Origin of the sequence: Streptomyces mobaraensis NBRC 13819 = DSM 40847 (assembly GCF_017916255.1) — a bacterium.
Taxonomy (GTDB): Bacteria; Actinomycetota; Actinomycetes; order Streptomycetales; family Streptomycetaceae; genus Streptomyces; species Streptomyces mobaraensis.
The window spans coordinates 3,555,172-3,668,761 of the sequence record NZ_CP072827.1; the positions used below are offsets into that span (position 1 = coordinate 3,555,172).

The 113,590-nt window shown below is 72.8% G+C and carries 104 protein-coding genes, 6 tRNA genes and 1 pseudogene (1 of these 111 cut by a window edge); 45 read left to right on the forward strand and 66 right to left on the reverse strand.

Features of this window, described 5'->3' with window-relative positions; all coding sequences use genetic code 11:
* Positions 1-496: 496 nt before the first annotated feature.
* Together bldC and J7W19_RS15020 are read right to left on the reverse strand one after the other, a co-directional pair.
* A complete protein-coding gene (bldC, locus tag J7W19_RS15015) occupies positions 497-703 on the reverse strand; it encodes a developmental transcriptional regulator BldC (RefSeq protein ID WP_003980577.1) in 207 nt (68 codons plus the stop codon).
* Between the two features lie 475 nt (positions 704-1,178).
* Positions 1,179-2,048 (reverse strand): hypothetical protein, encoded by an 870-nt coding sequence (locus J7W19_RS15020; protein ID WP_004947849.1) that lies wholly within the window; start codon positions 2,046-2,048, stop codon positions 1,179-1,181.
* Between the two features lie 202 nt (positions 2,049-2,250).
* Here J7W19_RS15020 and J7W19_RS15025 point away from each other — a divergent pair, with 202 nt between their 5' ends.
* Positions 2,251-3,384, forward strand: a complete 1,134-nt coding sequence (locus tag J7W19_RS15025) for a Leu/Phe/Val dehydrogenase (RefSeq protein ID WP_004947847.1) — start codon at positions 2,251-2,253, stop codon at positions 3,382-3,384.
* 377 nt (positions 3,385-3,761) lie between these two features.
* Positions 3,762-4,016, forward strand: a complete 255-nt coding sequence (locus tag J7W19_RS15030) for a DUF3073 domain-containing protein (protein WP_004947845.1) — start codon at positions 3,762-3,764, stop codon at positions 4,014-4,016.
* A 76-nt stretch (positions 4,017-4,092) separates the two neighbouring features.
* Here J7W19_RS15030 and purM read toward each other — a convergent pair whose 3' ends face one another.
* The 4 genes from purM to J7W19_RS15050 form a co-directional block, all read right to left on the reverse strand.
* Positions 4,093-5,190 carry a phosphoribosylformylglycinamidine cyclo-ligase gene (gene purM, locus J7W19_RS15035; RefSeq protein WP_004947838.1) on the reverse strand — a complete coding sequence of 366 codons (1,098 nt, stop codon included), beginning with the start codon at positions 5,188-5,190 and terminating at the stop codon, positions 4,093-4,095.
* Positions 5,191-5,215: 25 nt separating this feature from the next.
* Positions 5,216-6,733 (reverse strand): amidophosphoribosyltransferase, encoded by a 1,518-nt coding sequence (gene purF / locus J7W19_RS15040; RefSeq protein WP_004947835.1) that lies wholly within the window; start codon positions 6,731-6,733, stop codon positions 5,216-5,218.
* A 114-nt stretch (positions 6,734-6,847) separates the two neighbouring features.
* Positions 6,848-7,681, reverse strand: a complete 834-nt coding sequence (locus J7W19_RS15045) for a sterol carrier family protein (RefSeq protein WP_004947832.1) — start codon at positions 7,679-7,681, stop codon at positions 6,848-6,850.
* Between the two features lie 37 nt (positions 7,682-7,718).
* The gene (locus J7W19_RS15050; RefSeq protein ID WP_004947829.1) at positions 7,719-8,381 is read right to left on the reverse strand and encodes a TetR/AcrR family transcriptional regulator; all 663 of its coding nucleotides are present in this window, start codon (positions 8,379-8,381) and stop codon (positions 7,719-7,721) included.
* 79 nt (positions 8,382-8,460) lie between these two features.
* Here J7W19_RS15050 and J7W19_RS15055 point away from each other — a divergent pair, with 79 nt between their 5' ends.
* Positions 8,461-9,984: an MFS transporter gene (locus tag J7W19_RS15055; RefSeq protein WP_004947826.1), complete on the forward strand. Its 1,524-nt coding sequence runs from the start codon at positions 8,461-8,463 to the stop codon at positions 9,982-9,984.
* Positions 9,985-10,097: 113 nt separating this feature from the next.
* On the opposite strand, the gene purL is transcribed toward J7W19_RS15055, so the two are convergent.
* Genes purL through purS form a run of 3 tightly spaced genes read right to left on the reverse strand, consistent with a single transcriptional unit; the run spans position 10,098 to position 13,275 of the window.
* Positions 10,098-12,347: a phosphoribosylformylglycinamidine synthase subunit PurL gene (purL, locus tag J7W19_RS15060; RefSeq protein ID WP_004947823.1), complete on the reverse strand. Its 2,250-nt coding sequence runs from the start codon at positions 12,345-12,347 to the stop codon at positions 10,098-10,100.
* Positions 12,344-13,024, reverse strand: coding sequence for a phosphoribosylformylglycinamidine synthase subunit PurQ (purQ, locus tag J7W19_RS15065; protein WP_004947820.1), 681 nt, complete (start codon positions 13,022-13,024; stop codon positions 12,344-12,346). The genes purL and purQ overlap by 4 nt, the downstream gene beginning before the upstream one ends.
* A complete protein-coding gene (purS, locus tag J7W19_RS15070) occupies positions 13,021-13,275 on the reverse strand; it encodes a phosphoribosylformylglycinamidine synthase subunit PurS (RefSeq protein WP_004947817.1) in 255 nt (84 codons plus the stop codon). Before purS ends, purQ begins: the two co-directional genes overlap by 4 nt.
* Before the next feature lie 317 nt (positions 13,276-13,592).
* On the opposite strand from purS, the gene J7W19_RS15075 reads away from it, so the two are divergent.
* The 8 genes from J7W19_RS15075 (at position 13,593) to J7W19_RS15110 (ending at position 17,001) form a co-directional block, all read left to right on the forward strand.
* Positions 13,593-13,910, forward strand: a complete 318-nt coding sequence (locus tag J7W19_RS15075; RefSeq protein ID WP_004947814.1) for a histone-like nucleoid-structuring protein Lsr2 — start codon at positions 13,593-13,595, stop codon at positions 13,908-13,910.
* 225 nt (positions 13,911-14,135) lie between these two features.
* A tRNA-Gly gene (locus J7W19_RS15080) sits at positions 14,136-14,207 on the forward strand.
* Positions 14,208-14,251: 44 nt separating this feature from the next.
* Positions 14,252-14,326, forward strand: a tRNA-Gly gene (locus tag J7W19_RS15085).
* A gap of 39 nt (positions 14,327-14,365) precedes the next feature.
* A tRNA-Gly gene (locus J7W19_RS15090) sits at positions 14,366-14,437 on the forward strand.
* 78 nt (positions 14,438-14,515) lie between these two features.
* A tRNA-Gly gene (locus tag J7W19_RS15095) sits at positions 14,516-14,591 on the forward strand.
* A 36-nt stretch (positions 14,592-14,627) separates the two neighbouring features.
* Positions 14,628-16,292 (forward strand): histidine kinase, encoded by a 1,665-nt coding sequence (locus J7W19_RS15100; RefSeq protein ID WP_233478110.1) that lies wholly within the window; start codon positions 14,628-14,630, stop codon positions 16,290-16,292.
* A gap of 5 nt (positions 16,293-16,297) precedes the next feature.
* Complete coding sequence (locus J7W19_RS15105; RefSeq protein WP_040890683.1) at positions 16,298-16,894, forward strand: response regulator transcription factor; 597 nt, start codon at positions 16,298-16,300, stop codon at positions 16,892-16,894.
* 34 nt (positions 16,895-16,928) lie between these two features.
* A tRNA-Gly gene (locus J7W19_RS15110) sits at positions 16,929-17,001 on the forward strand.
* A 53-nt stretch (positions 17,002-17,054) separates the two neighbouring features.
* Here the strand turns inward: J7W19_RS15110 and J7W19_RS15115 are convergent.
* The 5 genes from J7W19_RS15115 to J7W19_RS15135 form a co-directional block, all read right to left on the reverse strand.
* Positions 17,055-18,449 (reverse strand): HAMP domain-containing sensor histidine kinase, encoded by a 1,395-nt coding sequence (locus tag J7W19_RS15115; protein ID WP_004947807.1) that lies wholly within the window; start codon positions 18,447-18,449, stop codon positions 17,055-17,057.
* A complete protein-coding gene (locus J7W19_RS15120) occupies positions 18,446-19,174 on the reverse strand; it encodes a response regulator transcription factor (RefSeq protein WP_040890669.1) in 729 nt (242 codons plus the stop codon). Before J7W19_RS15120 ends, J7W19_RS15115 begins: the two co-directional genes overlap by 4 nt.
* A gap of 99 nt (positions 19,175-19,273) precedes the next feature.
* Positions 19,274-20,176, reverse strand: coding sequence for a phosphoribosylaminoimidazolesuccinocarboxamide synthase (locus J7W19_RS15125; protein ID WP_004947805.1), 903 nt, complete (start codon positions 20,174-20,176; stop codon positions 19,274-19,276).
* 68 nt (positions 20,177-20,244) lie between these two features.
* Positions 20,245-21,894: a N,N-dimethylformamidase beta subunit family domain-containing protein gene (locus J7W19_RS15130; RefSeq protein WP_411848858.1), complete on the reverse strand. Its 1,650-nt coding sequence runs from the start codon at positions 21,892-21,894 to the stop codon at positions 20,245-20,247.
* A 491-nt stretch (positions 21,895-22,385) separates the two neighbouring features.
* A complete protein-coding gene (locus tag J7W19_RS15135; RefSeq protein ID WP_051072650.1) occupies positions 22,386-24,080 on the reverse strand; it encodes a hypothetical protein in 1,695 nt (564 codons plus the stop codon).
* Between the two features lie 751 nt (positions 24,081-24,831).
* Here J7W19_RS15135 and J7W19_RS15140 point away from each other — a divergent pair.
* Positions 24,832-26,046, forward strand: a complete 1,215-nt coding sequence (locus J7W19_RS15140) for an IS110 family RNA-guided transposase (protein WP_004956465.1) — start codon at positions 24,832-24,834, stop codon at positions 26,044-26,046.
* Positions 26,047-26,256: 210 nt separating this feature from the next.
* Here the strand turns inward: J7W19_RS15140 and purD are convergent, their stop codons facing one another.
* Positions 26,257-27,495 (reverse strand): phosphoribosylamine--glycine ligase, encoded by a 1,239-nt coding sequence (purD, locus tag J7W19_RS15145; RefSeq protein ID WP_004945838.1) that lies wholly within the window; start codon positions 27,493-27,495, stop codon positions 26,257-26,259.
* Positions 27,496-27,790: 295 nt separating this feature from the next.
* On the opposite strand from purD, the gene J7W19_RS15150 reads away from it, so the two are divergent.
* Positions 27,791-28,507 (forward strand): SLATT domain-containing protein, encoded by a 717-nt coding sequence (locus J7W19_RS15150; protein ID WP_004945835.1) that lies wholly within the window; start codon positions 27,791-27,793, stop codon positions 28,505-28,507.
* A gap of 68 nt (positions 28,508-28,575) precedes the next feature.
* Here the strand turns inward: J7W19_RS15150 and J7W19_RS15155 are convergent, their stop codons facing one another.
* The 4 genes from J7W19_RS15155 to J7W19_RS15170 form a co-directional block, all read right to left on the reverse strand.
* A complete protein-coding gene (locus J7W19_RS15155) occupies positions 28,576-29,226 on the reverse strand; it encodes a hypothetical protein (RefSeq protein WP_004945830.1) in 651 nt (216 codons plus the stop codon).
* A 213-nt stretch (positions 29,227-29,439) separates the two neighbouring features.
* Positions 29,440-31,911, reverse strand: coding sequence for a dolichyl-phosphate beta-glucosyltransferase (locus J7W19_RS15160; RefSeq protein WP_004945828.1), 2,472 nt, complete (start codon positions 31,909-31,911; stop codon positions 29,440-29,442).
* A 160-nt stretch (positions 31,912-32,071) separates the two neighbouring features.
* Positions 32,072-32,743 (reverse strand): GntR family transcriptional regulator, encoded by a 672-nt coding sequence (locus J7W19_RS15165; protein WP_004945825.1) that lies wholly within the window; start codon positions 32,741-32,743, stop codon positions 32,072-32,074.
* A 121-nt stretch (positions 32,744-32,864) separates the two neighbouring features.
* On the reverse strand, positions 32,865-34,220 hold the full coding sequence (locus J7W19_RS15170; protein WP_004945823.1) for an aspartate aminotransferase family protein: 1,356 nt from the start codon (positions 34,218-34,220) through the stop codon (positions 32,865-32,867).
* Between the two features lie 466 nt (positions 34,221-34,686).
* On the opposite strand from J7W19_RS15170, the gene J7W19_RS15175 reads away from it, so the two are divergent.
* A complete protein-coding gene (locus J7W19_RS15175) occupies positions 34,687-34,890 on the forward strand; it encodes a cold-shock protein (RefSeq protein ID WP_004945819.1) in 204 nt (67 codons plus the stop codon).
* Between the two features lie 130 nt (positions 34,891-35,020).
* Entirely contained in the window at positions 35,021-36,832 is a 1,812-nt protein-coding gene (locus J7W19_RS15180; protein ID WP_004945817.1) for a serine/threonine-protein kinase, read from the forward strand.
* Between the two features lie 60 nt (positions 36,833-36,892).
* On the opposite strand, the gene J7W19_RS15185 is transcribed toward J7W19_RS15180, so the two are convergent.
* On the reverse strand, positions 36,893-38,179 hold the full coding sequence (locus J7W19_RS15185) for an adenylosuccinate synthase (protein WP_004945813.1): 1,287 nt from the start codon (positions 38,177-38,179) through the stop codon (positions 36,893-36,895).
* Between the two features lie 176 nt (positions 38,180-38,355).
* On the opposite strand from J7W19_RS15185, the gene J7W19_RS15190 reads away from it, so the two are divergent.
* Positions 38,356-39,195 (forward strand): hypothetical protein, encoded by an 840-nt coding sequence (locus tag J7W19_RS15190; RefSeq protein WP_004945812.1) that lies wholly within the window; start codon positions 38,356-38,358, stop codon positions 39,193-39,195.
* Between the two features lie 160 nt (positions 39,196-39,355).
* On the opposite strand, the gene J7W19_RS15195 is transcribed toward J7W19_RS15190, so the two are convergent.
* The 13 genes from J7W19_RS15195 to J7W19_RS15255 all read right to left on the reverse strand — a co-directional run bounded on the left by J7W19_RS15195 (position 39,356) and on the right by J7W19_RS15255 (position 51,414).
* Positions 39,356-40,015, reverse strand: coding sequence for a response regulator (locus tag J7W19_RS15195; protein WP_004945809.1), 660 nt, complete (start codon positions 40,013-40,015; stop codon positions 39,356-39,358).
* Entirely contained in the window at positions 40,012-41,265 is a 1,254-nt protein-coding gene (locus J7W19_RS15200; RefSeq protein WP_004945806.1) for a sensor histidine kinase, read from the reverse strand. The genes J7W19_RS15195 and J7W19_RS15200 overlap by 4 nt, the downstream gene beginning before the upstream one ends.
* 84 nt (positions 41,266-41,349) lie before the next feature.
* Complete coding sequence (locus J7W19_RS15205; protein WP_004945803.1) at positions 41,350-42,144, reverse strand: alpha/beta hydrolase; 795 nt, start codon at positions 42,142-42,144, stop codon at positions 41,350-41,352.
* Positions 42,141-43,337, reverse strand: coding sequence for a kynureninase (gene kynU / locus J7W19_RS15210; protein ID WP_004945801.1), 1,197 nt, complete (start codon positions 43,335-43,337; stop codon positions 42,141-42,143). The genes J7W19_RS15205 and kynU overlap by 4 nt, the downstream gene beginning before the upstream one ends.
* The gene (locus J7W19_RS15215) at positions 43,330-44,151 is read right to left on the reverse strand and encodes a tryptophan 2,3-dioxygenase (protein WP_004945798.1); all 822 of its coding nucleotides are present in this window, start codon (positions 44,149-44,151) and stop codon (positions 43,330-43,332) included. The genes kynU and J7W19_RS15215 overlap by 8 nt, the downstream gene beginning before the upstream one ends.
* 181 nt (positions 44,152-44,332) lie before the next feature.
* Positions 44,333-44,746 carry a DUF3151 domain-containing protein gene (locus tag J7W19_RS15220; RefSeq protein WP_004945794.1) on the reverse strand — a complete coding sequence of 138 codons (414 nt, stop codon included), beginning with the start codon at positions 44,744-44,746 and terminating at the stop codon, positions 44,333-44,335.
* 44 nt (positions 44,747-44,790) lie between these two features.
* Positions 44,791-46,332: an MFS transporter gene (locus J7W19_RS15225; protein ID WP_051072619.1), complete on the reverse strand. Its 1,542-nt coding sequence runs from the start codon at positions 46,330-46,332 to the stop codon at positions 44,791-44,793.
* Positions 46,333-46,555: 223 nt separating this feature from the next.
* On the reverse strand, positions 46,556-47,578 hold the full coding sequence (fbaA, locus tag J7W19_RS15230; RefSeq protein ID WP_004945789.1) for a class II fructose-bisphosphate aldolase: 1,023 nt from the start codon (positions 47,576-47,578) through the stop codon (positions 46,556-46,558).
* Between the two features lie 214 nt (positions 47,579-47,792).
* Complete coding sequence (pyrE, locus tag J7W19_RS15235) at positions 47,793-48,329, reverse strand: orotate phosphoribosyltransferase (RefSeq protein ID WP_004945786.1); 537 nt, start codon at positions 48,327-48,329, stop codon at positions 47,793-47,795.
* Between the two features lie 10 nt (positions 48,330-48,339).
* On the reverse strand, positions 48,340-49,140 hold the full coding sequence (locus J7W19_RS15240) for an aldose epimerase family protein (protein ID WP_004945781.1): 801 nt from the start codon (positions 49,138-49,140) through the stop codon (positions 48,340-48,342).
* An 80-nt stretch (positions 49,141-49,220) separates the two neighbouring features.
* On the reverse strand, positions 49,221-49,994 hold the full coding sequence (locus J7W19_RS15245) for a CoxG family protein (protein WP_004945778.1): 774 nt from the start codon (positions 49,992-49,994) through the stop codon (positions 49,221-49,223).
* Positions 49,995-50,081: 87 nt separating this feature from the next.
* Positions 50,082-50,732, reverse strand: a complete 651-nt coding sequence (locus J7W19_RS15250) for an NAD(P)-dependent oxidoreductase (RefSeq protein WP_004945777.1) — start codon at positions 50,730-50,732, stop codon at positions 50,082-50,084.
* A gap of 37 nt (positions 50,733-50,769) precedes the next feature.
* A complete protein-coding gene (locus J7W19_RS15255; RefSeq protein WP_040890032.1) occupies positions 50,770-51,414 on the reverse strand; it encodes a DsbA family protein in 645 nt (214 codons plus the stop codon).
* A gap of 109 nt (positions 51,415-51,523) precedes the next feature.
* Here J7W19_RS15255 and J7W19_RS15260 point away from each other — a divergent pair, with 109 nt between their 5' ends.
* A complete protein-coding gene (locus J7W19_RS15260) occupies positions 51,524-52,444 on the forward strand; it encodes a helix-turn-helix domain-containing protein (protein ID WP_004945771.1) in 921 nt (306 codons plus the stop codon).
* Between the two features lie 99 nt (positions 52,445-52,543).
* On the opposite strand, the gene J7W19_RS15265 is transcribed toward J7W19_RS15260, so the two are convergent.
* From J7W19_RS15265 to J7W19_RS15275, 3 genes are all read right to left on the reverse strand, one after another.
* Entirely contained in the window at positions 52,544-54,088 is a 1,545-nt protein-coding gene (locus tag J7W19_RS15265) for a polyamine aminopropyltransferase (RefSeq protein ID WP_004945768.1), read from the reverse strand.
* 70 nt (positions 54,089-54,158) lie between these two features.
* A complete protein-coding gene (locus J7W19_RS15270; RefSeq protein WP_004945764.1) occupies positions 54,159-54,746 on the reverse strand; it encodes a DUF2617 family protein in 588 nt (195 codons plus the stop codon).
* A gap of 412 nt (positions 54,747-55,158) precedes the next feature.
* On the reverse strand, positions 55,159-56,433 hold the full coding sequence (locus tag J7W19_RS15275) for an aminotransferase class I/II-fold pyridoxal phosphate-dependent enzyme (protein WP_078588051.1): 1,275 nt from the start codon (positions 56,431-56,433) through the stop codon (positions 55,159-55,161).
* A 317-nt stretch (positions 56,434-56,750) separates the two neighbouring features.
* Here J7W19_RS15275 and J7W19_RS15280 point away from each other — a divergent pair, with 317 nt between their 5' ends.
* Positions 56,751-57,959 (forward strand): hypothetical protein, encoded by a 1,209-nt coding sequence (locus tag J7W19_RS15280; protein WP_004945759.1) that lies wholly within the window; start codon positions 56,751-56,753, stop codon positions 57,957-57,959.
* Positions 57,960-58,006: 47 nt separating this feature from the next.
* On the opposite strand, the gene J7W19_RS15285 is transcribed toward J7W19_RS15280, so the two are convergent.
* Positions 58,007-58,555, reverse strand: a complete 549-nt coding sequence (locus tag J7W19_RS15285) for a YbjN domain-containing protein (protein WP_004945756.1) — start codon at positions 58,553-58,555, stop codon at positions 58,007-58,009.
* 178 nt (positions 58,556-58,733) lie between these two features.
* Positions 58,734-61,355, reverse strand: a complete 2,622-nt coding sequence (clpB, locus tag J7W19_RS15290) for an ATP-dependent chaperone ClpB (RefSeq protein ID WP_004945753.1) — start codon at positions 61,353-61,355, stop codon at positions 58,734-58,736.
* 225 nt (positions 61,356-61,580) lie between these two features.
* Here clpB and J7W19_RS15295 point away from each other — a divergent pair, with 225 nt between their 5' ends.
* The 3 genes from J7W19_RS15295 (at position 61,581) to J7W19_RS15305 (ending at position 63,217) form a co-directional block, all read left to right on the forward strand.
* The gene (locus tag J7W19_RS15295; protein WP_201768224.1) at positions 61,581-62,165 is read left to right on the forward strand and encodes a Uma2 family endonuclease; all 585 of its coding nucleotides are present in this window, start codon (positions 61,581-61,583) and stop codon (positions 62,163-62,165) included.
* Between the two features lie 25 nt (positions 62,166-62,190).
* Positions 62,191-62,607 carry a pyridoxamine 5'-phosphate oxidase family protein gene (locus J7W19_RS15300; protein WP_004945749.1) on the forward strand — a complete coding sequence of 139 codons (417 nt, stop codon included), beginning with the start codon at positions 62,191-62,193 and terminating at the stop codon, positions 62,605-62,607.
* Positions 62,608-62,743: 136 nt separating this feature from the next.
* Positions 62,744-63,217 carry a GNAT family N-acetyltransferase gene (locus J7W19_RS15305; protein WP_004945745.1) on the forward strand — a complete coding sequence of 158 codons (474 nt, stop codon included), beginning with the start codon at positions 62,744-62,746 and terminating at the stop codon, positions 63,215-63,217.
* Positions 63,218-63,324: 107 nt separating this feature from the next.
* On the opposite strand, the gene J7W19_RS15310 is transcribed toward J7W19_RS15305, so the two are convergent.
* The 6 genes from J7W19_RS15310 to dnaK all read right to left on the reverse strand — a co-directional run bounded on the left by J7W19_RS15310 (position 63,325) and on the right by dnaK (position 69,064).
* Complete coding sequence (locus tag J7W19_RS15310) at positions 63,325-63,681, reverse strand: LysR substrate-binding domain-containing protein (protein ID WP_158688784.1); 357 nt, start codon at positions 63,679-63,681, stop codon at positions 63,325-63,327.
* A 28-nt stretch (positions 63,682-63,709) separates the two neighbouring features.
* Entirely contained in the window at positions 63,710-64,675 is a 966-nt protein-coding gene (locus J7W19_RS15315; RefSeq protein ID WP_063825796.1) for a hypothetical protein, read from the reverse strand.
* 194 nt (positions 64,676-64,869) lie between these two features.
* Positions 64,870-65,340: a heat shock protein transcriptional repressor HspR gene (locus tag J7W19_RS15320; RefSeq protein WP_051072617.1), complete on the reverse strand. Its 471-nt coding sequence runs from the start codon at positions 65,338-65,340 to the stop codon at positions 64,870-64,872.
* Between the two features lie 5 nt (positions 65,341-65,345).
* On the reverse strand, positions 65,346-66,515 hold the full coding sequence (gene dnaJ, locus J7W19_RS15325; protein WP_004945733.1) for a molecular chaperone DnaJ: 1,170 nt from the start codon (positions 66,513-66,515) through the stop codon (positions 65,346-65,348).
* A gap of 51 nt (positions 66,516-66,566) precedes the next feature.
* Complete coding sequence (gene grpE / locus J7W19_RS15330; RefSeq protein ID WP_004945730.1) at positions 66,567-67,202, reverse strand: nucleotide exchange factor GrpE; 636 nt, start codon at positions 67,200-67,202, stop codon at positions 66,567-66,569.
* Entirely contained in the window at positions 67,199-69,064 is a 1,866-nt protein-coding gene (gene dnaK, locus J7W19_RS15335; protein WP_004945726.1) for a molecular chaperone DnaK, read from the reverse strand. The genes grpE and dnaK overlap by 4 nt, the downstream gene beginning before the upstream one ends.
* A 318-nt stretch (positions 69,065-69,382) precedes the next feature.
* Between dnaK and J7W19_RS15340 the strand changes: the two genes are divergently transcribed.
* From J7W19_RS15340 to J7W19_RS15355, 4 genes are all read left to right on the forward strand, one after another.
* Positions 69,383-71,653, forward strand: coding sequence for a (Fe-S)-binding protein (locus J7W19_RS15340; protein WP_004945724.1), 2,271 nt, complete (start codon positions 69,383-69,385; stop codon positions 71,651-71,653).
* A gap of 139 nt (positions 71,654-71,792) precedes the next feature.
* Complete coding sequence (locus J7W19_RS15345) at positions 71,793-72,359, forward strand: Uma2 family endonuclease (RefSeq protein ID WP_004945721.1); 567 nt, start codon at positions 71,793-71,795, stop codon at positions 72,357-72,359.
* Positions 72,360-72,409: 50 nt separating this feature from the next.
* The gene (locus J7W19_RS15350; RefSeq protein WP_004945718.1) at positions 72,410-72,898 is read left to right on the forward strand and encodes a MarR family winged helix-turn-helix transcriptional regulator; all 489 of its coding nucleotides are present in this window, start codon (positions 72,410-72,412) and stop codon (positions 72,896-72,898) included.
* A gap of 285 nt (positions 72,899-73,183) precedes the next feature.
* Entirely contained in the window at positions 73,184-74,365 is a 1,182-nt protein-coding gene (locus J7W19_RS15355) for a Yip1 family protein (protein WP_063825795.1), read from the forward strand.
* Positions 74,366-74,445: 80 nt separating this feature from the next.
* Here J7W19_RS15355 and J7W19_RS15360 read toward each other — a convergent pair whose 3' ends face one another.
* The 4 genes from J7W19_RS15360 to J7W19_RS15375 form a co-directional block, all read right to left on the reverse strand.
* Positions 74,446-75,660, reverse strand: coding sequence for an IS30 family transposase (locus J7W19_RS15360; protein ID WP_233478113.1), 1,215 nt, complete (start codon positions 75,658-75,660; stop codon positions 74,446-74,448).
* Between the two features lie 85 nt (positions 75,661-75,745).
* The gene (locus J7W19_RS15365) at positions 75,746-76,243 is read right to left on the reverse strand and encodes a phosphoribosyltransferase (protein WP_004947515.1); all 498 of its coding nucleotides are present in this window, start codon (positions 76,241-76,243) and stop codon (positions 75,746-75,748) included.
* Positions 76,244-76,292: 49 nt separating this feature from the next.
* On the reverse strand, positions 76,293-76,868 hold the full coding sequence (gene dcd, locus J7W19_RS15370) for a dCTP deaminase (protein ID WP_004947512.1): 576 nt from the start codon (positions 76,866-76,868) through the stop codon (positions 76,293-76,295).
* 84 nt (positions 76,869-76,952) lie between these two features.
* On the reverse strand, positions 76,953-77,117 hold the full coding sequence (locus J7W19_RS15375) for a hypothetical protein (protein WP_004947509.1): 165 nt from the start codon (positions 77,115-77,117) through the stop codon (positions 76,953-76,955).
* Positions 77,118-77,375: 258 nt separating this feature from the next.
* Here J7W19_RS15375 and J7W19_RS15380 point away from each other — a divergent pair.
* The 3 genes from J7W19_RS15380 to J7W19_RS15390 all read left to right on the forward strand — a co-directional run bounded on the left by J7W19_RS15380 (position 77,376) and on the right by J7W19_RS15390 (position 79,241).
* Positions 77,376-77,446, forward strand: a tRNA-Gly gene (locus tag J7W19_RS15380).
* A 386-nt stretch (positions 77,447-77,832) separates the two neighbouring features.
* Entirely contained in the window at positions 77,833-78,501 is a 669-nt protein-coding gene (locus J7W19_RS15385; protein WP_004947507.1) for a hypothetical protein, read from the forward strand.
* A gap of 200 nt (positions 78,502-78,701) precedes the next feature.
* On the forward strand, positions 78,702-79,241 hold the full coding sequence (locus J7W19_RS15390) for a hypothetical protein (RefSeq protein ID WP_158688793.1): 540 nt from the start codon (positions 78,702-78,704) through the stop codon (positions 79,239-79,241).
* 698 nt (positions 79,242-79,939) lie between these two features.
* On the opposite strand, the gene J7W19_RS15395 is transcribed toward J7W19_RS15390, so the two are convergent.
* The 3 genes from J7W19_RS15395 to rpmB all read right to left on the reverse strand — a co-directional run bounded on the left by J7W19_RS15395 (position 79,940) and on the right by rpmB (position 81,723).
* The gene (locus J7W19_RS15395; RefSeq protein WP_004947500.1) at positions 79,940-80,539 is read right to left on the reverse strand and encodes a hypothetical protein; all 600 of its coding nucleotides are present in this window, start codon (positions 80,537-80,539) and stop codon (positions 79,940-79,942) included.
* A 642-nt stretch (positions 80,540-81,181) separates the two neighbouring features.
* Complete coding sequence (gene rpsN / locus J7W19_RS15400; RefSeq protein WP_004947497.1) at positions 81,182-81,487, reverse strand: 30S ribosomal protein S14; 306 nt, start codon at positions 81,485-81,487, stop codon at positions 81,182-81,184.
* On the reverse strand, positions 81,487-81,723 hold the full coding sequence (gene rpmB, locus J7W19_RS15405) for a 50S ribosomal protein L28 (RefSeq protein ID WP_004947494.1): 237 nt from the start codon (positions 81,721-81,723) through the stop codon (positions 81,487-81,489). The genes rpsN and rpmB overlap by 1 nt, the downstream gene beginning before the upstream one ends.
* Positions 81,724-81,806: 83 nt before the next feature.
* On the opposite strand from rpmB, the gene rpmG reads away from it, so the two are divergent.
* The 6 genes and pseudogenes from rpmG to J7W19_RS15435 form a co-directional block, all read left to right on the forward strand.
* Positions 81,807-82,010 carry a 50S ribosomal protein L33 gene (gene rpmG, locus J7W19_RS15410; RefSeq protein ID WP_040890549.1) on the forward strand — a complete coding sequence of 68 codons (204 nt, stop codon included), beginning with the start codon at positions 81,807-81,809 and terminating at the stop codon, positions 82,008-82,010.
* A gap of 8 nt (positions 82,011-82,018) precedes the next feature.
* On the forward strand, positions 82,019-82,270 hold the full coding sequence (locus J7W19_RS15415) for a type B 50S ribosomal protein L31 (RefSeq protein ID WP_004947488.1): 252 nt from the start codon (positions 82,019-82,021) through the stop codon (positions 82,268-82,270).
* Positions 82,267-83,424, forward strand: coding sequence for a GTP-binding protein (locus tag J7W19_RS15420; RefSeq protein WP_004947484.1), 1,158 nt, complete (start codon positions 82,267-82,269; stop codon positions 83,422-83,424). The genes J7W19_RS15415 and J7W19_RS15420 overlap by 4 nt, the downstream gene beginning before the upstream one ends.
* Positions 83,425-83,441: 17 nt before the next feature.
* Positions 83,442-83,687, forward strand: coding sequence for a 30S ribosomal protein S18 (gene rpsR, locus J7W19_RS15425; RefSeq protein ID WP_040890548.1), 246 nt, complete (start codon positions 83,442-83,444; stop codon positions 83,685-83,687).
* Between the two features lie 73 nt (positions 83,688-83,760).
* On the forward strand, positions 83,761-83,931 hold the full coding sequence (rpmF, locus tag J7W19_RS15430) for a 50S ribosomal protein L32 (RefSeq protein WP_004947479.1): 171 nt from the start codon (positions 83,761-83,763) through the stop codon (positions 83,929-83,931).
* A 6-nt stretch (positions 83,932-83,937) separates the two neighbouring features.
* A pseudogene (locus J7W19_RS15435) lies at positions 83,938-84,048 on the forward strand (GTP-binding protein); the annotation flags it as partial.
* A gap of 283 nt (positions 84,049-84,331) precedes the next feature.
* Here J7W19_RS15435 and J7W19_RS15440 read toward each other — a convergent pair.
* The 5 genes from J7W19_RS15440 to J7W19_RS15460 all read right to left on the reverse strand — a co-directional run bounded on the left by J7W19_RS15440 (position 84,332) and on the right by J7W19_RS15460 (position 90,472).
* Complete coding sequence (locus J7W19_RS15440; protein ID WP_004947473.1) at positions 84,332-84,973, reverse strand: response regulator; 642 nt, start codon at positions 84,971-84,973, stop codon at positions 84,332-84,334.
* Positions 84,970-86,268, reverse strand: a complete 1,299-nt coding sequence (locus J7W19_RS15445; RefSeq protein ID WP_004947470.1) for a sensor histidine kinase — start codon at positions 86,266-86,268, stop codon at positions 84,970-84,972. Before J7W19_RS15445 ends, J7W19_RS15440 begins: the two co-directional genes overlap by 4 nt.
* 5 nt (positions 86,269-86,273) lie before the next feature.
* Positions 86,274-88,481, reverse strand: coding sequence for an MMPL family transporter (locus J7W19_RS15450; RefSeq protein WP_040890539.1), 2,208 nt, complete (start codon positions 88,479-88,481; stop codon positions 86,274-86,276).
* A gap of 123 nt (positions 88,482-88,604) precedes the next feature.
* Entirely contained in the window at positions 88,605-89,243 is a 639-nt protein-coding gene (locus tag J7W19_RS15455; RefSeq protein WP_004947466.1) for a response regulator, read from the reverse strand.
* Positions 89,240-90,472 (reverse strand): sensor histidine kinase, encoded by a 1,233-nt coding sequence (locus tag J7W19_RS15460; protein ID WP_004947463.1) that lies wholly within the window; start codon positions 90,470-90,472, stop codon positions 89,240-89,242. Before J7W19_RS15460 ends, J7W19_RS15455 begins: the two co-directional genes overlap by 4 nt.
* A 551-nt stretch (positions 90,473-91,023) precedes the next feature.
* On the opposite strand from J7W19_RS15460, the gene J7W19_RS15465 reads away from it, so the two are divergent.
* Complete coding sequence (locus J7W19_RS15465) at positions 91,024-91,542, forward strand: GlcG/HbpS family heme-binding protein (protein ID WP_004947460.1); 519 nt, start codon at positions 91,024-91,026, stop codon at positions 91,540-91,542.
* 245 nt (positions 91,543-91,787) lie between these two features.
* Here J7W19_RS15465 and J7W19_RS15470 read toward each other — a convergent pair whose 3' ends face one another.
* On the reverse strand, positions 91,788-91,991 hold the full coding sequence (locus J7W19_RS15470) for a cold-shock protein (RefSeq protein WP_004947459.1): 204 nt from the start codon (positions 91,989-91,991) through the stop codon (positions 91,788-91,790).
* Between the two features lie 576 nt (positions 91,992-92,567).
* On the opposite strand from J7W19_RS15470, the gene J7W19_RS15475 reads away from it, so the two are divergent.
* Positions 92,568-92,906 carry a MerR family transcriptional regulator gene (locus J7W19_RS15475; RefSeq protein WP_004947457.1) on the forward strand — a complete coding sequence of 113 codons (339 nt, stop codon included), beginning with the start codon at positions 92,568-92,570 and terminating at the stop codon, positions 92,904-92,906.
* Between the two features lie 99 nt (positions 92,907-93,005).
* Here J7W19_RS15475 and J7W19_RS15480 read toward each other — a convergent pair whose 3' ends face one another.
* Complete coding sequence (locus tag J7W19_RS15480; RefSeq protein ID WP_004947454.1) at positions 93,006-93,533, reverse strand: DUF4232 domain-containing protein; 528 nt, start codon at positions 93,531-93,533, stop codon at positions 93,006-93,008.
* Positions 93,534-93,921: 388 nt separating this feature from the next.
* On the opposite strand from J7W19_RS15480, the gene J7W19_RS15485 reads away from it, so the two are divergent.
* The gene (locus tag J7W19_RS15485) at positions 93,922-95,691 is read left to right on the forward strand and encodes a helix-turn-helix domain-containing protein (RefSeq protein WP_004947451.1); all 1,770 of its coding nucleotides are present in this window, start codon (positions 93,922-93,924) and stop codon (positions 95,689-95,691) included.
* Positions 95,692-95,768: 77 nt separating this feature from the next.
* On the opposite strand, the gene J7W19_RS15490 is transcribed toward J7W19_RS15485, so the two are convergent.
* From J7W19_RS15490 to J7W19_RS15510, 5 genes are all read right to left on the reverse strand, one after another.
* Positions 95,769-96,593 (reverse strand): nucleotidyl transferase AbiEii/AbiGii toxin family protein, encoded by an 825-nt coding sequence (locus J7W19_RS15490; RefSeq protein WP_004947447.1) that lies wholly within the window; start codon positions 96,591-96,593, stop codon positions 95,769-95,771.
* A gap of 70 nt (positions 96,594-96,663) precedes the next feature.
* Positions 96,664-97,485, reverse strand: coding sequence for an SDR family NAD(P)-dependent oxidoreductase (locus J7W19_RS15495; protein ID WP_004947444.1), 822 nt, complete (start codon positions 97,483-97,485; stop codon positions 96,664-96,666).
* 229 nt (positions 97,486-97,714) lie between these two features.
* Entirely contained in the window at positions 97,715-98,116 is a 402-nt protein-coding gene (locus tag J7W19_RS15500; protein WP_004947441.1) for a rodlin, read from the reverse strand.
* A gap of 195 nt (positions 98,117-98,311) precedes the next feature.
* Positions 98,312-98,716: a rodlin gene (locus J7W19_RS15505; RefSeq protein ID WP_040890564.1), complete on the reverse strand. Its 405-nt coding sequence runs from the start codon at positions 98,714-98,716 to the stop codon at positions 98,312-98,314.
* Between the two features lie 261 nt (positions 98,717-98,977).
* Positions 98,978-99,214 carry an acyl-CoA carboxylase subunit epsilon gene (locus tag J7W19_RS15510; protein ID WP_004947435.1) on the reverse strand — a complete coding sequence of 79 codons (237 nt, stop codon included), beginning with the start codon at positions 99,212-99,214 and terminating at the stop codon, positions 98,978-98,980.
* A 540-nt stretch (positions 99,215-99,754) separates the two neighbouring features.
* Here J7W19_RS15510 and J7W19_RS15515 point away from each other — a divergent pair.
* Positions 99,755-100,354: a TetR/AcrR family transcriptional regulator gene (locus J7W19_RS15515; protein WP_004947433.1), complete on the forward strand. Its 600-nt coding sequence runs from the start codon at positions 99,755-99,757 to the stop codon at positions 100,352-100,354.
* 143 nt (positions 100,355-100,497) lie between these two features.
* Here J7W19_RS15515 and J7W19_RS15520 read toward each other — a convergent pair whose 3' ends face one another.
* Positions 100,498-101,199: a ScbR family autoregulator-binding transcription factor gene (locus J7W19_RS15520; protein ID WP_004947431.1), complete on the reverse strand. Its 702-nt coding sequence runs from the start codon at positions 101,197-101,199 to the stop codon at positions 100,498-100,500.
* Between the two features lie 958 nt (positions 101,200-102,157).
* Here J7W19_RS15520 and J7W19_RS15525 point away from each other — a divergent pair.
* Positions 102,158-103,231: an alpha/beta hydrolase gene (locus J7W19_RS15525; protein WP_004947428.1), complete on the forward strand. Its 1,074-nt coding sequence runs from the start codon at positions 102,158-102,160 to the stop codon at positions 103,229-103,231.
* Between the two features lie 71 nt (positions 103,232-103,302).
* Here J7W19_RS15525 and J7W19_RS15530 read toward each other — a convergent pair whose 3' ends face one another.
* The gene (locus tag J7W19_RS15530; protein ID WP_004947425.1) at positions 103,303-104,712 is read right to left on the reverse strand and encodes an alpha/beta hydrolase; all 1,410 of its coding nucleotides are present in this window, start codon (positions 104,710-104,712) and stop codon (positions 103,303-103,305) included.
* 292 nt (positions 104,713-105,004) lie between these two features.
* Here J7W19_RS15530 and J7W19_RS15535 point away from each other — a divergent pair, with 292 nt between their 5' ends.
* The 5 genes from J7W19_RS15535 to J7W19_RS15555 all read left to right on the forward strand — a co-directional run bounded on the left by J7W19_RS15535 (position 105,005) and on the right by J7W19_RS15555 (position 110,670).
* Positions 105,005-106,372 carry a carotenoid oxygenase family protein gene (locus J7W19_RS15535; protein WP_004947423.1) on the forward strand — a complete coding sequence of 456 codons (1,368 nt, stop codon included), beginning with the start codon at positions 105,005-105,007 and terminating at the stop codon, positions 106,370-106,372.
* A 181-nt stretch (positions 106,373-106,553) separates the two neighbouring features.
* A complete protein-coding gene (locus tag J7W19_RS33505) occupies positions 106,554-107,750 on the forward strand; it encodes a vWA domain-containing protein (protein ID WP_004947421.1) in 1,197 nt (398 codons plus the stop codon).
* Between the two features lie 193 nt (positions 107,751-107,943).
* Positions 107,944-108,243, forward strand: a complete 300-nt coding sequence (locus tag J7W19_RS15545) for a hypothetical protein (protein WP_004947419.1) — start codon at positions 107,944-107,946, stop codon at positions 108,241-108,243.
* 174 nt (positions 108,244-108,417) lie between these two features.
* The gene (gene metG / locus J7W19_RS15550; RefSeq protein WP_004947417.1) at positions 108,418-110,136 is read left to right on the forward strand and encodes a methionine--tRNA ligase; all 1,719 of its coding nucleotides are present in this window, start codon (positions 108,418-108,420) and stop codon (positions 110,134-110,136) included.
* A 159-nt stretch (positions 110,137-110,295) separates the two neighbouring features.
* Positions 110,296-110,670 (forward strand): hypothetical protein, encoded by a 375-nt coding sequence (locus J7W19_RS15555; RefSeq protein WP_004947414.1) that lies wholly within the window; start codon positions 110,296-110,298, stop codon positions 110,668-110,670.
* A 117-nt stretch (positions 110,671-110,787) separates the two neighbouring features.
* Here J7W19_RS15555 and aspS read toward each other — a convergent pair whose 3' ends face one another.
* Positions 110,788-112,554 carry an aspartate--tRNA ligase gene (gene aspS / locus J7W19_RS15560; RefSeq protein WP_004947411.1) on the reverse strand — a complete coding sequence of 589 codons (1,767 nt, stop codon included), beginning with the start codon at positions 112,552-112,554 and terminating at the stop codon, positions 110,788-110,790.
* Positions 112,555-112,705: 151 nt separating this feature from the next.
* Here aspS and J7W19_RS15565 point away from each other — a divergent pair, with 151 nt between their 5' ends.
* Positions 112,706-113,590, forward strand: partial view of an ATP-binding SpoIIE family protein phosphatase gene (locus tag J7W19_RS15565; protein ID WP_004947407.1) — the start only. 1,260 nt of this gene lie beyond the right edge of the window; 885 of the gene's 2,145 nt are visible here — the first part of the coding sequence; the start codon lies at positions 112,706-112,708; the stop codon falls past the right edge of the window.

A 113,590-nucleotide genomic window follows, 5' to 3' on the forward strand; every position in this document is an offset into this window, starting at 1 on the left:
CGGCGTGGGTCCCCGAAACGGCGGACGACCGGCCGTACGGTACGGACGTAGGACCGGCGACGACGCACCGCGGCCGGCCTTTCCCGAGAACAGACGGGACGGTCGGCTTCTCTATACCGGCCCGGTCACAGGCGGCAACCTCGGGGCGCTGTGACGGGAGTCACCGAAAGAGTTACGGGGATGACGGAACTCACGCCCCGGTCATCACCGGTCAATTTAATATGTGCAATTGCACCGGCCGCTCAACCATTCCCGAATGGGAGCCGGCGGTACGCCCGGGGGTTCCGCGGCGCGGCACGGATCCGGAAGCGGGCACAAAAAAGACCGCGCTGGACCCGGCGGAGCCCAGCGCGATCGACGACGTCACCCGTTCCGGGCGCGGATCCCTGTTGGGGGCAGTTCTCCGCAGTCGTGTGGTGCCTGGTGGAACGTGTGGAGCTGAGGGTGGGCGGTCACCGGGTTGGGGGCCCCGGAAAACGCCCGGTCATACGGTGGTTCAGGACTCGCTGCGCTGCTGCGGGATGCCTGCCAGCAGCGCCCGGACCTCCGCCTCGCGGTAACGGCGGTGGCCTCCGAGCGTACGGATCGACGTGAGCTTGCCTGCCTTCGCCCACCGCGTGACCGTCTTCGGGTCCACGCGGAACATCGTGGCAACCTCAGCCGGGGTCAACAGCGGCTCGGCATCAGGGGTGCGAGCGGTCATGAGCGGCCTCCTCGGGAGAACCGAGTTCAGGATCGGTTCTTTCCTCTAAATTCTGCACCTTGACCCGCGTTGCCCGAAATGGCGGACGCGGGCCGAGTCGGTTATAGGACGAACGGCTTGTCCTCGGCACTACAACTACACCATCTGTCCAGCCACGTCGGCCAAACCGATGGAATTGCCCTCTCAGGTGTTCAACCTCGACGGAAGCCGATGGACCATGCCATAGCGGACAGTCACGCCACCGTGACGATCAGTCACAGCGGGATCAGGGGTCACCAGACCCGCCAAGGAGTGCAATACCGATCCATCCACCCTTACTCGGACGGAAGGAGTCCTTCCCGGACTCCTTGTCCTATTTTGCCACGAGGGTGGGCGATGGGCGCAAGACCTGACGTAAGTGCGTTAGATCACGGTTGTGGCAATTGGCCGGATCAGGACCTAGGTCCTGGATTCCCTAATCCCCCGCCGCCACCGGTCAGTTCGCGTACTGACGGTCCCGTACCGCGCGCCAACGCTCCGTCAGCCGCTCGTACGCCTCGCCCGCCCGGACGCCGTCCCCGGCCCGGAGCGCGGCCAGGCCCTCCGCCGTGTCCGCCGCGGAGCGGTCGTCGGCGAGCCGTGCCTCCGGCACCATATGCACCAGCCCGCCGTAGTCCAGCTCCACCAGGGACCGCGGATGGAACTCTTCCAGCCATCTGCCCACGTCCACCAGGCCGTCGATCAAGGGCCCCTCCTCGATGGCGTCCCGCAGCGTGCGCAGTCCGCGGGCCACCCGCCGCCGGGCCTCCACCATCGCCGTCCGGTAGCGGAGCACCAGCCCCTCCCGCACCGGGCCGCCGGGGCCGCCGGCCGTCTCCGACGCCTTGCCGTACTCGCGTTCCTCGTCGGAGAAGAGTACGAACCAGCGCAGCGGCACCTGCCAGGTGGCCGTCCTGATCCACGGCCGGGCGTCGGGGTTGCGCTCCAGCCACCGGGCGTAGTCCGCCTCGGCCTGGCGCCGCACCACCGGCGGCAGCACCGCGTCGAGCACCGGCCCGGGGAACCGCTCGGCGAGCTCCTCCAGGGCCAGCCAGCCGCGCAGCCGGGTGCGCCAGGGGCAGACGCAGACGACGCCGTCCCGGACGGCCACGAAGGCGTCGCCGCTCTCGTGCACCGGGACCGGCACCGGCGGGGTGGGCAGCAAGTCGGCGAGCGAGCGCCGGAGTTCGTCCTGCGCGGTGGGGAGCGTCGCGCGCCGGGCGTACTCCTCCCAGTACCGGCGCTCGGCCCGCGGGAAGGCGCTCAGCGGCTCGTAGACCCGCAGATAGGCCGCGTACGGGACGGTCACCGACGACGCCAGACCCACGCTCGCTCCCTCAAGCAGCAGGACACCTCGGGGGGCCGTGCGGACCTCCCCGTACGGAGCGAATCGTCCCACGGGACGGGGGCCCGGGAGAGTGATCCTCGGCACCGGACCCGTACGCGGGACCGCCAGGCCCTACCCTCGTGCCAACCGGCCCTCCTCCACCCCCGGGAGGGCGAAGCGCGAGACATATGGAGTCACCACCGTGACTGACGTACGTCCCACCTCCGAAGCCGAGTCCGAGAGCGTGCTGCACACCCTGTTCGGCTCCGAACTCGGCGGGCACGAGCAGGTCGTGCTCTGCCAGGACCGCGAGACCGGCCTCAAGGCCGTGATCGCCCTCCACTCCACCGCCCTGGGCCCGGCGCTCGGCGGCACCCGCTTCCACCCCTACGCCTCCGAGGAGGAGGCCGTCCGCGACGCCCTCAACCTCGCGCGCGGCATGTCGTACAAGAACGCGCTGGCGGGCCTGGAGCACGGCGGCGGGAAGGCCGTGATCATCGGCGACCCGGACGCGATCAAGACCGAACAACTGCTGCTCGCCTACGGCCGGTTCGTGGCCTCTCTCGGCGGCCGCTATGTCACCGCGTGCGACGTCGGCACGTACGTGCGGGACATGGACGTCGTCGCCCGCGAGTGCCGCTGGACCACCGGCCGCTCGCCCGAGAACGGCGGCGCCGGCGACTCCTCGGTGCTCACCGCGTTCGGCGTCTTCCAGGGCATGCGGGCCGCGGCGCGCACCCAGTGGGGCGAGCCCACGCTGCGCGGCCGGCGGGTCGGCGTGGCCGGGGTCGGCAAGGTCGGGCGCTACCTGGTGCAGCACTTGGTGGAGGACGGCGCGGAGGTGGTGGTCACCGACGTCAAGCAGGCCGCCGTCGAGGCGATCATCGAGAAGTTCCCGCAGGTCACGGCCGTTTCAGACAGTGACGTCCTGGTGCGCTCGCCGCTCGACGTCTACGCTCCCTGCGCCCTCGGCGGGGCCCTCGACAACGCGACGGTCGCGGCCCTCACGGCGACCGTCGTCTGCGGCGCGGCCAACAACCAGCTCGCCCACCCGGGGGTCGAGAAGGACCTCGCCGACCGCGGCATCCTCTACGCCCCCGACTACGTGGTGAACGCCGGTGGCGTCATCCAGGTCGCGGAGGAGCTCAAGGGCTTCGACTTCGACCGGGCGAAGGCCAAGGCGGCCAAGATCTACGACACCACGCTGGCCATATTCGAGCGGGCGGCGGCGGACGGCATCCCGCCCGCGGCGGCAGCCGACCGGCTCGCCGAGCAGCGGATGGCGGAGGCGCGCGGCAGCCGGACGGCCGGGGTCCCGCGCCAGGTACGGCAGTGACGCCCGGGGCGGCGGGGTCGGCAGGGAGATAGCCGGCGCCCGGCCCGTCCGTTCGGGTGGTCGGGGCCCGCACAGTGGTCCCCACAGAGCGGGCCGCCGGGGGCGGTGGGGGACGGCAAGCGAGACATCCCTCACCACCCCTCGGCGGGTCGCCGGGCGGGACGGGTTAAAATCGCAGCTGACCAGCGGGGACGGGGCGCCCTTAAGGTTGTGCTCCGTGGCACGTCATGCGGGCGACGTACCGTATGGCCGCGGAAGCAGGTACCGTTGAAGTCCTACAGGCCGGATTCCCCTGCGGGAATCCGCTCTGACTCATGACAGTGAACGCGTGTCAAGACTCTGGGGCCGTCGAGCCCCGTAATTGAGGGGGTCGAGCCATGGGGCGCGGCCGGGCCAAGGCCAAGCAGACAAAGGTCGCCCGCCAGCTGAAGTACAACAGCGGTGGGACCGACCTCTCACGCCTGGCCAACGAGCTGGGCGCATCGCCGGTAAAGCAGCCGCCGAACGGTGAGCCGCTCGACGATGAGCTGGACGACGACCCGTACGCTCAGTACGCGGCGCGTTACAACGACGAGGACGACGAGGACGAGCAGCACTCGTCCGGGCAGTCCGCTTACCGTCGCCGCGCTTGACGCGATAACGCGATAGCTTTCTCCGACCCGGTCCGGGGCCCTGCCCCGGACCGGGTTCTGTGCTGCCCGGGGCCGGTCAGGCCGCGCGGTCGCCGCTGGTGCCGCCGTCACCGTAGTCCCCGTTGAGCACCGCGGCCTCGGCATGGTCGCCGCGCTCGGTGATCTCGCCGGCGACCCAGGACTCGACGCCCCGGTCGGCCAGTGTGGTCAGGGCGGCGTCGACCGACTCCGCGGGCACGACGGCCATCATGCCGACGCCCATGTTGAGGGTCTTCTCCAGTTCCGCCCGCTCGACCCCGCCGACCTCGCCGACCAGGGTGAACACCGGGTCCGGCGTCCAGGTCGCGCGGTCGATCCCCGCGTGCAGGTGGTCCGGGATCACCCGGGCGAGGTTGTTGGCGAGACCGCCGCCGGTGATGTGCGAGAAGGCGTGCACCTCGGTCGTCCGGGTGAGCGCCAGGCAGTCCAGCGAGTAGATCCGGGTCGGCTCCAGCAGCTCCTCACCGAGGGTGCGGCCGAGCTCGGGGACCTCGCGGTCCAGCGACCAGCCGGCCCGGTCGAGGAGCACATGGCGTACCAGCGAGTACCCGTTCGAGTGAAGTCCGGAGGAGGCCATCGCGATGACGACGTCACCCGGACGGACCCGCTCGGCGCCGAGCAGCCGGTCGGCCTCGACGACACCGGTGCCCGCGCCCGCGACGTCGAACTCGTCCGCGCCGAGCAGTCCGGGGTGCTCGGCGGTCTCGCCGCCGACCAGCGCGCAGCCGGCGAGGGTGCAGCCCTCGGCGATGCCCTTGACGATCGCGGCGACCCGCTCGGGGTAGACCTTGCCGACGCAGATGTAGTCGGTCATGAACAGCGGCTCGGCGCCGCAGACCACGAGGTCGTCGACGACCATGCCGACCAGGTCGTGGCCGATGGTGTCGTAGACGCCCATGCGGCGAGCGATGTCCACCTTGGTGCCGACGCCGTCGGTGGCGGAGGCCAGCAGGGGGCGCTCGTAGCGCTTGAGGGCGCTGGCGTCGAAGAGGCCGGCGAAGCCGCCGAGGCCGCCGACGACCTCGGGGCGGGTGGCCTTCTTCACCCATTCCTTCATGAGTTCGACGGCGCGGTCGCCCGCCTCGATGTCGACGCCCGCGCTCGCGTAGCTGGCACCGGTGGTCTCGGATGACATAGTCCTGAGAACTTTCGTGTCGTTCTTACGGGCGGCGCAGGGCGTCCGCGGCGTCGTGGCCGCCTGCGAGCTCGGTCTCCAGCAGGTGCTTGCCGAGCAGCTCGGGGTCGGGCAGCTCCATCGGGTACTCGCCGTCGAAGCAGGCGCGGCAGAGGTTCGGCTTGGCGATGGTGGTCGCCTCGATCATGCCGTCGATGGAGATGTACGCCAGGGAGTCGGCGCCGAGGGACTTGCCGATCTCGTCGACCGTCATGCCGTTGGCGATCAGCTCGGCGCGGGTGGCGAAGTCGATGCCGAAGAAGCAGGGCCACTTGATCGGCGGGGACGAGATCCGGATGTGGACCTCGGCGGCGCCGGCCTCGCGGAGCATCCGGACCAGGGCGCGCTGGGTGTTCCCGCGGACGATGGAGTCGTCCACGACGACCAGGCGCTTGCCGCGGATGACCTCCTTCAGCGGGTTGAGCTTCAGCCGGATGCCGAGCTGGCGGATGGTCTGGCTGGGCTGGATGAAGGTCCGGCCGACGTAGCTGTTCTTGACCAGGCCGGCGCTGTACGGGATCCCGCTGGCCTCGGCGTAGCCGACGGCGGCGGGGGTGCCGGACTCCGGGGTCGCTATGACGAGGTCGGCCTCGGCCGGGGCCTCGGCGGCGAGCCGGCGGCCCATCTCCACCCGGGAGAGGTAGACGTTGCGGCCCGCGATGTCGGTGTCGGGGCGGGCCAGGTAGACGTACTCGAAGACGCAGCCCTTGGGGCGGGCCTCGGCGAACCGGCTGGTCCGGACGCCGTTCTCGTCGATGGCGACGAGCTCGCCGGGCTCGACCTCGCGGACGAAGGCCGCGCCGACGATGTCCAGGGCGGCGGTCTCGGAGGCGACCACCCAGCCGCGCTCCAGGCGGCCGAGGACCAGCGGGCGGATGCCCTGCGGGTCGCGGGCGGCGTAGAGGGTGTGCTCGTCCATGAAGACGAGCGAGAAGGCGCCCTGGACGGCGGGGAGGACCTTGGCGGCCGACTCCTCGACGGTCAGCGGCTTGCCGTCGTCGTCGGTCTGGCCGGCGAGCAGGGCGGTGACCAGGTCCGTGTCGTTGGTCGCGGCGACCTGGGTGGCCCGGCCGCCGTCGCGCGGCAGCGCGGCGACCATCTCGGCCAGCTCGGCCGTGTTGACCAGGTTGCCGTTGTGACCGAGGGCGATGGAGCCGTGGGCGGTCGCGCGGAAGGTCGGCTGGGCGTTCTCCCACACCGAGGCCCCGGTGGTGGAGTACCGGGCGTGGCCCACGGCGATATGGCCGCTCAGTGAGCCGAGGGAGGTCTCGTCGAAGACCTGGGAGACCAGGCCCATGTCCTTGAAGACCAGGATCTGGGAGCCGTTGCTCACCGCGATGCCCGCGGACTCCTGTCCACGGTGCTGCAGCGCATACAGCCCGAAATAGGTGAGTTTGGCGACCTCTTCACCCGGAGCCCAGACACCGAAGACGCCGCAAGCGTCCTGGGGGCCCTTCTCGCCGGGGAGCAGGTCGTGGTTGAGTCGTCCGTCACCACGAGGCACACCTCGAGTCTATGGCAGGGACGACGTTCATCCGAACCGGGGACGACCGGGGATGGCTCACACCACGGACAGCGACGCCCCGTCACAGCCCAGGGGCTTGGAACGCACGCTCTGTCAGCCGAACAAAGGGAGTTGTCCGGACAGATCGGCCCGTTCGCCGCTCGCGCTGACCAGCGCGTCCTCGACGGCGGCGGCCCAGTCGGCGCGCCCGGAGGCCAGCCGGATCCAGGTCAGCGGGTCGGTCTCGACGACGTTCGGCGGGGTGCCGCGGGTGTGCCGGGGGCCCTCGACGCACTGGACGACGGCGAACGGCGGGATCCGGACCTCCACCGAGCCGCCGGGTGCCGCGGCAGCCAGCGCGTCGGCCAGCAGCCGGGTGACGGTGGCCAGGGCCTGCCGGTCGTGGGCGACGGCCAGGCCGGTGGCCGCGGCGAGGTCGTCGGCGTGCACGACGGCCTCCAGCAGGCGGGTGAGCGTGTAGTCCGCGACGGTCATGGGGCCGAGCACGGTGGCGAGCGGCGCGGCGGGGTCGGCGTCCGCGACGGCCGTGGAGAGCCGGTCCGCGGCCTCGTCCAACCGGGCGGCGACGGCGGCCGGTTCGTCGCCCAGGGCGCGGGAGGCGGTCGTCGCGGCGACGGCGACGGAGTCGGCCCCCGAGCGGGCGGCGGCGAGGTATCCCCGCAGGTCAACGCGGGTTTCGGCGGGCCCGGGCGCGGGCTCGGCGAGGCGGACGGGCAGGGACTCCAGGGCGATGGCCAGGTGGGCGATCAGGTCGCGGACCGTCCAGTCGCCCAGCCGGGTGGGCGCCGCCAGCGACGCGGCCGCGCCAGGGCCCTCGCAGAGGGCGGTCACCGCCCGGCGCAGGGCGGTCAACTGCCCGTCCAGGGCGGCCCGCACCTTGGCGGGGTCGTAGGTGCGGGGCTTCGGTTTGCGCTGGGCGGCGGTCATGGGGCGAGCGTAACCAGCGGGGGCCGTGGTGGAGGTTTCAGCCGGCCGTGTCCGGGCGTACCGCTCCGTAGTCGCCGAGACCGAACTCCAGCGAGTCGAAGGCCCGTTCCGCCAGCGCCTTCGCGTCGTCGACGAAGGAGGCGGCGGGCTCCCCGGCCAGCAGGCGGCGGTGGTTGAGGGCCACGAGGGAGTAGCGGAGGCCGATGAGCTGGCCGGCGATGACGTGGGCCAGCTCGGGGTCGTCCGGGGTGACGTTCGCCGCCAGTTCCTCGGCGAGCAGCCGTTCGCTGCGGTGGGCGATCTCCCGGGCGCGGGCGAAGAGGACGGGGGTCTCGATGATCAGCCGGCGCATCCGCAGGACGAACGGTTCGTCGCTCATCCCGACCGCCGGTTCGAACGCGTCGACGGCGGCGAGGAACTGCCGGCGCACCGCGTGGACCACGGACTCGCCGGGCGCGCGCTCACGGACCGCGCGGGCGACGTCGCCGACGTGGTCCTCCAGGGCACCGACGAGGATGTCCTCTTTGCTGCCGCAGTAGTTGAAGACCGTCATCTTCGAGACCTCGGCGGCGGCGGCGATCTCGGCGACCGAGACCTTGTCGTAGCCGCGCTCCTCGAAGAGTTCGACGGCGACCCGCATCAGCTTGCGGCGGGTCTGGAGCTTCTTGCGTTCCCGCAGTCCCGGCTGCCCTTGCGTCATAACAGGACTGTACCAGGATGAAATTTGAGCCCGGCAAAAGAATTGACCAGGTACACGTTCGTGGTCCAGGCTGTCCCGCATGACCGCACCCCTGACCGCCGCCCGGCGGCGCATCGGCTTCGCCGTCTGCCTCGTGACGATGCTGCTGGCCGTGCTCGACCAGAACATCGTCTCGGCCGTCACCGTCCCCATCGCCCGGGACCTCGACCCCGTCCACGGCATCGACCGGATCCCCTGGCTCATCACCGCGTTCGCCCTCGCCGCCACCGCCGCCCTGCCGCTCTACGGCAAGCTCTGCGACACCCTCGGGGCCAAGCGGGTCTTCCTGGGCGCGGTCGCGATCTTCCTGGCCGGCTCGGCGCTCTGCGGCGCGGCCGGCTCGATGGAGTGGCTCATCGCCTTCCGCGCCGTGCAGGGCGTCGGCGGCGGCGGGCTGATGAGCGTCACCATGGTCGTCATCGCCCAGTTGAAGGACCCCGCGCGGAAGGGCGCCGCCAGGGGCTCCGCCGTCGGCGGGCTCGTCGCCGGGGCCGGCATGGCGCTCGGCCCGCTGCTCGGCGCGTACCTGGCCGACCACGCGGACTGGCGCTGGATCTTCTACGTCAACCTGCCCATCGGCGTCGCCGTACTGGCCGTCGCCGCGGTGGTCCTGGACCTCCCCGTCCCCGGCGCCCGGCACCGCCTCGACTACCTCGGCGCCGCGCTGGCCGCCGCCTTCTCCATCGCGCTGCTGCTGGTCACCGAGTGGGGCGGCCGGAAGTACGCCTGGGGGTCACCGGTCGTGCTGGGGCTGATCGGCGGGGCCGCGGTGCTGCTGGCGCTGTTCCTGTGGCGGCAGGCCACGGCGGCCGAACCGGTGCTGCCGCTCGGGCTGTTCCGGGTGCGGACGGTGCGGGTCGCCTTTGCCGTGCAGGCGCTTTCCGGGGTGGCGATGATGGGGTCGATCGTCTACGTGATGCTGTATTTGCAGGTCGCGCGGGGTGTCGATCCCACTGATGCCAGTCTCTTCATGCTGCCCTTGGCCCTTGGGCTGACCGCCGTCGGGCTGCTGACCGCCCGGCTGGGCTGGTTGCCGCGCACAACGGTGCTGTCCGGGTCGGTGTGCGCCGGCCTCGCCATGGGGCTGCTGGCGCTGTCCGGTACGGGGACGGATCTGTGGGCCGTGCGGGGCGAGATGCTGCTCCTGGGGGTCGGGTTCGGGCAGCTTCTCGGGCAGCTCATCGTCATGGTGCAGCAGGCCGTGCCGGTGCGGCGGCTCGGTGTCGCCACCACGGGGATCCGCTTCTTCCAGACGCTGGGCGGGGCGCTGGGAACCGCCTTGTTCGGGACGGTGCTCGCTCGGGTGTACGCGGCGGAGGGGCCGGGTGGGTCGGCGAGCGGGATCGCGGCTTTGCGTGGCGGCGAACGCGCCGATGCGGTCGCGGCGTTCACGTCCGCGGTGGATGTGGTGTTCCTGTGCGCGGCGGGGGCGATGGCGCTGGCGTTGGTTCTGGCGTTGCGGCTGCCACGGGGTGCGGTGGAGGAGGAGAGCCCCGGTCCCGCCCTTTCACCGTTTCCCGGGGCACACCCCGGACCCCGCAGCAACGCGGCTGCGCCGCGTTAGTCCTCAAACGCCGGACGGGCTATTCAGCCCGTCCGGCGTTTGAGGACAACCGCGCGGAGCGCGGTTTCAGGGGTGCGGGGGCTTGCCCCCGCACGAAACGGTGAAGGGACCCCCTACCCGAACAGCCCCGGCAGCGTCCCCTCGTGCGCCTCGCGCAGTTCCGCCAGCGGCAGCTCGAAGTGGCCCTGGACCTCCAGGGACTCACCGTCGACGACGCCGATCCGCGTCGCGGGCAAGCCCCGCGCCCCGCACATGTCCGTGAAGCGGAGCTCCTCGCTGCGCGGTACGGAGACGACCGCGCGGCCCGCGGACTCCGAGAACAGGAAGGTGAACGCGTCGAGGCCGTCCGGGACGACCAGGCGCGCGCCCTTCCCGCCGCGCAGGCAGGACTCGACGACCGCCTGGACGAGGCCGCCGTCGGACAGGTCGTGGGCGGCGTCCACCATCCCGTCCCGCGACGCCGAGATCAGGATCTCGGCGAGGAGCTTCTCCCGGGCCAGGTCCACGGCCGGCGGCAGGCCGCCGAGGTGGTCGTGGATCACCTGGGACCAGGCGGAGCCGCCCAGTTCGTCCTTGGTGTCGCCCAGGAGGTAGAGGAGCTGGCCCTCCTCGGCGAACGCCATCGGCGTGCGGCGGGCGACGTCGTCGATGACGCCCAGCACGGCCACGACGGGCGTCGGGTGGATGGCGGTCTCGCCGGTCTGGTTGTAGAGCGAGACGTTGCCGCCGGTCACCGGCGTCCCCAGCTCCAGGCAGCCGTCCGCGAGGCCGCGCGTGGCCTCGGCGAACTGCCACATGACGCCCGGGTCCTCCGGGGAACCGAAGTTGAGGCAGTTGGAGATCGCCAGCGGACGGGCGCCGGTGGCGGCCACGTTGCGGTACGACTCCGCCAGCGCCAGCTGCGCGCCCGCGTACGGGTCGAGCTTGGCGTAGCGGCCGTTGCCGTCCGTGGCGACGGCGACGCCGAGGCCGGTCTCCTCGTCGATCCGGACCATGCCGGAGTCCTCGGGCTGCGCGAGGACGGTGTTGCCCTGCACGAAGCGGTCGTACTGGCCGGTGATCCAGGACTTGGACGCCTGGTTCGGGGACGCGACGACCTCGAGGACCTGGGCGCGCAGTTCCTCGGCCGTCTCCGGCCGGGGCAGCTTGTTCGCGTCGTCGGCCTGGAGGGCGTCCTGCCACTCGGGGCGGGCGTAGGGCCGCTCGTAGACCGGGCCCTCGTGGGCGACCGTGCGCGGCGGGACGTCGACGATCTGCTCGCCGTGCCAGAAGATCTCCAGCCGCTCGCCGTCGGTGACCTCACCGATGACGGTGGCGATGACGTCCCACTTCTCGCAGATCTCCAGGAAGCGGTCGATCTTGCCGGGTTCGACGATCGCGCACATGCGCTCCTGCGACTCGCTCATGAGGATCTCCTCGGGCGAGAGCGTCGCGTCGCGCAGCGGGACGGTGTCGAGTTCGACGCGCATGCCGCCGGAGCCGGCGCTCGCCAGCTCGCTGGTGGCGCAGGAGAGGCCGGCGCCGCCGAGGTCCTGGATGCCCTCGACGAGGTCCTCGCGGAAGAGTTCCAGGGTGCACTCGATGAGGAGCTTCTCCTGGAAGGGGTCGCCGACCTGGACGGCGGGCCGCTTGGCGGGGCCGGTCGAGTCGAACGTCTCGGAGGCGAGGACGGAGACGCCGCCGATGCCGTCGCCGCCGGTGCGGGCGCCGTAGAGGACGACCTTGTTGCCGGTGCCGGACGCCTTGGCGAGGTGGATGTCCTCGTGCTTCATCACGCCCACGCAGAGCGCGTTGACCAGCGGGTTGCCCTGGTAACAGGGGTCGAAGACGACCTCGCCGCCGATGTTGGGCAGGCCCAGGCAGTTGCCGTAGCCGCCGATGCCCGCGACGACGCCCGGCAGGACGCGCTTGGTGTCGGGGTGGTCGGCGGCGCCGAAGCGCAGCGGGTCCATCACGGCGACCGGGCGGGCGCCCATCGCGAGGATGTCGCGGACGATGCCGCCGACGCCGGTGGCCGCGCCCTGGTAGGGCTCGATGTACGACGGGTGGTTGTGCGACTCCACCTTGAAGGTGACCGCGTAGCCCTGGCCGACGTCGACGACGCCGGCGTTCTCGCCGATGCCGACGAGGAGGGCGTCGTTTTCCGGGGCCTTCTCGCCGAACTGGCGGAGGTGGACCTTGCTGCTCTTGTACGAGCAGTGCTCGGACCACATCACGGAGTACATGGCGAGCTCGGCGCCGGTGGGGCGGCGGCCGAGGATGGCGCGGATGCGCTCGTACTCGTCCTGCTTGAGCCCGAGTTCGGCCCAGGGCTGTTCGACGTCGGGGGTTTCGGTGGCGTGCTTGACCGTGTCGAGCGTCATGACGTGACCAGCTTCTTGAGGATCGACGTGAAGAAACCGAGGCCGTCGGTGCGGCCCGTGCCGATCAGCGGCTCGACCGCGTGCTCGGGGTGCGGCATCAGGCCGACGACGTTGCCGGCGGCGTTGGTGATGCCGGCGATGTCGCGGAGCGAGCCGTTGGGGTTGCCGTCCAGGTAGCGGAAGACGACCCGGCCCTCGGCCTCCAGCTCGTCCAGGGTCCGCTCGTCGGCCACGTAGCGGCCGTCGATGTTCTTCAGCGGGACGGAGATCTCCTGGCCCGCCTCGTAGTCGGCCGTCCAGGCGGTGTCCGCGTTCTCGACGCGGAGCTTCTGGTCGCGGCAGATGAAGTGCAGGTGGTTGTTGCGGAGCATCGCGCCGGGCAGCAGGTGGGTCTCGGTGAGGACCTGGAAGCCGTTGCAGATGCCGAGGACGGGCATCCCCGCCTTCGCCTGCTCGATGACGGTCCCCATCACCGGCGAGAACCGGGAGATGGCGCCGGCCCGCAGGTAGTCGCCGTAGGAGAAGCCGCCGGGCAGGACGACCGCGTCGACCTGGTGGAGGTCCTTGTCGCGGTGCCAGAGGGGGACGGGCTCCAGTCCGGCGATGCGGACGGCGCGCTGGGTGTCGCGGTCGTCGAGGGTGCCGGGGAAGGTGACGACCCCTACGCGTGCCGTCACGAGCCGGCCTGCTCGACTCGAACGGTGAAGTCCTCGATCACGGTGTTGGCGAGAAACGTTTCCGCCATCTCGTGGATCCGGGCGAGGGCGGCGTCGTCGACCGGGCCCTCCACCTCGAGTTCAAAGCGCTTGCCCTGACGGACGTCGGCGATCCCCTCGAAGCCCAGGCGTGGCAGCGCGCGCTGCACCGCCTGCCCCTGCGGGTCGAGGATCTCCGGCTTGAGCATGACGTCGACTACGACGCGTGCCACTGGCACTCCCGGTGGTGTGGTGCGTGAGCTGAAGCGGTGAGGCCAGCGTACCGCCCTGAAAAATCTACGCGGGTAGATATCATGAGCGCTCCGAGCGCTTTACCGCGCCCTCTCCGCCGGGCCCCGTCGAAAAAATCCGGGAAAAACCCCGGAAGACCACACGGTTCCCATTGCACCCGGGCGGGCGGACGGAATTAACTGGGCCCCGTCAGGCAATACCCTTTGCGGAACCTCGGAAAAGGCATTGCCCGAGAACCACCTAAACCCATGCATCGCCGCAGGTCAGCGCGGCGGTACAGGCTGAAAGGACCCATTCCGTGGCGCAGCGTGTGGTAGTGACGCTCTTTGATGACATCGACGGGGGCGAGGCCGCGGAGACCGTCACCTTCGGCATCGACGGCAAGTCGTACGAGATCGACCTCAGCACCGCCAATGCGAAGAAACTCCGGCACGCGCTGGAGCCTTACCTGGAGGCCGGGCGGAAGCGCTCCCGTTCCGGGAAGGCGTACCGCCGCACCTCCGTCGAGCCGGACCCGGCGGCCGTCCGGGCCTGGGCCCGCTCGCACGGCATGGACGTGCCGCCGCGGGGCCGGATCCCGAAGAAGGTCTACGAGGCGTTCGAGGCCGCGAACTGACGACCGGGGCAGGGCCTCGGCGGCGGGGGCGGCGCGGCCGGCGCCGCCCTCCCCCGGGCCCCCCGCAGGGGTGAACCGCGCCCCGCCCTCCGGGGCCGGGCGTCCGGATCCGGCCACCCCTCAGATTCCGGCCCCCGCACCGGATTTGCATTCACCCCCGCATGATCCGCTAGAGTCTGGAGCACGCCGAGGGGCGAGGCCGAAAGGCCGAACCCCACGAGACGCGCGGGTGTAGCTCAGTAGTAGAGCGCCCCCTTTCCAAGGGGGAGGCGCAGTGTGCGATCCCTGTCACCCGCTCTCGCCGTTCATCGGTTCGCTTCGGCGGTCCGATGGGTGGACGCGCGGGTGTAGCTCAGTAGTAGAGCGCCCTCTTTCCAAGGGGGAGGCGCAGTGTGCGATTCCTGTCACCCGCTCCAGCCGTTCATCGGCCACATTCGTGGCCGGAGGATGGTCTCGCGGGTGTAGCTCAGTAGTAGAGCGCCCCCTTTCCAAGGGGGAGGCGCAGTGTGCGATCCCTGTCACCCGCTCTCATCGCTCGTCCCGACCACTCCGGTGGATCAGGTAGAGTGGTGTTCGCACCGCCCGGTGAAGCCGGTCGGGAGCATGCGGACGTAGCTCAGTTGGTAGAGCGCAACCTTGCCAAGGTTGAGGTCGCGAGTTCGAGCCTCGTCGTCCGCTCCAGAGAAAGACCCCGGTCCCCGTGACCGGGGTTTTTTCATGCCCGAGGACAGGGGGTCGATCATGAGGGCCGCGGGGGCCAGGGGTGTCACAGGGGTCCGGACGCGCGTCGGCGGCTGGCGGGGGCGGAGCAGGATCGCCCAGGTCGACAGCTATATGCGATGGACGCTGTATCTGCTGCCCGGCCTCTTCCCGCTCGGCCCCACCCTCGCCTTCCTCGGCGACTCCGGCGCCCACCGAACCGGTGACGCCGTCCTGCTGCTGCTCGGCTGGGCACAGTGCGGTGTGGGCGTGGTCCTCTTCCGGCAGGCGCTGGAGCACTACCGGATGCGGCACCCCGCGCCCTGGCGGTGGATCGTCCTCTCCGGTGCCCTCCTCTTCCTCTCCGTGATCCAGTTGATCGCCCTGGTGCGGGCGGACGGTCCGGAGCACCTCACGTCACGGCCCACCGTGCTGATGGGCGGAGCGCTGATCTTTTTCGGCGCCCTCAGCCTGCTGGCGCCCCGGGTGCGGACGTATCTGTGGTGGTGCCTGCTGGGCGGTGTCGGGGCGGCCGTCGCCGTCCTGCCGTTCGGTGGCCGGCTGCCCGGCGCGGTGATCACCGCGGTGATGGTCTGGGCCGCCGCCCTGTGGGCGCTGGCCACCGTGCGCAGCACGGGCTGGATGCTGGCGGTGATGTGGGAGGCGGAGAACGCCCGGACCGTGCAGGCGCGGCTGGCCGTCGCGGAGGAACGGCTGCGCTTCGGCCGGGACATGCACGACGTCCTCGGGCGCAACCTCACCGTGATCGCCCTCAAGAGCGAGCTCGCGGCCGAGCTGGCCCGCCGCGGATCGCCGGCCGCGCTGGAGCAGATGGCCGAGGTGCAGCGGGTCGCGCGGGACGCCCAGCGCGACATGCGCGAGCTGGTGCGCGGCTACCGGCGGGCGGACCTGCACACCGAACTCGCCGGGGCGCGCGGCGTGCTGGGCGCGGCGAGGATCGCCTGCCGCGTCAACGACGCCTCGGGGGACGCGCTGCCGGACGCGGTGCAGTCCGTGCTGGCGTGGGTGGTCCGCGAGGGCACGACGAACGTGCTGCGGCACGCGGACGCGCGGCGCTGCACGATACGGCTGCGGGTAGCCGGGCCCTTGGCGGTGCTGGAGATGGAGAACGACGGGGCCTTGGGCGGGACGGGCGATTCGCGGGACGCAGACGGGACTGGCGGTACGGGCGGTACCGGACTGGCCGGGCTGCGTGAGCGGGTGAGGGCGCTCGGCGGCACGGTGGAGGCCGGGCACCGGGCCCGGGGGGTGTTCCGGCTGACGGTGGTGGTGCCGCTGGCGGCGGTGGAGGTGCCGCCGGTGGCGGAAGAGGGCCCTTCGGCGGGCGTCGCGGGGGCGGACGTTCCGGTGTCCGGCGCTCCCGTGGCGGATGTTCCGGCGGCCGGCGTTCCGGCGGCGGACTCTCCCATGACGGACGTTCCCCCGGCCGGCGTTCCGACGGCGGACTCTCCCATGACGGACGTTCCCCCGGCCCACGTTCCGACGGCGGACGCTCCCGTGCCCGTCGGTGACAGGCCGTATGCCGCGGCCGTCCGGACACCCGAGGCGGAACGGCCGGCGGACCGGGAGGGAGCGGTGGCCGGCGGACGAGGCGTGGGCCGGGAGCCGGATGCCCCGCCGGAGACCGCCGCCCTCACCCGGTACCGAGGAGGAAACGCGTGATCACCCTGCTGCTCGCCGACGACGAACACCTCATCCGGGGCGCGCTCGCCGCCCTGCTGGGGCTGGAGGACGATCTCCGGGTGGTGGCGGAGGCCGCCTCGGGGACGGAGGCGATCGCCATGGCGCGGGCGTACCGGCCCGATGTGGCGGTCCTGGACCTCCAGATGCCGGGGGCGGACGGTGTGACAGTGGCCACAGCCCTGCGGGCCGACGTCCCGGACTGCCGCACCATGATCGTGACGGGGCACGGGCGGCCCGGGCATCTGAAGCGGGCCCTGGAGGCGGGCGTCCGGGGGTTCGTCCCGAAGACCGTCTCGGCCCGGCGGCTCGCCGAGATCATCCGTACCGTGCACGCGGGAAGCCGTTACATCGACCCGGAGTTGGCGGCCGACGCGATCAGCGCGGGCGACTCGCCGCTGACCGCGCGGGAGGCCGAACTGCTGGAACTGGCGGAGGACGGGGCGCCGATCGCGGAGATCGCGGAGCGGGCCCGGCTGACGCCGGGGACGGTCCGGAACTACCTCTCCGCGGCGGCCGCGAAGCTGGGTGCGGAGAACCGGCACGCGGCGGCGCGCATCGCACGGTCCCAGGGTTGGCTATAGTGGTACCCGCACCGCACGGAAACGCGCGGGGCATGCGGACGTAGCTCAGTTGGTAGAGCGCAACCTTGCCAAGGTTGAGGTCGCGAGTTCGAGCCTCGTCGTCCGCTCAGCGTGAAGGCCCCGGTCCTGGTGACCGGGGCCTTCGTCGTATGCCGGCGGTTCACCCGGGGGCCGGGAAGCGCAGGCGGAAGAGCGCGCCCGGGCCGCTCGGCGGGCGTTCCGCCGTGAGTTCCGCGCCGTGCGCGCGGGCGATCTGCCGGGCCATGGCCAGCCCGAGCCCCGAACCGGGCAGGGCGCGGGCCTGCCGGGAGCGGTAGAAGCGGTCGAAGACGTGCGGCCGGTCCTCGTCGGAGATGCCGGGTCCGTGGTCGCGGACGGTGAGCTCGACCGCGTCGGGGCGCCGGTCCAGGCGGACCTCGACGGCGGCGCCGGGCGGGCTGAACTTGGCGGCGTTGTCCAGCAGGTTGGCCAGCAGCCGGGCGAGCCGGGCGGGGACGCCGGGCACGGTGACGTCCGCCACGTCCCCGGTGCGCAGGGTGAAGGGCGTGGCCGGCCAGTGACCGCGCGCCGCGGCCACGCAGCTCTCCGTGAGCAGGTCGAGCCGTACCCGCTCGACGAGTTGGCGCGGTTCCTCGTCGCGGGCCAGCTCGATCAGGTCGTTGACGAGACCGGTCACCTCGCGGAGCTGGCGCCCGAGGGCGCCGGCCGCTCGGTCGCGCTGGGCGGGGGTGAGCCGCTCGGCGCGGGCGAGGAGTTCGGCGTTGGTGCGCAGCGCGGTGAGCGGGGTGCGCAGTTCGTGGGAGGCGTCGGCGACGAGGCGGCGCTGGGCGGCGACCGCGTCCTCCAGTTCGGCCAGCATGGTGTTGAAGCTGGTGGCGAGCCGGGTGATCTCGTCCCGCGAGTCCTGGGGCCGCTCCTCGTCCGGCGGCAGGGTGATCCGGTGGGCCGGGTCGCGGGTGGCAGCGATGCGTTCGGCGGTGGCGGTGAGCCGGGACACCGGGCGCAGGGCGGTCCGCGACGCGGCGTAGCCGAGGCCGGCGGCCAGCAGCACCCCGGCGCCGCCGACCGCGCCGAGCAGCAGTCCGGCCTGTTCCACGCCCTTCTCGACGGTGTCCGAGCGGACCGCGACCTGGAGGGCGCGGCCGTGGCCGAGCGGGGTGGTGAGCATCCGCAGCGAGCGGCCGTCGCGGACGATGTCGCTGTAGTGCGCGCCGAGGGTGCCGGCGGCGACGCGGCGGGTGGCGCCGGTGACGGGCAGCACCAGGCCGCGCTGGCCGGGCGCGGCCGGGTCGGCGGGCACGACCTGGGCGCAGGCGGGCGCGGCCAGCCAGGCGCACTCGGCGTAGAGCACGCCGGTTCCGCTGGTGCGCGCCTGCTGGGCGAGGGTGCCGGACTGCTGCTTGAGCTGGAGGTCGAGCTGGTTCCTGATCTCGTAGCGGATCACCACGTAGGCGGCGGCGAGGACGCCCAGCGCGACGAGCGCCACGGCGGCGGAGGTCACGACGGCCAGGCGGGTGCGCAGCGGGCGGCGGCGGAACGGCTTGGGGATCCTCACGGTGCGGCCAGCCGGTAGCCGATGCCGTGGACGGTGTGCAGGAGGCGGGGCGCGCCGCCCGCCTCCAGCTTGCGGCGCAGGTAACCGATGTAGACGGAGAGGGAGTTGGACTCGGGGCCGAAGTCGGCGCCCCAGACGTGCTGCTGGATGGTGTCGCGGGGCAGCACCTGGCCGGGGTGGCGGAGGAACAGTTCCAGCAGGGTGAACTCGGTGCGGGTGAACTCCAGGGGCGTCCCGCCGCGCTCGCCGGTGCGGGTGGCGGGGTCCACGGTGAGGTCGGCGTACCCGAGCAGGCCGGCCGCGTCCCCGGGCCCGTCGGCGGCGCCGGCCGGGCCGGGTGCGGCGCGGCGCAGCAGGGCGCGCAGCCGCGCCAGCAGCTCGTCGAGGGCGAACGGTTTGACGAGGTAGTCGTCGGCCCCGGCGTCCAGGCCCGCGACGCGGTCGGAGACGGCGTCGCGGGCGGTGAGGACGAGGATGGGCGTGCGGTCGCCGAGTTCGCGCAGCCGACGGCAGACGGCGAGGCCGTCGAGGACGGGCATGGCGAGGTCGAGGACGATCGCGGCGGGCGGGGCGGCGGCCACGGCGGACAGGGCCGCGAGCCCGTCGGCGGCGTCGCGGACGTCGTAGCCCTCGACGGCGAGGCCGTCGACGACGGCGGCGCGGACGTCGGGGTCGTCGTCGACGACGAGCACGGCGGGACCGGCGGGTGGGACAGGAGCGGCCATGGTGCCCCACTGTGGCAGAGGGAGTCTGAGAGACCTCTTAGGACTCTGCTGTAGTCGGCGGACGGGCCGGTCCGGGCCCGCCCGTGCCCTTCCGGCCCGTCACGTCCAGCGGGTGAGCGTCAGCCGCTCGTACGCCTCCACGTAGCGGGAGCGCGTCTGCTCGACGACGTCCTCCGGCAGCGGGGGCGGCGGCAGGTGGCCGTGCCGGTCCCAGCCGGCGGCGGGCGAGGTCAGCCAGTCGCGGATGTACTGCTTGTCGAACGACGGCTGCGGGCGGCCCGGCTGCCACTGGTCGGCGGGCCAGAAGCGGGAGGAGTCCGGGGTCAGAACCTCGTCCGCGAGGATCAGCTCGCCGTCCTCGGCCCGGCCGAACTCGAACTTGGTGTCGGCCAGCACGATCCCGCGGTCGCGGGCGATGCCCCGGGCGCGGTCGTAGACGGCGAGGGTGATCTGGCGGAGTTCGGCGGCCGTCTCGGCGCCGACGCGCCGGGCCACCTCCTCGTAGGAGACGTTCTCGTCGTGCTCGCCGACCTCCGCCTTGGTGGCGGGGGTGAAGATCGGCGAGGGGAGTTCGGCGCCGTCGGTCAGGCCCTCGGGGAGGGCGAGGCCGCAGACGGTGCGGGTCTGCTCGTACTCGCGCAGCCCGGAGCCGGCGAGGTGGCCGCGGGCCACGCACTCGACGGGGAGCATGTCGAGGGAGCGGCAGACGAGCGTCCGGCCCGCCCAGTCGGCGGGGGCGCCGGGCGGCAGCTCGGTGGAGAGGACGTGGTGCGGGACCAGGTCGGTGAGGCGGTCGAACCACCAGAGGGAGAGCTGGGTGAGGATGCGGCCCTTGTCCGGGATCTCGGTGGGCAGCACCCAGTCGTAGGCGGACATGCGGTCGCTGGCGACCATCACCAGCCGGCCTTCCGCGTCCCGGTAGAGGTCGCGCACCTTGCCGGTGTGCAGATGCACAAGGCCCGGCACCTCGACAGGTTCGGGCTTCTCGACGAATCCGGACACGCGTCCTCCTGGTGGTTTGTCCAAACGCCTCGATTCTGCCGTATACGCCTGCCCGGCCGGAGCGGGGGTCAGGCCCGTTTGCAGATGTGGTCCAGGAGGTTGGCGGTGGCGCGCTGGACGCGTGGGTCGGCATGGCCGGGACGGTCCAGGGCCGGGGCCCAGCCGGCGGTGCCGGCGGCGAAGACCAGGGCGCCGCTGGGGGCCCGGTACAGCGAGGTCTCCTGGTGGCGGCGGACCCCGTCGGCGTCGCGGTACGGGGAGTGGGCGAGCAGGATGCGTTCGGTGTGCGGGGGGAGGGCGGTGCGCGGGTGGTAGCGGTCGGCGTCGCCCGCGACCAGGCCCGGCAGCTCGTCGCCCTCGGCGGCGCCGGTGCCCTCCCACAACCAGTGGTCGGTGTTGCGGACGACGAGGGGGGCCGGGCGGGGGACGCGGCCTGCGTGCTGGATGCCGAGCAGCTGCTGTTCGGGGGCGGTGTCGCGCCAGGGCGCGGCCCGGCCGCCGGAGCGCTGCCTGCGGCAGGTCAGCAGCCGGTCGGGACCGGCCGGCGAGGGGGCGGTCACAACCTGCCGGGCCAGGGCGCCGGCACCGAGGAAGACGAGCGAGGTGCCGGCGTCGCGGGCGGCCTCGACGGCGCGGCGCAGCGGCGCGGACCAGTACCGGTCCGGGCCGGGGAAGACCAGGCCGCGGTAGCGGGTGGGGTCGACGCGGCCGGCGTGCAGGTCGGTTGCGTGGGCGTAGCCGAGGTCGTAGCCGTAGCGCTCGGCCCAGCGGACGACGTCGTAGACGGGCCCGACGTCGGGCGGCAGGCCGGTGCCCGCGTACGGGCGGTCGGCGCTGACGGTGACGGCCGCGTCCGCCTCGCCGAGCAGCCGGCCGCGCTCGTCCCAGGCGTGCCGCAGGCCGGCGCCGGTGCGGCCGTCCTCGGGGTAGACGTTGTGCGCCTGCCAGGTGAGGTCGGGGAGGACGAGCAGCAGGTCGGCGGGGGTGCCGTCGCGAACGGTGAACGGGACGTGCGCCCGCTCCCCGTCGGCCGTGGCGAGGACGGCGACGTACGCGCCCGGCGGCCAGTGCGGCGGCACGTCCAGCCGCCAGGACAGCCACCAGTGGTGGCAGGCCACGGCCCGCCCGGCCACCAGCGGCGGCGGCTGCGTCAGCCCGTCCAGCGGCGGGCTGACGGCCATCCGCGCGGCACCGTGGCCCGCGTAGTGGCCGACCCGGTACACCTCGACGGTGAACGGGCGCGGCGGCTCCACGGAGACCCGGAAGGCCACGGACTCGCCGGGGGCGACGGCGGAGTCGGAGGTGAAGCCGCGGATGGGGCGGCGGACGTCGTCGGCGGTGGCGTACCAGGGGCGGGGGGCTGTTGGGGGGGCGGCCGTTGGGGGGGCCGGCGTCGTGGGGTCGGACGTTGTGGAACCGGTCGTCGTGGAGCCGGTTGTCGCGGGGTCGGCCGTCGTGGAGCCGGTTGTCGTGGGGACGGCCGTTGTCGAGCCAGCCGTTGTGGAGGCGGCCGCCGTTGGGGAACCGGCCGTCGTGGGGACGGCCGTCGTGGAGCCGGTTGTCGTGGGGACGGCCGTTGTCGAGCCAGCCGTTGCGGAGGCGGCCGCCGTTGGGGAACCGGCCGTCGTGGAGCCAGTCGTTGGGGAACCGGCCGTCGTGCAGCCGGCCAGCCAGGCGAGCGGGGGCTCGGGAAAGGGGTCGGCCGCGGCGCGGGCCAGGGCGGCGGACTCCCAGGCGCGGCCGGGGAGGCGGCTCGCGCCGGCCGGGCCGGACGCGGCCGGCTCGCGGGCGTCCGGAACGCGCGGGCGGCGCCGGGCGCGGGCGGGCGCGGCGGGCGCGGCGGGCGCGGGAAGCCGCGGGACCGGCCGGGCCTGCGGGGCCTGCGGGGCCTGCGAGGCCGCCTCGTCCGGCGGGACGCGGTCCGCGCCGAGTCGGCTGCCGCCCGGCGGCGAGGACGCCTCGGCGTCGGCCGGTCCGGCCGGGTGAGTCAATCCGGCCGGGTGAGCCGGGACAGGCGGGAGGGCCGGTCCGGCCGGAAGGGCCGGGTGGGGTTCCCGGGCGGTTCGGCCGGGGGTGGCGTCGGGGGCTCGGTTCCGGGCGGGCCCGCGGGTCTCGTCGGCCTCCTGTGCGGCCCGGCCCCGGCGGTCCTTCCGGTCGTCCGTGTCCGGGCCGTTCGCGCCCCCCTGGTCCACGCCGCTCCCCCGCGTCCTCAGCCCAGCCGTACGGGTTTCTCCGGGCGGACCCCGACCTCGCCCAGCCAGGCGCGGAGGGGTTCGCCGTCGCCGTCCTCGATCAGGGAGAGGACCGTGCGGGCCAGGTCGGCGCGGCGGGTGCCGCCGACGAGGAGGGCGGGGCCGTCGAGCCAGTCCAGGCCGGGGGTGGCGCCCGCGGTGTCGACGGCGGCGCAGCAGATCATCGCCGTCACGTGGTCGGTGAGCAGCTCGCGGCCGCTGCGCGGGGGCTGGAGCGGGAACAGCGGGGCGAGGCCGTCGAGGCCCGGTTCGCAGGTGGCCGGCGGGGTCTCGGGGCCGGCCCCGGCCTCACGGGCGAGTTCGGCGCTGAGCCGGTGGCCCAGCCGCTCCCCCACGCCCGGGCCCGCCGGGCCGGTGAGGCGGTCGAGGACACGGTCCACGGTGGGCGGGACCGGTGGAGCGGGCGGGACGGGTGGGGCGGTCCCGTCCTGGACGGGCGGCAGGGCGGGCGCGGTGCCGGGGACCGTCACGTCGTCGAGGACGTCCTCCAGGACGCGGTGCAGCCGGGCGGCCTCCACCCGCCATTTGCGGTCCACGACCTCCTCCGGGTACTGGCTCCAGCTCACCGGGGACCAGTCGGGGCCCGGCTCCGGCGGCCCGCCGTGGAACAGCCGGGCGGCCAGCAGGGAGGCGGCCTCGTCGATGACGCCCGGTTCCTCCAGGAGGTCGCAGGCGGGCCGTTCGCCGAGACGGGAGGCGAAGCCCTCCGCGAGCCGGTCCCGGCGGGACAGTTCGGTGAGCGCCGAGACGACGCCCGCGTCCAGCCGGGACGGCCAGCGGCCCATCCGCCAGGCGGGCAGGGCGACCCGGTTGAGCAGCCGGTCCCAGCCCGCGTAGGCCAGGCCGACCTGTTCCTGGGCGACGACCCGCAGCCCGTAGTCGACGGTCTGGGCGCGCTCGGACGCCGCCGCCGCGACGCCGCGTTCCATCTCGGCGGCGTGCTCGCGGCAGGAGCGCAGCAGGAGCCGGGCCGTCCAGCCCACGAAGGACAGCAGCGGGCGGCCCGCGGCGACCGCGACGGCCGCGTCGAGGCCGCGGACGAAGCGGCGGGCGGCCGCTATGTCCGGATGGGCGGCCGGGCCCGTGCCCGCCACCACCGGGGCCAGCAGGGCACGCAGCTCGGCGACCCGCATCCACCACAGGAACGGCGAGCCGATCACCAGGACCGGCGCGGCGGCCGTCCGGCGGCGCGGCAGCGGTCCGGGGCGGCCGGCCCCGGGGGCGGCGGCGCGGTGCGCCGGGTGGGTGCGGTCCTCCAGCCAGCTGTCGCAGTCCGGGGTGAGCGCTATGGCCGAGGGGGCCGGGACGTCCATCCGGTCCGCGAGGTCGCGCACCAGCCGGTAGAGGTCCGGGGCGGTCTCCTCGGGGATCGGCACGGTGGGGCTGAGCGCGGGCCGGGCCCGGGCCACCACGGCGGCGACGACGCCGGCGACGGCCAGCGCGGCGAGGGCCGCGACGACGACGGCCGGACGGGCCGCGTCCCCGACGCTGCCGTCCGGGATCCGGCCCATGACGGTGCCGGCCAGCAGCACCACCGCGGCCGCCGCGGGCAGCAGGGCGACGGCGAGCGCGGTGCTGCGGACGCGCAGGACCGCCAGGGCCCTGAGGCGCGCGGTGTGCGCGCCGGCTTCCGTATCTGCCACGAGACCGATCACCCCCAGTCGCCTGTAGTGCTCCGGCCGCCAGTTACCACCCCCCACTGTGGCACCGGCCTCTGACATCGCAATGCCGGTGGGCCAGTTGCCGGACGTCGCGGCGGGCGGCCTGCGCGGCACCCTAGTGGGGCGTGGGGCGTTCGTCAGCCGGTTGGCGGATCGGTCACTCGATGGAATGGCTTTGCCCAAGGGTTGGGGGCGGATGGGGGCGCCTGCGGCGGGCGGTGCCCCGGTCCCGCCCTTTCACCGTTTCTTGCGGGGGCTCCGCCCCCGCACCCCCGAAACCGCGCTCCGCGCGGTTGTCCTCAAACGCCGGACGGGCTGATTTCCGCGCCCGGGCGCGCTATCCAGCCCGTTGGGGGTGCCCCCTCTGGGGGAGTTTGAGGACGAGCGGCGGAGCCGCGAAAGCGGGGTCTGGGGCGCAGCCCCAGGAAGCGGCGAAGGGGCGGGACCGGGGCACCGCCCGCCGCAGGCGCCCCGTTACCTTTTCCGTGGCCCCGCAACGGGGCGCCTGGCCCCCGGGCTCGGTATGGCTGTGTGCCCCCTGTCGAAGTACATGACCTGGGGGGTGTTGCCGCCGGGCTTCGGGGCACCGCTTGACCGCTGATGAGGGGCCTGACGACCACTCTGGTTCGGCGCAATGCCGGACCGCTTCACGGGTGGCATGTCTGCGTAACGTGGTTGCCGGCGTGTGGTGCCGCAGGGACGGCCGGGAGTTGGGGAGACGAGTGGCGAGGGGCACGCGCACATGGTCGACACGACCGCGACAGATCTCTTCCTCGGCCTGGACCTGGGCAAGGAGTTCCACCACGCCCACGGCCGGACCGGGGACGGCAGGACCGTGCACGACAAGCGGCTGCCCAACACCGAGCCGAAACTGCTGGAGCTGTTCACCAAGCTGGTGGCGAAGTTCGGTACCGTCCTGGTGATCGTGGACCAGGTCGCCAACATCGGCGCGCTGCCGCTGACGGTGGCCCGCGCGAGCGGGTGCCGGGTGGCCTACCTGCCGGGACTGTCGATGCGGCGGGCCGCCGACCTGCATCCCGGTGAGGCCAAGACAGACGCCCGCGACGCGTTCGTGATCGCCGAGACCGCCCGGACCATGCCGCACACCTTGCGCGCGGTGGACCGTGACGACGAGGTACTGGCCGAGCTGACCATGCTCACCGGCTACGACAACGACCTGGCCGGCGAGGTGAACCGCACCACCAACCGGCTGCGCGGCCTGCTCTCCCAGATCCACCCCTCCCTGGAACGCGTGCTCGGCCCGCGCCTGGCCTACCCCTACGTCCAAGCCCTCCTGGCCCGGCACGGCTCCCCGGCGAAGCTGAAGAGACTCGGCCGGGCCCGCTGCGAGGCCCTGCTCAAAGCGCACGGCTCGCGCAAGGCGAAGCAGCTGGCCGGGGAGATCTCCGACGCGCTGGCCGAGCAGACTCTCGTCGTTCCCGGCACCGAGGCGTCCGCGCTGATCGTTCCGGGCCTGGCCGCTCAGCTCGCCGCCGCCCACACCCAGCGACAGGCCACCGAGCAGGAGATCGCCGCCCTGCTGGAGGCCCTCCCTCTTTTCCACCTCCTGACGTCCCTGCCCGGCATGGGCGTCAGGACCACCGCCGCGGTGATCGTCGCGATCGGTGACGGCACCGGCTTCCCCACCGCCGGACACCTCGCCTCCTACGCCGGACTCGCCCCCGCAACGAAGTCCTCGGGCACCTCCATCCGCGGCGAGCACGCTCCCCACCGCGGCAACCGGCTCCTCAAACGCGCCCTGTTCCAGGCCGCGTTCGCCGCGACCGGCTGCAAGAGCGACCCGTCCTCGCGGATCTACTACGACCGCCAGCGAACCCGCGGCAAGACTCACACCCAGGCGATCCTCCGCCTGGCCCGGCAACGCGTGAACGTCATCCACGCGATGATCCGCAACGGCACCCTCTACGAACCCCGCGCCCTCGACCTCGCTGCCTGACACCCACCCCACCCCCTGCCTCTTCCAGCCCGCTCCATCCCGTCACCGGCACGGCCACCCCCGCCACGCCGGCCACCGCCCTGCCCGCACCGCACCCGAGCCGCCGGGAACATCCCGCTTCGCGGGACGTTCCCGAAAACCAGCACGAACCCCTACGAACCAGCCCCGCCAGGGTTGACGAAACAGATAGGGGCACCCCCCCCCGCCCCGCTACTTGCCCGCCGCGATGTCCGTCCGATACTGCGCCCCGCGCATCCGCACCCGCGCCACCGCCTCGTAAGCCCGCTCCCGCGCCGCGGGAATGCCGGCCCCCGTGGCCGTCACGGAAAGCACCCGCCCCCCGGCGCTGACCACAGCGCCCGAAGCGTCGCGCGACGTCCCCGCGTGCAGCACGTACGCGCCGTCCACGGCGTCCGCCTCGTCCAGGCCCTCGATGGCGTCGCCCGTCCGCGGCGTCCCGGGGTAGTTGTGGGACGCGACGACGACGGTCACCGCAGCGTCGTCCGCCCAGCGCAGGGGCGGGAACGACGCGAGCGCGCCGGTCGCGGCCGCGTGCAGCAGCCCCGACAGGGGCGTCTTCAGGCGCGCGAGCACGACCTGCGTCTCCGGGTCGCCGAAGCGCGCGTTGAACTCGATCACCCGCACCCCGCGCGAGGTGATCGCCAGCCCGGCGTAGAGCAGGCCGGAGAACGGCGTGCCCCGCCGCCGCAGCTCGTCCACCGTCGGCTGGAGCACGGTCCGCAGGACCTCGTCCACCAGGCCGGGGTCGGCCCAGGGCAGCGGTGAGTAGGCGCCCATGCCGCCGGTGTTCGGTCCCTGGTCGCCGTCGAGGGCGCGCTTGAAGTCCTGCGCGGGCTGGAGCGGGACGACCGTCTCGCCGTCGGTGACGGCGAACAGCGACACCTCCGGCCCGTCCAGGAACTCCTCGATCACCACCTGGTCGCAGGCGAGCGCGTGGGCGCGGGCCACGTCCACGTCGGGGGTGACGACGACGCCCTTGCCGGCCGCCAGACCGTCGTCCTTGACGACGTAGGGGGCACCGAAGGCGTCGAGCGCGGCGTCGATCTCGGCGGGGGTGGAACAGACGTAGCTGCGGGCGGTGGGCACGTTCGCCGAGGCCATCACGGACTTGGCGAACGCCTTGGAGCCCTCCAGCCGCGCCGCCTCGGCGGACGGCCCGAAGGCGGGGATGCCGCGCGCGCGGACGGCGTCGGCGACCCCGGCGACCAGCGGGGCCTCCGGGCCGACGACGACGAGGTCGGCTTCGAGGGCGGCGGCGAGTTCCGCCACCGCCGCGCCGTCGAGGGCGTCGACCGGGTGCACCTGGGCGGTCTCGGCGATGCCGGCGTTGCCGGGAGCGCAGTGCAGAGCGGTGACGTCGGGGTCGAGGGACAGGGAGCGGCACAGGGCGTGTTCGCGGGCGCCGCCGCCGATGACGAGGACCTTCACGGGTGTCACCCTATTGCCTTCCGGAACGATCAATGCCGTGCGTCCCGGCTCCCCCATCTCTCCCGTCAGACCTCGTCAGAACGTTTCGCCGCACCCGCCCCGTCACGTCCACACAGGCCACCCACTCTTTCGGGTGAGGGGGATATCGCCCCCTATACCCGATTCCCTGGCACTTACGGGCGGCAAAGGAGCGATCCGGTGCACAAGGCCAACCGTTCGGCGGTAGGAAAGAGGCGGTGACAGGGGTACGGAGCAGCAGCGGTGAAGAGGGAGTGCAGGGGTGAGCCAGCCTGAGATGCAGCCCGAGGGGCTCCCCAAGGAGCAGGACGGGAGGCACCGGGGAGATCTGCGCGGCCGGACCTTCCCGCTCGGCGACTGGGGGGAGCCCGCTCAGCGGCTGGACGAGCTGTACCGGTGGGTGGAGAGCGGCGCACTCCTCCTCGCCGACTGGTATCTCGCCGACCGCGCCTGGAAACGCCGTTGGGCCCGCATCCTGCGGGTCGCCGCCGCGGTCTTCGCCGTCGTCGGCGCGGCGCTGCCGCTGCTGGAGCTGACGAAGGCCATCCGCACCGGCTCCACTTGGGCGTTCCTCGCCCTGCTCGGCACCGTCGCGTGCGTCGCCTGCGACCGCTACTTCGGTCTGACGACGGGCTGGATGCGCGCGGTGGCCACGGCGCAGGCCGTGCAACGGCGGCTGGAGGCGCTGCAGTTCGACTGGGCGTCGGAGTGCGTGCGCGAGGTGCTGGGGCCGACCGAGGGCACGGCGAGCGAGGCGGCCGAGCGCTGCCTGACGGTGCTGCGCCGCTTCTCCGAGGACGTCTCGGAGCTGGTCCGCGCCGAAACCGCCGACTGGATGGTGGAGTTCCGGGCCGGGCCCGCGCCCCTGCTGACGCAGTCGCTGGTCGCCTGGGGGCCGCGCGGGGAGAACGGCGGGCCCGTCGGCCGGTTCCCGCTGCCGCCCGGCTCCCGGCCGAACATGCCCCGGCAGCGCCCGCCGGAGTCACCCCGCTGAGGACGGAACGAGCCCGGCCCGGTACGACTCGTACCGGGCCGGGCCGTTGTCGCGGGCGACCGCGCCCGTCAGCTGAACACGATCATCGAGCCCTGCCCCAGGCTGCGCGTGACCGCCGCGTGCAGCCCCAGCCAGACGTATCGTTCCCGCGCGAACGGGCTGTCGTCCGCCGGACCCGGGGCGGCCCGTTCGTCCAGGGTCGTGGGCTGCCGGGGTGCGGCCGGCGCGGGCGGCGGGTTGTCGGGGTCGATCCCCAGCACCGGGGCGACGCTGAGGAGTTCACGCAGCAGACCATGGCTGGATCCCAACGGTCCGCCGCCCTCCAGCAGTTCGTCGCTCGTCAGCGGGTGCGCGAAGTCGACGGGCACGTAGGCGCCGGCGTGGTCGTAGTGCCACACCAGGTGCGACTGCTGGGCCGTGGTCTCGAACATCTCCAGCAACTGCTCGTAGTCGCCGCCCAGTTCGTCGACCGGCGTGACGGTGAGCCCGCACAGGTTCAGCAGGTGGGCGCGGCGCAGGAAATGGAGCGCGTCGTAGTCGAAGCCCGCGACCGGGGCCACGTCCCCGGACAGGCCCGGCATGTAGCCGAAGACGGGGACGGGGGGCAGCCCGGCCGCGCCGAGGGCCCGGTCGTAGACGGCGATCTCTTCGGCGAAGGGGTTGTCGGGGCTGTGGCACAGCACGTCGACGAGGGGGACAAGCCAGAGGTCACATGCCACGTGAGCTCACTCTCTGTTCGCCTTCAGTGCGATGGTCGGGCCAGGGTAGTGCCGCCGAGCTGGTTGTCACACAGGGGCGACGGACATGGAGGAGCGGATTCCGTCCGGATCCGGGCACGTTCGGATCCCCGCCCCAGGGCGCGCCCGGATCCCCCTGGGGCGCGCCCGGATCGCCCACCAAGGCGCGCCCCGCTTCCCGTTGGACACCGGGGTTCACACCCCGTCCCGCACGTCCCACACCCAGACGCCGCCCACCCGCTCCGGCGCCCGCCCGATCAGCCGTTGCAGGGTCTCCCGCAGCGGGGTGCCCTGGTCCTGCGGCGGCAGGACGACGGCGTCCGCCCGCCAGGTGGCCAGGTCCCGGCCGAAGGCGCGCCGCGTCCGGTCGTCGACGTCCGCCGTCCGGCCGGTCTCGCGGACCTTCTTCAGGAACTCGGACGTGACCGTCGGCACCGGTCCGTAGATGCCGCGCCGGTCCGGTCCGTAGGGCCCGTTGAAGTAACCGCCGGGCAGGGCGAAGCCGAAGTCCGCCCGTGCCTGCCAGTCCAGCGCCGCGACCTGCCCCGGGTCGGGCACGGGTACGGGCACCAGGGTCCGGCCCGGCCGGACGTAGTCCCGCCAGTGCCCGGCCGCGACGAACTCCGGCACCGGCGCGCGCTCCACGGTCCGGTACGGCGTCGGCAGCAGCGGCACCAGCGCGGCGGCCAGCGCGGCCCAGGCCAGCAGCCGGCGGCTTCGCTCCCGCTCGTCGCGCGGCTGGCGGGCCGCCGCCCGGTCGCAGGCGAGGGCGAGCAGGATGCCGAGGGCCGGGACGCAGACCATGGCCGTACGGGACTCGATGACGGACTCGAACAGCGGCAGCTCGCCCACCACCCGCCACGGCCCGGGCAGCGTGTGGACCGTGCCCGGCAGCGCGATGTCCCGCCCGAGCGACAGCACGGCGGCGGCCAGGGCGGTGAACCCCAGGGCGCGCACCAGCGGACGGCGCCACATGCGGACGACGAGGACGGTCGCGAGCAGCACCAGCGGCCAGCCGAAGAAGGCGTTCTCCTCGGTCCGGTTGAGGGACAGGGCCGCCGCCTTGTGCTCGTCCCCGGCCAGCGACCGGGTCGCGAACTCCAGCAGCGCCATCGGGTTGTTGCCGACCGATCCGTGCAGCACGCTGTGGTAGCTCTGCGCCCCGAAGAACTGCCGGTACAGCGGCACGGCCAGCAGCGGCACCGCCACCGCCGCCGCCACGCCCAGCCCGCGCAGCAGCGGCCCGGCGGCCGCCCGCGCCGCCGTGGGCGCGGCGACGGCGTACCCGAAGGCGAACAGGAGCAGCCCGGTCGCGGCCAGCAGCAGCACCTCCTCGCCGAGGAAGACCTGGTAGACGAGGAGCAGGCCGAGGATCACACCGTCGCGCCGGACCCGCCGCCCCTCGCAGAGCCGCAGCGCCCGCTCGATGATCAGCGGGATGACGAACAGCACGGCGAAGTTGGGGTGCGCGGTGCCGTGCGAGACCATCGGCGGCGCGAAGGCGCAGAACCCGCCGCCCAGCGCCGCCGCCCACCGCGCGCGCACGAAGCGTTTCGCCAGCAGCCGGTACCAGGCCCAGGCCGTGGCGGCCACTCCGCCGGTGAGCACCACCGCCCAGGTGACGTGCGGGCCCAGGGCCAGCGTCAGGGGTGCGAGGGGGACGGAGACGCCCAGCATGGCCGTGTTGGCCATGAGGTTGACGCCGTAGGGGTGGTTCTGGAGGTCGGTGAAGAGGGGGTCGCGCAGGTGGGCGACGTTGTCCGCGGTGACCGCGAAGAACCACTCCCACTGCTGCTGGTCGGAGGCGGAGTCGACGAGGTAGGCGGAGTCCGGTGCGGCCCACAGCCCGCCGTACAGGAAGAGGGCGAGCAGCAGGTAGAGGCCGGCGATGGCGAGGCCGGCCGGGTGGACCGCCCGCATCCGCAGCCGGACCAGGTCGCCGAGGACGGCGGCGTACGCCGGTGCGCGCACCTTGGAGCCGGGCCGGTGGTCCCAGCGGACGGGCACCTCGGCGACCGCCCAGCCGCGCTGCCGGAAGTAGCGCAGGATCTCGACGTCGAACGCCCAGCCGTTCAGCCGGGACGCGGCGAACGCGATCCGCGCCCGCTCGCCCTCGAAGAGCTTGAACCCGCACTGGGTGTCCCGCACCCCGGGCGCGGCCAGGGCCCGTATCACCCCGGCGCCCGCCCGGCCCATGGCCTCGCGCAGGGCGTGCTGGCGGATGCCTATGCGCGATCCCGGCAGCGCCCGGGAGCCGACGGCCGCGGCGGCACCCTCGTCCAACCGGGCGGTGAGGAGCGGGAGTTCCGCGATGGGGGCGGCCAGGTCGGCGTCGGTGACCAGGACCCGCCGGCCGCGCGAGGCCAGGACGCCGGTGCGGACGGCGTGCCCCTTCCCGCGGTTGGCGGGCGAGCCGAGCAGCCGGACCCGGGGGTCCTCGGCGGCGGCGGCCCGGACCACGTCGGCCGTGCCGTCGGTCGACCCGTCGTCGACGACGATCAGTTCCCAGGTCTCCGGACCCTCCGCGTCGAGGTGGGCGCGGATCGCCTTGAGGCTGGGGGCGAGGCGGTCCTCCTCGTTGTAGGCCGGGACGACCACGGACAGGCCGACGGAGCCGGCCGCGGGAGGTCCGTCGGCGGGCGGCGGCGGAGGGGTGTGGGACGTCATGCTTTCCAGACGTGTCGAGGTGATCGTTGGGTTGCACACTTAGATGCGAACGCTCTGAAAAAGTGACCGAAAATACTCGCCGTACCGGGCGCTTCGACCGGAGGTGTCCGAATTTCGCCCCTCCGTCGGCCGCCCGGGTCCCGCACCCCGTCCGCGCCCCTCACCCGGTCAGCGATCTGATCAGCGTCAGCGCGTGCGTGTTGTACCCGGTGATGATCCGCTGCACGGCCCGGCCCTCCCGCCGCGCCAGCGCCTCCACCATCTCGACGTGCCCGCACCACAGCCGTCCGCGCAGATCGCCGACCCGGCGCAGCAGCGGCACCATGAAGACCCAGCACTGCACCCGCACCCGGTCCAGGAAGTCGGAGATGTAGGGGTTGCCGACGAGGGCCGCGAACTCCCGCCAGAAGCGCAGGTCGTAGCCGATGAGAATGTCCAGGTCCCCGGCGTTCGCGGCCCGGGCCGCCTCCTCCGCGCGCCGCCGGACGGAGGCCAGCACGGCCGGGGTGGCGGCGCCCAGGGCCTGCTCGGTGGCGTGCCGGAACATCCCCTCCAGCATCATCGTGCGCGCCTCGACCATGGCCAGGAAGTCCGCGTACGAGAACTCCCGCACCCGGTAGCCCTTGTGCAGCTCGACGTGGAGCAGGCCCTGGGAGCACAGGTCGAGCAGCGCCTCGCGGACGGGGGTGGCCGAGACCCCGTAGCTCTCGGCTATCTCCTTGACGGTGAATTGCCGTCCCGCCGGGAGCCGGCCCGCGATGACCTCCTCGCGCAGGGCGTCGGCGATCTGTGAGCGCAGCGTCGTGCGCTTGACAGCGTCGCTGCCGGGCATGGTGTCCGTCTCCCCTTCCGTGACCGCGCGCCGGCGCGCGAACGGCCCTCGCAACAAGATAGGCGAGGGCCGCCGGGGAGCGTACCGGCCCGTCCGTCCGCGGAAGGGACGCGGGCGCCCGTCAGCCGGTGTACGCGTCGGCCACGGTGAGCGCCTCGTCCAGCAGGGCGAGGCCGTCCTTGGCCTCCGTCTCGGTGACGGTGCACGGCGGGACGGCGTGCGTCCGGTTCATGTTGACGAACGGCCACAGCCCCGCCGCGCGGCAGGCGGCGGTGAAGGCGGCCATCGGGGCGTTGTCCTCCCCGGAGGCGTTGTACGGCACCAGGGGCTCCCGGGTGGCGCGGTCGCGGACCAGCTCCAGCGCCCAGAAGACGCCGGTGCCGCGCACCTCGCCCACCGACGGGTGGCGCTCGGCGAGTTCCCGCAGCCCGGGGCCGAGGACCTCCTCGCCGATGCGGGCGGCGTTCTCGACGATGCCCTCCTCGGCCATCGCCTCGATCGTCGCCACGGCGGCGGCGCAGGCCAGCGGGTGCCCGGAGTAGGTCAGGCCGCCGGGGTAGGGGCGCCGGTCGAAGGTCGCGGCGATCTCGGCGGAGATCGCGACGCCGCCGAGCGGGACGTAACCGGAGTTGACGCCCTTGGCGAAGGTCAGCAGGTCCGGGACGACGTCCCAGTGGTCGGCGGCGAACCAGCGGCCGGTGCGGCCGAAGCCGGCCATCACCTCGTCCAGGATCAGGACGACGCCGTACTTGTCGCACAGCTTCCGCACTCCGGGCAGGTAGCCGGGCGGCGGCACCATGATCCCCGCCGTGCCGGGCACGGTCTCCAGGACGATCGCCGCGACGGTTTGCGGCCCCTCGAAGACCAGCACGTCCTCCAGGTGCCGCAGGGCCCGCTCGCACTCCTGCTCCTCGGTCTCCGCGTGGAACGGGGAGCGGTAGAGGAAGGGGGCCCAGAAGTGCACGACGCCGGCGGAGGCGGTGTCGGACGGCCAGCGGCGCGGGTCGCCGGTGAGGTTGATCGCGGCGGCGGTCGCGCCGTGGTACGAGCGGTAGGCGCTGAACACCTTGGTCCGCCCGGTGTGCAGCCGGGCCATCCGGACGGCGTTCTCGACGGCCTCCGCGCCGCCGTTGGTGAAGAAGACCTTGTCGAGGTCGCCGGGCGTCCGCTCGGCGATCAGCCGGGCTGCCTCCCCGCGGACGTCGACGGCGAAGCCGGGCGCGATCGTGCACAGCCGCGCGGCCTGTTCCCGGACGGCCGCGACGACCTTGGGGTGCTGGTGGCCGATGTTGGTGTTGACGAGCTGGGAGGAGAAGTCGAGATAGCGGTTGCCGTCGTGGTCCCAGAAGTACGAGCCCTCGGCGCCCGCGACGGCGAGCGGGTCGATGAGGGCCTGGGCGGACCAGGAGTGGAAGACGTGGGCGCGGTCGGTGGCCTTGACGGCGGCACCTCGGGACGGATCGGGCTGCGTGCTCACGGGCGGCGACCTCGGCGGTTCGGCGGGTTCGACGGTTCGGCGGGTTCGACGGGTTCTCCGTCGGGAGTCCCATGCGGTACCGGCCATGGGGCTGTCCTGCGCTGACGCGGGCCCAGCGTACGGTCCCGGCGTGCGCGGAGGCACCGGCACACTGTCCGGAACCCGGCCCGCGCGCCGACACAGTGCCGGACCCGCGCGGCCCCTCGCGAGCCCGCCGCACCCCCCGCGAATCACCGCGCCGGAAATCCCGATTCGCCTCGGTTTCGCATGCTACGTTCGTCGCGAGTTGCAGTGGTGGTACCCATACGACATGTGCGCCCGACGGTCTGTGACCTCGGGCGCACTTCTCTTTCCGGACCCCGGTCCCCCCGGTCCTCCGGAACCCCCTCCCAGCCCCCGTCCCCCCGGAATTCCGCGCCGTGCGGAATTCCAGCGCACCCGCCTATCGAGCTATCGAGGAGTCACCTTGGCTACCGGCATCGTGAAATGGTTCAACTCGGAGAAGGGCTTCGGCTTCATCCAGCAGGACGGCGGCGGCGCCGACGTCTTCGCGCACTACTCCAACATCGCGACCACCGGCTTCCGGGAACTGACGGAGGGCCAGAAGGTCACCTTCGACATCACCCAGGGCCACAAGGGCCCGCAGGCGGAGAACATCATCCCCGCCTGAACCGGCCGCACCGCCGAAGAGGGCCGGAGCCCCCGCACTTTCCCCCGCGGGGCTCCGGCCCTCTTGCCGTGCGGCTATCCTCCGGCTCTGGAACAACGGGGGAAATACGGGGGGAAGGAGTGCTGACGGCATGGATGCCCTGTCGCCCGAAGACCCACGCACACTCGGCGCCTACCGGCTGCTCCGCCGGCTCGGCGCGGGCGGCATGGGCCGGGTCTATCTGGCCCGCTCGGACCGCGGCCGCACGGTCGCGGTCAAGCTCGTGCAGCCGGAGCTGGCCGGCCGGGAGGAGTTCCGCGACCGCTTCCGGCGCGAGGTCCGGGCGGCCCGCCGGGTGGGCGGGGAGTGGACCGCCCCCGTCCTGGACGCCGACACCGAGGCGGCGGTGCCCTGGGTCGCCACCGGCTACATCGCCGGGCCCTCCCTGCGGCAGGTGGTCGGACGCGACTTCGGGCCGCTGCCCGAGCGTTCCGTCCGGATCCTCGCGGCGGGGCTGGCCCGCGCCCTCCAGGCCGTCCACGCCGCGGGCATCGTCCACCGCGACCTCAAGCCGTCCAACGTCCTGATCACGCTCGACGGGCCGCGCGTCATCGACTTCGGCATCGCGCGCGCCCTGGAGACCGTCACCGACGGGGACGGCCTCACCCGCACCGGTGCCGCCGTGGGCTCCCCCGGCTTCATGTCGCCCGAGCAGGTGCGCGGCCGGGAGGTGACGCCGGCCAGCGACGTGTTCTGCATGGGCTCGGTGCTCGCCTACGCGGCGACCGGCCGGATGCCCTTCGGGACGTCCGACAGCGGTGTGCACGCCCTGATGTTCCGGGTCGCGGAGGAGGAGCCGGACCTCGCCGGCGTCCCCGAGCCGCTGCTGCCGCTGATCACCGACTGCCTGGCCAAGGACCCCGCCGCCCGGCCCACCACCGAGCAGGTGCTGGAGCGCACCGGCGCCCGCGAGGAGCTGGCCGACCTGCGGTCCGCCGAGCCCTGGCTGCCCGCCGGGCTCGTCGCCCAGCTCGGCCGGCACGCGGTGGGGCTGCTCGACGCCGAGGACCCGGTCGAGGCCGGCTCGCCGCCGGGGCCCATACCCGCTGCCGGGATACCCGCCGCCGGAACGCCCTCTGCCGGGACACCCGCGTCCGAACGGCCCACGGACGTCGTCCCCCTCACCCCCGGAACGCCGCCGCCGACGGCCCCCTATCCGCCGGTGGACCCCGCGACCACGACGGCCGCCACCACGTCCGTGGGACCCCCCGCCGGCCACCACGGCGTCCATCCCCCGCCACCCGGCTACGGGTACCCGCAGCACCCCGGCCCGTACGGCCCTCCACCCGCCGCGTACCAGCCGGCCCCGGCGCCGCCGTCCCGGTCCCGCAAGCCACTGGCCCTCGTCGCCATCGCGGCGGCCGGGCTGCTGGCGGGCGCCGGGACGGTGTACGTGGTGAAGCACCAGTCCGGGGACCAGGCGTCCCCCGCCCCGACCGCGGCCCCGCGGAGCGGTGGCAGCGCCAAGCCCGGCCCGCCCACCGGCGGCAGCACTCCGCCGACCCCCTCCACCGGCCCGACCGCGACGCCGACGGCCACCGGCGTGGAGCGGTACAAGGGCACCTGGCAGTCGGAGTTCGGCACCGCCGGGCACCGCAGCAAGCGCGTCCTCTCCGTCCGGCCGGGCGTCTCGGGCGCCCTGGTCGAGATCACCGGCGACGGCACCCTGGACGACGGCACGAGCTACCGCTGCGTCTGGGAGGCGTCCGTGACCGGCGGCGCCAACGCCACCGCCCCCGGCCCGCTGGTCCTCGGCCCGTCCACCGTCACCAGCGCCCAGCCCGCCTCCGCCTGCCAGCCGGGCTCCGCCTCGGAGCTGGTCCTGCTGCCGGACGGCAGGATGCGCCGCGACTTCGTCGACTCGGGGACGAAGGACGCCTCGCTGGTCTACTCCAAGCAGTGAGAAAAACGGGGAGCGCCCCGGCGGCCGTGACGGCCGCCGGGGCGCTCCCCGTACCGGTTCCTACGAGAGGAACGAGTTGATCTCGATCGTCTCGGTGCGGCCCGGGCCGACGCCGATGGCGGAGATCGGGGCGCCGGACATCTCCTCCAGCGCCTTGACGTACGCCTGGGCGTTCTTCGGCAGGTCGGAGAAGGTCTTGGCCTTGCTGATGTCCTCGGACCAGCCCGGCAGCATCTCGTAGACCGGCTTCGCGTGGTGGAAGTCGGTCTGGCTGTAGGGCAGCTCCTCGACGCGCTTGCCGTCGATCTCGTACGCGACGCAGACGGGGATCTGCTCCCAGCCGGTGAGCACGTCGAGCTTGGTGAGGAAGAAGTCCGTGAGGCCGTTGACGCGGGTCGCGTAGCGGGCGATCACCGCGTCGAACCAGCCGCAACGGCGGTCGCGGCCGGTGGTGACACCGCGCTCGCCGCCGATGGTGCGGAGCTTCTCGCCGTCCTCGTCGAACAGCTCGGTCGGGAACGGACCGGCGCCCACGCGGGTGGTGTACGCCTTGAGGATGCCGATCACCCGGTTGATCTTCGTGGGGCCGACGCCCGCACCCGTGCAGGCGCCGCCCGCGGTCGGGTTCGAGGAGGTCACGAAGGGGTACGTGCCGTGGTCGACGTCCAGCAGGGTGCCCTGGCCGCCCTCGAAGAGGACGACCTTGCCCTCGTCGATGGCGTTGTTCAGGATCAGCGTGGTGTCGGCGACGAACGGCTTGATCTGCTCGGCGTAGCCCAGCAGCTCCTCGACGATCTTGTTGGCGTCGATGGCGCGGCGGTTGTAGAGCTTCGCGAGGATCTGGTTCTTGAAGTCGAGGGCCGCCTCGACCTTCTGGGTCAGGATCGACTCGTCGTAGAGGTCCTGGACCCGGATGCCCACGCGGTTGATCTTGTCGGCGTAGGTCGGGCCGATGCCGCGGCCGGTGGTGCCGATCTTCCGCTTCCCGAGGAAGCGTTCCGTCACCTTGTCGACCGTGGTGTGATACGGCGTGATCAGGTGCGCGTTACCGCTGACCAGGAGCTTCGACGTGTCGACGCCGCGCTCGTTCAGTCCGCTCAGCTCGGAGAGCAGGACCGCCGGGTCGACGACGACGCCGTTGCCGATGACCGGGGTGCACCCCGGCGAGAGGATCCCGGAAGGGAGGAGGTGCAGCGCGTATTTCTGGTCACCGACGACCACCGTGTGACCGGCGTTGTTGCCGCCTTGGTAACGCACCACATAGTCCACGGAGCCACCGAGCAGGTCGGTGGCCTTTCCCTTGCCCTCGTCACCCCACTGAGCACCGAGCAGCACAAGTGCGGGCACAGGCGTACACCCCTTCCGGGCGGGGCATGTCCAACGTGCGACGGGTGGCGTGGGCCCGTGTTTCAGGGCGTCCACCACCGCGAGAGCCGTCGAACCGGTGCCCCGGATAGACGAAGCCCCTGGCGCAACAGCGACAGGGGCTCTTGCACCGAGAGGTTACCTGAGGAAGGACGAACGTGTCGGCTGCAGACCCGACTGGACAGCAGCTGCTGATCGTCGTCGACCCGGTCGCGCGGCGCGTGGACGGTGAATCCGTGCGGATCGCCAAGGACGTGCTGACCGCCGGGTCGATGGCCAGAATCTGCCTCCCGGACGGCCCCGGCGAGGTCGCGCGGGCGGTCGCCCGGCGCGGCCGGCGGCGGACGGTCGTCGTCGGCGACGACCGCGCCTTACTGCGGATCGTCGGGCTTCTGCACCGCCGGCGGGAACTGGCCGACACGCCCCTCGCCTGGGTGCCCGTCGGCCCGCTGCCCGCGCTGTCGGTCGCCCGCGCGCTGGGCGTGCCCCCGGGCGCCGTGGCGGCGGCCCGGGCGGTGCTGGACGGCGTCGAACGGCGGCTGGGCCTGCTGGCCGACGAGGACGACGGCGTGGTGCTCGGCGGGCTCTGGGCGCCCGCGGAACGGCCGCGGACCCGGACCGGCTACCCGGCGACGGCCCGCCCGGCGGCCCGCCCGTGGTGGTCCCCCGCCGCGCGGACGGCCCGCACGGCCCTGGCCCTGCTCTCCCGTCCGGCGGCCCGGCCCGGCACGGGGACGCGGTTGCGGGTGGAGGCGGACGGGGTGCTGCTCGCGGACGAGGACCGGCCGGTGGAGCGGGTCGCCGTCACGGCGGCCGGCGGCCTGGCGGACGTCTCCGTCCACTCCCAAGGCGATCCCCCTCTCCGCTGCCGCGCCCGGACGGTCACGCTCTCGGGTCCGGACTTCCGCTACCGCGCGGACGGGCGGCTGCGGGGGCCGGTGGGGGAGCGGACGTGGACGGCGCTGGGGGAGGCGTGGCGGCTGACGCTGCCGGGGTGAGGGGCCCCTGTCCCGCCCTTTCACCGTTTCCTGGGGGCTGCGCCCCCAGATCCCGCTTGTCGCGGCTTCGCGCGGTTTCGGGGGTGCGGGGGCTTGCCCCCGCAAGAAACGGTGAAAGGGCGGGACCGGGGCACCAGCCCGCCGCAGGCGCCCCCGCCCGCTAGCCACCCGGCGTGATCAACCCCGCCTCGTACGCGAACACCGCGGCCTGCGTCCGATCCCGCAACCCCAGCTTCACCAGGATCCGGCTCACATGCGTCTTCACCGTCGACTCGGCGACCACCAGATACTCCGCGATCTCCGCGTTCGACCGCCCCTGGGCGACCAGTACCAGCACCTCCGTCTCCCGCTCCGTGAGCTCCCCGATCCGCTCCTGCGTCGGCTGCCGCGGCGTGCCGAGCCGGGAGAACTCGTGGATGAGCCGCTTGGTGACGGTCGGGGCGAGCAGCGCCTCGCCGGCGGCGACGACGCGGACGCCGTCGGCGAGCTGCCGGGCGGACGCGTCCTTGAGCAGGAAGCCGCTGGCCCCGGCGCGCAGCGCCTGGTAGACGTACTCGTCCAGGTCGAAGGTGGTGAGCACGAGCACCTTCGCGTCCGCGTCGGCGGCGACGATCTCGCGGGTGGCCTCGATCCCGTTGAGCCCGGGCATCCGGATGTCCATGAGGACGACGTCGGGCCGCAGCTCCGCGACCTTCTCCAGCGCCTGGCGCCCGTCCACCGCCTCGCCGACGACCTCGATGTCGGCCTGGGCGTTGAGCAGCACGGAGAAGCCCTCGCGCACCATCATCTGATCGTCGACGATCAGCACCCGGATGCTCACGCGGCGGCCTCCGCCCGGATGTCGACCGGCAGGAAGGCGCTGACCTCGTAGCCGCCGTCCGCCGTCGGCTCGGCCGTCATCTCCCCGCCGAGCATCCCGACGCGCTCGCGCATGCCGAGGACGCCGTGGCCGGCGCCGGGCGAGGGCTTGGCCGTCCGGTCGGGCGGCCCGTTGACGACGCGCAGGCCGAGCCCGCCGAGGACGTACGAGACCTCGACGCGCGCCTCGGCGCCGGGCGCGTGCCGCAGGACGTTGCTCAGCGCCTCCTGGACGATCCGGTACGCGGAGAGCTCCACGCCCTGCGGCAGCGGCCGCACCGAGCCGGTGACGACGTGCTCGACGGTGAGCCCGGCCTGCCGGACGTTGGCGAGCAGCCCGTCCAGCGCGTCCAGGGTCGGCTGCGGGGCCTCCGGGGCGTCGAAGACGTCCGAGCTGTCGGAGCGGATGACGCCGAGGACGCGGCGCAGCTCGGTGAGGGCGGCCACGGCGTTCTCCCGGATGGTGGCGAACGCGGCGGCCAGCTCGGGCGGGGTGTCCTGGACGCGGTAGGGGGCCGCCTCGGCCTGGATGGCGACGACGGACATGTGGTGCGCGACGACGTCGTGCAGCTCGCGGGCGATGGTCGTGCGCTCCTCCAGGACGGTCCGCCGGGACCGCTCGACCTCGGTGACGGCCGCCTGGACGGCCACCTGCTCCCGCGACTCCCGCAGCACGCGGAACGCGAGGACCGCGAAGAGCAGGACGCCGGAGATGACGAGGTACTCGAAGAGCGAGGGAGCGGCGAGCACCGGGTGGATCACGGTCAGGAAGACCCCGATGCCCGCTGTGGCCAGCCACATCTCGCCGGCCACCCGCGGCCGGCTGCGCATCGCGACGAGCACCATGACCAGGGCGTGGACGGCGAACGGGATCGACATCGACAGGCCGGACCCCGCGGCCGTGACGCTCGACAGGAAGATCACGGCGACCGAGCACCACCACGCGCCGATCGGCCGTACCAGGGTCAGCAGGATGGGGACCCCGACGAGCAGCGAGGTCATGGGCGTCCCGCCCTGCACCAGCGCCTGGAACATCAGGAACACGGTGAACGTCACCAGCGCGGCGTGCGGCAGCCACCGGACGTACCGGCGGGCCGCGCGCGGCACCACGGCGAGGAGCCGGCTGCCGTCCGCGAGCGGTGCCAGCGGCCGGAAGGCGAAGGCGTCGGCGAAGAGGTCGCGGTGGATGCCGTCGAGGGCGCTCTTCAGCATCAGCACCTCACTGCGGAGGGTCGTCCCGGGGGAATGGTTCACACGTTCCACCGTAAGCACCCGCGCGACGTACGTCGTCACCGTTCATGGGGATCCGTCGGGGTCCGTCTCAAGTACTACGCGGCCCGCTCCCGGCTTCGGCCCGACGCTCTCCGCGACGAGCCGCAGCAGCGCCCCGCACGCCGCCGTACCGGGGGTGACCGGCGCGTAGTGCCCGACACCGGGCAGGACGCGCAGCTCGGCCGAGCCGAGCAGCCGGGCGGCGACGGCGTAGCGGTGCGACAGCTCCACCGGCACCTCGGGGTCGGCCGAGCCGTGCAGCAGCGCGACGGGGACGCGGGGCCGCAGCAGCGCCGGGTCGGCCTCCGCCGCCGGGCGGTCGCCGAGCAGCGCGTCGACGGCGCCGCCGCCGGTGCCCAGGGCCCGGGCGCGGGCCAGGTCGGCGACGGCGGCGACGGCCACCACCGCGTCCACCCCCGCGTCCTCCCGCGCGGCGGCGCACAGCGCGAGGTGGCCCCCGGCGGAGTGGCCGACGAGGACGTGCGGCCGGGTGTCCGGCGGTCCGGCGGCGAGGGCGGACCGCACGTCCTCGAAGGTGACGGGCCAGCCGCCTCCGCCGCCGACCCGCCGGTACTCCGCGAGGACGGTGTCGTACCCGCTCGCGGCCAGCGCCGCCGCGAGCGGGGCGAGGTGCCGCCGGTCGTACGCGGCGCGCCAGAAGCCGCCGTGCAGCAGGGTGACGCGGACGCCGTTGGGGACGGGCGTGGTGGGCAGGTAGTGATCGACGAGCTGGTCGGGGTGCGGCCCGTAGACCGTGGTGGCGTCGGGCGGGACGTACGGGAGCCCGAACAGCGCCGCTTCCTCGTCGACGGCGGTCACAGCACCTCCGCCAGGGTCCGCGCCGCCCGCTCGGCGTCCGCGAAGGAGGTGTAGAGCGGCGCGAAGCCGAACCGGAGCACGTCCGGGCGGCGGAAGTCGCCGACGACGCCCCGCCGCACCAGCGCGGCCATGACGTCCTCCGCACCCGACGGGCAGCGCAGCGACACCTGGCTGCCGCGCTCGGCGTGCGCCGCGGGGGTGACGGACTCCACCCGGCCGGGCGGGACGAGCGCGGCCACGCGGCGCAGGAAGAAGTCGGTGAGCGCGAGGCTCTTGGCGCGGACGGCGGCGAGGTCGACGCCGTCCCAGACGTCCAGCGCGGCGTCCAGTGCCAGCAGGGAGAGGATCTCGGGCGTCCCGGTCCGGCCGCGGGCCGCGCCGTCGGCGGGCCGGTAGGCGGGGTCCATGGAGAAGGGGTCGGCGTGCGAGTTCCAGCCGGGCAGCGGGGAGTCGAAGCGGTCCTGGTGGTCGCGGCGGACGTAGAGGAACGCGGGCGAACCCGGGCCGCCGTTCAGGTACTTGTAGGTGCAGCCGACCGCGAGGTCCACGCCGTGCCCGTCCAGTCCGACGGGCAGCGCGCCCGCGCTGTGGCACAGGTCCCAGACGGCGAGCGCGCCGGCCTCGTGCAGGGCGGCGGTGGTGCCGGGCAGGTCGTGCAGCCGGCCGGTGCGGTAGTCGACGTGGTTGACCAGGGCGGCGGCGGTCCGCGGGCCGGCCGCGGCGGCGAGGTCGGGGGCCGGGACGGCGCGGATCCGGCAGCCCGTCAGCCGGGCCGCGGACGCGGCGATGTAGCCGTCGGTCGGGAACGTCGCGGCGTCGACGAGGATCTCGTCGCGGCCGTCCCCGGCCAGGCGGACGGCGGCGACCACGGCCTTGAAGACGTTGACGCTGGTCGAGTCGCCCACCACCACCTGCCCGGGCGCGGCCCCGACGAGCCGTCCGATCCGGTCGCCGACGCGCTCGGGCGCGGCCCACCAGCCGGACTCCTCCCAGGAGCGGATAAGCAGCCGTCCCCACTCGCGGCGGACGACGTCGGCGAGGCGGGGGGCGACGGTACGCGGCAGGGCGCCGAGGGAGTTGCCGTCGAGGTAGACGGTGTCGTCGTCCAGCTCGAACGCGGCGCGTCTGCCGCGCAGTTCGTCGGCGGCGTCCAGGCGGGCGGCCTCGTGGGCGAGTGCCTCGGCGTCAGACACGGCCGCGCGCCGTCCACAGCTCCGGGAACACCGTCTTCGCGGCCCGCTTCTCCAGCCAGGCGACGCCCGACGAGCCACCGGTGCCCGGTTTGGCGCCCATCGCCCGCCGGGTGGCCACCAGATGGTCGTTGCGCCAGCGCCACACCCGCTCGGCGATCTCGGTCAGCTGCTCGCCGAGCCGGTACGCGTCGGTGCCCTGGCCGTCGGCGTAGACGGCCCGCCACACCTCCTCCACGCCCGGGTCCGGCTCGTAGCGCGCGGCCACGTCGCGGTCGAGCACCGCGCGGGGCACCGGGTGGCCGCGCCGGGCGAGCCAGCGCAACGCCTCGTCGTAGAGGGACGGTTCGTGCAGCGCCTTCTCCAGCCGGGCGTGGACGCGCGGCACGTTGCGGTAGGGCACCAGCAGGGACGTGGACTTCTCGCCGAGCAGGAACTCCACCCGGCGGTACATGGCCGACTGGAACCCGGACGCCTCGCCGAGCGCCGGCCGGAACCGGTTGAACTGCGCGGGCGTCAGCCGGGCGATGGGCTCCCAGGAGGCGTTGAGCGAACCCAGCTCGTGCACCGACCGCTCCAGCGCGGCCAGCGCCGTGGGCAGGTCGTCCCGGCGCAGCGCCCGGGCGGCGGTCTCCCACTCGTGGACGAGGAGCGTGAACCACAGCTCCATCACCTGGGTGGTGACGAGGAACGCGAGCTCTCCCGGGTCGTCGGTGACCGGCTGCTGGAGGCTGGAGAGGACCTCGGCGCGGACGTAGTCCTCGTAGGGCGTCGTGGCCTCGAACTCGAGGGACGGGGGTGTGGGCGGCTGCGGCATCGTGGCTCCTCGGCACCGAACGCGGCTTCCGGGTAGCGGTCCGCCCCTTTCCGTCGCGTTGGAGCCCCGGTCCCCTGTTCGCATCATGCGTCCCTGGGGACGCGCTCGCAAGGGGTGCGCCGGACGGGCTGGTTCAGCCCGTCCGGCGCTTGAGGACGCGTCGCGGCGGAGCCGCAGGCGCTCAGCCCAGCGTGTTCGCCGCCGTAGGCGAGCTGTCCCGCAGGAACGTCGAGCACCGCTCGCACTCCTCCTGCTCCCCGATCGCCTGCGCGGCCCGCGCGAGCGCGTGCAGCGCCCGCAGGAAGCCCCGGTTCGGCTCGTGCTCGAACGGCACCGGCCCGTGCCCCTTCCACCCGCTGCGCCGCAGCGCGTCGAGGCCGCGGTGGTAGCCGGTACGGGCGTAGGCGTACGACTCGACGACCCGGCCGGCCTCGAACGCCTCGTCGGCGAGCTGCGCCCAGGCGAGCGAGGAGGCGGGGTACTTGGCGGCGACCTCGGAGGGCGCGGCGCCGGAGGCGAGCAGTTCGCGCGGCTCGGGGTCGTCGGGCAGGTGGGTCGGGGGCGGTCCCCCGAGGAGGTTCTGATGAATGGCCATGGGCTCCAGTCTGCACTGTCGTCGCGGGGGCGCCAGGAGAGGCGTCAGCCCGGGTTCTGCGGCGACTGCGGCCCTGACCCCGGCCCTGACCCCGGCCCCGGCTCGGGCCCCGCCTCCGCCCCCGGCTTCGACGGCCGGCGGGATCCGTTCTCCCCGGGGTCCAGCGGGGGCGCGGTCACCCCGCAGTGGTAGTCGCACTCGGGATGGCAGCCGCCGCGCCGCGGCTCGCGGATCGTCGTCCAGGCCAGGACCGCGCCCACCACGAGGGAGCCCGCGCACCAGGCCATCGCCCGCCGGAAGGCGCTCCCGAACGCGCCGGGGTCGCGGTACGCCTCGGGGCCCATCCCGGCGAGCAGCGGCAGCGCGGCCACCGCGACCAGGCCGGCGGCCCGGGCGGCGGCATTGTTGATGCCGCTGGCCAGGCCGGCCCGGCCGACGTCGACCGAGGCCAGGACGGTGGCGGTGAGCGGGGCGACGAGGAGGGTCATGCCGAGGCCCAGGACGACGAGGGCGGGCAGCACGTCCCGCCAGTAGACGGCGCCCGCTCCGGCGCGCGTCATCAGCAGCATGCCCGCCGCGCAGAGCAGCGGCCCGGCGGTGAGCGGCAGCCGGGGGCCGACGGCCTGCCCGAACCGGCCCGCGCGGGAGGAGAGCAGCAGCATCAGGACGGTGGTGGGCAGCAGCGCCGTGCCGGCGGCCAGCGCGGACCAGCCGACGACGATCTGGAACTGGAGCACGGAGAGGAAGAAGAAACCGCTGAAGGCCGCGTAGACGCAGACGGTGACGGCGTTGACCGCCGAGAACGTCCGGATCGCGAAGATGCTCGGCGGCAGCATGGGCTCGGCGAGGCGTCCCTCGACGTACACGAAGAGGGCGCCGAGCAGCACCCCGGCGACGGCCGGGCCGATGACCCAGGGGGACGCTCCCCGGTCGGGGGCGGCGATCAGGGCGTAGGTGACCAGGGCGAGGGCCAGGGCGCCGAGGGCGGCGCCGGCCGCGTCGAAGCGCCCGCGGGCCGTGGGGTCCCGGGTCTCGGGGACGTGCCGGAGGGCCACCGGGACGCAGACGGCCGCGACCGGCAGGTTGATCAGGAAGACCCAGCGCCAGCCGGGTCCGTCCACCAGCCAGCCGCCCACGAACGGGCCGATGGCGGAGGCCACGCCGCCCAGGCCGGACCAGGCGCCCACGGCGGCGGCCCGGTCGTCGGGCCGGAACACGGACTGGAGGAGGGCGAGGGAGCCGGGGGTGAGCAGGGCGCCGCCGACGCCCTGGAGCGCGCGGGCGGCGATGAGCACGCCCGCGTTGGGGGCGATCCCGCAGAGCAGGGAGGCGAGCGCGAACCACACCACGCCGACGACGAACACCCGGCGCCGCCCGAACCGGTCGCCGAGGGATCCGCCGAGGAGGATCAGCCCGGCGAGGGTGAGCATGTAGGCGTTCACCGTCCACTGGAGGACGGCCAGGTCGGCGCCCAGGTCGGCGCCGATGTGCGGCAGGGCGACGTTGACGACGGTGCTGTCCAGCATCGCCATGCCGGACCCGAGAACGGCCGTGAGCAGGACGAACCGCCCGGTGGCCGTGCCCATCCGGATCCCGGGGCCGGTGTCCGCGCTCGGCACCCCGGACGCGGTGGTCGCTCCCTGCTCCGTCGGGGGGCGCTCGGACTCGCTCATGCTCCGATGGTCTCCCGGGGAGCCCGAGGAGGCCATGCGAAAGGGCCCGGCGCCCAAACGCCAGGCCCTTCCCACGATGCCCCGCCGACTACTGGAGCTGGTGCCCTTAGAGCTACTCGAGCTGGTGCCCGTAGACCTACTTGAGCTTCGTGCCCGTCGAACGCAGGTCGGCGCACGCCTTGGTGACGCGCTCGGCCATGCTCGCCTCGGCCAGCTTGCCCCAGGTGCGCGGGTCGTAGGTCTTCTTGTTGCCGACCTCGCCGTCGACCTTCAGGACGCCGTCGTAGTTCTTGAACATGTGGGCCGCCACCGGGCGGGTGAAGGCGTACTGGGTGTCGGTGTCGAGGTTCATCTTCACGACGCCGTTCTCCAGCGCGGTGCGGATCTCCTCCTCGGTGGAGCCGGAGCCGCCGTGGAAGACGAAGTCGAACGGGTCCTGCTTGCCGTGCTTGGCGGCGATGCCGTCCTGGAGCTCGCGGAGCAGCTCGGGGCGGAGGACGACGTTGCCCGGCTTGTAGACGCCGTGGACGTTGCCGAAGGAGGCGGCCAGCAGGTAGCGGCCCTTCTCGCCCAGGCCCAGCGCCTCGGCGGTCTTCTCGACGTCGGCGACGGTGGTGTACAGCTCGTCGTTGATCTCGTGGCTGACGCCGTCCTCCTCGCCACCGGTCGGGGTGATCTCGACCTCAAGGATGATCTTCGCCTTGACGGCCTCGGCGAGCAGTTCCTTGGCGATGGCCAGGTTCTCGTCGAGCTTCTCGGCGGAACCGTCCCACATGTGGGACTGGAACAGCGGGTTCTGCCCGGCGGCCACACGCTCCTGGGAGATCTTCAGCAGTGGGCGGACATAGCCGTCCAGCTTGTCCTTGGGGCAGTGGTCGGTGTGCAGGGCGATGTTGACCGGGTACTTCTTGGCCACGACGTGCGCGAACTCGGCCAGCGCGACGGCGCCGGAGACCATGTCCTTGCTGTACTGGCCGCCCAGGAACTCCGCGCCACCGGTGGAGATCTGGATGATGCCGTCGCTCTCCGCCTCGGCGAAACCGCGCAGCGCGGCGTGCAGCGTCTGCGTCGAGGTCACGTTGATGGCCGGGTAGGCGAACTTGCCTGCCTTCGCCCGGTCGAGCATCTCGTTGTAGACCTCGGGAGTTGCGATGGGCATCTGTCCGCTCCTTGTGATGTGCGGGTGAAGCTACGGATGGGCCCTGACCTAGGGGCGACGTTCATCGTCGTCCCCATCTTCCCAGACTCCCCGTTTTGCTCCACACGGTGCGTCCCGGCCAGGCGGTGGCGGCACCCCTTGACCTACGCCGGCGGGTGCGTGGTTTCACGTGAAACCTCGCACCCGCCGCCGGACACCCCGGGGAAACCGCAGGTCAGGCCAGATCGAGGTCCCCGAGCTGGTAGCCGGTCACATAACGCAGGCCGGCGGCGGCGATGGCCTGGGCGGCACCGCGGTCGACGATCGTCGCCACGGCGACGACCTCGGCGCCCGCCTCGCGGGCCGCCTCCACGGCGGTCAGCGGCGAGCCGCCGGTGGTGGAGGTGTCCTCGACGACGAGCACCCGGCGGCCCGCGATGTCCGGGCCCTCGATGCGGCGCTGCATGCCGTGCGTCTTCTGCGCCTTGCGGACGACGAAGGCGTCCAGCTTCCGGCCGCGCGCGGCGGCGGCGTGCAGCATCGAGGTGGCGACCGGGTCGGCGCCCAGGGTCAGTCCGCCCACGGCGTCGTACTCCAGGTCGGCGGTGGCGTCCAGCATCACCTGGCCGACCAGCGGGGCGGCCTCGGCGTCGAGGGTGATCCGGCGCAGGTCGATGTAGTAGTCGGCCTCCTTGCCGGAGGAGAGGGTCACCTTGCCGTGGACCACGGCCTTGTCCTTGATCTGCTGCAGCAGGGCGTCACGCGCGTTCATGGGCATGAGCCTATGCCAGGCTCCGCCAGCTCCACGTGGTGGAGATCTCCAGCGGGTCGATGGGGGTGACCAGGCGCGGCATGGTGTTCAGCCCGTTGGGCGGGCCGGACTGCGGCTCGACGCAGACGGCCTCGTCCTGCTCGTCGTAGACGACGACCCATTCGGCGCGGCTGGTGACCTTGAGCTCCAGGGCTCCGGGCCAGGTCAGCGTCACCGCGACACCGTCCGGCATGCCGAAGCAGTCGTCCCAGGGGCCGGGGAGCGGATCGATCCGCCGGCCGGTCGGCAGGTGGTCGTCGCCGCGCTCCTCCTGCCAGGCGGGAGCGAAGTCCAGCTCGACGTCGCGGCCGGTACCGAGGTTGCGCAGGAACCAGGGGTGCCAGCCGGCCTGGGCCGGGAAGGAGTCCGAGGCCGCCTCGACGCCCATGGTGAGCGTCAGCGAGTCCTCGGCCAGCTCCACCAACTGGGTGACGCGGCCGGGGTACGGCCAGGGGGCGGCGAGGTCGTAGGTGAACGCGGCGAAGGAGTCCTCGGCCCGGGAGACCCGCCAGGCCGTGTCGCGGCCGGTGCCGTGCAGCGCGTGCGGGTGCGGCAGGTGGTTCAGTGGCATCTGGTGCGTCTCGCCGCCGTTGCGGAAACGGCCGTAGGCGATCCGCCCGCACCACGGGACCATGGGGAAGGAGCCGTACTTCGGCCCCTGGCGGAGGAGTTCGGTCCCGTCGATCCTGAGACTGGAGAGGCGGCAGCCGTTCTCCTGGTCCACGGTCACCGCGGCCTTGCCTGCGGTCAGTGTCGTCTGAGCGTTGGTCACCCTCCCGACGATAGGCGCGCCTCGGCGCGCGCACGCGGCGGCGTCCCGGCTGGGACGCCGTCCTCGGAGGCGGCCCCGGGTCAGCGCCTGCGGCGCAGCACCCGGCCGACGACCACGGCGGAGGCGAGGGCGACGGCCGCCGCCGGGGCCGCCCAGCGCAGGGCCGCCCGGCCTGAGGTGGTCTCGGGCGCGGGGACCGGCGCGTACCGGCCGCGCGGCGGGGCGTGGTCGACCTCCTCGGCGCTGCGGCCGATCATCGTCCGGCGGGCGTGGGCCGCCTCGGCCGGCGGCTCGTCGTCCGGCAGAACCTCGGCGGGCAGCACCTCGGAGGCCGGGGCGAACGTCCCGTCGTCCAGGGGCGGCAGCTCGTCGCGGAGCGCCGCGTCCCGGACGTCCTGGGCCAGTTCCTCGGCGAGCGCGGTGGCGAAGCGGTCCAGCAGCCGGCGGGCCGTGCCCTCGGCCGTCCGGGTGTCGAACTCGGCCAGCCGGCCGGCCCGGGAGACCGTTCCGGAGCAGGCCACCCGAGTGCCGCCGGGGGCCTCCTCGGGCAGGGCGCTCAGGGTGAGCGACACGGACGCCGAGCCGCGGGCCTCGGTGCCCTCGGCGGACAGCTCGTAGGCGCCGTCGTGCTCGGTCAGCCGCAGCGAGCCCCGGTAGGTGATCGTCGACCCGCCGATGCGCAGCCGCAGCCGGCCGGCCACCGTGATGCCGGTGCCCGCCGGCGCGCCGCCCGCGTCGTCCGCCCCGGCCTCGTCCTGCTGGAGGCCCGGGACGCACCGGGCCACCCGGGCGGGGTCGGCCAGGGCCCGCCGGACGTCACCGACGGGGAACGGAACGAAAACCTCGTGCTCCATGGCAAGCGAGCCTACCCACCGGGTCCTTCACCAGGGACTCCCCGGTCGAATCCGATCGAACTTTCCGGTGGGCACGCCTTCGTGAGGTCAGTCGGCGACCGTGAAGCGCTCGCCGATGTGCCGCGGCTCCTCGATCTCGTCGACGAGTGCGACCGCGTAGTCCTCCACGGAGATGCGGCTCTTGCCGTTCTCGTCCACGACCAGGTCGTCCAGGCCGGTGCGGTAGGTGCCGGTGCGCTCGCCGGGCTCGATCAGGCCGGCCGGGCTGAGGTTGGTCCAGCGCACATCGGTGACCGTGCGGTAGAAGTCCAGGGCGTCACCGTGGGCGTGCATGATCTGGAGCAGGAACTCGGGCAGTCCCTCCGCGTCCCAGACCTGCTTGCCGTCCGGCGTGCGCAGCGAGCCGGCGCCGCCGACCGCGATCAGCCGCGGGGCCGCGTCGCCGAGCGTCCGCAGGCCGGCGACCAGGGACTCCGCGGCGGGCTTGATGGTGGCGATGTGGCCCGGGCCGTCGCCGCCGCCGACCGCGCTGACGACGACGTCCTGGCCCTGGGCCACGGCGGCGACGGACTGCGGGTCGAGCACGTCACCGGTGGTGACCGTGAGGTTGGGGTGCTGCTCGGTGAGCTTGGCGGGGTCGCGTACGACGGCCGTCACCTGGTGTCCGCGGTCCAGGGCCTCGCGCAGCACGCGGCTGCCGATCGTGCCGTTGGCGCCGAAGAGGGCGATCTTCGCCATGGGGTTCTCCAGGGGGGTTCGATGGGGTTCGGAGGGTTTACGCGCCGGTTCCATGCTCGTCGAGGGCACGGGTGAGCGCCTGCGCGGAGGTGGTGGGGCCGCCGAGCCGGCGGACGCCGCCGTCGGGGGTGTGCAGCAGCAGGGTGGGGAAGCTGTCCACGCCCAGCCGCCGGACCTCGCGGAAGCCGGCCAGCGCCTCCTGGCGGACGTCGGGACGGGCGTAGGCGGCGGCCGCCTCCTCCGCGTCCAGGCCGGCCTCGGCGGCGACGGCCTTGAGGGTGGCGGGGTCGGACAGGCTGCGCCCGTCGCGGTACCAGGCGCCCTGGAGCGCCCCCGCCAGTTCGAGCGTCCGCTCGGGCGCCTGCCGGGCCAGCGCGACCAGGGCCGTCGCCGCGTCGGCGGAGTCGAGCACGGTCGAGCCCTCGGCCACCGCCCGGGAGTACGCCGCGCCGAAGACCGCGCCCGTCAGCTCGGCGATCCGGGCGTCCGACTGCGGGATGTACGAGGCGTACGCGCCCACCGGCTGCGCCCGGGCGCCGGTGAACAGGCCACCGCTCAGCACCCGGAGGTCGAGCCGGTCGGCGTTCACGGCCGCGAACTCGCGGACGGTGGGGCCGTAGCCGTAGCACCAGCCGCAGTAGGCGTCGAATGCGTAGGTGACGGTCTGCCGGGGCCGTGCCATGGCGTTCACCTCGTTCTCCTCTGAGTAGTTGTCCGTGAAATCACTGTGGTGACTGATGACAACGCTACGGAGGCTTGGGCGCGTCGGCCAGGTACGCTCGGGACCCGTCATGGTGAAAAAACGACACGAGTGCACGGAGGCCGTCCACGGCACCGGCGAGTCCGACGGCATCGTCGAGCTCACCTACCGGCCGCCGCCGGGCACCCCGCGGGGCATCGAGGTGATGACCGTCGCCGAGCTGCGGGCGCGGGCGCCCGAGGGGCTGCTGCCCCGGCCGCAGCGGCTGGACTTCCACCAGCTCGTGGTCGTCGACTCGGGCGCCACCTCGCACACCGTGGACTTCACGGGGTACTGGCTGACCGAGGGCTCGGTGCTCTGGGTGCGGCCCGGCCAGGTGCAGAGCTTCGGGGACGCGGCCCGGATCGAGGGCACGGTGATCCTCGCCCAGCCGGGCTTCCTGCCACCCGGCTCACCCGTCGCGGCGCTGGCCGACGACCCGTTCCACCCCGTGCTCCGGCAGCCCGTCGGCACCGACCGCGAGGCGGTGACCTGCGCGGTACGCCATCTCGCGGCCGACTTCCGCACGGGCGCGGGCCTGCCCGCCGACGTGCACGCGGACGTCCTGCGCCACCTGCTGTCCGTGCTGGTCCTGCGGCTGGCGCACCTCACCACGCCGGTGGGCAGCCGCGTCCCGGCGCCGGCGGACGCGTTCCTCCGCTTCCGCGCGGCCGTGGAACGCGACTTCGCCACCACCCACCGCGTCGCCGACTACGCCCGCGCCCTCGGCTACGCGCCCCGCACCCTCTCCCGCGCCACCCTGGCCGCGGCCGGGGTGGCCGCCAAGGAGTTCATCGACCGGCGGGTGGTCCTGGAGGCCAAGCGGCTGCTGGCCCACAGCGACCTGGCGGTCGTCCGGATCGGGGAACGGCTGGGCTTCGAGGACGCCGCGAACTTCTCGAAGTTCTTCCAGCAGCGGGCCGGGGTGGCCCCGGGAGCCTTCCGGGAATCGGCCCGCGGGGCGGGGCGGTAGGGACGGCGGGGCTCGGGGCCCCGGAGGTTCGGGGAGCGGCCGCGGCGGCGGGGCTCGGGTCGCGCGTGCGGCCCCGAGCCGTCAACGCGCCGCAGCGCCTCACTCGTCGTACCGCGGACGCATCAGCGTCGACGGCGGCTCCGCCGCGCCCGGCGGCCGTACGACGCTCCGGGCGCCCACGGCGGACGCCTCGGGCAGGCCGGCGGGCGGCGGCCCCCCGCCCCGCTCGGCCCCGCGCCCCGGAGCGTCCTCTTCCGCCCGGCCGGCCAGCAGGAATCCCCACTCCTCCCCCGCCGCCCCGGCCCGGTACGCCTCGGTGGTCAGGCCGACCGAGCGCAGGGTCGCGTCCACCGTCCAGAAGTCGTGCGCGTTCCCGGACACCCGCCCGGCGTGCACCACCAGGCGCCCGCCGGGCGCGAGGCGCCGCGCGGCCAGCCCGTAGAACTCCTGCGAGTACAGCTTGGCGCCCCCGGGCCCGTCCGGCCCCGGCAGATCGCAGACCTCCACGTCGAAGGGGGCCTCGTCGGCCGCGGCCCGCCGCAGCCAGGCGAAGGGGTCGGCGTGCGCGACGGCGACCCGGGGGTCGGTGTAGGCGTCCCCGTTGAGGCGGCGCAGGCCGGGGTCGGTACGGGCGAGCCGTACCACCGCCGCGTCCGGCTCGACGACCGTCACCGCCGCCACCCCGGGCCGCCGCAGCACCTCGCGCACGGCGAGGCCGTCGCCGCCGCCGAGCACCAGGACGCGCCGGTGGGGGCCGGCCGTCGCGGGCCGCACCAGGGCCTCCTGGTAGCGGGAGGACTCACCGGCGGCCCGCAGCCGCCCGTTGAGGAAGAGGGCGAGCGGACGGCCGCCGCGGCCACCCCCGGTGAGGACGATCTCCTGGAGTTCGGTGCGGACGGCGACCCGGACGTCGCCGCCGTACACCGCGTGCCGGGCGGCCCGTTCGAACGGTCCCGTGAGGGCGGAGCAGAGCGCGAGCAGGGCCAGGACCAGCGCGTTCGCCGCCGTCACGGTCCGGCGGGCGCGGGCGCTCAGATCCCCCCGGAACACCGCGAGCACCAGCGCCCCGCCTGCCACCGCGTTGATCGCGCCGGTCACCAGCGCCCCGGTCAGCTGGCCGAGCATCGGCAGCAGCAGGAACGGGAAGGCGAGCCCGCCGACGAGGGCGCCCACGTAGTCGGCGGCGAAGAGGTCGGCGACCGCGCCGCCCGCGTCCTGCCGTCGGACGCGCTGGATGAGGGTCATCAGCAGCGGCACCTCGGCCCCGATGAGCACCCCGATGACCAGGGAGAACACCACCAGGGCGGGCCACGCCCGGCCGTACCAGGCGAAACAGGCGTAGAGCGCCATCGCCGACAGCCCGCCGACCAGCGCCAGCAGCGCCTCGACGGCCGCGAAGCCGAGCGCGGCCCGCCGCCGCAGCCGTTTGGCCAGCAGTGATCCCACGCCCATGGCGAAGACCATCACCGAGAGCACGACGGACGCCTGGGTGACGGAATCGCCGATGAGGTACGAGGCCAGGGCGACCAGTTCCAGCTCGTACACGAGGCCGCAGGCGGCGCAGACGAAGACCGTGATCAGCACGAGCAGACGGCCGAGCCCGGCCGGTACGGGCAAGCGTGCGGGTACCGGTCGGTAGATCATGCCGGAACGCTACGTCACGATCCGGCCACGTCACGTCACCCACACGAGTTCAATGCGGGTGTCGGGCGAGCTAGTTGAGGGACGGACCGTTCGCCAGGGGGCTCGCGCCAGGGCGGGAGGCGGCGCCCCGCGCGCCCGCCGGTGAGACGCAGTCGGCGCGCACGCCCACCCGGGTGCGGGTGACGACCAGCCGCCCCTCCTGCGGGTAGGCGTGCCAGGTGCGCCAGCTCACCTGGCCGTCCCGGCGCTGGGCGAGCAGGGCGGTGAAGGCGTGCGGGTCGCCCGGAAACGTTCCGGCGAGCCCCTGGGGGTGTTCGGCGACCAGCGCCAGCAGCTCCTGCGCGCGTCCGGCGAAGGAGCACCGGGACAAGGTCTCCACGCGGGCCGCGAATTCGTACTCCCAGGAGCCGACGCGCTTGGCGACGCCCAGGGGCAGCGGGGTGCTGCTGCCGGGTATGCAGGCGACCGTCTCCGAACAGCTCCCGCTGTCCTCCTCCAGGAGGACCTGATGGGAGGCGCCGAGCAGCCGCAACTGCACGGCCGAGGAATCGAGTTGGAGATCCAGCACGGCCAGCGCCGGCAGCGGCTCCCGGCCCAGGCACCAGGCCAGGTCGGCCGCGCGGGTGTCGGTGTAGCTGGTCTTGAGGGTGGTGAGCATGGGTCGGCTCCGCGAGCGAACAGTGGGGGATGGCCGGCCCACCCGAGGAGGACCAGATCTTCGAGGCGCCGGCTCATGCCCGCTTTGGAGGCTCCCGGATCCGGCGGAGGCGATTCCGAGAATCCCAGGAGTTTTCTCTGAACGTGGCTCTGATCGAAAGGAAATCATGAAGCCAACGGCGCCCACAGCATTTTTACCCATCATCGTCGATTTTCCATCCACGCGTGGGCCGGACTGCTCACATGTTCAACGAAACAACGCCCGGCGGCAGTTGTCGCCGCCGGGCGCATATGCGGTCAAGCATGGGCCACTTGCAAATCCCCAGATCAAATGGCCTTTGCCAGGGGTTTCCGGGCCGGGTTGCCCGGCGGGGTTCCCGGCGGGGTTCCCCGCCGCGGCGCACACTCCGGGGTCAGCGCGGCCCCGCGGAAGCCGCCCGTTCCAGTCGTTCCACGGCGTCGAGAACCGCTTCCTCGCGCTTGCAGAACGAGAATCGCACCAGATGAGACGGGGCGCCCGGGCGCACAAAGAAGGCGGATGTCGGAATGGCCACCACCCCGGCGCGCAAAGGGAGTTCACGGCAGAATCGCACGCCGTTCCCATGCCCCCACGCGCGGATGTCCACCTGGACGAAATACCCGGCGTCCGCCCGGTACGGGCGCAACCCGGCGCGCGTCAGTCCGTCGCTCAGCAGATCCCGGTTGCGCCCCAGCGTCCGCCGCAGCTCCGCCGCCCACTCCTCCACGCCCCCCAGCGCCCGGGCGAGCGCGTCCTGGAACGGCGCGCCCGAGGTGTAGGTGAGGAACTGCTTCACCCCCGCCACCGCCGCCACCAGCGGTGCGGGCCCGCAGACCCAGCCGACCTTCCAGCCCGTCACCCCGAACGTCTTGCCGGCCGAGGAGACGGTCAGCGTCCGCTCCCGCATCCCCGGCAACGCGGCGATCGTCCGGTGGACGGGCCCGTCCCCCTCCCCTCCTTCCTCGCCGAACACCAGGTGCTCGTACACCTCGTCCGTCACGACCGTCAGCCCGTGCTCGCGGCACACCTCCGCGACGGCCTCCAGTTCCGCCGGCGTGAACACCTTGCCCGTCGGGTTGTGCGGCGTGTTCAGCACCAGCACCCGGGTCCGCGGCGTGACGGCGGCCCGCAGCACGTCCACGTCCAGGACAAAGGCGTCCCCTTCCGTGACCAGCGACACGGGGACGAGCTTCGCACCCGCGAAGCGGGCCACCGCCGCGTAGGCGTCGTAGCAGGGGTCGAAGGCCAGCACCTCGTCCCCCGGGTCGCACAGCCCCAGCAGCGCCCCGGCGAGCGCCTCGGTCGCGCCCGTCGTCACCAGCACCTCGCCCAGCGGGTCGTACTCCAGGCCGTACCGCCGCCGCTGATGCGCGGCGACCGCCTCGCGCAGCGCGGGCGTCCCGTGCGCGGGCGGGTACTGGTTGGCCCCGGCCAGCACCGCCGCCGCGACGTCCTCCAGCAGCGCGCGCGGGCTGCCCAGCTCCGGCACGCCCTGCCCCAGGTTGACCGCCCCGGTGCTCCGGGCCAGCTCGGTCATCTCCGTGAACACCGACGTGCCCAGGCCCGTGAGCCGCGCCGCCGCCGGCCCCCGCGTGCCGTTCCCCGCCCCGGTCACCGCCCCGCTCGGCGCCCCACCGTGCGCTCCCGCTCCACCGTGTTCCGCGCTCATCCGCGCCCCTCCCGGTCGTCCTCCGGACTGTCCGTGACCCCGCCCACCCTAGGGGGACGCGAACACCCGTGCCCGGGCGCGGGCCGCGACGCACCGGCGCTCCTCCCGGTGCGCCAGCCGGGTGGAAGCCGTGCCCCCTACGGGCGTGACGCGTCGCGCGCGCGAGGCCCCGGCCGCATGGTCGGTATGCCGCACGTTCCGCACCGTCCGTACCGGCGCCGTCCCCGGCGCCCCGACCGGTCCCGCCGCCCGGCCCGTCCCCGCGGGGCCCGGCCGCGCCTCCCCGGCCGGCCCGGGAGGTGCCCCGAGGAGGTCCCGTGTCCGCCGACACCGCCGTGCCCGTCCGCGCCCCGGAGCCGCGCCGCGCCCGCGCCGACGGCCCGGCCCGGCGCGCGGAGCGGGTGCGCGAGGCGCTGCGCCGCGCCCTGCCCGCGCTCGTGCTCTACGCCGCGGCCCGGCTGGCCGGCGTGGCAACAATGGCCTCCTGGGCCTGGTCGACCGGCCGCCACCCGCGCACCCTGCTCGGCCATTCCTGGGACGCCATCTGGTACGCGGGCATCGCCGAGGACGGCTACGGACTGATCCTCCCGTCCCCCACCAGCCACTCGGTGATCTACAGCGACTACGCGTTCTTCCCGCTCTACCCCGGCCTGGTGCACGCGCTGACCGCGCTGAGCCCGTTCTCGGTCGTCTCCGCGCAGCTCGTCGTCGCCTGGACCGCCGCGGCCTGCGCGGCCTGGGGGATCTACGCCGTCGGCGAGCGGCTGTACGGGCGGCGGGCGGCCACCTGGCTGGTGCTCCTCTGGGGGCTGCTGCCGCACTCCATCGTGCAGACGATGGGCTACACCGAGTCCCTGATGACCGCCCTCGCCGCGTGGGCGCTCTACGCCGTCGTCACCCGCCGGCACCTCTGGGCGGGGGCGCTCGCGCTGGCCGCAGGACTGTCCCGGCCCAACGCCATCGCCGTCGCCGCCGCCGTCGGCTGCGCCACGCTGGTCGTCCTGTACCGGGAACCGCGCTCCCGCGCCGACTGGCGGCTGTGGACCGGCCTCGCGCTCGCGCCGCTGGGGTGGGGCGGTTACGTGCTGTGGGCCGGCTACCGCTCGGGGTTCGGCCCGCTGGGCTACTTCACCGTGCAGCGACGGTGGGGGTCGCGGTTCGACTTCGGGGCGGACGCGTTCCGCTTCGTCCGGCACCTGTTCACCGGGCGCGACGGGATGGCGTACTACGGCTCCCTGGGCGTCCTGGTCGTCGCGCTGGTCGCGCTCGTCTTCCTCGTGCTGGAACGGCCGCCCGCCCCGCTGCTCGCCTACACCCTGGTGCTGTGCGTGATCGCCCTCGGCGGCTCCAGCTACTTCGCGTCCAAGCCGCGCTTCCTGCTGCCCGCCTTCCCGCTGCTGATCCCGCTGGCCCTGGGCATGACGAGAGCCCGGTCGCGCACCGTCGCGGTGACGGTCGGCGCGCTGGCCGGGCTCTCGTGCGTGTACGGGACGTACCTGGTGACGGCGGCCCGGCTGCCCATGTAGGCGCCCCGGGCCGGTGCCGTCCGGAGGGTCAGGCGTCGTCCGGAGGATCAGGCGTCGGCGTCGGGCTTGTCCTCGCCGTCGCCGTCGCCGGACTCCAGGTCCTCCTCCAGGCCGAGCTGCTCCACCAGCCAGCGGTCGAACTCGACCGAGGCGCGGACCCAGCTGACCGTGCTGGACACGAAGTGCTCCAGCGACACCCCGACGCCGATCAGCATCTGGGCCTCGCCGATGAGGCGGACCGTGCCGTCGTCGTTGGTGTGCGTGTAGACCTTCGGCCACAGGGTGCGGCGGTTCCAGTCGTCGATGACCTCGAGCAGCTTGCCCTTGTCGTCGATGCCGTGCGGCCGGTCGTAGAACGTCCGCACGGAGAAGACCTGCTGCTCCTCCTCACCGCGGAACATGAAATACGTACGGAACTGCTCCCACGGAGCCGCGAGGTCACCCTCGTCGTCCACGAGGTACTTCAGCTCCATCTGCTCCAGGAGCTGCTTGACCAGATCCTGGTCGGGGATGACGGGACCGGCCGGGCCCGTCTCTTCGGGCTGCGGCTCGGGCTGGCCCCCGAAATTCGGAATCGAGGACGGGTCGATGCTCACCGTGGATTTCCCTTCGTACGGTTGCGGCCATCCTCCCCCACACCAGCCCCTGCCCCGCAACCCCTGGCGCATGCGTCGCTCACCGACCACGCGCCAGGGGGTGCGCTCCCGGGCCGTCCGGAGTCCGATCCGGCCGGGCCGCGGCGGCCCGGCGCCGACAGCCCGTTGATACGACTAGCTAGGCCGCCGCCCGCACCGACAGCCCCTCCTCGCCCGGGACCCGCTCGACGCGGACCGTGTCGCCGTCCCGCACCTCGCCGGCGAGGATCGCGCGCGCCAGCCGGTCGCCGATCGCGGTCTGCACCAGCCGGCGCAGCGGCCGGGCGCCGTAGGTGAGGTCGGGCGCCTCGTCCGGGCCCTCGTGGCCGAGCGCGGCCAGCCAGCGCAGCGCGGACTCGTCGACGTCCAGGGTGAGCCGCCGGTCGGCGAGCCGCCGCTGGAGCTGGTCGATCTGGATCCGGGCGATCCGCTCCAACTGGCCGGTGCCCAGCGGGTGGAACACCACGATGTCGTCGAGCCGGTTGAGGAACTCCGGGCGGAACGCGGTCCGGACCGTCTCCAGCACCTTCTCCCGCTTCTGCTCCTCCTTCAGCAGCGGATCGACCAGGAAGGTCGAGCCCAGGTTGGAGGTGAGGATGAGGATGGTGTTGCGGAAGTCGACCGTCCGTCCCTGGCCGTCGGTGAGCCGCCCGTCGTCCAGCACCTGGAGCAGGATGTCGAAGACCTCGTGGTGGGCCTTCTCCACCTCGTCCAGCAGGACCACGGTGTACGGCCGGCGCCGCACCGCCTCGGTGAGCTGGCCGCCCTCCTCGTAGCCGACGTAGCCGGGAGGCGCGCCGACCAGCCGGGCGACCGAGTGCTTCTCGCCGTACTCGCTCATGTCGATGCGGACCATCGCCCGCTCGTCGTCGAACAGGAAGTCCGCGAGCGCCTTGGCCAGCTCGGTCTTGCCGACGCCGGTCGGGCCGAGGAAGAGGAACGAACCGGTGGGCCGGTCGGGGTCGGCGATCCCGGCGCGCGAGCGGCGCACCGCGTCGGAGACGGCCCGGACGGCCTCCTCCTGCCCGATCAGCCGCTTGCCCAGCTCCTCCTCCATGCGCAGCAGCTTCTGCGTCTCGCCCTCCAGCAGCCGGCCGGCCGGGATGCCCGTCCAGGCAGCCACGACCTCGGCGATGTCGTCGGGGCCGACCTCCTCCTTGACCATGAGGTCCCGGGAGGACGCCTCCTGCTCGGCCTCGGCCTCCGCGGCCTCCGCCAGCTCCCGCTCGACGGCCGGGATCTCGCCGTAGAGCAGCTTGGACGCGGTGTCGAAGTCGCCGTCGCGCTGGGCGCGCTCGGCCTGCCCGCGCAGGTCGTCGAGGCGCTCCTTCAGCTCACCGACACGGTTGAGGGACTGCTTCTCCCGCTCCCAGCGCGCGGTGAGCCCGCGCAGCTCCTCCTCCTTGTCGGCCAGGTCACGGCGGAGCTTTTCCAGCCGCTCCTTGCTCGCCTCGTCCGTCTCGTTGCGGAGCGCCAGCTCCTCCATCTTGAGCCGGTCGACGGCCCGCTGGAGCTCGTCGATCTCCATCGGCGAGGAGTCGATCTCCATCCGCAGCCGGGAGGCGGCCTCGTCCACCAGGTCGATCGCCTTGTCCGGCAGGAACCGGGAGGTGATGTAGCGGTCGGAGAGGGTGGCGGCGGCGACCAGCGCCGCGTCCGCGATCTGCACCTTGTGGTGCGCCTCGTAGCGGCCCTTGAGCCCGCGCAGGATCGCGATGGAGTCCTCCACCGACGGCTCGGCGACCAGCACCTGCTGGAAGCGCCGCTCCAGGGCGGGGTCCTTCTCGATCCGCTCGCGGTACTCGTCGAGCGTCGTCGCGCCGACCATGCGCAGCTCGCCGCGGGCGAGCATCGGCTTGAGCATGTTGCCCGCGTCCATCGCCGAGTCCCCGCCGGCGCCCGCGCCGACGACGGTGTGCAGCTCGTCGATGAAGGTGATGATCCGGCCCTCGCTGGCCTTGATCTCCGCCAGGACGGTCTTCAGCCGCTCCTCGAACTCGCCGCGGTACTTGGCACCGGCCACCATCGCGCCCAGGTCCAGCGAGACCAGCCGCTTGTCCTTCAGCGACTCGGGAACGTCGCCCTTCACTATCCGCTGCGCCAGCCCCTCCACGACGGCCGTCTTGCCGACGCCCGGCTCGCCGATGAGCACCGGGTTGTTCTTGGTGCGCCGGGAGAGCACCTGCACCACGCGGCGGATCTCGTGGTCCCGCCCGATGACCGGGTCGAGCTTGCCGTCCCGCGCCGCGGCGGTGAAGTCCGTACCGAACTTCTCCAGCGCCTTGTACGTGCCCTCGGGGTCGGCGGTCGTCACCCGCTGCCCGCCGCGCGCCTTCTCGAAGGCGTCGAGCAGCCGCTTGGCGGAGGCCCGCTGCTGCTCCAGCAGCTCGGCGATCCGGCCGCCCTTGGCGGCGAGCCCGATCAGCAGGTGCTCGGTGGAGATGTACTCGTCCCCCAGGTCGCGGGCCCGCTCCCCGGCGTCCACCAGGACGGCCTGCAGCTCCCGGGTGGGCTGCGGGGGCGCCACGGTCGACCCCTGCACGCTCGGCAGCCCGGCCAGCACCCGCTCGGCCCCGCCGCGCAGCACCGCGGCGTCCGCCTCCACGGCGGCCAGCAGGTCGAGCAGGTTCTCGTTCTCCTGCCCGGCCAGCAGGGCCAGCAGGAGGTGGGCGGGGGTCATATCGGCATGCCCGGCCGACACGGCCCGCTCATGGGCGGCGCTCAGCGCCTCACGGCTCTTGTTGGTCAGCTCGGCATCCACGACGGGGAGCTCCTCCTCGGCTTCGCTTTCGCTTCCTGGTCCCTGGTCCTGCCCCAGGCGACGTTCCCTGCTTCAGGCAACGTGCGATAAGTTGAGTCTATTCCACTCAACCCTCGCGTCGGTAGTCCGGCCGGACACTCCCCCTTGCGAGTGAACCGGTACGACGAACGGCCCGCCACCGGGGGCGGGGCGCCATGCTGGCGCTCGACCACGGGGAGGTGCAGCATGACGGCTATGGCACAAGAGCCAAGGCTTATGACGCCGGAAGAGACCCTCCTGGACTACTTCCTGACCCTGGAGACCCCGGAGGGGTTCCGGGCAGAGTTCATCGAGGGGGAAATCGTCGTGTCACCGGCGCCGGACGGCGATCACGAGCACGTCTTCAGCCGTCTCGTCCGGCAGATCCTGCGAAGGTCGGCCACGGACATGGACGTGTCAGGGAACAAGGGGCTGAAGCTTCCGCGCGGGGGCCTGTGCCCCAAGAACTACGCGGTCCCGGACGCGACGTTCGCCTCGCACCGGCTCAACCTCTACCGCGGCGCACCCACCTGGATGGATCCCGACGGCGTAGCTCTCGTCGCCGAAGTGACCAGCACCAGGTCGGAGCACGACCGCACCGCCAAGCGCCACTGCTACGCCCGCGCCGGCATCCCCCTCTTCCTCCTCGTGGACCGCGACGAGAGCACCGTCACGCTCTTCGCCGAGCCGACGCGGGAGGACTACGCCGAGATCCACAGCGTCCCCTTCGGCAAGTCCCTCCCCCTCCCCGCGCCCTTCGACTTCGATCTCGACACCACCGACTTCCTCTGACCCGCGGCCCACTACCCTGGCGGCCATGGCCCACGACCTCCGCAACCTGCCGGACGCCTACGTCGCGTTCTGGCGCGAGCGCCATTTCCCCACCCTCACCACGCTCCGCCGGGACGGCAGCCCGCACGTCGTGCCGGTGGGCGCCACGTTCGATCCGGAGACGTCCATAGCCCGGGTGATCACCCGCAAGCAGAGCACCAAGGTCTCCAACGTCCTCGCGGCCGGCCCGGACGGCCTCCGCGTCGCGCTCTGCCAGGTCGCCCCGGGCGGGATGTGGGCCACCCTGGAGGGCACGGCCGTCGTCCGCACGGAGCCGGACGCCGTCGCCGACGCGGTCGCCCGCTACGCGGAGCGCTACGAACGGACCCCCGAGCCCAACCCCGACCGCGTCCTGATCGAGATCGCGGTGACGCGGGCCATGGGCTCGGCGCGGCTCGTATGACGGCCGGCCGGACACGGTCCGCGCCGCACTCCGTGACGCCGGGCCGCGCCACGAAGACCCCCGAGGCGTACCGCGCCGAGCGCTGCGGACCGGATCCCGGGTGACGCCTCCGAGCCCGCTGCCTAGGATGCCGCGCATGATCCCCGTGCGCTGCGAACCGGTCACCGTGGACACCTACGAGGCGGTCATCGCCCTGGACGTGGGGCCGGGTCAACGTGGGTTCGTCGCCCCGAACGTCCGATCACTGGCCGACGCCTGGGCGTACCCGACGGCCGACCCGCTCGCCCTGCTGCACGGCTCCGAGCTGATCGGCTTCGCCCTGCTGCACCCCTCCGAGGACGACCCCGGAACCGTCTCACTCTCGCGCTACATGATCGACCGACGCTTCCAGGGCCGGCGGCTCGGCCACGCCGGCCTGGCCGCCGTCCTCGACCGCGCCCGCGCGGCGGGGCACACCCGCATGCGCCTCAGCGTGGTCCCGGGCAACCACGTCGCCTTCCGGCTCTGCCGGGCGGCCGGCTTCGGAGAGACGGGCGACCTGGACGACGGCGAGATCGTCCTCACCCGCGACCTCACTCCCGCCGACGCGACGACGTCTCCTGGGGCGTGAACGGGCGGCGCGGCGATCCGCGCTCGGGTGTCCCCGCGTCCTAGTCGGGCCTGCTCGCGGGACGAAGCGACGAGCCGTGGTGACAACAGGGCGCACCCGCTGCCGACTCACGTGGCGCGGCGCACATCCTGCCCCGCCGGCTCCACCACCGCCCGTACCAACCGCCCCACCGACCCGTCGCGGATCCCCTCGCACCAGGCGACCGCCGTCTCGTACGGACTCGCGTCGGGGACGGGCCGGTGGACCACGTCATCGCGGGGGTGCAGCTTCGCCAGGGACTCCGGAACCAGGGCCACCGCCTGGCCCAGCGCCACGGCTTCCATCAGCTGCGAGCTGTCGTGGACGACCGGACCGGCGACGCCGGGCTCCGACCGGTAAGCCCGTTCCGCACCGCTCAGTTCCGCACCGCTCAGGCCCGGGCAGTGCGGCATGGGCAGGCCCTCCAGATCTCGCCCCTCGCCCACCCTGCCTCCCGGTCCCCGGGCCACCCGCCTACGAGGCGAGCCCCCATCCCGCCGGACTGCTTTCCAGCACCCGTCCGACCGTCCGCACCAGCGACACCGGCCGGCGGAACACGTCGTCGGCCGTGAACCGCAGCAGCCGCCGCACCTCGGGGCAGCGCGTCAGCTCGTTGTAGCGGGCGGTGTCCCGCTGGTGCCGGGTCCGGTCGCCGTGCCAGGCGTAGCCCTCGATCTCCACCACCACTCCCCGCTCCCTGAAGAAGAAGTCCGGGTACACCCTGCGCCCGCCGGGGAGCAGCAACTCGGCCTGTGGCTCCGGGTAGAGGCCCGCGTCGTTCATCCGCAGCCGGGCGATCGTCTCCGCCGGGGAGCCGGCCCGCTCGTCGGCGAGGGCCAGCCAGTCCAGGGCCCGTCTCCCGCCGCGCATCCCCACGCCGTCCCGCACCGCGTCCCGGACGGCGTCGAGAACGGTCAGCGGTCCGCGCGAGCCCCGTTCGCCGGTGGGTCGGCGGCTCAGCGCGGACTCCACCGCCACCAGCGCGTCGTCCCGCGGCACGGCCCGTAAGAGGTCGGCCAGGGTGCGCGGGAGCGTCGTCACCGCCAGCCCGGCGCTGAGTGTCACCTCGTCCGGCCGCAGCGGGAGGCGGTGTACTCCCCGCCCGCCTTCCCGCCCGCCGGTCGGGGCGGTGAACTCGGGCCGCTCCACCCGCCGTTCGACGCCGTGCACCAGTGCCGCCGCCCAGTGGCTGACCACCAGCTCCGGCCGGGCCAGTTGCTGTGCCCACAGATGCGCCACCAGCCCGGCCGGCCGGCCCGGCGCCGCGAACGCGCCCGGGCGCACCGTCTGCCAGCCCTCCTTCCGCAGCCGGCGCCGCAGCCCGCACCGCGACCAGCCCAGCCGCTCCGCCTGGGACAGGGCCACGACCCCGCTCGGGACTTCCGCCAACGCGGCCACCACCGCGAACTTCCTTGACCCACCACACTTTTTCGCGCTCATGTTCACTGAGTGTGACGACGCCTGGCGGTCTTCGCCACGCCTGTGGAAAACCCCCTGTGGAGAATCGTTCCCCCAAAGAGGAGAGGCCCGCGATAAGCAACAAGAGAGGCCCGACCCCACATCGGGACGGGCCTCTCAAACGACGAACGACGAACGACGAACGGATCAGCAGTCCGCGGTCGACAACCCCGCGATCAGCGGTCCCGCTTCGGCGGATGCCAGACGACCAGCGCGCTCGTCTGCTGCATCTCCTGGTACGGGACCAGGTCCCGCCGGTAGGAGGCGTGCACCGCCGCCTCGCGCTGCTGCATCGCCGCGGCGGCGCCGTCGACGACCGCCTGCAGCTCGGCGACCCGGGCCGACAGCGCGGCGACCTGGTTCTCCAGTTCGATGATGCGCTTGATGCCGGCCAGGTTGATGCCCTCGTCCTGCGACAACTGCTGCACCTGGCGGAGCAGTTGGATGTCGCGGGCCGAGTAGCGGCGGCCCCGCCCGGCCGTGCGGTCCGGCGAGACCAGGCCGAGGCGGTCGTACTGGCGCAGGGTCTGCGGATGCAGACCCGAGAGCTGAGCCGCGACCGAGATGACGTACACGGGCGACTCATCGGTCAGCTCGTACGGCTGAGCGGGTTCGAAGCGCCGACGGGTGCGGCCGTCGCCGTTCATCACGGTCACTCTCCCTTCGCCGCCCGGAACAGCTCCGCGCGCGGGTCCTCACCCGCCGTGGCGTCGCGGAAGGTCTCCAGGGCGTCCCTGGCCTTGTCGTCGAGATCCTTGGGAACCACGACCTCCACGGTGACCAGCAGGTCGCCGCGGGTGCCGTCCTTGCGCACCGCGCCCTTGCCGCGGGCCCGCATGGTGCGCCCGTTGGGCGTGCCGGGCGGGATCCGCAGGGTGACCGGCGGTCCGCCGAGGGTGGGCACCTTCACCTCGCCGCCGAGCGCCGCCTCCGGGAAGGTGACGGGCACGGTGACGGTGAGGTTGTCGCCCTTGCGTCCGAAGACGGGGTGGGCGCCGACGTGCACCACGACGTACAGGTCGCCGTTGGGGCCGCCGCGCTCGCCCGGCGCCCCCTTGCCGCGCAGCCGGATCCGCTGGCCGTCGGAGACGCCCGCCGGGATCCGGACCTGCATGGTGCGGGAGGACGTGGCCCGGCCGCTGCCCTTGCAGACGTCGCAGGGGTTCTCGGGGATCAGCCCGCGGCCCTTGCAGTCGGGGCAGGGGTCGGTCAGCGAGAAGCCGCCGCCGGAGCCGCGCGACACCTGGCCGGTGCCCACGCAGGTCGGGCAGACCCGCGGGGTGCCGGCCTTGTCGCCGGTGCCGGAGCACGCCTTGCAGGCCGCCGAGGAGGACATCCGCAGCGGGACCGTGGCCCCGTCGACCGCCTCGGTGAAGCTGAGCGTCACCTCGGACTCGATGTCCTGGCCCCGGCGCGGCTGGGTGCGCGTGGTGCCGCCGCCGCGGTTGAAGAGGCCGCCGAAGACGTCGCCCAGCCCGCCGCCGAAGCCGCCGGCACCCGCCCCGCCCTGGGCGCCTCCGAAGAGGTCGCCCAGGTCGAAGTTGAAGGAACCGCCGGCGCCCGGGCCAGGCCGGAAGCCGCCGTTGCCGAACAGCGCCCGTGCCTCGTCGTACTCCTTGCGGCGCTTGGGATCGGCGAGGACGTCGTACGCCTCGGAGATCTCCTTGAACCGCTCCTCGGCCGAGGCGTCGCCCTTGTTGGCGTCCGGGTGGTACTCGCGGGCGAGCTTCCGGTACGCCTTCTTGATGTCGGCCTCGGCCGCGTCCTTGGGCACGCCGAGGACCTTGTAGTAGTCCTTCTCCACGAAGTCCTTGGTGCTCATCCCCGGCGTCCCTCCTCCCGGTGCGTGCGGTCAGTGCCGTGCTTCATCGCGTCAGCCCTCGTCCGGGCCACCGCTCTCCTCGTCCGACTCGCCCTCGGCCTTGCCCTGGGCGCCCGGCTGCGGCTCGGCGACGGCGACCCGCGCGGGGCGGATCGTGCGCTCGCCGATGCGATACCCCGGCTGCAGGATCTGCACGCACGTCGTCTCGGTGACGTCCGGCGCGTAGCTGTGCATCAGGGCCTCGTGGACCAGCGGGTCGAAGGGCTCGCCCTCCTTGCCGAACTGCTGGAGGCCCATCTTCGCCACGACCGTCTCCAGCGATTCGGCGACGGACTTGAAGCCGCCGACGAGCTCGCCGTGGTCACGGGCGCGGCCGATGTCGTCGAGCGTGGGGAGCAGTTCGGACAGGAGGTTCGCCACGGCGACCTCCTTGACCTGCACCCGGTCGCGCTCGACGCGCCGGCGGTAGTTCTGGTACTCCGCCTGGAGCCGCTGGAGGTCCGCGGTGCGCTCGTTGAGCGCGGCCTGCGCCTGGTCCAGCTGCGCCTGGAGGCCTACCTCGACCAGTTCCTCCCCGGCCGGGGCCGGGCCCGCCTTGTCGGCGGGACCGGCGCCCTTCTCGTCGGCCGAGTCGTCGGAGGGAGTGCCTTCAGGCTTTTCGTCGAAGCCCGGGGTCTCCTCCGTCACGCCGACGCACCGCCCTTCGGCTTCTCGTCGTCCACGATCTCGGCGTCGACGACGTCGTCGTCGGCCTTGGCCTGCTGGCCCGCACCGGCGCCGGCGGCACCGGCGGCACCCTCGGCGCCCTGGGCGGCCTGCGCGTCGGCGTACATGGCCTGGCCGAGCTTCTGGCTGACGGCGGCGACCTTCTCGGACGCGGTGCGGATCTCGGCGGTGTCCTCGCCCTTGAGCTTGTCCTTCAGCTCGGTGACGGCCGTCTCGACCTCGGTCTTGACGTCGCCGGGGACCTTGTCCGCGTTGTCCTTGAGGAACTTCTCCGTCTGGTAGACGAGCTGCTCGGCCTGGTTGCGGGTCTCGGCGGCCTCGCGGCGCTTGTGGTCCTCCTCCGCGTACTTCTCGGCCTCCTCGCGCATCCGGTCGACCTCGTCCTTCGGCAGCGAGGAGCCGCCGGTGACGGTCATCTTCTGCTCCTTGCCGGTGCCGAGGTCCTTCGCGGCCACGTGCATGATGCCGTTGGCGTCGATGTCGAAGGTGACCTCGATCTGCGGGACGCCGCGCGGGGCCGGGGGCAGACCGGTCAGCTCGAACATGCCGAGCTTCTTGTTGTACGCCGCGATCTCGCGCTCGCCCTGGTAGACCTGGATCTGCACGGACGGCTGGTTGTCCTCGGCCGTCGTGAAGATCTCGGAGCGCTTGGTCGGGATCGTGGTGTTGCGCTCGATCAGCTTGGTCATGATGCCGCCCTTGGTCTCGATGCCGAGGGACAGCGGGGTGACGTCGAGCAGCAGGACGTCCTTGACCTCGCCCTTGAGGACACCGGCCTGGAGCGAGGCGCCGATGGCGACGACCTCGTCCGGGTTGACGCCCTTGTTGGCCTCACGGCCGCCGGTCAGCTCCTTGACGAGCTCGGCGACGGCGGGCATACGGGTGGAGCCGCCGACCAGGACCACGTGGTCGATCTCGGAGAGGGCGATGCCCGCGTCCTTGATGACGTTGTGGAACGGGGTCTTGCAGCGCTCCAGCAGGTCCGCGGTGAGCTGCTGGAACTGGGCGCGGGTGAGCTTCTCGTCCAGGTGCAGCGGGCCCTCGGCGGAGGCCGTGATGTAAGGCAGGTTGATCGTGGTCTCGGTGGACGAGGACAGCTCGATCTTGGCCTTCTCGGCGGCCTCGCGGAGGCGCTGGAGGGCCATCTTGTCCTTGGACAGGTCGACGCCGTGACCGTTCTGGAACTGCTTCACCAGGTAGTCGACGACGCGCTGGTCCCAGTCGTCACCACCGAGGTGGTTGTCGCCGTTGGTGGCCTTCACCTCGACGACGCCGTCGCCGATCTCCAGCAGGGACACGTCGAAGGTGCCGCCGCCGAGGTCGAAGACGAGAATGGTCTGGTCGTCCTTGTCGAGACCGTAGGCCAGGGCGGCCGCGGTGGGCTCGTTGACGATGCGCAGGACGTTGAGGCCCGCGATCTCGCCGGCCTCCTTGGTGGCCTGGCGCTCGGAGTCGTTGAAGTACGCCGGGACGGTGATGACCGCGTCCGTGACCTTCTCACCCAGGTACGCCTCGGCGTCCCGCTTCAGCTTCTGCAGGATGAAGGCGGAGATCTGCTGGGGGTTGAAGTCCTTGCCGTCCAGGTTGATCTTCCAGTCGGTGCCCATGTGGCGCTTGACCGACCGGATGGTCCTGTCGACGTTGGTCACGGCCTGGCGCTTGGCGACCTCACCGACCAGGACCTCGCCGTTCTTCGCGAAGGCGACGACGGACGGCGTGGTCCTGGCGCCCTCGGCGTTGGTGATGACGGTGGGCTCACCGCCCTCGAGAACACTGACGACGGAGTTCGTCGTACCCAGGTCGATGCCGACCGCACGTGCCATGTCGATTCCTCCAGCTGACTTGAGTGGAACAGACTCAAGGGTGCAACACGGATGGCGGACTGTCAACGGAACTGAGTGGAGCCGACTCAACTCTTATGCGGCCCTTATCTGCAAGGCATCGCACCCGGGCGGGGACGCGCGGCCCGCGCGACGCAGATCACCGGCGCTGCGGGTATATCGCGGGCGCGAGAGTGAGTAGTCTCGTACGGACTGGATAAGTTACCGAGTAGTAATCCCGCTCATCCGTCGTCCCACTCGTCCCTCATCCCGTCATCCCCGTCCCGCCAATCCCGCTCTCGCAGGCCCGAGGAGCCTCCCATGCAACTCGCCGCGATCATTGTGTCGCTGGTCCTCATCGCGGTCGGTGTCGCGCTGTTCGGCCGTGCCATCCTCCAGATCTACCGCTTCGTACGGATCGGCCAGCCCGTCCCCGCCGGCACCCGCACCGACGACCCGGCAGGGCGCACGGTCACGGTGGTCAAGGAGTTCCTCGGCCACACCAGGATGAACAAGTGGGGCGTCGTCGGCGTCGCGCACTGGTTCGTGGCGGTGGGCTTCTTCTCCCTGCTGCTGACGATCGTCAACGCCATCGGCCAGCTCTTCCAGGCCGACTGGATCCTGCCGGTCATCGGCGACTGGGCCCCGTACAACGTCTTCGTCGAGTTCCTCGGCACGATGACCGCCCTCGGCATCCTGACGCTGATCGTCATCCGGCAGCTGAACCGGCCGGACAAGCCCGGCCGCAAGTCCCGCTTCGCCGGCTCCAACACCGGCCAGGCGTACTTCGTCGAGTCCGTCATCCTCATCGTCGGCGTCTGCATCTTCATGCTGCACGCGCTGGAGGGCGCCCAGCACCACGTGGACGGCTACGAGGCGTCGTTCTTCATCTCGTACCCGGTCGTCTCGTGGCTGGAGGGGATGGACGTCTCCACCCTCCAGAACCTCACCTACTTCTTCGCGGGCCTGAAGATCGCGACGTCCTTCATCTGGATGATCACGGTCTCCCTGAAGACGGACATGGGCGTCGCCTGGCACCGCTTCCTGGCCTTCCCGAACATCTGGTTCAAGCGTGAGGCGAGCGGCGACGTCGCCCTGGGCGCGCTGCAGCCGATGACGAGCGGCGGCAAGCCGATCGACTTCGAGGACCCGGGCGAGGACGACGTCTTCGGCGTCTCCAAGGTCGAGGAGTTCTCCTGGAAGGGCATCCTCGACTTCTCCACCTGCACCGAGTGCGGCCGCTGCCAGTCGCAGTGCCCCGCCTGGAACACCGGCAAGCCGCTCTCCCCGAAGCTGCTGATCATGTCGCTGCGCGACCACGCGCACGCCAAGGCGCCATACCTGCTGGCCGGTGGCGGCAAGACCATGGAGGGCGAGGAGAAGGCGACCGAGGAGCAGCTGAAGGACGTCCCGGCCGCCGCCCTGGCGGAGACGGAGCGCCCGCTGATCGGCACCCTCGAAGAGAACGGCGTCATCGACCCGGACGTCCTGTGGTCCTGCACGACGTGCGGCGCGTGCGTCGAGCAGTGCCCGGTGGACATCGAGCACGTCGACCACATCGTCGACATGCGCCGCTACCAGGTGATGATCGAGTCCTCGTTCCCGTCCGAGGCGGGCACGATGCTCAAGAACCTGGAGAAGAAGGGCAACCCCTGGGGCCTCGCCAAGAAGCAGCGCCTGGCGTGGACCAAGGAGGTCGACTTCGAGGTCCCGGTCGTCGGCAAGGACATCGAGGACCTCACCGAGGTCGACTACCTGTACTGGGTCGGCTGCGCCGGCGCCCTGGAGGACCGCGCCAAGAAGACCACCAAGGCGTTCGCGGAGCTGCTGCACATGGCGGGCGTGAAGTTCGCCATCATGGGCGGCGACGAGGCGTGCACCGGTGACTCCGCGCGCCGTCTGGGCAACGAGTTCCTCTTCCAGCAGCTCGGCCAGCAGAACGTCGAGATGCTCAACATGGCGTTCGGCGAGGACGCCGAGGAGGGCGTCAAGGTCGAGAAGTCCAAGAAGAGGATCGTCGCGACCTGCCCGCACTGCTTCAACACGATCGCCAACGAGTACCCGCAGCTCGGCGGCGAGTACGAGGTCATCCACCACACGCAGCTGCTCCAGCACCTCGTCGACGAGGGCAAGCTGGTCCCCGTCACCCCGGTCGAGGGTCTGATCACCTATCACGACCCCTGCTACCTGGGCCGTCACAACAAGGTCTACACCCCGCCGCGCGAGATCATCGCCAAGGTGCCGGGCCTGCGGAACGAGGAGATGCACCGCCACAAGGAGCGCGGCTTCTGCTGCGGCGCCGGCGGCGCGCGCATGTGGATGGAGGAGCGCATCGGCAAGCGCATCAACAACGAGCGCGTGGACGAGGCGCTGTCGCTCAACCCGGACATCGTCTCCACCGCCTGCCCCTTCTGCCTCGTCATGCTGACCGACTCGGTCAACGGCAAGAAGAACGACGGCAAGGCCAAGGAGTCCATCCAGGTCGTGGACGTCGCCCAGCTCCTGCTGGAGTCGGTGAAGACGCCGGTGGAGCCGGAGGGCGACGGCGAGACCGCCACCGCGCCGGAACCGGACCCGGAGCCGGTGAAGTAGCGCCACCCATGCGGTGACGACGGCCGGGGCCCGCGGTGATCGCGGGGCCCGGCCGTCGTCGTTCTCGGCGTCCGGCCGTTGTCATAGGCGCGTGGGACGATGACCGCACAGCGCCCACGACTCGGCTCAAGGAGCCAACATGGACTACGCCCGCATGCGTGCCATCGCCGAGGAGTTGCTCGAGCACGCTCCGGAACCCGTTGTGGGGGCGGAGATCACCGGAAACGGGATTCTCATGATGGTGTCCCCTTCCCGGCCTCACCAACTCATCGCGATGCGTCTGCGCCGCCAGCTGGACCACCAGCTCGCCGACGGACTCGTGGCACACACGGGCGGGGAGGTGGAGGACGTCTCGATCGGCAAGCTCCGGCGCCCGGATCTGATCGTCGTACCCGAGGAGATCTTCGCCGAGGAGACAATGGACCCGTTCCACCCACGTGATCTGTCGCTGGTCGCCGAGATCGTCTCACCGACGAACCACAGCAACGACTACACGGAGAAGACGCAGGACTACCCGGCCATGGGCATCCCGTTCTACCTCCTTGTCGATCCGCGCAAGGGCACCGCGGCCGTCATGTCCGACCCCGGCCCCGGTCCTGACGACCTGCGGTGCTACCGCGCCCGTCATGACTACGTCTTCGGCGACAAGGTCGCCGTGGGCGAGTGGACGGTCGACACCTCGGAATTCCCCCGCTACCAGGTGTGAGGGCCATCGTCCTTGATCTCGACTGCGGTTGAGGTCCTAGCGTCCTCCCCATGACGAACCGGACCTCCTCCGTGAAGCCCGCCGACCCGAACACCCCCGACGACTTCGCCGCCCTCGCCGCACAGCCCATCGGCTACTGGAGCGGCGTGGCCCACGACGCCGTCATCCGGCGCATCCGCGACGGAATGGCCGGTGTCGACATCACACAGCCGCAGTGGTGGATCCTCAACCAGGTCGCGGGCGCCGGGCGGCCCCGCGGCGAGCTCGTGGCGCGCCTCGGCGGCACGATCGGCGTCGGGCCGGACGAGATCGGCCGGGCGGCCGACAGCCTGCTCGCCCGCGGCTGGCTGACCGCCGACGACCGGGGCGCACTCCGGCTGACGGACGCCGGGCGGGCCGCCAAGGCCCGTACGAAGGAGCTGGTCGACGGGATGCGGGCGGAGATCCACGAGGGGATCCCGGACGAGGAGTACGTGGGGGCGCTGCGGGTGCTCCGCCGGATGATCCACAACGTCACGGCGGCGCGCGGCGCGGCGTGAGCGGAGAGGGAGCGGACGGCGAGGACCACCGGACCGCGGGCCGTCGGCCCGGCGCCGTCTGCGCGGCCTCGGCCACCGGCCCGGCGCCTGACCCTCACCCCGCTCGGCGGGCGGAGATCGCCCGAAGGTCGCCCGCCCCGAACCCGTAACACAGCCCCGTAAACCCCTGCTTCCCCTACTTCCCCCGGGCCTCTCCCCTAGGGGATGTCACAGCTCAGCAGCAAGGAAGCCCCTGCGCCCCCACCCCCGCACCATGGCTCCCCGGGAGCGGGTACGTTCGAAGGCGTGGCTGGATTCAGGATGGGACGCGGACGGGACTCGGAAGAGGGCAACGCCGCACGACAAGCACGACACCCCGGGCAGCAGGCCCCGTACGGGGGCGCCCCGTACGGCGGCCCGGGCGGGGGCGGTACGGGCGGGGGAGCCCCGTACGGGCCCGGCCCGGCAGGCGCGCCCGGCGGTGCGCCCGGGCACGCCCCCGGCGCCCCCGGCGGCGGTTGGGACGGGCGGCAGTGGCAGGGCGGACCGGCCGCCGGCGGTGACGAACCGGAGTACTTCGGCGGCGAGCCGTCGCACCACCGGCCCCCGCAGGGCCCGGGACCGTCCTACGGCGGACAGCCGACGTACGGGGGGCCGGCCCACGGCGGCCCGGGCGGACACCCGTACCCGGGCCAGGGGCAGGGGCAGGGGCAGGGGCAGGGCTATGGACACGGCCAGAGCCAGGGCCACGGCCACCGCCCCCCGCAGCCGTACCCCCAGCAGGGCAGCACCCAGCAGTTCGGCCTCGGGGAGGCCCCGGACGCGTACCCGCCCCAGGGCGGCAACCCCCCCTACGGGACCGGCGGCTACGACGACGGGTACGGCGAGGGCGACTACGGCGACGACGGCTACGGCGACGCGCAGACCTACAACGGCCCCCCGCCCGGCCCCAAGCTGCACTGGAAGGACCTGCTGACCGGCCTCGTGCTGCGCCCGTCCGCCACCTTCTGGCGGATGCGCGACCACCCGATGTGGGTCCCCGCGCTGCTCGTCACCTTCGTCTACGGCCTGCTCGCGGTCTTCGGCTTCGACAAGGCCCGCTCGGACGTGCTCAACGCGACGTTCGCCAACAGCATCCCGCTGGTCCTGATCGCCGGGGTGATCGTCCTCGTCTCCGGGCTGATCCTCGGCGCGGTGACCCACACCCTGGCCCGTCAGTTGGGCGGCGACGGGCTGTGGCAGCCGACCATCGGCCTGTCCATGCTCATCATGTCGATCACGGACGCCCCGCGGCTGCTCCTCGCGGTCTTCCTGGGCGGCGACAACCCGGTCGTGCAGCTCCTCGGCTGGGCCACCTGGCTGCTGGCCGGCTACCTCTTCACCTCGATGGTGAGCAAGTCGCACGACCTGCCCTGGCCGAAGGCGCTGGGCGCGTCGGCGATCCAGCTGGTCGCCCTGCTCTCGATCATCAAGCTGGGCACGCTGTAACCACGCCGCCCGGCACACGGAAGGCCCCGGCTCCTCGCACGGCGGTTTCTAGGGGTCGTTGCAACACGTGGTCGTGTTGATCAGGCCGCAAGCAGTTTATGCAGGCGCTCGGCTGGGGTTTCCCAGCCGAGCGTTTTGCGTGGGCGGCCGTTGAGTTCGGCTGCGACGGCGTCGAGGTCTTCACGGCTGTGGGCGGACAGGTCGGTGCCCTTGGGGAAGTACTGCCGCAGGAGGCCGTTGGTGTTCTCGTTCGAGCCGCGCTGCCAGGGGCTGGCGGGATCGCAGAAGTAGACCGGGACATCAGTGGCGATGGTGAAAGCGTGGTGGGCGGCCATCTCGCTGCCCTGGTCCCAGGTCAGGGACCGTTTCAGGTGGGTGGGAAGCCGCTGCACGGTCTCCTGGAGCGCGTCGCGGACCTGCTCGGCACCGCGGCCGTCCGGCAGATGGACCAGCATCACGTAGCGGGTGGCGCGCTCGACCAGGGTGCCGATCGCGGAACCGCTGTCCTTGCCGATGATCAGGTCGCCTTCCCAGTGGCCGGGCACCGCCCGGTCCTCGGCCTCGGCGGGGCGTTCGCTGATCATGACCATGGGGTGGGTGAAGCGCGGCTGGCGCGAGGCGGCCTGGCGCTGTGGCCTGCGCATGGCCCGGCCGCTTCGCAGGGAGCGGGCCACTTCGCGGCGCAGTTCGCCGCGTCCTTGGATGTAGAGGGCCTGGTAGACGGTTTCGTGGACCACGTGCATCTCCGGCCGGTTCGGGAACTGTGCCCGCAGAGCGTTGCAGATCTGTTCCGGGCTCCACCGCCGTCTCAGGTGGCGCTGGATGAAGTCCCGGAGTGCCGGGTTGCGGGCGATCTTCCCCTGCTTGGGGCGGGGCCGGCGGGCATCGGCGCGGGCCTGGGCAGCGTGGGGACGGTACTGCCCGCCCACGGGGTGGCGGTTGCGGCGGATCTCGCGGCTGACCGTGGAGGGGCTGCGGCCCAGCTCGGCCGCGATCGCCCGCACCGATGCCTTCTCCCGCAGCCGGTCGGCGATGTGGATCCGGTCGGTCTCGGTCAGGTACCGGGACGACAGCGAGGGCGCCCGCACAGCGTGTGCGGGCAGCCTCGGCGGCTTCCTGCGGCCCTCGGGCCGGCCGTTGCGCCACTCACGGCCGGTCCGAGGGTTGACACCTACGCGTCGGCTCGCCTCCGCGTTACCGAATCCCAGCTGCACGAGCCGGAAGTATTCCTCCCGTTCCCGGTGCAGCTTCCGTGGGCCCTGTTCCCTGCGGCTCTCACGGATCTTGAAGTCCATCGCATCCCCTGAGCTGGGGTGTTGCGACGACCACTAGAACCCAAGCACAGGAGCCGGGGCCTTCGCGCTGAACCGGGCCGTCAGGTCACGCGTCGAGGACCTGGCCCTCGCGCCGCACCACCGGCGGCTCGACGCTCCACGGGAAGTTGATCCACTCGTCGGTGCGCTTCCAGACGTACTCGCACTTCACCAGCGAGTGCGACTTCTCGTAGATCACCGCGCTGCGCACCTCGGCGACGTGCTCCAGGCAGAAGTCGTGGACGAGCTTGAGCGTCTTGCCGGTGTCCGCGACGTCGTCCGCGATCAGGACCTTCTTGTTGGAGAAGTCGATCGCGTTCGGGACGGGCGCCAGCATGACCGGCATCTCCAGCGTCGAACCCACGCCGGTGTAGAACTCGACGTTCACCAGGTGGATGTTCTTGCAGTCCAGCGCGTAGGCGAGGCCGCCGGCGACGAAGACGCCGCCGCGCGCGATGGACAGGATGATGTCGGGCTCGTAGCCGTCGTCCGCGACGGTCTGGGCCAGCTCCCGGATGGCCTGCCCGAAGATCGGGTAGGTCAGGTTCTCGCGGATGTCACTCACTTGCTCTTCGCCCTGTTCCCTGGTCGTCGGACCTGCGCGACCTGCGCGGTCAGACCTGCGTGCGATGGAAATTCTGGAAGGACCGCGACGGCGTCGGACCGCGCTGGCCCTGGTAGCGGGAACCGTGCTTCGCGGACCCGTACGGGTGCTCGACCGGCGACGTCAGCCGGAACATGCACAGCTGCCCGATCTTCATGCCCGGCCAGAGCTTGATCGGGAGCGTCGCCATGTTGGACAGCTCCAGCGTCACGTGGCCGGAGAACCCCGGGTCGATGAAACCCGCGGTCGAGTGCGTCAGCAGGCCGAGCCGGCCCAGGCTGGACTTGCCCTCCAGCCGTGAGGCGATGTCCCCGGGCAGCGTGATGACCTCGTACGTCGAGGCCAGCACGAACTCGCCGGGGTGCAGGATGAACGCCTCGTCCCCCTCCGGCACCACCTCACGGGTGAGGTCCGCCTGCTCCACGGCGGGGTCGATGTGCGGGTACCGGTGGTTCTCGAACACCCGGAAATAGCGGTCGAGGCGCACATCGATGCTCGACGGCTGCACCATCGATGCGTCGTACGGGTCGATCCGCACCCGGCCGGCGTCGATCTCGGTCCGGATGTCCTTGTCTGAGAGAAGCACGGGTCGAGGATACGCGGAGAAGAAGGACGACGCGGGCCCGGTCCTGTCCGGACCGGGCCCGCGCTGCCGCTCACCGCGCGGCGATCACCGCTTCTGCTGCCCCACCGGAACCGAGTGCCGCAGCCGCGCACAGCGCGGACAGCGCAGCAGACGGCCGGGACCGATCCGGCCGGGACCGAGGTTCTGCATCGGGAACGAAGCGGTGCTGAACACGTGCCCCTCGGCACAACGGACGACGGTGCGCTCCATCGAGTCCCTTTCCCCATGGACGTGAAAGACAAAAGCCACATTAGGGGATGTATGGGACGCGCTCACGCGCGGCACTCCCACCACCCCCAGGGTCGGCCACCGCGCCCCACGGTACGCCCCAACTCCCGCGCCCCACGCCCCTGTCCCCACCCCTTCCACACCACCCCCGCAAACGAAAAAGCCCCCTGCGGCACGTGCGCCGAGGGGCTCGAATGGGGTAGAGTGTGCGACGATGCGACGCCCTGATGGGGCGTCCTCGCGGGCGTAGTTTAATGGTAGAACATGAGCTTCCCAAGCTCAGAGCGCGAGTTCGATTCTCGTCGCCCGCTCTGTACGGAACCCCCAGGCCAGCGGCCTGGGGGTTCCTTGTTGTCCAGACCTCTCGGGAGGTCCCGTGCCCTCTGCGTGCCCAAAACTCGAGGGAATGCCCTCCTCAGGCGACCACCCGCCTGCTCCCGAAGCCGTTCCGCCCAGAACCGTCTCACTTGACGAGACGGTGCTACGTGATCTGCGGCACCTGTGTGGGCTCGCTATGCCCATTGCTGCCTCGAACCGGTCGGGAGCCTGCTGACTCGGGAGCCTGCCGACTCCGCCACGGGCTTGAGATCGCCAGTCCGGACCTTTCCCTTGCCGTGCCCGTGCGACAGCAGGACGATGCACGCCGAGAGCACGCCCCGACTGCGTGGATCGCCACGTGACCGAAGGAGGCACGAGAGTGATCACGCTGACCGAGACGCTCGCCGTGGACACAGTGGACGCATTCCTGACCACGGAGGAGACGGCGCGGCTGGCCCGTGCGATCGATGAGCACATCGAACGGACCGGCTGGCGGCCCGCCTACGTCGGCGAGGAGCTGACCGCATTTCCGGACGGAGTCCAGGACACCCTGACGGCCGCGACGCTGCGCCACCTGCCCGAGCTGCGGCGCACCTTCCCGTCCGTGACCGGCTGCTCGCCCTGGCAGTTCATCCAGTTCACGGCCGGGCAGGGGGCCACACGCCACATGGACGGCATCGGCGCCGATCCGTTCGCCCGGCCCCGGCACGTCGCCCGTGTCCAGGTCACCGTCGAAGACGCGGCGCGCGGTGGGGAGTTCTTCTTCGAGACCACCTCCAGCGAAGAGGTGTGGGACCCCCGGTTCGACGGCGACCACGCCCCCGGCTACGCACCCGGCATGCGCTTCACCCGCATCGCGCCGCACGACAAGGTCTCCCACGGCACCGCGGACACCGCCTGGATCCACCGGGTGCACGGCAACCGGTGGACGACGCCCGCCGGCCCCGGCACTGCCGTCGTCTACGGGGCCCAACTCATCCACGGCGTCAACGCCGTCGCCGAAGGACGAACCCGCCGGTTCATCACCGGTCTGACCGCAGAGGACTGAGGCGCCCTCATGCCCCGGCGGTAAGGGAGTGCGCGTACGTACCACCGGGCGCTGGGGCGTGCGCGCTACAGCGTGGCCCCACGAGTGAGCTGCCGCAGGGAACCGGCAGCCGGTGCATCACAGGCCCCCCACGGGTAGCCAGAGCCGGTGTGGACGCCAATGACGGACGAGCGTCCAAGAGGCCCTGGGAGGGGACGCACATGGTGGGCAGACATGGTGTCAGGGCGGCCCTGTGCGCGATGGCACTGATCGGCTCCTCCCTGGCCTGGGCACCGACGGCTTCGGCCCATGGCGACACGGAAAGCGTCCTCTGCACCGGCCATGAGGACGGCTACTCCAGCCCCAGCCTCGGCCTCCTCCCCCGACCGACCCGCATCCACGCCCGCGCCCAGTACACGTGCAGCGGTGCGGCAGGCCGGAACGAACCGGCAACGGGCACCTTCGAAGGCTCCTCGCCGGCCGCCTCCTGCATCGCGGCGGACAACCCCACGGGCAGAGAGGTAATCCGCTACGCCGACGGCCGCACCTCGATCATCAACTACGACAGCTCCACGACCCTCCGCGTCGCCGGCCTCAACGTCGTCCGGCTGAACGGCGAGGTGACCAAGGGCCCCGGCAAGGGTCTCCGGGCTCACCGCACACTGGCAACCCTGGCGGACGGCGCTGCCACGGAGTGCCTGATCCGCACCAGCGTCCACCACGCCCCCGGCGGAGTGCAGCTGGAAATCGGTACGGAGTGACGGTGTGGGCGGGAGCCTTGTCGCTCCCGCCCGCCTGATCAGCCTCCGCTCGCTGCAGGCTGCCGCACCGCCGACTTGTGCGACGCAGCACTGACCCGCGCGTCCGGCGAGATGACGCCACATCGTGTCAGTCCGCGCAGGGCCATGAGCGCGACCAGGGCCATGGGCGCGACCAGGGCCCGGATGCCCATGCGGTATGGCCAGTCGGGGGCAAATCGCAGTACGTCCCAGTTCGCCGCCCGAGCCACGTACACGGCCCCGAGCAGCCACGCCGCCACCAGGGCGGTCGGCAGGCTCGGGATTTCTGGCCTTCCGGGCCAGGGCCAGGTCCTCCTGGGAAGTGGCCGGCCGGTAGACGCCGACGGCCCAGAGGAAGTGGAGCACACCGACCGTGAAGAGCGCGGCGGCGAGAAGGAGACTGGCGGCGTTGGTCATGCGGCGCTCCGTCGTTCCGTTCGGTCAGCGGTGCGCTGCATTCGTCCGACGGCCTGACGATGGCCCTCGGGGCATCGGGCCGGTTCAACGCCCCGGCAGAAGTGCTCGTTCGAGCAGTTGCTTCTCATTCAGGGTTCTCAGTGGCCTTGGGCTCTGTGCAGGCACGGTGTCCTGTGTTCGGTTCCGGGGCAGCCCCCGTGATCCGCACCCGCGAGGGGCTGGAGGTGACCTAGGGACGGCGGAGTGCTGTCTGCTCCTCGCGGTCATGCCCCGGCCCGGCCACGCGCGGCCCATGCGGCCGAGTGCAGCCGCGCGGCGCGGCGGCGGCGCAGCCAGTAGTGCGCGGTCACCACGGCCAGCAGCGGCCCCCAGGCGAGCAGTGGGGCGTAGCAGGCCGTCATCACCAGGTACGCGACGCCCTTCGGGGCCTCGGGGTCGGCCATCGTGTCCGGCTGGTTCCAGCCGAAGGCGCCGAGGACGGTGAGGACGGTGAGCGCGAGCGCCCCGGCGCCCGCCAGGGGCACGGCGAACCAGGTCGGCACCCTGCGTCCGCCCAACAGCGGCAGCCAGGACCAGAACACCTCGCCCCATCGCCGGACCAGGCCGAGCGCGAGCAGGCCGAGCGCCTCGGCGGCGAGGGACAGCGCGATCATGTAGAGGGAGAAGAAGCTGCCCGGGGTCACGTCGGCGAGCGCGTTCGCCCCGGTGAACCCGACCGGCACGCCGAGCGCGGCGGCGAGCCTCCACAGCCCGCTGGGCAGCGGCGCGAGCGCCGCCAGGTGGGCCGCGCGGACGACCCAGCGGGGCGGCACGCCGGGGGCGGCGGTGGCGTTCGGGGTGATGTGCCGGGTGGTGTCGAGCATGAGTGAACTCCCGTCGAAGCGTGGCGGCTTGGCGGATACAGCCTCGTCGCGGGCTCGTGCGCGGTCCTATCCGCCAACCGGCCGATCCTGGGGGCGTTACACGCCCGCCCTCTGCCGATCGGCAGAGGGCGGGGCAGGGCAGTGGTCCGTAGGGTGGGGCCGGGGGCGCTCGCATGGCGGAGGCGTTCGGGGTGGTCGGGGGCTCGGGGCGACGGCACCCGGGAGGCTCGTACTGCCCGTACTGGCCCTGCTGCCGGCGGGTGCCGCGGTGCTCGCGCTCTTCGCCGGGCCGGCGCGGGCCCGGCAGTGGGCGCGCGGGGCGGCGGGGCAGCTCGCCGGGCTGTCCGGGCCGCGCTGCCCGCCGCCCTGCCCGCGCTCGAACGCATCGAGCGGGTCGGTCTGGCCGCCCTCGCCTCCCTGGACCGCACGGTCGGAGCATGCGCGAACCGCCGCACGGGACGGCGCAAGTCGCCGATCCGATGCGCCGGTTCGGGGCGGAGGACGTGGTCCGGGCGTTCGATTCTCGTCGCCCGCTCTTGAAAGAAACCCCAGGTCGGATGGCCTGGGGTTTCTTGCCGTCCAGACCTGTCGCGAGAACACCAGGGCCGCCGCCCCAGTCCGGTCACGGCAGCCCGCCGGGCGTTACCAGCTGCTCTTCCGCACGCCCGGCAGCTCGCCGGCGTGCGCCATCTCACGCAGTCGGATGCGGGAGAGGCCGAAGGCGCGCAGGTGGCCGCGGGGGCGGCCGTCGATGGAGTCGCGGTTGCGGACGCGGGTGGCGCTGGCGTCGCGGGGCTGACGCCGCAGCTCGCGCCGGGCCGCCTCCCGGTCCGCGTCGGAGGTGTGCGGGCCGGCGATGAGCGCCTTGAGCTCGGCACGGCGCTCGGCGTAGCGGGCGACGATCTCGCGGCGCTTCTCGTTCTTGACGATCTTGCTCTTCTTGGCCATCAGACCTTTCCTCCCCTGGCGCGGATGCGCGCGACGGCGGCCTCGACGCCGATGGCGTCGACGGTCTTGATCCCCTTGGCGCTGAGGGTGAGGCGGACATGGCGGTTCTCGCTGGGCAACCAGTAGCGCTTGCGCTGGATGTTGGGGTCGAAGCGGCGCTTGGTGCGGCGGTGGGAGTGGGAGATGGTGTGGCCGAAGCCGGGTTGACGGCCGGTGAGTTGGCAGTGGGCGGACATGGCTTCCCTTCCGCGGGGGTGGTCGGTGGCACCCACCGTACACGCTAGATGAAAACGAAAACCACTTTCGTGTACTGGCAGCCATGGCCCGTAACGAACTGCGCCCGGTCATCAAGCTCCGGTCCACCGCCGGAACCGTCCCCCAAGCTCTCGGCTTCGCTCGAGCAGGGGGTACCCCCATCACCTACGTGACCCGCAAGAACCGCCGCAACGACCCCGACCGGCTCACGCTGCGCGCGTACGCCCCCGTCGCCGGCCGCCACGTCGACTTCCGAGAGGAGCGCTGAGCCCTGCCATGAAGCCCGGCATCCACCCCGAATACCGCCATGTGGTCTTCCGTGACCGCGCCGCCGACTTCGCCTTCCTCACCCGGTCGACCGCGACCAGCGACAGGACCGTCGACTGGGAGGACGGCAACACCTACCCCGTCATCGACGTGGAGATCTCCTCCGCCGGCCACCCCTTCTACACCGGCACCCAGCGCGTCCTGGACACCGCTGGCCGCGTCGAGCGCTTCGACCGCCGCTATGGACGGAGGACGGGGTGAGCCTCACGGAGCCCAGGCTTCCGGTGGCGATCGTCGGCGGGCTGTGCGAAGGCGCCCGCCGTGCCGCGATCGGCGACGTCCTGCACGGCGTGCCCGGCACCGTCGTCCTCCACCACGACCTGTCCGCCGCCGCGCACGGCTCGGTCCTCCGCACCGTCCGCGACGTCAACGGCCCCGTGAGCACCGGCCGTACGCCGCTGGTCAACGACTGCGCCTGCTGCGCCCTGCGCGAGGACCTGGTCCCCGAACTGCTGCGGCTCGCGCGGACGGGAACGTACCGGCTGGCCGTCGTCGAGCTGTGGGACTCCGTCGAGCCGCAGGCCATGGCCGCCGTCATCGCCGCCGAGGACGAGGCACTGGAGCTGACCGGGGTGGCGACCGCCGTCGATCCGTCGCTCATGCTGCCGTACCTGGCCAACGGCGACGACCTCGCCGACGTCGGGCTGGCTGCCGCGCCCACCGACCGGCGCACGGTCGCCGACACCTTTGCCCGGCAGATCGAGTACCCCACCGTGCTCGCCCTCGCCGAAGGCGACGACGAGGCGGATGCGGCCGACCACGCGCTGCTCGCTCAACTCACCCCCCAAGCGAGGCGTTTGCGGCTGGGCGAGGGTGCGCTCGGCCCGGCGCTGCAGGCCGGCTTCGACCTGGCAGCCGCGGCCGCACGGCAGCACCCCTCCTGCGCCCTCCTCCCCCAGGAGGCGGACGAGCACGGGGTGACCACCCTCGCCTGGCACCGTGACCGCCCGTTCCACCCGCAACGGCTCTACGCGGCACTCGAGGACCTGACCTGTGCCGCCGCCCGCAGCCGAGGCCGATTCTGGCTCGCCGACCGCCCCGACACCCTGCTCACCTGGGACGCCGCCGGTGGGACGCTCTGCGTGGAATCGGCCGGACCCTGGCTCGCCGCGCTGCCCGACGCCGCCTGGGAGATGGTCCCGCCCGAGCGCCGGGTGGCCGCCGCCCTGGACTGGCACCCCGAACACGGCGACCGCTGCCAGCACCTCACGTTCACCTCACCCGGCCTCGACCGCGACGGTCTGCTGGAACTCCTCGACTCCTGTCTCCTCACCGACGCCGAGTACGCGACCGGGCGGGAGGACTGGCAGCGCCTGCCACACGCCTTCGACGAGTTCCTCGATCCCGTCGCCTGACCCGCGGAGAGCCCGCCATGCCCCGACGCATGCACACCAAGACCATCGACCGCCGCCGCAAGCAGCGCACCAACCCCCTCGACACCGCAGGCATCGTCTACATCGACTACAAGGACACCGACCTGCTGCGGAAGTTCATCTCCGACCGCGGCAAGATCCGCAGCCGTCGCGTCACCGGCGTGACCCTCCGGCAGCAGCGCCGCCTCGCCCAGGCCATCAAGAACGCCCGCGAAATGGCCCTGCTCCCTCACTCCTCCCGCTAGAGAACACCCCTGCCTCCGCAGGACCCCCGAGTCCGCGGAGGCGCCACTCACCCATGACGGAGGTCCCGTTCCCATGGCCGTGCCCAAGCGGAAGACGTCCCGCTCGAACACCCGCCACCGCCGTGCCCAGTGGAAGGCGAGCACGCCCCGGCTGGTCCCGATCACCGTCGACGGCTCCGTGCACCTGGTGCCGCGACGGCTGGTGAAGGCGTACGAGCGCGGGCTGCTGCGCCCGGAAGGCTGACGGGCCATGAGCGATCGACGGCTGCCGGTGACCGTCCTCTCCCGCTTCCTCGGCGCGGGCAAGACGGCTCTGCTCAACCACGTCCTCGCCAACCGCGACGGGCTGCGCGTCGTGGTGCCGCCGCGTCACCCGGGGCACGCCGCCCGGGACGACGATGCCCGCGCCGACCGCCGGGCTACGGGATGAGGCTTGGGGGCGTCGCCGGAACGCCGAGACCGGCCACTGCCTGACGATCGCCCCACCGGTGTTCGGCGGCAGCCGGTACCAGGTACGGGTGACCACCTGCGACAGCGACGCCCCCCGGCAGCTCTGGAAGGGCGGCGGGTCGCTTAGGGGGCGGAGCGCGAGTCGGCGCTCGTCGCACGCTCTTAGGAGGCCCCCGTCCTACGAGGTCCCCGTCCTACGAGGTCCGGCCGAGCAGGCCGCGTTCCATGGCGACGACCACGGCGCGCGTCCTGTCGTTCACGTCGAGCTTGGCGAAGAGGCGCAGCAGGTGGGTCTTCACCGTGGCCTCCGCGATGACCAGCCGGGCGCCGATCTCGGCGTTGGTGAGGCCGTCGGCGACCGCGGTCAGCACGTCCACCTCCCGTGCCGTCAGCGGGACTTCGGCGGGCTGGCGCATCCGGGCGACGAGTTTCGCGGCCACGCGCGGGGCGAGGACGGTCTCGCCGCGCGACGCCGAGTGGATCGCGTCGACGAGTTGGTCGCGGGTGGTGTCCTTGAGCAGGTAGCCGATGGCGCCGGCCTCCACGCCGCGTTCGATCTCGGCGTCGGTGTCGTACGTCGTCAGGATCAGGACGCGCGTGCGCGGGTGCCGGGCGACGATCTCCGTGGTGGTGGCGACGCCGTCGAGGACGGGCATGCGCAGGTCGACCAGGGCGACGTCGGGCTCGTACCGGTCGACGAGTTCGAGCGCCCGGCGCCCGTCGGCGGCCTCGCCGATGATCTCGATGCTGGGTTCCGAGGCCAGCAGGGCGATGACACCGGCGCGCATGACCGCGTGGTCGTCCACCACGACGACGCGGAGCTTGCCGCTCGTCATGCCGCCACCTCGCTCTCCGTGGGGTCCAAGGGGTCAGCGGGGTCAGCAGGGTCCGCGGGATCCATGGGAATCACCGCCAGAACGCGCGTCCCCTCCCCCACCGAGCTCGTCACGGTGAGCCGCCCGCCCAGCTCGGCGAGCCGCTTGCGCATCCCGTCCAGCCCGAACCCCCGCGACCGGCCGACCACGAAGCCGCACCCGTCGTCGGTGATCTCCAGCTCGACGCCGAACGGCTGCCGTGCGAGGACGACGCCCACCGTGGAGGCCGCCGCGTGCTTGCGGACGTTGGCCAGCGACTCCTGCGTACAGCGCAGCAGCGCGATCCTGGTGGGCTGGTCGCACACGACGTCGGCCAGGTCGGCGTCGACCGTGAGCCCGGTGTCCTCGGTGAACCGGTCCAGGGTCCGGCGCAGTGTCCGGGCGACCGAGCCCGCGGCCACCTGGCTCTGCCGCGCGGAGCCGACCAAGACGCGGGCCTCGGCGAGGTTCTCGCGCGCCGTGCTCTCGATCGAACGCAGCTGTTGGGCGCTTCGCTCCGGGTCGGTGGCGAGGCCGGCCCGCGCGGCTTCGGCGAGGACGACGATCGAGGCGAACCCCTGCGCCAGCGTGTCGTGGATCTCCCGCGCCATGCGCTCCCGTTCCTCCGTGGCGCCCTGGCGCTGGTACGCCTCGGACAGTTTGAGCTGCGTCTCCTCCAACTGGGCGATGAGCCGGGCCCGTTCCCGGCTCTGTTCGACGACGGAGTGCACCCACAGGCCCATCAGGACGCTCGCGGCGACCACGACGAGCGTGGAGACGAGCGTTTCGCTGAGGAACTCGGCGCTCCAGCCCTGCCGCAGCCAACTCCCGGTCAGCGACGACACGGTGGCGAGCCCGGTGAACACCACGGAGGTGCGCGGGGTCCTGCCGAAGAGCCAGAAGTGCGGCAGCGCGACGATGAACAGCGCCGCGTAGCCGCTGCGGAGATAGGAGAGGCCGCCGATGCCGAGGACGAGCGTCCACAGGTAGGTGTGCGGCCGGAGCACGGGGTTGTCCGGGAAGCGGTCGAGGACCGTGTAGCCGAGCACGATGCAGCCGAGCAGCGCCAGTACCCCGTACCGCGTCCCGCCGCCGCGGTCCGTCAGGACGAGTCCGACGGCCATCGCGCCGAACAGCACCTGGCAGACGGCGTTCCACCGGGCGAGCGTCTCGACCCGGAACGGGTCGGCGGGTCGGCCGGGTGCCGGGCCGTGAGCGGAGACCTCACCGGCGCCGGCCCCCGCCTCGCGGCTGCCGATCCTCGACCACAGATTCATGGGGATCAACGTACGTCGACCGGTACGTGACCCGGTACGCCGAACGGTACGCCGCCGTCCCGCGGCGGAGCCTCCTGCGCCCGCCGCATCCCGCGCGACGGCCACCAGCTCGCCTTGCCGAGCAGCAGCATGACCGACGGCAGGATCATGATCCGGACGATGAAGGCGTCGAGCAGGACGGCCGCCGCCAGGACGAAGCCGATCTGCTTCATCTCGATCAGGTGCAGGAAGACGAAACTGGCGAAGACCGTCACCATGACCACCGCGGCGCTGGTGACCACGCTCGCCGAGCTGCCGATGCCGTCGAGCACCGCCCTGCGGGTGGGCACTCCGCGCAGTGCGGCCTCCCTGATCCGGCTCACCACGAACACCTGGTAGTCCATGGAGAGTCCGAAGAGGATCACGAACAGGAAGAGCGGCACCCGCGACCCGATCGTTCCGGTGGAGTGGAAGTCCAATAGCCCCTCGGCCCACTCGCCCTGGAACACCAGCACCAGCAGCCCCAGCGCCGAGGCGGCGGACAGCAGGTTGAGGACGACGCCGACGAGCGCGAGCACCACCGAGCGGAACGCCAGCAGCGTCATGGCGAAGGTGACGGCCAGCAGCGCCCCGATGACGAGCGGCAGCCGGTCCCTCTGGTGTGCCGGGTAGTCGGCGTACCGCGCGACGTCCCCGGTCACCCCCGTCTCGGCGCCCGGGATCCGGCCGACCGTCCCGGGCACGTAGGCGTCCCGGAGGTGGGCGAGGGACTCCCGTGCCTCGTCCGAGTTGCCCAGGTGCGGAACGGACAGGCTCAGCACGCTGATCCGGTGGTCGGCCGAGGTCCGCAGCCGGGGCTCACCGGTGAACAGCCGGTCGGCACGCGCCCGTCGGCCCAGTTCCCGCAGCTGCTCCGCCACCTCGCCGGAACGGTCCGCCGCCGCGCGGACGACGACCTGGTGGGTGACCCGCAGCTCGGGGAACGCCTCGTTCAGCCGGTCGTACGTGCGCATGGCGGGGATGGCGCGCGAGTGGGTGTCCTGGCTCATCTCGGTCAGCTTCAGCCCGGCCACCGGGGCGGCGAGGGCGAGCATGATCAGCGTGGAGACGCCCAGCGTGATCGCGGGATGCTCACTCGCGGGCCGCATCAGGGCGGTCCAGACCCGGCCGGTCCCGGACGTCCGCTCCTTTCGGGGCCTGCCCGCCCCGCGGGCCGCGCGGCGCTGGGCCCGCTGTCCGATCTTGACGAGCAGGGCGGGCAGCACGGTCAGCGAACTGGCCACGGCGACCAGGACGACGAGGACGGTCCCGGTGGCCAGGGAGGAGAAGATGACGTCGGAGGCCAGGTACAGCGTCGCCGTGGAGGCGACGACCGCGAGCCCGGCGACGACGACCGCCCGGCCCGACGTCGCCGCGGCCAGCTCCACCAGCGCCTCGGGGCCGATCCGGCCGCCGGAACGCTCGCGTTCCTCCCGCTCCCGCTTGAGGTAGAAGAGGGTGTAGTCGACACCGACCGCGAGGCCGATGAGCAGGATGACGTTGTTGCCGACCCCCGCGTCGGGGGAGACGTGCGAGGCGATCATCGACAGCCCCATCGCGGCGGCGATCGACGAGAGCGCCAGCAGCACGGGCACCAACGCCGTGATCAGCGAGCCGAAGGCGATCAGGAGTGTGATCAGGGTGACCGGCAGAGTGATCTTCTCGGAGAGCGCCAGGTCGCTGTCGCGCTGACCGTCGACGCCCTTGCCGACGGAGGGGTGCCCCGTCTCCTCCACCAGCAGCCGCGGATTGCCCTTCCGCACCGCCTCCGTCTGCTCCCGCAGCGGCCCGACGCGCTTCTGGGCGTCCAACTCCGAGCCCTTCATGGTCACTTCGACCACGAGCGCCCGGCCGTCCTTCGCGGTGCGCGGGGCGGCGACCGCCTCGACCTCGGGCAGCTTCGCCATCCGCGCCGCGACGTCCCGCGCGGCGGCGTCGGCCGCCGCCCGGTCCAGGGCGCCGGCCCCGGCCGATATCAACACCTGCTCGGTGGGTCTGCGTTCGAGGTGGCCTTCGGCCGCCATCGCCTCGGCACGGCCGGCCTCGCCGACCCGGTAGTCCTCCGTGGTCGCGCTGTCGGTCCCGACCGCGATGCCGACGCCCAGGCACAGCACCACGAACGCCAGCCATCCGGCGATCGCGCGCCAGGGGTGCAGAGCGCTCCACCGAGCGGCGCGCACAGGTAGCTCTTTCATGGGAAAAGCCTGGTCGAGGGGGGTCGGCCGGCGACAGCACCGCCCGGTTGTACTTCCCGTCCACCGGTCGGTGGACCCGGGTGGTGGGGATGTCCCCACCACCGGGCCGGAGGGCCCGGCCCCTCAGGGCAGCAGCCGCTGCTCCTTGGCGACCGCGACGGCACCGGCCCTGGTGTCGACACCGAGCTTGTCGTAGATGCGTCCGAGGTGGGTCTTCACGGTGGCCTGGCTGATGAACAGCGTCCGCGCGATGTCGCGGTTGCCCAGGCCCTCGGCGAGACGGCCGAGGATGTCCAGCTCACGGGGGGTCAGCGTCGGCCGGCCGACGCCGCGCATACGGTCCAGGACGCGCCCGGCGACGGGCGGGGAGAGGGCGGTACGCCCCTGGGCGGCGGCGCGGATCGCCGCGAACAGTTCCTCGGGGCGTTCCGCCTTGAGCAGATAGCCGGTGGCGCCCGCGGCGATGGCCCGGGTGATGTCGGCGTCGGTGTCGTAGGTGGTCAGGACGAGGACGTGGACGCCGGTCGGGGCGATCCGGCGGGTGGCCTCCACGCCGTCCACGCCGGGGCCGAGTTGGAGGTCCATCAGGACGACGTCGGGGCGGAGCCGCGCGGCCGTGGCCACGGCTTCCTCGCCGCTGCCGGTCTCGCCGACGACCTCGATGTCGGGTTCGCTGCCGAGCAGGGCGAGCAGCCCGGCGCGGACGACCGCGTGGTCGTCGCAGAGCAGGATGCGCACGGGGGCTCTGGTGATTCCGGTCATGACAGGGGTTCCAGGGGTACGGCGACGGACAGGACGGTGCCCTCGCCCGGCGCCGACTCGACGGTCAGGGTCCCGCCCAGCCGCCGGGCCCGGACGTGCATCGCGGGCAGGCCGTGGCCCCGCTCCCCCGGGGCGGACGCGGCCGCGGCACGGGCGTCGAAACCCCGGCCGTCGTCGGCGACGTCGAGCAGCACCTGGTCGTCGAGGCAGGTCAGGGTGAGGGTGACCGTCGTCGCGCCGGCGTGCTCACGGACGTTCGCCAGCGCGCCCTGCGCGATGCGCAGCAGCGCCGACCCGACGGCCTCGGGCAGCGGCCGGTTCTCCGGCAGGGCGCCCTCGACGTGGCAGCGGACGGCGAGCCCGCCGGGTTCCTCCGTCGCCCGCGCCGCCAGCGCGCGCAGCGCCTCCTCCAGGCTGCCGTCGGCGAGGTCGGCGGGCGCGAGGTCCTGTACGAAACGGCGGGCCTCGGCCAGGTTCCGTCCGGCGATCGACGCGGCGGCGCGCACATGCCGGTGGGCGGCCGACGGGTCGGCGTCCCACACCCGCTCGGCGGCCTGCAGCAGCATCTGCTGGCTGGACAGGCCCTGGGCCAGCGTGTCGTGGATCTCCATCGACAACCGCTGCCGCTCCGCCAGAGTGCCCTCCCGGCGCTCGGTCGCGGCGAGTTCGCGCCGGGTGCGGATCAGGACGTCGATCAACCGCCGCTGGCTCTCCGCCTGGTGCCGCATCCGTACGAACACCGCCGCCCCGATCGCCGCCACCGCGGGCGGGGCGAGGACGAGGTTGGGGTCGAAGCCGCCCGTGGACAGCTTGAGCTGTGCGACGACCACGAACGCGGTGAGCATCGCCACCAGGGCGAGTGCCGCCCTCGGTGGCAACGTACGCAGCCCGGTGAAGAACAGCGGCACCGCACACCACGCAAAGCTCGGCGCCAGCACCACCAGCACCATCCACACCACCACCACGGCACCGAGCCAGACGAACCGGGGCGGCACGGGCCGGGTGAGCCGCTCCTGCCCCGGAACCCGGCCCAGCACCTGCAGCAGTGCGAGACCGGCGCTCAGCGCGATGATCCACGGCGTGCGCGGTTCGCCCGGATGACGGATCAGGAAGCGGGCCAGGGACGCGCCGAGCAGCAGGAAGAACGCGGCGTGCAGGACGAACGCGAGCCACCGCTCGCCGGCGACCGACGGCCCCTGGTCGTCGGCCGGGGACGCGACGGGGCCCAAAGAGCCGTACGGATCGGGGCGGCGGGGGTCGAGGGCGCGGAGGCCGAGATCGCGGAGGTCAGGATCGCGCGGATCGCGATCGCGCGGATCGCGATCGCGCGGATCGCGATCGCGCGGCCCGAGGCCGCGCGGTCCGACATCACGCCCATCGGGATCAAGCGCATCAGGATCACGCGCATCGAAATCGCGGGAATCGGACGCCCGCCGCGCCGGCACACCAGGCGTGGCCGCTGGTCCCGTTCCCCGCCGCATCCCTCTCCTCGCGTCCTCGCGTCGCGCCCTCGCGCCGTATGTACCGCTCGCTCCCGCATGCACCACTCACCCCGTGCGCACAGCTCACCCCGTGCGCACCGCCCGCCCACCTCACGTCCGCCGGCTCACCCGCCACCCCCGCCTCGTCCGCCACCTCATCCGCGCGCACGCGCCCATCCTCGCCGCGCTCACCCGTCCCCGCATCAACCGTTCGGCCGACCCCGGCCTCGGCCGTCCCGCACGGACGGGCAGCCCGCCGGCCGACGCGCGGACGGCGGCCCCGGCCGGAGGATCGGGGCATGACCAAGGCCAAGAAGATCCTCACCACCGCCTCCGCCGTCGTCACCGCCGGGGTCGTCGGCGCCGTCGCCGCGAACGCCGCCACTCCCGCCGCCGAGGCCCCGGACGCCTCCCTGCGTTCCACCCGGCATGTGACGATCGCCGCGGCCACCAAGGCGGCCCAGGCCGCCCTCGATGCCGCCGCCAAGGCGGGCCAGGCGGTCTCCGTCGCCGTCGTGGACCGCGACGGGAACACCATCGTCACCCTCCGCGGCGACGGCGCGGGCCCGCAGTCCTACGCCGGCGCGGAGCGGAAGGCGTTCACCGCCGTCTCCTGGAACGCACCGACCTCGGCTCTCATGGAGCGCCTCGCCAAGACCCCCAACCTCAAGGACATCCCCGGCACCCTCTTCCTGCCGGGCGGCGCGCCCGTCCGGTCGAAGGGCGCGCCGGTCGCCGCCATCGGAGTGGCCGGGGCGCCCAGTGGCGACCTCGACGAGAAGTTCGCCCGGGCCGGCGTCGCGGCGCTGGGCGGCTGACCGGGAATCCGCTCGCAAGCACCGGTGAAAACGAGGCGGGACCGACGGATTCGCGAACGCCACATGTCCGTTCGGTAGCGGTCCGGCCACCAAGAAATGCCGAGGCACACCCTCGGATAAACGTACGGCGCACCGGAAAACGGAATCATCCGCCGACGCCCGCCGTGCCCGAAAACTCCGGGAAACAGCGAAACGCCGGGCCCCGCATCCTGGGATGCGGGGCCCGGCGTTTCGAGCGTTCGCGATCAGGCGGGAACGATGTTCTCCGCCTGGGGGCCCTTCTGGCCCTGGGTCACGTCGAAGGAGACCTTCTGACCCTCCTGGAGCTCACGGAAGCCCTGGGTGGCGATGTTCGAGTAGTGGGCGAACACGTCGGCGCCGCCGCCGTCCTGCTCGATGAAGCCGAAGCCCTTTTCCGCGTTGAACCACTTGACGATACCGGTGGCCATGATTTTTCTCCCTCAGGGAATGCTCTGGACCCGCACTGCGCGAGCCTCGCGTCGCCGCGATGATTTCCCCGTACGGAGAGACCCGGTCACGCCGAGCGCCCGCCCCGGCCGGAGAGCCGAAAGGAAAGGGGCGCGTCTGGGTTTTCGGGAACCACAACTGCAACTGACATCGACGGTAGCACGGCACACCCCACCGTGCGGAGGGAATTTTCCCCTCGCACGGAAGGGCGGGAAAAAAAGCGTGGGCCGCGCTTTTCGGGATTCTGCAGCGGCGGAACAAGAAATACGCACCGCGTGAAACGGCATCCGGCGCCCTCCCCGCACACCCACCGGCACCGCCGTGTCCCTGCGGTCGCCCGGCCGGGACGCCGAAAGCTATCGTGGCGGTGACAGACATGCCGCCCGGCCCCTCCGTTCGATAGGGTCCGCGCGTGGCGCGACGCCGTCCGGCAGGGCTCCCCGCCGAACGTGCGACGACCGCCCGGCACCGTTCACCGGGCCGCGGCGACGACCCACCCGTGGGGCCCGGGCACGCACAGGCCCGACGCCCCTCCGACGCCCCGACGAAGGGTGTGCATGGCTCCGGAGGCCCGTCCGAACGCCGCCGACAACCTCGACGACGACGATTACCCCGCCTACACGATGGGGCGCGCCGCGGAGATGCTCGGCACCACCCCCGCGTTCCTCCGCGCTCTCGGCGAGGCGCGGCTCATCGCCCCGCTGCGGTCGGGCGGCGGCCACCGCCGCTACTCGCGCCGGCAACTGCGCGTCGCCGCCCGCGCCCGCGAACTCGTCGACCAGGGGACGCCGATCGAGGCGGCCTGCCGCATCATCACCCTGGAGGACCGCCTGGAAGAGGCCCTCCGCCAGAACGAGGAACTCCGGCGGGGCGGACACCCCCCGGATCCGAGCTGACGCGAGGGGCCCCTGTCCCGCCCCCGTGCCCGGCCGCGCCGATCGACGGCCGGGCGGCGGGGTCGTGCGCCCGTCCCCGAGCTCCGCTCGTGACGGGAGTCACCAGACGAGGGCGTCGGCCGGGTCCGCCTGCCAGTAGGTGACGGCGGCCGAGTCGTCGATCCACGTGCCGGCGGGCAGCGGGACGTTCACCACCTCGCCGGCCGGACCCGACCCGCCGTCGAGGCCGACCCGGAGGGTACGCGCCCAACGGCCGTGGCCGGCGCTGCCGTCGGCCGCGGAGAGCGCTATTCCGGCGTGCGCGGACTCCCCCGGCGCGAGGGTGACCACCGCCTGCGGCTTGCTGTCCTCCACCACGGAGGTCACCGACTGGTCGTTGTCGAAGCCGAGATAGGGGTGGGCGACGGCGTCGCACTTGGTGCTGCCGGTGTTGGTGAGGGTGAGGAGCTGGTGGTTGATCGGGCGGGACACGTTCTGCACGGTCAGCTTGGTGTGCGCCGCGGAACACGCGGCGGTCTTGGACGCCGCGTGCGGCCGCGCCGCCGGTGCGGCCGCGCTCGTCCCGGCGGCGAGTGCGAGGGTGGTGACCGCGAGAAGGGCGGAAGCGGCGAGACGCGAGGTACGCATGGTGGGTCTCCTGTTGTCGAAGAGAGTTGTCTTGTCTGTCGGTGACGAGCCGTCATGTCACGGACCCGGCGGCACCTTCACAGGTGACGCGCTCACAGGTGGCGCAGGAGCACCACGACCGCCAGCACGGACGCGACCAGCACTCCCAGGGCCACGACGTCGACGAGCTCGAGACGGAGGCGGATCCTGATCCGCACGGCAGCTCCTGTTCCGACCGCGCCCGGCGGTTCGCCCCCCCCGGGCCGCGATCTCTGCCGACAGCCTGTGCCGTGGCGCGTTCCGGCGGCAAGGCGTGTCGTCCGCTTGGGGAAGCCGGAACGGCTGCATATAGTCCGACCTGGGAAGATGCCGCGCCCTGGAACGCGGATATGGGACGGGAAGAGCCTGTATGTCCGAGGGGATAGCCGAGTTCGCGGCCCGTTTGCGGGAGCTGAAGGGCCGTTCGGGACAGAGTTACGGGGCCCTGGCCAAGCGGCTGCACATGAGCACGTCCACTCTCCACCGGTACTGCAACGGCGTCGCCGTGCCCACGGAGTACGCCCCCGTCGAGCGCTTCGCCCGGCTCTGCGGCGCCGCGCCGGACGAGCTCGTCGAGCTGCACCGCCGCTGGATCATCGCCGATGACGCCCGGCGCCGGAAGGCGCAGGCGACCGCGGACGCGGCGCCGCGCGTCGGCGCGGACGAGGCCGCCGAAGCCGGAGGGGCCCGGCGCCCTGAGGCAGGGTCGCCCCTCGACGCACAGAAGCCGCAGACGCCGCAGACGCCACCCGCATCACAGCCGGCACCAGAGCCTCAGACGCCTGAGAAATCACCGACAGACCGCCCGGCCCCCACCGCCGACGCCACCACCGACACCGCCCCCGCCGCGCACCCGGAAGCGGCCGCCGGAGATCCCGCCGGCCCCCCGGCGGAGACTCCCTCTACGACCCCGCCCCCGGACCCTGCCCCGGCGTCCACACCCCCGAAGGGACCGGAACCGGCCGTTTCCGCGACGCCACCCGTATCCGCCCCGAACGCCGCCGCGCCGAAACCTTCCACCCCCGGCCGGGTCCGGCAGGCGATCGGATCCCGTCGGCCGGGAGCGGCTGCGGGAACGGCTACGGGAGCGGCTTCCGCGCGGCCGGCCCCCACCCGGAGCGGGTCCCGGAAGCGCGTCCGGCGCGCCCTGATCGCGGCCGCCGTGGCCGTCGCGATCCCGGCGGCCGTCGTCGCCAGTTACGCCGCCACCAAACCCGACTCCCGCGCGGATACGAACGCCGGCGAAGCACCGAAAAGCAGGACGGACCGAGGGCTCTCCGCGGACCGACGCCCCGGAGGGTCAGGCACCGCTTCCACCGCGCCGGTCCCCGGCCTGCCCGAGCTGCCGAGCCCGGGCGCCACAGCCGTCCCGTCCGTCCCTTCCTTCCCGACCGGCGCACCCGCACCGGGCGGCCCGCAGGGGATCCCGTCGGACACCGCGCGCGAGCCGGCGTTCCCGGGGCCGACGCCCCCCAGGAGCGGCGCCCCCGCCCCCGACGCGCCCTCCGGGGCGCCCCTGACGGTGAACGTCAGCCCGTACGCCCTGATCGACCGGTGCGACCAGGTGTTCGTCACGGGCCGCACCCCGGCCGAGGTCCCCCCGCCCCCCTCCGACGGGAACGCGCGGGGCTGGGTCACCGCGATGCGCGCGGTGCCCGGCGGGCAGACGCAGCTCGAACTGGCCGTCCAGGGCACCTCCCGGCAGGCGGTCGTGCTGCGCGCCCTCCACGTGCGCGTGGTGGGCCGGGCGGCGCCGCTGGCCTGGTCGGCCTACCTGATGGCGGACGGCTGCGGCAGCGGCGTCACCCCGTCCACCTTCGACATCGACCTGGACCGCGACAATCCGCGCGCCCGGCCGGTGGCCGGCGTGCAGGGAGACGTCCGCATCCCGGCGACGGACTTCCCGTACAAGACGTCGACCACCGATCCCCAGGTCCTGGACGTGGTCGCGCACACCACCGGCCACGACGTGCAGTGGTACCTGGAACTGGAGTGGAGCAGCGGCGACCGGCACGGAACCCTGCGCATCGACGACCGCGGGCGGCCGTTCCGCACCACGGCGATCAAGGACCGCCCCCAGTACCTCTACCGGGGGGACACCGACGTCTGGGAGGCGGCGCCGGACTACGCGCGCAGGTGACGCGGCCCGGCCCGTCCGGCGTTCGACGGCGAACGGCGAAGCCGCCCCGGGCATCGGCGAAAGGGAGGCCCGAGGGCCTACTCCTCCGCAGACTCCCCCTCGTACGGGACCTCCTCGTACGGCGCCTCTTCGGCCAGCCGCTCGCCGATGTCGTCGGCCCAGAACTGCGCCCAGCGCCGCACCGCCTCCATGCCCTCCTCGTCCAGCCCGCACGCGCCGAACTCGGCGTCCCCGAACCAGTCGAGGCCCTCCAGCCGCGCCTTGAGGTCGGCGAGGTCGAAGGAGTCCCGGGCGTGCCGGCGGCCGAGTTCCTCCAGTTCGACGCGCGACCAGCAGTCGGACGCGGCGTGGACGTCGACGAGGTCGCGCGCGAGCCCCCGGTCGGCCAGATCCCGGACCTTCGTCCCCACCAGGTCCTCCACCGCGAGGATCCGCACGGTTCCGACGCGGACCGGCGGGCGCCACAGCGTCTCCTTGGCGATCTCGACCTCGCACTCCTCGCCGCCGAGGGAGTCCGTGCCGACGAACCGCGCGGCGAGCGGTTCCGCCGCCGCGTCCCGCACCCGCCACCCCCGCGCCTCCAGCCCGGCCCGCACCGTCGCCAGCACGTCGGCCATGGGCGTCTGGGTGTCAGTGGCGCATGCGAGGTCGGGCCCGGCCCCGAGGTGGCGTTCCGCCCGACGGCCCGATCCCCGCGCCAGGCCGTGGAACCGCACGGCGTACTCGCCGGCCAGGACGAGCGGGAAAGCGGCGCCCACGTCGGAGAGGTCGTCGAGCAGCCGCCGCCGCGTCCCGGCGAGGATCGCGGTGAGGCGCGGGTCCTCCGCCCGGGCGGGCGGTGTGATCGGCACGGCGGAGGGCACGGACGGCGTCGGGGGCGTCGGCGGCGGGTTCGTCACCATCCGGATTATCCGGCCGCACCCCGCGTACCGCGAGCCGCACACCGCCGGTCACACCCCCTGAGCCACACCCTTACGCGCTGGCGCCTCCGTCCACCACCAGGTCGTGCCCGACCACGAACGCCGCCTCGTCGGAGGCCAGCCAGGCCACCGCGGCGGCGATCTCGCGGGTCTCCGCGACCCGCCCGGCCGGGACCACGGCCCGCACCCGCGCGTCGCGTTCCCCGACCGTCTCACCGGGCCGGAAGGACATCGGCGTGTCCGTCCCACCCGGGCTCACCGCGTTGATGCGCACGCCCTCACCCATGTACTCGCGCGCGGCGGTCCGGGTGAGGACCGACACCGCGGCCTTGGACGCGGCATAGGCGCCCAGGCCCGGCCGGCGGGTGTGAAACCCGATGTTGGAGGCGGAGTTGACGATGGCGCCGCCGCCGTGGGCGCGCATGTGCGCTATCTCGTACTTCATCGACAGCCAGACGCCGGTGGTGTTGACCGCGAGGACGGACGACCACACGTCCTCGTCCTGTTCGGCCACCGGAGCCGGTGTGCCGAAGATCCCGGCGTTGTTGAAGGCGATGTGCAGGCCGCCGTGGCGTTCCACGGCCGCGGCCACCATGGCCGCCGCGTCGGCGGCCCGGGTGACGTCCGCGACCACGGCGGATCCCCGGCCCCCGGCGGCCTCGATCAGCCGTACGGTCTCCTCCAGGTCCGCCCGGCCGGGACCGGCGACGACCACGGTGGCGCCGCCGCGGGCGAAGGTCAGCGCGGCCTCCCGGCCGATGTTCTTGCCGCCACCGGTCACCAACGCCACCTTGCCGGCGAAGCGTTCGGCCGCGGGGGGCGTACGGGTGGGGTGGACGGCGGGTGTCCTACCGGACGGGGACGACTGGCCCATGACGAGAACTCCTCGGTCTCCGATGGCGCACGCGCGAGCGGTGGCCGGGGCGGTCCCGGGGCGCGCGGTGGCGGACGGCGGCATGCGAGAACTGTCGGCCGGAGCCGGGCGGGCTCCCAACCGAGCCGGAAGAGTTCGTCAGATGCGCGTCGGGCCCCTGGGGGTGCCCGCACACGCGGGAGCCGCCCCCGGGCGGTCCGGGGGCGGCTGCGCCGCTGCGCCGACGGGCTCAGTGCGAGTGGTTGTGGTCGGCGTTGAACGACAGGATCGGGACGTTGTCCAGGAAGTGGGACAGCGGGTCGTCGCCGTCGTTGATCGTGGAGTTCTCGGTGCACATCTGCTGCTGCTCCGAGGACAGGATCGGAATGTCCTGCAGGCCGATGTTCACCAGGCCGACGACGTCCTGGAGGTTCAGCCTTCCGATGGCGATACACGGCTTGTTGAACGAGCCGTTGATGAGTCCCATCTGGGGGCTCATATAACCGCCGGTGTAAGTGTTTCCGTACATCTGAACGGCTTGGTTGCCGTTGGTGACGTCCTGGCTGCCGTGTCCGTCCGCAAGGGCGGGGCCGACGGAGCCGCCGACCGCCGACGCCGTCAGGGCGGCCGTGGCCACTACCTTCTTGATCACAATGGTTCCTTCGCTCTGGTCGTTTTACGAGCGCTACTTGCCTAACTCGGCGCCGTGGGCGGAGTTATCGGCTTTCATTCATTCGGGTTTCCACCATTCGGCCCACACCACGGGCCGTATCCCCGCCCGGAAAAACGGAAACCCCCTGCCGCGGGGCCCGCACACCCGCCGCAGGGGGGAATCCCGTGCTCGTACCTACCAGAGCCGGCCGTTGGCCGAACCGTTGCCCGAGATGATCGGGATGTCGTCGAGCAGGTGCGACAGCGGGTCATCGCCGTCGTTGATGGACGAGTTGTCGGTGCACTGCTGCTCCTGCTCCGACGAGAGGATCGGGATGTCCTGCAGCCCGATGTTGATGAGAGCCACGATGTTCTGGATGTTGGCCCGGCCCAAGCCGATGCACGGCTTGTTCAGCGTGCCCTGGATCAGGCTCATCTGCGGGCTTTCCTTGCCCCCGGTCTTGGTGTTGCCGTAACCGGTCTTCGCGCCGTTCGCGTTGGCGATGTCCTGCGAGTCGTGACCCACGGCCATCGCGGGGCCACTGACGGCTCCGACCGTGGAGACCGTCAGAGCGGTCGTGGCGAGTACCTTCTTGAGCACGTCCATAGCCTTTCGATCGTGTAGCGCCCCCACTGAGAAAGCGATCTGGATAACTTCGCCCGGAAGGAGAGGTTCCGGGCTTTCACTCATTCGAGCCAGTGAGCGCGCGGGGTCGAAAGGGTAAAGGGGCGGGACATTTCCGGTACGAAAAGAGGCTGGTCTTCGCGGGCCTTTTCCGGGAATCTCTCCGGGGCGCCCGGGACGATTTCCGGGGGACCTGACGATGTGCCGGCCGCGGGCGCGGGAGGCGGGGCGCGGCGGTCAGGCCCAGCCCTGCCAGCTCGTGGGGGCGGTGAATCCCGTCGGCCGCCAGCGGGCCGGGGTGCACGAGAGGCCGTACTCCGAGATCTCGGGGGCGGGCCCGGCTCCGAGGGCGGCCTCGGGCTCGGGGCCGGCGTCGCAGCCCGTGGCGGCGCAGGCGAGGAGCACGGTGGTCACGGCGGCGAGTTCCTCCTCGCCCGCGACGCCCTTCTCGACCCTCACGAACATGTCGGTCATAGCCGCTCCACTCCCTTGGCGCACCGGACGTCCGTGCGGCGACGCCGCGAGTGTCCGGTTCTTCCACCGTGCTCCCACCGGCGGCGGGGAGGAACCCCGATACGTCCGAACGGGTGACGGCGGGGGCGGCGGGCGGTTCGCGCATCCGAATGAACCGTTCCGCCACCCGTCCGCGCACCGGCCACCGCCCGTCCGCCCGCCGCCCGCGGCCCGGCCGTGACCGGGCCGCCGGCCGTCCTGCCGAAGAGCGGTCGACGAGCGGCCGTAGAGCAGTCGAAGAGGGGTCGAAGCGGGCCCCTCACCGGTCCCGGAGGCCGGTCCGGGCGGTCGCGCCGCCGGACGGGAGCGCCCCGCGGCCCCGCGCCGTCCCGCCGGGGGCGGGGCAGGGACAGCCATGGGGGACCGTCCGCAGGGTAAGAGGCCCGGGAGCCGGTGGTTTCCTGAGCCATGATCTCTCTCCCCGCGGGCGGACGCCGCCGCGGGGAGACGCTCCGACGACGGAAGTACGCGGCACAGCGGAACGAAGGAGAGCAGGGACACATGGGCAGCACCCCCCACACGCGCAGGAGCGACACCCGTGAGCGCATCCAGCGGACCGCGCTCGACCTCTTCGTCACCCGGGGCTACGAGAAAACCTCCCTGCGGGAGATCGCCGAGCGGCTCGGAGTCACCAAGGCGGCGCTGTACTACCACTTCAAGACGAAGGAGGACATCCTCGTCGCCATCTCCGACCAGGTGGGGGCGCCCGTGGACGAGCTGATCGCCTGGGGCGAGGGCCGGCCGCCCACCCTGGAGACGAAGCGCGAACTCCTGTGCCGGTACAGCGAGAAGCTGCGGGAGGCGGTGCCGGTGTTCCGCATCCTCCAGGAGAACCAGGCGTCGCTGCGGTCCCTGGACATCGGGGCCCGGCTCAGAGAGCGGGTCACCCGGCTCTCCCGGCTGATCCACTCGGGCGCCGACGACCTGGCCACCCGGGTGCGCTGTGTCAGCGCCCTGCTCACCGTCCACTTCGGAGCCCTCGCCCTGGACGACCTGGCGGGCGATCCCGAGGAGCGGCGACTCGCCGCGCTGACCGTCGCCCTGGAGATCCTGGAGACGACGGCCCCCGGGCCGGCCAGGGCGGGCGCGGCGACCGCCTGACGTCCGGCCCGGGGGCGCGCCGGGCACGGACGCGCGCGGACGCGCACGGAGGCGCCCCTTACGGCCCGGGGTGGCCGGGCCGCAAGGGGCGGGGGACCCGTAAGGGGCGGGTGCCCTTACGGGTCCGGGGAACCGGGCCCCGGTCAGCCGACCCCGACGGGGGCAGGGGTCGGTGCCGGCCCGGTGGTCTCGTCGGCGCGCAGCCGCTCGGCCTCGGCCAGGGCCCGGGCGCCCCGGCCGGGGGCCATGTCGAGGCGGGCCAGTACGGAGGGCACGGCGACGCTCGGCATCACGTGCTCGTACAGCGAGATGGCGCGGCGTTCCAGGTCGGCGCGGCCGGTCACGACCTGGGACATGATGTTGATGCCGGCGTAGGCGCCGACGATCAGCTCCGCCGTGTCGGCGGGCACCACGTGCGGCAGCACCTCGCCGCGTTCCTTGCCCTCGGCGAGGACGCGGCTGTGCACCTGGCTCCAGCCGTGGAACGGGCCGCTGCGGTTGAGCGGGGTCGAGCCGTGCTCCAGGGTGAGCCGGACGCTGCCGCGCAGCAGCGGGTCCGTCCGGAGCCGGTGGGCGAAGATCAGGCCCATGTCGACCAGTTGCTGCATCCGCGACGTCACCAGCGGCTCGGGGAGGGCCGGCGTCTCGGTCAACTGGGCGTCTATGACGGCCAGGGCGAGGTCTTCCTTGGAGGCGAAGTGGAAGTAGAGCGCGCCCTTCGTCACCTCCGCCCGGGTCAGGATCTCGGTGATCGTCGCCGCGTCGTAGCCCCGTTCGTCGAACACCGCCGCGGCCGCTTCCAGGATGGTCCGGCGCGTTCTGATCGCGCGGTCCTGCTTTGCCACGGTCTGCCTCCGAATCCATAGCCCGCCCCTGCCGCGCGGCCGACGACGGGGCGGCGTGTGACCGTGTCGTCCGACGCCTTCACGCGTACCCCGAACCAAACCGACGCGTACGTATCGTAATTCGTCCCCGTGAGGACGGACCGGCCCGGGGAGTGCGCGGGACGAGCCTACGCAGCGGGGGTCGCCCGGCGCGACGGTGAACCGGCCATGTACGGCGGATCGTGGCCGGTGGGCGGTACGTGAAGGTCCGCCGGACACCGACCGGTTGGTACGGAACGGTGCCGGATGCGCGGGCGGTGGCGAGGGACCGGCGCCGGCCGGGCGCGGTGACGGCCCGTCGCGGCCCTCGGCGCGGCGGAGCGGAGGTCCACGCGCGGGGAGGCGGATCGCGACGGGCCGCGGACGACTCGTGCGTTACGGAAGGGAGTTCGAGGGGAGGCCGGTGGCGGCGCGCGGTGCGCGCGTACCGGCCCGCGGCGACCGGACCGGCGAGCGGACCGGCGGTCCGGACCGGGGGCGTTCCCGGTCGGCACCGAGAGCAGAGCGGGTGTTCGGCTCCGGGGTACGGAGTCGAGCGTCGAAGTCGAGGGTCAGGGCTGAATGTTGCCGATCATGTAGCAGACGATCGCGATCACTATGAGGGCCAGAACGACAACGGTCTTTCTTTCCTTGCGCGTCATGGATTCCATCACGCCTCCCAGACAACAGCCGGTGATTCGGACCGCCCTGACCAGGAAACTACTCGTGATGGGAGGGCGACACTACGGATGCATCGAAAGTCTGAGCAGGACTTGAGGTTGCCCCTCCGGTTGCCCGCGCGCCGGACATATGACCGTTTGGACCACCGGACCCATCCGGGTTCTCGTCCGCCGTTCCGCCCGATACCCGGACGTTCTGTCGTTATGGTCTGCCGTGCCCGTCGCCTGTCGGCGGCCCGACCGAGGGAGATCACAGCGGGATGACTCTCAGCCTCACCGGAACCGCCTTCTTCGCCCTGCTCGTCGCCTTGACGGTGCTGTCCGTCCTGGCCACGCTGCTGTTGTGGGCGAGGATCCCGGGTCCCGGACCGGTGCGCTGGGCGGCCCGCGTGCTGTTGATCGCCCTGTGTCAGCTCACCGCGATCTGCACGGTGGCCACCTGGATCAACACCAGTTACGGCCTCTACGCCTCGTGGGACGACCTGCTGGGCCGCACGGACGGCGCCGGGCCCGTCGCCATGCAGGGCCCGCCCGCCGAACGCGCCCAGTTCGCCGAGGACGACCACGGGATGCGGGAGACGTACTTCCACGGCACCCGGTCCGCCCTGTCGGGACAGGTCCTGGTGTGGACCCCGCCGGAGTACGACGACCCCCGCTACCGCCGTGCCACGTTCCCCGTCGTGATGCTGCTGCACGGGGTGCCGGGGACACCGCAGTCGTGGATCGACCAGGGCCGGATGCCCCGGTCCTACCGGACGCTGCTCGCCGCGGGGCGGACCCGCCCGTTCATCCTCGCCGTGCCGGTCATCAACCCCGGCGGGCGGGACACCGACTGCTCCGACGCGGCCGGGCGCAAGGTCGCGACCTGGCTCGCCCGGGACGTGCCCGAGCTCGTCCGGCACCACTTCCGGACCGCGCCGCAGCCCAGGTCGTGGGGGCTGCTGGGGATCTCCACCGGCGGCTTCTGCGCGGCGAAGCTGCCGCTGCAGTTCCCCCGGGTCTTCGCGGCCGGCGCGGCCCTCGACCCCGACCCGCTCAACGGCGACGGCGGGGCCCTCGCCGACCCCGCCCTGCGGGAGCGCAACAGCCCCACCTGGCTCGTCGGTCACACCAAGGCCGATGTCGCCCTCTTCCTCGCGACCTCCCGCCAGGACCGCGACAGTCCGCCGGCCTACATCGAGGAGTTCCAGCGGGAGGCGGCGAGCAGCCGGGTGCGGCTCAAGACGATGCTGCTCGACAAGGGGGGCCACAACTACCGGACCTGGTCGGCGCTCTATCCGGAAGCGTTCGCCTGGCTCGCCCAGCAGCTGCCGGGCGGACCGCCGGCTCGCTGAGGCTCGCGGCGCGCGGGCGGTCCGGGGAAGGGACGGCGCGGGGTACGCCGTAGTGGCGGCGAGGACGGGCGTCAGCCCCGCTCGTCCTCCCCGTCGCCCTGCCGCTTGGGGTCGGCGTCTCCGTCGGCCTTGCCGTCGTCGGCGTTCCCGGCGCCCTTCACCTCGCCGTCCTTGCCGTCGACCTTCACCTCGGCGTCCTCGCCACCGGCCTTGCCGTCGCCCTCCTTCCCCTTCTCGTCCTTCCCCTTCTCGTCCTGCTTCTTCTCGTCCTGCTTCTTCTCCTCGCCCGGCTTCTTCCCGCCCTCCGTGTCCTGCGGGAACGTGAGCTCCTTGCTCATCCACTCCATCACCGGCCCGATCTCCCGGCGCCAGGTGGAGAACTGGTGGCTCCCCTCGGGCAGCACGATCGACGCCGTGCGGAGCTTCTTCTCGGCGGCCAGGCGCAGGAACTCCTCGGTGTCGTGGAAGTTCTTCTCGCCCTTGCGGCTGGTCGCGAGGAGCAGGGAGACGGGCGGGGTCGGGAGGTTGCGGAGGCGCCACATCAGGTCGTGCTCGCGCTTGCGCTGCTTGCCCTTCTCGCCGCCGCCGAAGAGGTCGCCCGTCGCGATGTCGTTCTTGACCGAGAGGTCCCCGGAGAGGGAGGCGGCCACCGGATAGACGTCAGGGGCACGCATGGCGAGCTGGAGGGCGCAGGTGCCGCCGGTGGAGTAGCCCATGATGCCCCAGGCGGTGGCGTCCTGACCGACCCGGTAGGTGCTGCGCAGAGCGTCCGGGAGGTCCTTGGTGAGGAAGGTCTCGGCCTGCGGGCCGTCCGGCACGTCGACGCACTCGGTGTCGCGGGGCTGGGCGATGGTCGGGCTCATCATCACGATGACCGTAGGGGCCATCTTCTTCTCCTCCAGGAGGCGGGCCGCGTTCAGCGGGACCTGGAGGTTGCGGGCGAGGCTGACCCGGCCGCCCGGGTAGCCGCTGACGACGACCATGACGGGGAAGCGGGCGCGCTCGTACTGCTTCTGGAAGTACTCGGGAGGCAGGTAGATGTACGCCGAGTTGACGGCCAGGGTCCGCTTGCCGATGACGCGGACCGAGCGGACGGCGCCCACCTTGTCCTCGGGGCCCTTGGGGTAGCCGGCGAACTTCTCGACCCGCTCGCCGCCGGTGGGCTGGATCAGGCCGTCCTTCGTCTCGCTGACCGAGGCGCGGGGGCCGGTCCCGCTGTTCATCTGCGTCACGTTGACGGGGGCCTTGTCGACGCGGCCCAGCAGCTGGTTCCAGGTCCCGAAGAAGCCGACGCTGGAATTGACCACCAGCAGCACCGCGGCCATGATCGACAGTTGCGTGAGCAGGATGGCGCCGAGCCGGCCGAGGACGGGCAGCGGTCCCCGCCCGGAGAGCCGCGGCCAGATCCACACCATGAGAGCCACACACAACACGGCGGCGAACGCCACCGTGTACATCAGCGACCTGCTGGTCAGGCCCATGCGGTGCTCACTCCCTGCCTCCGGTTCCCGTGGTACTCACGTTCGGTTCCGCCGGTTCACCGGGTAAGAGGCGAGAAAGGCCCGGCAGGGTTGCCCTGCCTCCTTTTCTTCCTCGGCCCTTGCCCTGCCCGTTTCCTGTCCGACTCCCCGGCTTATCCGGGGGTTCCCGTAAGGGAGGGGACGCCCGAACAGCCCCGAACACCTGGCGCGGTCTGGCCGAACGCGGCCTTCCGCCGGATGGTGGAGAAAGGTTCCGCGGGGGCGGGCCGGGACACCGGTGGAGGTGGAGGGCATGCCGAACGACGCCGCCAGGGCGGTCACCTCGGGGGCGAACCCCTGGCTCAGTGGCTTGTTCGAGCCGGTGCGCGAGGAGATCACGGCCCTCGACCTCCCGGTGACCGGACGGTTGCCGGACGCGCTCCGCGGCCGCTACCTGCGTAATGGGCCGAACCCGTTGCAGGTGGACGATCCGGCCTCCCACCACTGGTTCTCCGGGGAGGGCATGGTGCACGGCGTCCGGCTCCGGGACGGGCGGGCCGCCTGGTACCGCAACCGCTGGGTGCGCTCCGACGCGGTGGCCCGGCGGCTGGGCGAGAAGGTGCTGCACGGCCCCCGGCACCTGGTGGACTTCGCGCCCAACACTCACGTCCGCCGGTTCGCCGGGCACCTGCTGACCCTGGTCGAGGGCGGGGCGCTCCCCTACGAGCTGGACTCCGAGCTGGAGACGGTGGGTCCCTTCGACTTCCACGGGACGCTGCCCGGCGGGCTGGCCGCGCACACCGTCCTCGACCCGGCCACCGGCGAACTGCACGCCGTCGCGTACTGCCCGGCCTGGCCGTACGTCCAGTACCTGGTCGCCGGGACGGACGGCCGGATCCGCCGGCACGTCGAGGTGCCGGTGACGGGCCGGCCGATGATGCACGACTTCTCGCTCACCGAGCACCACGTACTGCTCTACGACCTGCCGGTCGCCTTCACCCTCGGCCCCGGCCTGTCGGTGGCCGCCTTCGGCTGGGACCCCGACCGCCCGGCCCGGCTCGGGGTGCTGCCCCGGGAGGGGACCGCGCGGGACGTCCGCTGGCTGGAACTGGAGCCGTGCTTCGTCTACCACACCATGAACGCCTATGAGCGGGACGGGCTGATCACCGTCCATCTGGCCCGCTACGAGCGGCTGTTCGACGGGACCCGCAAGGGGCTGGACAAACAGCCCGCCCACCTGGAGCGGTGGACCGTGGACCCGGCCGCGCGGACCGTCCGGCGGCTCCGGCTGGACGACCGCGCGGTGGAGTTCCCGCGGATCGACCCGCGCCGGCCGACCCGGGAGCACCGCTACGGGTACGCGGTGCGCGAGCCGCTGGGCGAGGACCGGGCCGGGTTCGGCGTCGGGCTGCTCAAGTACGACCTGGTGCGCGGGACCTGCGACGAATATCCCGTGCCGGCGGGCGGCGACGTCGGCGAGGGGGTGTTCGTACCGGCGGCGCCCGGGGCGGCGGAGGACGACGGGTGGGTGCTGGCCTACGCCTTCGACCCGGAGCGCGGGGCCACCGATCTGCTGGTGCTGGCCGCCCGGGACATGGCGGCGGGGCCGGTCGCCCGGGTGCACCTGCCGGTGCGGGTGCCGGTCGGGGCGCACGGCGATTGGATCCCGGATCCGGGGTAGGCGAAGGGGCAGCGCTCCGGTGGCTGAATCGGGCCCGGTGCAGGAGGGGACAGCCCGGCCCCGGATCCGGGCCCGGTGCAAACGGGACCAGCGAGGAGCACGTTACTGACGAGGCGTTAGAGCTAGCCTTACCGGAGTCGCACAGTAGGTACATTCCAGACAAAGGTAAGGATTTCTCCTCATGGGAATTCGCAGCCTGCTGCGGAACGCGTTCGGCCGGTCGAAGCCGGGTGACGACGGAAGGCCCGGCCTCCCCCAGCAGAGCACCGCCCCCGCACCGGTGGCGGACGCGGTCGCCGCCCCGGCGTCCGTCCCCGCCCAGACCACCACCGACCGGGTCCCCGACCCCGGTCCGCTGCACCCCGTCCCCGGCCCGCCCACCCCGGGCCCGCGCCCCGACCCGGTGCCGGACCCGGAGCCCGCCCCGACGCCGATGCCCGAGCCCAAGCCCGTACCGCAGCCGGAGCCCGTCCCCACCCCGGACCCCAACCCGGTGCCCGAGCCGGCGCCGGGACCCGAGCCGGAGCCGTCGCCGGCGATGGCGGCGGCGGCCGTGGCCCCGGCCGCGGTGGCGGCGCCGACCGCCGCCCCGGCCGCCGTCCCGGGCCCCGCCACGCCCCCCGCCACGGAGTCCGCCGGCGAGCGCGGTTCCGCCATCAGCCTGGAGAAGGTCAGGGACTCCGCCCCCGGCCTGGTCAGCCTCTACAAATCGGCGGGCGTCTCGCTGCGCAAACGCGGCCTCGCCGGGCAGCGGGCCGCCGTCTACCTCGTCCTCGACCGCTCCGGCTCGATGCGCGAGTACTACAAGGACGGCAGCGTCCAGCGCCTCGCCGAGCAGGTGCTCGGCCTGTCCGCGCACCTGGACGACGACGGGACCGTCCCCGTCGTCTTCTTCTCCACCGAGGTCGACGGCGTCGCCGAGCTCGACCTCACCGACTACGCGGGCCGCATCCAGGAACTGCACTCCTCCCTCGGGCACATGGGCCGCACCAACTACCACCTCGCCATGCGGGAAGTGATCAAGCACTACAAGAAGTCCGGCGCCACCGACCCGGCGTTCGTCGTCTTCCAGACGGACGGTGGCCCCTACAGCAAGTCCGCCGCAGAGAAGGCCCTCTGCGAGGCCGCGAAGCTGCCGATCTACTGGCAGTTCGTGGCCTTCGGCGACCCCGAGGGCAAGGGCTTCGACTTCCTGCGCAAGCTGGACGCGCTGCCCGTGCCGGAGCGCCGCGCGGTGGACAACGCGGGCTTCTTCCACGCGGGCCGCGACCCCAAGGGCCTCGCCGACGACCTGCTCTACGAGGAGCTGACGGCCGGCTTCCCCGGCTGGCTGGAGGAGGCCCGCGCGGCCCGGGTGATCAAACAGCGCACCCGCTGACCCCCGCCGGTCCCGCGCCGGGAGCCGTCCCCGCCGGACGGGGACGGCTCCCGGCGTAGGGAATCCGGCAATTGGGGCGACACAGAGTAACCGCGCCGCCGGTCGCACCGCGTAAGCACGGCGCCCCGACAGATCACCCTCCGTACTCCGCCTCTCGCCGATCAGAAGCCGCTGAAGTGGGCATCGTAGGAATGTGAACGATGAATTCCCCCTCGGCAGCTACGTCGTCGACACCCGCACCGGTCGGCTCGGGCAGGTCATGGACACCCACGCCGGTTACGTTCAGCTACGGCCGCCGCGCGGTGGGATCGAGTGGTCCTGTCCGCCGTCGGCCATCCGGTTCCCGTCCGACGCCGAGGCGGAGGCCCAGGTCCGGATCCGGCCCCAGGCCGGTGCGGCGAACGGCGGACGGGCCCCCGAACGAGCCGGCGGACGGACCGGCGGCGGGGCGGACGCGGGCGGCAACGCCGGGGAGCGCGGGCGGAGTCGGTGAGCCCGCGCGACGCCCTCCGCCCCGGCCCCGGGGCGCCGCGGCCCGGCCGCGCGCCCGACACAGGGCCGTCATGAACGCCGCGCTGCCGCCGCCTGGTACTCGGATACGCTAAAGGTGCCTGTGGACACAGGGTCACAGGCTCCGTACCCGAGCACCGACCAGGGAGCAGCCGGCATGGCTCGACACCTCATCACCAGCGCCCTTCCGTACATCAACGGGATCAAGCACCTGGGCAACATGGTGGGGTCCATGCTCCCTGCGGACGTGTACGCGCGCTACCTGCGGCAGACCGGGCGCGAGACGCTCTACATCTGCGCCACCGACGAGCACGGCACCCCGGCCGAACTGGCCGCCAAGGAGGCCGGCCTGCCGGTGGACGCGTACTGCGCCCAGCAGCACGACGCGCAGAAGGCGATCTACGACGGCTTCGGCCTCTCCTTCGACCACTTCGGCCGCAGCTCGTCCGCGCAGAACCGCGAGATCACCCAGCACTTCGCGCGGCAGCTGAAGAAGAACGGGTTCATCGAGGAGCGCGCGATCCGCCAGGTGTACTCGCTGGCGGACGAGCGCTTCCTGCCCGACCGCTACATCGTGGGCACCTGCCCGCACTGCGGCTACGACAAGGCGCGCGGCGACCAGTGCGAGAACTGCACGCGCGTGCTGGACCCCACGGACCTGATCGACGCCCGTTCGGCGATCAGCGGCAGCAGCGACCTGGAGGTGCGGGAGACCAAGCACCTGTTCCTGCTGCAGTCCAAGCTCCAGGGCGAGGTCGAGGCGTGGATCGACGAGCACGGCAAGGACTGGCCGGTCCTCGCCTCGTCGATCGCCCGCAAGTGGCTGACCGAGGGCCTGCACGACCGGGCCATCACCCGCGACCTGGACTGGGGCGTTCCGGTCCCGGCCGACACCTGGCCGGAGCTGGCGGCCGAGGGCAAGGTCTTCTACGTCTGGTTCGACGCCCCGGTCGAGTACATCGGCGCCACCAAGGAGTGGGCGGACGAGCGGCCGGACGAGCGCGACTGGAAGTCGTGGTGGTACGAGGCGTCGGACGTCCGCTACACGCAGTTCATGGGCAAGGACAACGTCCCGTTCCACACGGTGATGTTCCCGGCGACGGAGATCGGCACCCGTGAGCCGTGGAAGCGGGTCGACTACGTCAAGGCCTTCAACTGGCTGAACTACTACGGCGGCAAGTTCTCCACCTCGCAGCGGCGCGGCGTCTTCACGCACGACGCGCTGGAGATCCTGCCGGCCGACTACTGGCGCTACTTCATGATGGCCAACGCCCCCGAGTCGGACGACACCTCGTTCAGCTGGGAGCTGTTCTCCGCGACGGTCAACAAGGACCTCGCCGACGTGCTGGGCAACTTCGTCAACCGCGTCCTGTCCTTCTCCCGCAAGCGGTTCGGCGACGAGGTGCCGGCCGGCAGCGAGGCGGGCGCGGCCGAGACGGAGCTGGGCCGGGAGGTCGCGCGGCTGCTCGCCGAGTACGAGGGGCACATGGAGGAGATGCAGTTCCGCAAGGCGGCGCAGGCGCTGCGCGCCCTGTGGAGCGCGGGCAACTCCTACCTGGAGACCAAGGCCCCCTGGCTGGAGATCAAGACCGACCCGGACGCGGCGGCGCTGACGCTGCGCACGGCGATGAACCTGATCCACCTCTACTCGGTGGTCTCCGAGCCGTTCATCCCGGCGACGGCCGCCGCGATGCGCTCGGCGTTCGCCCTCACCGGGGACGAGCGGACCTGGGTGACGCAGGACGAGGCGTGCTCGCTGTCGTCCGTCCCGGCCGGTACGCCGTTCACCGTGCCGCCGGTGCTCTTCGCGAAGATCACGGAGGAGGACCTGGAGTCCTACCGCGAGCGCTTCGGCGGGGGCGACGAGGCGGCCTGAGGCACCCCGACCCCGTACGCACAGGGCCCGGAACCGCACGTTCCGGCCCTGTGCCGTACCCGCGCGACGCGCGTTGATCGTTCGGCAATCGTTCGTTGAGCGGGGCGCGCCAGGCTGTCCGGTGTTGGTGGTGGGGGAGACCGAAGGAAGACCGGACCAGTGTTGGATGACCGAATCACCGTGAGCGTGCACGCGACCGACGAGGTGGGCCGCGCCCGCCTGGTCCGCGGCCTGCGGACCCTGCCCGGCCTCCGGGTGGTGAGGAACGGCGCGGCGGTGCAGATCCTGCTGCTCGGACGGCACGACCGCGACGCCGCTGGCGAGCTGCGCCGGCGCAGCGCCGGGAGCTGGGCCCCGCTGCTGGTGGTGGCCGACGGGCTCGGCGACGCGGAGCTGATGGCGGTGTGGGAGTACGGCGCGCGGACCGTCCTCCCGATGCACCGGGTCACCCCGCGGCGGCTGGGGCGTGCGGTGCACGCCGCGGCCGGCTGCTGTCCGCCGGAACCGCTGCCGGACCTGGGTGCGCTGGTGTGAGCCGGCCGACGGCTCCCCACGGGGGTGGGGGCCGCCCCGGCCACCGGTGCGGCGGTACCGGAAGGAACGCGGAAGGGCCCGGCACATCGGCGCCGGGCCCCTCGGGTCGTCCTGCGGTTACTTCACCGTCGGCGGCTTGCGCAGCGACAGGTGCAGCTCCTTCAGCCGGGCCTCGTCGACCTCGCTCGGGGCGCCCATCAGCAGGTCCTGGGCGTTGCCGTTGAGCGGGAAGGCGATGGTCTCGCGGATGTTGGGCTCGTCGGCCAGCAGCATCACGATGCGGTCGACGCCCGGGGCGATGCCGCCGTGCGGCGGGGCGCCGAACTTGAACGCGCGGAGCATGCCGCCGAACTCGCGCTCGACCTCCTCCTGCGAGTAGCCGGCGATCCCGAACGCCTTGTACATGACCTCGGGCTCGTGGTTCCGGATCGCGCCGGAGGACAGCTCGACGCCGTTGCAGACGATGTCGTACTGCCAGGCGAGGATGTCCAGCGGGTCCATCGTCTCCAGGGCCTCGAGGCCGCCCTGGGGCATGGAGAACGGGTTGTGGGAGAACTCGATCTTCCCGGTCTCCTCGTCCTTCTCGAACATCGGGAAGTCGACGATCCAGCAGAACCGGAAGACGTTCTCCTCGAACTGGCCGGCGCGCTTGGCGGCCTCGACGCGGACCGCGCCCATGATCTTGCTGACCTCGTCGAACTCGCCGGCGCCGAAGAAGACGGCGTGGCCGGCGGCCAGGCCCAGCCGCTCGGTGAGGACCTTGACGTTCTCCTCGGTGAGGAACTTGGCGATCGGGCCGGACAGCGTCCCGTCCTCGCCGACGCGGACCCAGGCCAGGCCCTTGGCACCCTGCTCGACGGCGAACTCGCCCAGGCCGTCGAAGAACTTGCGCGGCTGGTCCTGCACGGACGGCACCGCGAGGGCGCGCACGTGCTTGCCGGCGAACGCCTTGAACTCCGAGCCCTCGAAGACGTCGGAGATGTCCACCAGTTCCAGCTTGGCGCGCAGGTCCGGCTTGTCGGAGCCGTACTTGAGCATCGCCTCGCGGAACGGGATGCGCGGGAACGGCGAGGTGACGTGGCGGCCGTTGCCGAACTCCTCGAAGAGCTCGGTCATGACCTTCTCGATCACCTGGAAGACGTCCTCCTGCTCGACGAAGGACATCTCCATGTCGAGCTGGTAGAACTCGCCCGGCGAGCGGTCGGCGCGGGCGTCCTCGTCGCGGAAGCAGGGCGCGATCTGGAAGTAGCGGTCGAAGCCCGCGATCATCAGCAGCTGCTTGAACTGCTGCGGCGCCTGCGGCAGGGCGTAGAACTTGCCGGCGTGCAGGCGGGACGGCACCAGGAAGTCGCGCGCGCCCTCGGGGGAGGTGGCGGACAGGATCGGGGTGGCCAGCTCGTTGAAGCCCTGCGCGGTCATCTTCTCGCGGATGGCGCGGATGACCGCGCCGCGCAGCATGATGTTGCGGTGCATGCGCTCGCGGCGCAGGTCGAGGAAGCGGTACTCCAGGCGGCGCTCCTCGTTGACGCCGTCCTCAGTGTTGATCGTGAAGGGCAGGGGCTCGGCGGCGCCGAGCACCTCGACCTCGGTGACCTCGACCTCGATCTCGCCGGTGGGCAGGTCGGGGTTGACGTTCTCGGCGCCGCGGCTCATGACGCGACCGTCGACGCGGACGACGGTCTCCTTGGTGAGCCGGCCCAGGGCCTCGTTGGCGGGGGTGCCGGGACGGGCGACGAGCTGCACGAGACCGTGGTGGTCGCGGAGATCGATGAAGAGGATGCCGCCCAGGTCGCGCCGATTGTGCAGCCAGCCACTCAGCCGCACGTCGGTGTCGACGTCAGCCGCACGGAGCTCGCCGCAGGTGTGGGACCGGTAACGATGCATCGTTCATCCAAGTCGTGGTCGAAGGCGTGGTTCGAGGGGCGCGCTGCACTGGCTCGCCGCACTGGGTTAGCGTGCATACAGCACTGAGCAAGGGTACTGCCCCACCCGCCATCGGTGGTCTGCACCGAGCGAACCCGCATAAAGTGGGGCAATGCGCACCGAGGACGTGCTGGCCGCCGTCGCGACCGGCCTGTGGCACTGGGACGGGGCCACGGGACGCGTCACCTTCGACGCCGAGGCGGCCCGGCTGCTGGGGCTGCCCGCCGTACGGACGGAGCTGTCGGAGTCGGCCGCGCGCGCCCGGTTCCACGCGGTGGACTGGGTGGAGTTCCAGGGCGTGATCAGCGTGGCCGTCGCGGAGGACGCGCTCGCCGAGGCCCGCATCCGGGTGGTGGACGAGACCGGACGGGTCCGCCGGACGGTCCGCGCCCGGACCCGCCAGCCGGCCCGCGGCGGCCCCCAGTCGCTCGTCGGCATCCTGGAGGAGGTCCCGGAGCCGCACCCCGGCACCTCGCCCGCCCGGACGACCGTCACCGGCGACTGGCGCCGCAACCGGGAGGCGTTCCTGCTGGACGCGGGCCGGGCGCTGGCCGAGGCCCGGTCCACCGCCGAGGTGCTGCGGGTGGCGGCGGGCCTGTCGATGCCGGGCTTCGAGCCGTCGGCGCTGGCGGTCTTCGGCACCGACGGCGGCCGGGTGACGCTGATCGGCCACCACGGTTACGCGCTGGAGGACGTCTCGGCGTTCCTGGAGATACCGCTGGACGGCAACCACCCGGCGCCCGAGGTCGTCCGCACCGGCCGGGCGATCTACATCCCCTCCCCCGAGGAGTACGCCCGCCGCTTCCCGAAGGTCTGGCCGCTGGTGGCCCGGTTCGGCCGGAAGTCCTGGGCCTTCCTGCCGCTGATCAACGCCGGGCGGACGATCGGCGCCTGGATGGCCGGCTTCAGCGTGCCGGTGGCCTTCACCCCGGACGAGCGGTCGGTCCTCACCACGGTCGCCCGGATGCTGGCCCAGGCGCTGAGCAGGGCGAGCGTT

Coding starts and splice junctions, on each gene's coding strand:
- J7W19_RS15490 (WP_004947447.1), bottom strand. CDS start 96,593: ATGGTGACGAACCCGCCGCCGACGCCCCCGACGCCGTCCGTGCCCTCC.
- J7W19_RS15100 (WP_233478110.1), top strand. CDS start 14,628: ATGCCCGAGGACAGGGGGTCGATCATGAGGGCCGCGGGGGCCAGGGGT.
- J7W19_RS15315 (WP_063825796.1), bottom strand. CDS start 64,675: ATGAGCGCGAAAAAGTGTGGTGGGTCAAGGAAGTTCGCGGTGGTGGCC.
- bldC (WP_003980577.1), bottom strand. CDS start 703: ATGACCGCTCGCACCCCTGATGCCGAGCCGCTGTTGACCCCGGCTGAG.
- J7W19_RS15450 (WP_040890539.1), bottom strand. CDS start 88,481: ATGAAAGAGCTACCTGTGCGCGCCGCTCGGTGGAGCGCTCTGCACCCC.
- J7W19_RS15395 (WP_004947500.1), bottom strand. CDS start 80,539: ATGCTCGACACCACCCGGCACATCACCCCGAACGCCACCGCCGCCCCC.
- J7W19_RS15440 (WP_004947473.1), bottom strand. CDS start 84,973: ATGACGAGCGGCAAGCTCCGCGTCGTCGTGGTGGACGACCACGCGGTC.
- J7W19_RS15510 (WP_004947435.1), bottom strand. CDS start 99,214: ATGACCGACATGTTCGTGAGGGTCGAGAAGGGCGTCGCGGGCGAGGAG.
- rpmF (WP_004947479.1), top strand. CDS start 83,761: ATGGCCGTGCCCAAGCGGAAGACGTCCCGCTCGAACACCCGCCACCGC.
- J7W19_RS15120 (WP_040890669.1), bottom strand. CDS start 19,174: ATGGCCGCTCCTGTCCCACCCGCCGGTCCCGCCGTGCTCGTCGTCGAC.
- J7W19_RS15415 (WP_004947488.1), top strand. CDS start 82,019: ATGAAGCCCGGCATCCACCCCGAATACCGCCATGTGGTCTTCCGTGAC.
- fbaA (WP_004945789.1), bottom strand. CDS start 47,578: ATGCCCATCGCAACTCCCGAGGTCTACAACGAGATGCTCGACCGGGCG.
- J7W19_RS15470 (WP_004947459.1), bottom strand. CDS start 91,991: ATGGCCACCGGTATCGTCAAGTGGTTCAACGCGGAAAAGGGCTTCGGC.
- J7W19_RS15390 (WP_158688793.1), top strand. CDS start 78,702: ATGGTGGGCAGACATGGTGTCAGGGCGGCCCTGTGCGCGATGGCACTG.
- J7W19_RS15295 (WP_201768224.1), top strand. CDS start 61,581: ATGACGGCTATGGCACAAGAGCCAAGGCTTATGACGCCGGAAGAGACC.
- J7W19_RS15140 (WP_004956465.1), top strand. CDS start 24,832: ATGGTCGACACGACCGCGACAGATCTCTTCCTCGGCCTGGACCTGGGC.
- J7W19_RS15480 (WP_004947454.1), bottom strand. CDS start 93,533: ATGCGTACCTCGCGTCTCGCCGCTTCCGCCCTTCTCGCGGTCACCACC.
- J7W19_RS15320 (WP_051072617.1), bottom strand. CDS start 65,340: ATGAACGGCGACGGCCGCACCCGTCGGCGCTTCGAACCCGCTCAGCCG.
- purL (WP_004947823.1), bottom strand. CDS start 12,347: ATGACGCTCGACACGGTCAAGCACGCCACCGAAACCCCCGACGTCGAA.
- purM (WP_004947838.1), bottom strand. CDS start 5,190: ATGTCATCCGAGACCACCGGTGCCAGCTACGCGAGCGCGGGCGTCGAC.
- J7W19_RS15180 (WP_004945817.1), top strand. CDS start 35,021: ATGGATGCCCTGTCGCCCGAAGACCCACGCACACTCGGCGCCTACCGG.
- J7W19_RS15305 (WP_004945745.1), top strand. CDS start 62,744: ATGATCCCCGTGCGCTGCGAACCGGTCACCGTGGACACCTACGAGGCG.
- J7W19_RS15150 (WP_004945835.1), top strand. CDS start 27,791: ATGCAGCCCGAGGGGCTCCCCAAGGAGCAGGACGGGAGGCACCGGGGA.
- J7W19_RS15360 (WP_233478113.1), bottom strand. CDS start 75,660: ATGGACTTCAAGATCCGTGAGAGCCGCAGGGAACAGGGCCCACGGAAG.
- J7W19_RS15215 (WP_004945798.1), bottom strand. CDS start 44,151: ATGCCGCAGCCGCCCACACCCCCGTCCCTCGAGTTCGAGGCCACGACG.
- J7W19_RS15515 (WP_004947433.1), top strand. CDS start 99,755: ATGGGCAGCACCCCCCACACGCGCAGGAGCGACACCCGTGAGCGCATC.
- J7W19_RS15220 (WP_004945794.1), bottom strand. CDS start 44,746: ATGGCCATTCATCAGAACCTCCTCGGGGGACCGCCCCCGACCCACCTG.
- aspS (WP_004947411.1), bottom strand. CDS start 112,554: ATGCATCGTTACCGGTCCCACACCTGCGGCGAGCTCCGTGCGGCTGAC.
- J7W19_RS15495 (WP_004947444.1), bottom strand. CDS start 97,485: ATGGGCCAGTCGTCCCCGTCCGGTAGGACACCCGCCGTCCACCCCACC.
- J7W19_RS15260 (WP_004945771.1), top strand. CDS start 51,524: ATGGTGAAAAAACGACACGAGTGCACGGAGGCCGTCCACGGCACCGGC.
- J7W19_RS15030 (WP_004947845.1), top strand. CDS start 3,762: ATGGGGCGCGGCCGGGCCAAGGCCAAGCAGACAAAGGTCGCCCGCCAG.
- J7W19_RS15160 (WP_004945828.1), bottom strand. CDS start 31,911: ATGACGTCCCACACCCCTCCGCCGCCGCCCGCCGACGGACCTCCCGCG.
- rpmB (WP_004947494.1), bottom strand. CDS start 81,723: ATGTCCGCCCACTGCCAACTCACCGGCCGTCAACCCGGCTTCGGCCAC.
- rpsR (WP_040890548.1), top strand. CDS start 83,442: ATGCCCCGACGCATGCACACCAAGACCATCGACCGCCGCCGCAAGCAG.
- rpsN (WP_004947497.1), bottom strand. CDS start 81,487: ATGGCCAAGAAGAGCAAGATCGTCAAGAACGAGAAGCGCCGCGAGATC.
- J7W19_RS15265 (WP_004945768.1), bottom strand. CDS start 54,088: ATGATCTACCGACCGGTACCCGCACGCTTGCCCGTACCGGCCGGGCTC.
- J7W19_RS15045 (WP_004947832.1), bottom strand. CDS start 7,681: ATGACCGCCGCCCAGCGCAAACCGAAGCCCCGCACCTACGACCCCGCC.
- J7W19_RS15465 (WP_004947460.1), top strand. CDS start 91,024: ATGACCAAGGCCAAGAAGATCCTCACCACCGCCTCCGCCGTCGTCACC.
- J7W19_RS15375 (WP_004947509.1), bottom strand. CDS start 77,117: ATGGAGCGCACCGTCGTCCGTTGTGCCGAGGGGCACGTGTTCAGCACC.
- J7W19_RS15250 (WP_004945777.1), bottom strand. CDS start 50,732: ATGGCGAAGATCGCCCTCTTCGGCGCCAACGGCACGATCGGCAGCCGC.
- J7W19_RS15525 (WP_004947428.1), top strand. CDS start 102,158: ATGACTCTCAGCCTCACCGGAACCGCCTTCTTCGCCCTGCTCGTCGCC.
- J7W19_RS15340 (WP_004945724.1), top strand. CDS start 69,383: ATGCAACTCGCCGCGATCATTGTGTCGCTGGTCCTCATCGCGGTCGGT.
- metG (WP_004947417.1), top strand. CDS start 108,418: ATGGCTCGACACCTCATCACCAGCGCCCTTCCGTACATCAACGGGATC.
- J7W19_RS15200 (WP_004945806.1), bottom strand. CDS start 41,265: ATGCTGAAGAGCGCCCTCGACGGCATCCACCGCGACCTCTTCGCCGAC.
- rpmG (WP_040890549.1), top strand. CDS start 81,807: ATGGCCCGTAACGAACTGCGCCCGGTCATCAAGCTCCGGTCCACCGCC.
- J7W19_RS15345 (WP_004945721.1), top strand. CDS start 71,793: ATGGACTACGCCCGCATGCGTGCCATCGCCGAGGAGTTGCTCGAGCAC.
- J7W19_RS15050 (WP_004947829.1), bottom strand. CDS start 8,381: ATGACGCAAGGGCAGCCGGGACTGCGGGAACGCAAGAAGCTCCAGACC.
- J7W19_RS15255 (WP_040890032.1), bottom strand. CDS start 51,414: ATGGCACGGCCCCGGCAGACCGTCACCTACGCATTCGACGCCTACTGC.
- J7W19_RS15535 (WP_004947423.1), top strand. CDS start 105,005: ATGCCGAACGACGCCGCCAGGGCGGTCACCTCGGGGGCGAACCCCTGG.
- J7W19_RS15350 (WP_004945718.1), top strand. CDS start 72,410: ATGACGAACCGGACCTCCTCCGTGAAGCCCGCCGACCCGAACACCCCC.
- J7W19_RS15270 (WP_004945764.1), bottom strand. CDS start 54,746: ATGCTCACCACCCTCAAGACCAGCTACACCGACACCCGCGCGGCCGAC.
- J7W19_RS15275 (WP_078588051.1), bottom strand. CDS start 56,433: ATGAGCGCGGAACACGGTGGAGCGGGAGCGCACGGTGGGGCGCCGAGC.
- J7W19_RS15530 (WP_004947425.1), bottom strand. CDS start 104,712: ATGGGCCTGACCAGCAGGTCGCTGATGTACACGGTGGCGTTCGCCGCC.
- J7W19_RS15475 (WP_004947457.1), top strand. CDS start 92,568: ATGGCTCCGGAGGCCCGTCCGAACGCCGCCGACAACCTCGACGACGAC.
- J7W19_RS15485 (WP_004947451.1), top strand. CDS start 93,922: ATGTCCGAGGGGATAGCCGAGTTCGCGGCCCGTTTGCGGGAGCTGAAG.
- J7W19_RS15055 (WP_004947826.1), top strand. CDS start 8,461: ATGACCGCACCCCTGACCGCCGCCCGGCGGCGCATCGGCTTCGCCGTC.
- J7W19_RS15445 (WP_004947470.1), bottom strand. CDS start 86,268: ATGAATCTGTGGTCGAGGATCGGCAGCCGCGAGGCGGGGGCCGGCGCC.
- dnaK (WP_004945726.1), bottom strand. CDS start 69,064: ATGGCACGTGCGGTCGGCATCGACCTGGGTACGACGAACTCCGTCGTC.
- J7W19_RS15245 (WP_004945778.1), bottom strand. CDS start 49,994: ATGGAGCACGAGGTTTTCGTTCCGTTCCCCGTCGGTGACGTCCGGCGG.
- J7W19_RS15300 (WP_004945749.1), top strand. CDS start 62,191: ATGGCCCACGACCTCCGCAACCTGCCGGACGCCTACGTCGCGTTCTGG.
- J7W19_RS15455 (WP_004947466.1), bottom strand. CDS start 89,243: ATGACCGGAATCACCAGAGCCCCCGTGCGCATCCTGCTCTGCGACGAC.
- dnaJ (WP_004945733.1), bottom strand. CDS start 66,515: ATGAGCACCAAGGACTTCGTGGAGAAGGACTACTACAAGGTCCTCGGC.
- J7W19_RS15165 (WP_004945825.1), bottom strand. CDS start 32,743: ATGCCCGGCAGCGACGCTGTCAAGCGCACGACGCTGCGCTCACAGATC.
- J7W19_RS15225 (WP_051072619.1), bottom strand. CDS start 46,332: ATGGGCACGGCCACCGGGCGGTTCGTCCTGCTCACGGCCGTTCTCGGG.
- J7W19_RS33505 (WP_004947421.1), top strand. CDS start 106,554: ATGGGAATTCGCAGCCTGCTGCGGAACGCGTTCGGCCGGTCGAAGCCG.
- pyrE (WP_004945786.1), bottom strand. CDS start 48,329: ATGAACGCGCGTGACGCCCTGCTGCAGCAGATCAAGGACAAGGCCGTG.